The organism is Prosthecobacter sp., from assembly GCF_044227185.1.
GTDB lineage: Bacteria > Verrucomicrobiota > Verrucomicrobiia > Verrucomicrobiales > Verrucomicrobiaceae > Prosthecobacter.
In genome coordinates this window covers 171,672-287,014 of record NZ_JBGAFO010000010.1, presented here as the reverse complement: position 1 = coordinate 287,014, position 115,343 = coordinate 171,672, and the positions used below count along the sequence as shown (strand labels likewise).

Sequence of the window (115,343 nt, the reverse complement as noted above, 5' to 3'; positions counted from 1 at the left end):
CCCTCGCCAATGGCCAGACACAGCTCCTCATCGACACCCACCTCGTCCATGAAGTGACCAGCCCCCAGGCCTTCGGCATGCTGCGCGATCTCAACCTCAAGGTGGCCTACCCGCACCGCACCTTCGCCACGGTGGACCACATCGTCCCCACGGACAGCCAGGTCTCCCCCTTCGCCGACCCTCTCGCTGAGGCCATGATCCAGGAGCTCAACAAGAACGCCCAGGAGTTCGGCATCACCTACTTCAGCCTTTCCAGCGGCAAGCAGGGCATCGTGCACGTCGTCGGGCCTGAGCAGGGCATCACCCAGCCCGGCACCACCATCGCCTGCGGCGACAGCCACACCGCCACGCACGGCGCCTTCGGCGCCATCGCCTTCGGCATCGGCACCACCCAGGTGCGCGACATCCTCGCCACCCAGACCATGGCCCTCGGCAAGATGAAAGTCCGCCGCATCAATGTGGACGGCCAGCTCCGCCCCGGCGTGTATGCGAAGGACGTCATCCTCCACATCATCCGCCTGCTCGGCGCGAATGGCGGCATCGGCTACGCCTACGAATACGGCGGCAGCCTGTTTGACGCCATGTCCATGGAAGAACGCATGACCGTGTGCAACATGAGCATCGAAGGCGGTGCCCGCTGCGGCTACGTCAATCCGGACGAAAAGACCTTCGAATACCTCAAAGGCCGCCCCTACTCCCCCACCGGCGACGCCTGGGACACCACCGTCGCCCAATGGCGTGCGGTCGCTTCCGACAAGGACTGCGTCTATGACGACGTCGTGAACATCAAGGCCGAGGACGTGCCGCCCACCGTCACCTGGGGCACCAGCCCGGACCAGGCCATCGCCGTCACTGAAAACGTGCCGACCGCCGCCAGCGCCAGCACCGAGCCCGCCCGCATTTCCATCCAGGATGCGCTGGACTACATGAAGCTGCCGGAAGGCAAGCCGATCAAGGGTACCAAGATCGACGTCGCCTTCATCGGCTCCTGCACCAATGGCCGCCTCAGCGACTTCCGCGAAGTGGCGAAGTTCATCAAGGGCCGCAAGGTGGCCGCAGGCGTCAAAGCCATCGCGGTGCCCGGCTCCCAGGTCGTGGATGTCCTGGCCCGCAAGGAAGGCCTGCATGAGGTCTTCAGCGAGGCCGGCTTTGAATGGCGCGGCGCCGGCTGCTCCATGTGCCTCGCCATGAATCCCGACAAGCTCGTGGGAGACCAGCTCTGCGCCTCCTCCTCGAACCGCAACTTCAAAGGCCGCCAGGGCAGCACCACCGGCCGCACCGTCCTCATGAGCCCCGTCATGGTCGCCGCCGCCGCCCTCACCGGCAGCATCGCGGATGCCCGCGAGGTCTTCACCATCGCCGGCTGATTCAGTTCATCTCTGCCAAAAGGCGCGGATCGCGAGATCCGCGCCTTTTTTCATTTAAAAGGATGAATGCCCACTCCGCGCCGAAGCGCACACTGCATCTTCAAATGGGATGAACCCAGTGCATAATGCAACCACAGGGCACCGCGAAACCAGCCGCGAAGTGGTCCGCACACTCCGTGTGCGGTTTCCGGGCGGCCACGCCAGTTGTTAGCCTCAGCCCTCATCCGTGAAACCCATGGTCCTCCTCCCGGCACTCCTCATCCTCCTCCTGCTGGCGCTCAACGCCTGGATCATGTCACCCACCCGCCTGCAGTGGCAGCTCCAGCTCGTCACCACGGAGTTCGGCCACTGGCTCACACTCCTGTCGCTGCTCCTGATCTACCCCGCCGCCCAGTCATCCCGCTGGCTCGCTCTCGTCCCCCTCACCCTCGCCTGCATCTTCCTCATCCCCTCCATCCAGGCATCCCGCATCGCCAAAGTCCAGGGCCTGCCCTTCTCCTGGCTGCGGCTCTGGATGCCGCTGCACGCCGGCAAATTCAAAGTCCAGGTGAAGCGCCGCGCCTACTGGCATGGCGATGGCGAATCACTGGACATCGTGACGTATCGCCCCATCGACGCCCCAAAGCCGCTGCCCTGCCTGCTCATCGCCCACACCGGCGGCTGGGACAGCGGCGATCCGGGGGAGTTCATCGCCGCCAATACCGAGCTCGCCTCAAACGGCTGCGTCCTCTGCGCTTACGCCTACCGCCTTGCGCCAAAGCACCGCTGGCCCGCGCAGGCCGAAGACACGCGCCACGCTTTCGCATGGGTGCGCGCTCATGCCGCCGAGCTCGGCATTGATGCGGATCACATCATTCTGATGGGCCGCTCCGCCGGCGCGCAGATCGCCGCCGCCTGCGCCTACGGCATGCCAGATCTCCGCGCCCGCGCATGCATCGATGTCTATGGCACGCCGAACATGCATCTCGCCCGCGAGTGGTCGGTGCCCGACGACTTGTTGAAATCCCTCACCCTCGTCCGCCAGTACATGGGCGGAGATCCGCACGAGGCGGCCGAAGGTTACCGCACCGCCTCAGCCACTGAGTTTCTTGACACGCACCGGCTGCCCACCCTCATCCTTCACGGCAGCCTGGATTCCCTCGTCGGCATCGGCCACAGCCGCCGCTTCAGCACCAGCCTCGCCCAGCTCGGTGCCGATCACCTTTTTCTCGAACTCCCCTGGGCCACCCACGGCATGGATTTCTTCCCCTCCACCCCCGGCGGCCAGCTCTCCATCTCCGCCATTCTCCGCTTCTTGGAACGATTGGCGTATCGCGCTCCGTAATGGAGCGCGGACCTCCGAGTCCGCAGCACTCCGCACCGCCCACCCGCTCCATGCACTCCCATCGTCCTCTTCTCCTCGCAGCCCTCTGTCTTCTGGGCGTTCCCGCTTTCGCGGAAGATCTCCAGCTCACGCTCCCGCCCGTCGTTTACGCCACGCCGGACGTCCCGATGAGCATCTACTACGACAACATCGTGCTCACCGAGAAACCTGAGAGCTACCGCTTCGAGTTCGCCTGCAAGCTCGGCAAAAGCGAAGAACGCCGCTGGACCCTCACACCCACGGACGCCAATGTCGGCGATCATCCGCTCGCCATCACCGTCAAAGACGCCGGCGGCAAAGTGCTGGAGCAGGGAAAAACCACCCTTCACATCTCCCCGCGCAAATCCGCCTCCACCAAGCCGCTGCGCCTCCTCATCGTGGGAGACAGCCTCACCCACGCCTCCTTCTATCCGAATGAGATCGCCCGTCTTCTCGCCCTCCCGGGAAATCCCAAGGTGACCTTGATCGGCACCCACAAACCCGCAGGCGCACAACCCGGTGTGGCGCATGAAGGCTACGGCGGCTGGCGGTGGACCGACTTCCTCACCAAGTTCGCACCTGAGGCTCCCGGCGTCGCCGCAGGCCCTCTCGCTCGCAAAGCCACCAGCCCCTTCATCTTCCCTTCGGCAGATGGCAAAACCGGCGCCTTCGATCTCGCACGTTACTTCAAAGAAAACAGCGACGGCCAGCCGCCCGACATCGTCACCTTCCTTCTCGGCATCAACGACTGCTTTGGCGCCGATCCCAACAAGCCCGATGCCAAGATCAACGAAGTGCTCGACAACGCGGACAAGCTCCTCGCCGCGTTTCACAAAGCCGCGCCGAATGCCAAACTTGCCGTTGGCCTCACCACGCCGCCAAACGCGCGCCAGGAAGGTTTCACCGCCAACTACAAGGACAAGTATCCACGCTGGGGCTGGAAGCGCATCCAGCACCGCATTGTGCAGCTGATGCTCAAGCGCCTCTCGGGTCGCGAAAAAGAAGGCATCTTCATCGTCCCCACCGAGCTCAATCTCGATCCCGTGGATGGCTACCCGAACAACAACGGCGTGCATCCGAATCCCACGGGCTACGCCCAGATCGGCGCGAGCTTTTATTCCTGGATGAAATCCAAGCTGTGAAGCTGCGGTTGAAGTTCACTACTTCACCACACTCTTCCTCCACCCGTTCACTCCTTCTCGGAACAACTCGTCCTTCAGCTTTGTCCCCAAGCCCGTTCCCGTGGGCAGTTGCGCCTTCCCATTCACGATCACCGGCAGCGTATCGACCAGCTTGTCGTAGAACGAGCGGATGTGCGCCCGGACCGTCTCCTGAAACACGACATTGGCCGATGAGGCTGCGAGATGCAGGCCGCTGAACAGCGTGAGCGGGCCGGTGCAGTCGTGAATCGTCGCGGGGATGTTGAAAGTCTGCGCCATGTCGATGACGCGGCGGGTTTCGCTGATGCCGCCGTTCCAGGTGGGATCGACCATGCAGTAGTCGCAGGCCTGCGCTTGCAGCACGCTCAAATATTCTTTGCGGCCGAGCAGCATCTCACTCGCCGCGATGGGCAGACCGCTCCGGCGACGGAAATCGGCCAGCGTGGCAGCGTTGTCCACGCGCAGCACGTCTTCCAGCCAGAGCGGTTTGATCTCGCGCAAGGCTTCGGCGATGCGTTCCGCCGCCGGGAGCTGGAAAAACGCGTGTCCTTCGATGGCGATGTCCATTTTCATGCCGACTCGCTCGCGAATCTCGCGCAGCGGTTTCATGGCTTCTTCGACATCGGCCCATGAGATGTGCAGACCGCCGTTGCGATGTGCGGCGCGATCAAAGGGCCACAGCTTCATCGCGGTGATGCCTTCAGCGAGCAATTCCTCAGCGAGATCACCGGCGGCAAAATGTGAGGCCCAGTTGTCTTGCAGCGGTCCCTGGCTGCCGATGTCGCCATAGCCCGGCCAGCCCGGATGACGTGGAGCTTCCGTGGCACCTGCCAGCGCGCCGTAACTCGGACCGCCGCTCGTATTGTACACGGGAATCGCCTCACGCACGGGCCCGCCGAGCAGGCGATACACCGGCTGGTGGCAGGCCTGCCCGAGAATGTCCCACAGCGCGAGATCAATGGCCGACAGCGCCCGCATCTCCGCACCCGGATGCCCAAACGGCGTGCAGCGTTCATAAATGAAACGCCAGTGCGCCTCGATCGCCAGCGCATCGGCTCCGAGCAGGCGCTCAGCCATCCAATCGTGAATCAACGCCGCGATGGCATGCGGTGTGTAATACGTCTCTCCGCAGCCGACGAACCCGTCCTCCGTGTGAATGCGGACGAGCAGCAGATTCGGCATGATGCCGGACGGAATGGCGGTTTCGATGGCGGTGATGCGTGACATGAGGGGGGATTAGTGGGAGAAAATCTGGTGGAACATGGCGAAGGAAATGAAGCCGTAAAACAAGGCGCACAAGATGAGCGCGATCTTGCGCCACAGCGGCGGGCGCAGTTCACGTGGCAGCAGCGTGGTGTTGAGGCGCAGGATTTGCAGCGCGGACAAGGCCGTGATGGGTGCGGCGGTGGCGCCGAGAATCATGAGCAGCAGTTTTGCATCGCCAAGGAATGCGCCGAAGCACGCGATCACCGTGAAGCCGAGCAGCAGCAGGCCATAGAACCGCCCCACCGGCATTTTCTTCGGCACCGCACCGCCCGCCCAGGCCATGTCTGCCACCACGCGGGCCAGCACATCCACATTCGTCAGCGTCGTCGAAAACAAAATCCAGAAGCCGTTCATGAGGCCGAGAATCCAGAAGCCCTCCCACAGCTTGCGCATCTCCGCCGCTTGAAACACACCCGCCGCAACACCGGTGACCTGCATGCCGGGCTGGAACAATGACGAGGCCAGATTCACCATCAAAAACATGCCCACGATGCATCCCAGCATCCACAGGCCGGATTGATCAATGATTGCGTAACGCCACCAGTCGCGCCAGCGCTTCAAATTTTCCACGTTGATCGGAAACACGCTGCCCACGGGGGCCAGTGTCTGCTCCGTGCTCCACACGCCGCCCATGTTGCCCGCTTTGGACCCCATGCCGAAGCCCTTGTCACGAAACCAGTTGGCGATGGCAAGATTGCCAATGCCGCCGCTGCCTGCGAGCGCTGCAAAAACCGCCAGCATCACGAAATCGACCTTCTCAGGAATCACTCCAAACGAGAAGAAGCCTGTCAGCGTGCTGCTCCAGTCCTTGAGCGGCACAAAAGTGAAGTTCACCCACAGCAGGAAACCGAAGATGAAGATGATCATCATCCACGACAGCCGCTCCAGCAGCCGCTCGACCTTCTTGCCTGAGGCGAGCACCACGGCCGAGATCAGCACAAGGGCCACCGTGATCCATGTCACAGCCGACGCATCCCCATTCGTCGGAGCACGCCCTTGCAGCATCGCAAACGTCACCCCCGCGCATCCAGCCGCCGCCGCAGGCATGCCGAGCTGCGCAAAGCCTGCGACCGCATAAAACACGCCCCACACCCGCGAACCCGGCCGCATCCGCATGAAGCCCGTGAGCACCGGCTCTCCTGTGTAAAGCGTGTAGCGCACCGCCTCGAGATTCAGCAGCGATTGCAGCACAAATGCCAGCGTCGCGATCCACAGCACACTGCGTCCATACTGCACCACAAACAACGGACCCGCGATCCACTCGCCCATCCCAATGGCTCCCACAAGCAGGATGGCCCCCGGCCCGATGGTGCGCAGCGCATTGCGCCAGCTGAATGGCAGCGGCGCGGGGAGATCGTCCGTCTTCCAAGCAGGAAGACTGCCGTGATTCGGGTTGGATGGATTCATGTCAGGATGTGGGCAGGCCGGCTTGAACGCTTTGAATCAGCCCGCGCATGTAGCCATACGCGAACAAACGGCCCATCATCGTGTAGCCGGGCTCGCCACCTTCTTCGCCGTCGAGCTGCGGCACATGGTCGGGACGCATGGGGCCGGTGAAGCCGATGTCGTGATAGGCGCGCATGGCGGCCACCATGTCGGTGGGGCCGTTGTCATGAAACGTTTCGGCAAAACACTCTGCATTGCCACGCACGTCGCGAAAATGAACGTAGCGGATGTGCGGGCCGAGCCGGCGGATGGCGGCGGGAATGTCCGCACCCATCTCCGCAAAGGTGCCCTGGCAGAAACAGATCGCATGGTGCCGGCTCGGTGCGAGGCGCATGAGCCGCTCGAAGTTTTCCACGCTGTTCATGATGCGCGCCTTGCCGGCAAATTCCGCCAGCGGCGGGTCATCGGGATGCATCACCATCGTCACGCCGTGTTTTTCTGCCGCTGGGAGCAGTTCGGCGAGCATGCGCTCCAGGTTCGTCCACAAGGCGTCTGCCGTTATGGTTTCGCCACCAGCCTGAATTGCCGCCGAGTTCAAAGACATGGCGTGTTGCGCATCTTTGAGATCAAAGGCCGTCACCAGCGCTCCGCCACGCTCCCTGGCATCCAGTTTGGTTCGCACCCAGTCGGTGCCGGCCATGAAGTTGTAGCAGAGCAGCGGGATTTCCGCCTCGCTCATGTGTTCAAGCAGCCGTTTCATCGCCCTCATGTCACTGCCATCGTCCTTCCCGAGCTTGAGCTTCTCGATGGGCAGATAGCCTTCAATGATGCCCAGCTTCATGCCATGGCGCTCGATTTGCGCCTTGGTCTGCAGCAGAGGCTCCATTTCCGGTCCTGGGTAACGCACCGTAATCTCTTCGACGCCGCATTGGGCCGCGAGGGCCAGATGGTGATCACTGAGAGGTGTGAGAACGGACGCGAGGCGCATGAAAGATGATTCCGGAGTGAACAAACAACGTGGACGCTCCCGTAGTTTGTGCATGCCGCTCCGTGCTTTTTCGCTCGCCATTCTCTGTGCCAGTTCTGTCCTTGCCGCACCTCCTGGTGCCACACCGCTGTCGCCTCCGGCACCAGCTAAATCCGTGGCTCCCCACCTGCCGGCGAAGTGGAAAGCTGGAGCCGCCACCCTCACCGTGACCCCGCAGAAGCTGCTCTGGATGGCTGGGTATGGGGCGCGCAAAAAACCGGCGGAAGGCAAGGTGCAGGAGCTGTTTGCAAAGGCGCTCGCCCTGGAGGACGAGCAGGGAAACAAGCTCGTGTTTGTCACGCTCGATCTCATCGGCGTGCCCCAGCTTCTGCGCCGCGAGGTGGCCCGGCAGGCGGAGCAGAAGTACGGCCTGCCTCCCGCGCATCTGGTGATGAATGCCTCGCACACCCACAGCGGGCCCTCCATGCGCACGACGCCCCTCACTGATGCGGACAAGGACAATCCCAAGGCGAAGGATGCCTGGGACTACACGCAGAAACTTCAGGGCGACCTTGTGGAGCTCATCGGCAAGGCGCTGGCAGACATGCAGCCTGCGCGCCTCACCTGGAACAAGGCGCGCTGCGGCTTCGCCATGAACCGCCGCCGCGACTACACCCTGCCGCCCGACCACCCGAATGCCAGCAAGGCTCCGAATCCCAACGGTCCCGTCGATCACGAAGTTCCCGCGCTGCGAATAGAGGCGCCGGATGGCACCCTGCGTGCCACCCTGTTTGGCTACGCCTGCCACAACACCAGCCTCGGCTTTTACAACTGGTGCGGCGACTACGCCGGCTTTGCCCAGGAGTATCTTCAGGAGCACCGCCCCGGCTTCACGGCCCTCTTCCTCATGGGCTGCGGCGCTGATCAAAACCCGTATCCACGCCGCAGCGATGTCGTTCCCGGCGTCACAGACCTGGAGCTCTCCATGCAGCATGGCCGGTCGCTTTCGAATGCCGTGGAAATGGCCCTCGTGGTGAATCCGCGCCCTGTGAACGGCCCCATCCGTGCTGCTTATGAGGAGATCAAGCTCAGCTACGCCAAGGCCGGCCGCGAAGACCACGACTACCCTGTGCAGGTCATCAAGATCGGCGGCGACCTCACCTTCATCACGCTCGGCAGCGAGGTGGTCGTGGATTATTCCCTGCGCTTCAAACGCGAGTTCGCCGGTGCTGCGGGCGTGTGGGTGGCCGGTTATTCCAACGACTACACCGGCTACGTGCCCAGCCTCCGCGTGCTCAAAGAAGGCGGCTACGAAGCCGCGGCCGGATGGGCGGACAGTGTGGAGGACCGCATCGCAAACAAGGTGCACGATCTGCACCAAAAACTGTCCAAGTAGCGGCTGATGGCCGTCTCATACCATGACCAGTTGAAAACGGGGCTGTATGATCCCGGAGGGGATCACAGCAGGTAGCCAGGGATAAGCTCGCGGAGCGAGCGCCATCCCTGGATACGGGCGTCCTCTCCGGAGAGCAAAGCCAGCGCTTTCTTCACCACACCTCGCCCTCCAGCAGCGTCTTACTGCGCCGCCGCCGCAGTCACTGCGCACCGCCACGGACAGGCGCCGCCTGCTCCACCGAAGTTTGGAGGGGCTTTGCTTTGAATGACGGGGTCGTTGGCTCATATGAGGGCCCATTTTCAACAGCTCGTGGTCTCAAACGTCGGCCGCCATCATGCGCTTGATTTCATCTTCGCTGGCATGACGACGTCTGCTGCGCCACACCAGCAGGGCGATGATGACCCCAACACCCGCGGCCACTGACACCAGGAGCGCCCACGAAGATTTCGCCGGAGCGAAGTTCATCGTTTCGATCCTGAGATTGCGCAGCCACACCTTGCCGCCGTCTGGCAGCACCACATTCATCTCGATCTGCTTCACCGGCGTGGAGGAGCCCATGAGATTCATGGGCAGCACAAATTCGCGCCATGCACTGGTCCCGGTGAGTTTTCCCATCGGACCCTGCTCACCCAGCGTCCGGGAAAAAGCCTTGTTCTCATCCAGGCTCGTCCATGTTTCGAGAAAGCCCGTGCCTCCGACCTGCTCATACTTCACCTCGCCCCGCAGCGCATAGGAATGAGCGCCCACCTTCGGCTGCGTATCCACAAACAGGCGCTGCAGAGCCTCGTCGGAAGCCGTGATCTCAAAGGTGCCCGTCGGGGCATCGTAGTGAGCTGCTTTTTCCAGTGTCAGCCCCGGCGTGTCGGGCTTCCAGAGGCGCTGGGGAGAAGCGGGCTCGGCAGCGCTCACATGCGCGATCATCAGAGCAAGGATGAATGGAGTCAGTTTCATAGGCTGCGGTGGTTGGTTCAGGATTTCTTTGTTTTGCGATAGCTGGACAGCAGTGTCTTCAAAGTCGCAGTGTCGATCTTCCCGTCCGCAGCCAGCGCCCGCAGATGCCGCTCATGCGCATCACCTGCATTCGCATCGTCATAAACCTGTACTTTCTGAATCAGCCGGTCCAGTCGCAGCCGTACCGTCGGATAGCTGACCTTGTAAATTTCAGCCAGCTCCTTCAACGAACCCGACGCCTGCAGGAAGCGCTTGAGGAAGCTGACGTCCTCATCTTCCAGTGAATCAAGCCAGCGGCGGTTGGGTGAGCTCTCATCCATAAAGTTAAATGAAATTGAACAATATATTCAATAATGTGCAATTTAATTTTAATTTTATTCAATTTCCGTCCGCTGTGTTCTCACGGCCTCCTTCCTGTCTGCGAAGATTTTGCGCAAAGCCCGCCCCCGATCCGCGTATCGCCTCAATGCGCTCGTTCATTCCGCTCTTACTGCTTCTCTCCGTTCACGCCCTGGCCCAGGAGACGCCCCTCTCCCTCACTCTGCAATCCCGCGCTCCTTCCGGCAAAGCCACGCTGGTGAAGGAGCAGTGGCTTCCCTCGCGCACCGCCATCATCGTTTGCGACATGTGGGACCTCCATCACTGCAAGAACGCCGTGACGCGTGAGGTCGAAATGGCCCCGCGCATGAACGAGGTCCTCGAAAAAGCCCGCAAAGACGGAGTGCTCATCATCCACGCGCCGAGCAGTTGCATGAAGCCCTACGAAGGCACTCCCGCACGCGAGCGCGCCAGGTCCGCCCCCACCGCCGCGCGCCTGCCGGACAAGATCGCCGACTGGTGCAAACAGATCCCCTCGGAGGAAATGGCCGTGTATCCCCTCGATCAAACCGATGGCGGCGAAGACGATGACCTCACCGAGCACGCCGCCTGGGCCAAGGACCTCACCGCCAAAGGCCTCAACCCCAAAGCTCCCTGGACCAAACAAATCGACGTCCTCCGCATCGATCAATCTAAAGACGCCATCAGCGACAGCGGCGTGGAAATCTGGAACCTCCTTGAATCGAAGAACATCGACAACGTCATCCTCATGGGCGTGCACCTCAACATGTGCGTCTCCGGCCGCCCCTTCGGCCTGCGCCAGATGGAAAAGAACGGCAGGCACGTCGTCCTCATGCGCGACCTTACAGACACCATGTACAATCCCGCGCGCTGGCCCTTCGTCAGCCATGTGCGCGGTACAGAGCTCTTCGTCGCCCATGTGGAAAAGCGCATCTGCCCCACCATCACCTCGGACCAGTTCATCGGCGGCAAGCCCTTCGCCTTCAGCGACGCCACCGCGGGCAAAAAGCGCCTGCAGATCATCCTGCTCGGAGACAGCACCACCGAGGCCAGCATTCCGAAGAAACTCGCCCCCGACGAGCCTCAGATCGAGGACACCCTTCGCATCAAGCTCGCCGCCGAGCCCGACCTCCCGCCCACCGACGTTTACAACGAAGGCGTCAGTGGAGAGACCATCCGCCGTCTCCTCGACACCCGGTACGACAAAGCGGTGAAAACCAAGCCGCAGGCGGATTACATCTTCATCCGCTACGGCATCAACGACCGCTCCAAGCGCGAAAAATTCGAAGAGAACTTCCCCAAAGACTTCCACGAGCTCCTCACCCGCCTGCGCGCAGACCACCCGCACGCCATGCTCATCCCCATGACCGTCATTCCCTATGTGGTGGACAGCCCGCGTCCAGAAATCAATGACTTCGTCAGGCAGGTCGCCACCGCGGAAAAGCTCCAGCTTTTCGACATCGTCCCCCGTTACCTCGCCGAGCTCAAAAAAGGCCCCGACATGCTGAACTACCGCCGCTACCCCCTCGCCAAAATCCCCGAAAACCTCCGCCCCTTCGCCACCCCCTACATTCAGCCCGGCACCGATCCCACCGTGGTCGTCCTCGACAATCGCCTGGACGGCGTCTTCGGTCACCTCCCCGGCTGGGCCGGTGACCGCCATCCCAACCTCGCCGGCTACAACGTCATTGCCGACGAAACCGCCAAATGGCTCGCCCCCGTCATCCGCACCCAGTTGGCGCAGAAGAAGTAGGACGCTTCCGCTGCTACTTCTCTCGCGTTTGGAAGGTGCGGCTGTGCTTCTGCGAAGGCACCTCCACCGTATAGCTCTTCGCATCCGCGCTCACCGTGCAGTGAATGTGATTGGCGGCGCAGCCCTCGGCCAGATCACCATGATTCGCGATCATGCTCTTGTCCGCCGTGTTCTCATGGTCATCTCTCACGTTCTCATGCACCTGGTACATCGCCTGGATCGTCGGCGTCGATTTCAGCGCATCCATCGCGGACTTGCTCGTGCCTTTGCGCGGGCCGTTGTTCATCACTGAAACCGTCGGCGCCAGGCTGTGGACCAGCATGGGGTTGTTGCTCACATCCAGCCCGTGGTGGTTCACCTGATACAGGTCCACCGTGCCCACCAGGTTGAAGGGAGACACCAGTTTCTCCTCCACGTTCCAGGACAGGTCGCCACCATCAAAGAAGCGGAAGCCGCCAAACTGCAGCAGCATCACCACGCTGTTCGCATTGTCCGTGGGGTCCGCGGCCTTGGGCGGCACGCTGCCCTTCAGCGGATTCTCCGGCTGGTCAGGGTAGGGGGGGATGAATTTCTGGTTCGCCCCCAGGCAGCGCAGCGTCAGCTTGGGGCTGCCCTCCGCCTGCTTCAGCGGGATCACGGCACCCGCGGCCAGCGTCACGCGGTTCTCCACCTTCGCGTCACGGTAGGGGCGGCTCGTCAGTGTCCAGCGCATGTCCTGCGCCTTTCCATCCGGGCTGCCTTCAGGAACGCCCTTGTCGTAGAGCGTTCCCACCGGCATCAGCTCCGCCAGTTCGGCCAGGCCTCCAAAGTGATCCGCATGAAAGTGCGTGATGATCACATGATCAATCCGCGTCAGCTTCGCCTCCTCCGTCGCCACCTTCTTGATCCGCTGCGGGTCCCGCCCTCCGGGGTTGCCCGTGTCAATAAGCACCGACTCACCCGCCGGCGTCACCATCAGCGTCGAGCCTCCGCCCTCGGAGTCGATCCAGTAAAAGTCGAGCGTCTTGTCACGCGCGGTGGCGCAGAGAGTGAGGGCAAGGAGGGCGGCAAGGATCAGTTTCATGGAATGCGTGTTCACGCTTCACCACGGCAGATTCTCTCATAAACTCCGCAATCACCGGCTCGGCGGCTTCACTTCCTTCACCGTGGCTCCGTGCGTGTCGCTGAGGATCAGGAGGGAGAGCGTGTCCACGTTTTGCAGCTCGGCGGGTTTCAGCATCTGGTAGTCCAGGCCGTTGGCCGGTGCGGCCTCACACGGCATGGGCTGCGCTGCTCCGCTTTCCGGGCCGTTGAGGCTGGCGTAGTCAAATCGGCCGCGCAGGTCGGTGTAGCCGTCCTTGAAGAAGCGCACGGTGCCGTTGTTCAGGCGCGCATACACTTTCACATAGGTCTTCCCCAGCGGCTTGTCGGTGGTGGCGTCGCGGGTTTCGACGCTTCCGTAATTCTCCGTCACCGCCACCTTCAGCGTGTTGGCATGGTAGGCCTGCGTTTTGCGCTGCCCGGCGCCCAGCACCTCCACCAGCACGTTGGCTTTCGCATACTCCGCGGGGAGCGGGAGGTCCAGCCTGGTTTCGCCTTTCGGCAGGGCCTGCGTCAGGCTCTTGTTGGGCTTGATGATGCCGAAGCGCCCGGCGTCCTGGCTGGCAAAGGGGCTGCTGCTGAAGCTGAACTCCGGATCCATCAGGTAGTAGTTCACCGTCACCTCCTGCAGGTTTTTCCAGCTCAGGTCGATGCTCTTGTTTTCCACTTTGAACTCAAAGCCAGGTTCGCTGGCCGCGAGCTCCGCCTGCTGTTTTTCACGGTCCGGCTGGTCGCCTTTCCCTCTCCTGGCGCCCTTGCCTTCGATTTCATCGAGCTGCGCCGCCACCTCGGCAAACAGCAGCTTCCAGCGCGGCACGGGATGATCTGCGTACTTCGTGGCCAGGCCGCGCGCGGCGGCCAGGTCGCCTTCATAAAAGGCCGCGTAGCACTGGAAGTAGTCATGCTGGATCTTCGTCGGCAGCCTGCTCGCATCAATGCTCTTGAAGCGTGCCAGCGCCTCCCCCACGCGATCCTGCAAAAAGAGGAAATAGGCCACGCTCAGATTGTCCATGGCGTCGAGCTGCGGCTTGTGCGCCAGGATTTCCAGCAGCCTTTGGTACTGCTTCAGCACGGCGGGGTTGGCGATGCGCCACCCGCCGCCCACCCGGTGCGCGCGCTGGTTCACCAGCGGCGAATATTCGAGCTGCTCATAGCTGCGGCGTTCGATGGGGTCGAGGGTGAGAAGCGTGCTTGTAAAATACGGGCCGCAGCCGTCTCCGAAGCGTTCCTTCAGCCATTCGCGCAGGGTGGCCGTGTCGTTGTGCAGAAGCGCGTACGTTGAGATGGCTTCGTCACTGAGATGGTGCGCGCGCATGAAGGCGGTGAGCTTGTGGTAGAAGTCCACGCTGCCGCGGCAGCGCCACGCCACCCGGCTCAGGTCGAGCGCCGCGAGATTGTTCTGGTTCAGAAAGGCAAATGTCTCCGCCTCGCTGCCGTACTGCGAAACATAGTCCCATGAGGACTTGTCCACCTCGGTGAGCTTCGACACCACATTAAACTCAAAGGGCTTTGCGCTGGCCGCCCCGCTGCTGGTGGTGACGTTGACAGGAAAGTGGGCGAACTTCAGCCCGGCCTTGGAGGGCACCTGCGGAAAGTAGAAGTAGTACTCGAAGGTCTGCGTGGTGTACGCATCCAGCCGGATCTGGCGCGAGTCCGTGGCCTTGCTGCCCAGCACCGGCAGCGCGCCCTGCGGGATCTGCATCAGCACCACGGCTTTCACGGAGCTGCTCGTTGGATTGGTGACGACGACGTTCGCGCCATACGTGGCTCCGGTGAGGAACTCGGCCGCCACATACTTCTCAAACTTCTCATTTCCCTCCATGCGGTAGCGGTCGCTCTGGTGGAAGAAGCTTTGGGAGACAAGCAGCTGCCCCTGCGCGTTGCCATCGACAGCCGCCGGTTTGACCTCCTTGTGATACAGGATGCAGGGGGCGCCCGCGGTGAAGGTGAAGCGGCCGTTTTCGGTGCTGGTGCCATGCTTCGGGGCCTCGAAGGGCAGGTCAAGCACCGCCAGCGCGAGCATCATCTCGGTGAAGTTCCGGCAGGCCTCGGCGACATTCGCCGAAACAAAGCCGTCCTTGGAACCCGTGGCCACCCACGCCGCATAGTCGCGCCAGAAGCCGTTCACTGAGACGAGATCGGCGTCCTGGTCGGTGATGCGAAGCTTGTAGTAGTTGTTCTCCGCCCATTCCTTCGTGGGGCCGAGCGCGCGGAAGAAGATGCGGACGTCTTTGCGGGCTTCCGCGGCCCCTGCCGCGTCGAAATAGGCGATCTCTCCTTCGAGGTTTTTTCCCCCGGAGAAGCGGTCGGCGGCGTCGTCTGCCAGGCCGTTTGCATCCAGGCTTTTAAGCCGGACCTCCGGTGCGGCGGCCGTTGACTCCATCATTCGGCGCCCTGCGCTGCGGCTTTCGGCGAGCCTTTGTTCACGCATGGCTTCCATTTTTCTTTCCGCCGCCAGATTCTCCGCGCGCTGTGCGTCCATTCTTCGCTGCTCTGCCACTGCTTCCATTCTCCTTTTCTCCACCATCTCTTCCTCAGCGCGAATATAGCCGGCTTTCCCCGGCTGCCCTGCGGCAGCAGACATCGGCGCGGGCGCAGGGATGCCTTGGCTTGCTTGTTGTTTGGCCTTCTCCAGTTCTCCCATGGCTCCCAGGGCTCCCATGGCCTCAGACTCCAGCGCCCGGCCGCGCAGCGCGGTTTCAAACAGACGGTCCGCTTCCTCCGGATTCGGCGGAATCATTTCCCACAGCTCGCGCACATGCCGGGCGGCATTCGGGGCCTCCTCCTTGATCCGCTGGGCCAGAAGAATGCGTTCCACGATGTTGAGGCGGGCGTAGGACCAGGATGCAAGGTGGTGGCGGAGGTCCAGGCCCAGGAGATACTCATCCATGAAAGTCTTGTCCTTCTTGCTGGCCAGGTAGGGCTTCACCACCGACTCAAAGAACGGCCTGTCCTTGCGCGAGAGGAAAAAGTTCAGCTCATGGCAGGCGAACTCGCCGTACTTGCCGCGCTTCTCCTCATCGTTGAGCTTGGGCCAGTTCAGCACCCAGCCAAACTCCGCCAGGTGGTTGTCGCTGCTGAGTGTGGTGAACAGCGAGTAAACCCCGCCCAGCGTGTCGTAGGTTTCGAGTTCACTGGTGAGGATGTCGGCAAGAGCGAGGCTCTTGCCCGTTTCGAGAATGGTGATTTCCTTTTTCTGCGTGAAGGACGTTTTGGGGTCCAGATTGCGCGCCAGGCGCTGATCGGCGAACCGCGTGGGCGCTTCAGGCAGTGTGAGCGTGCACCACGACGCGTTTTGCAGGTCTTCGGCGTAGATCTGCACATGCTGCCGGTCGCCCAGCGACTTCCGCTCAATGCGCACGACACCCTCCTCGTCTGGCACCAGGTTGTAGAGGGCGGGGGCGGAGGTGGCGAGGAAATCGAGGTTGGTTCCCCCTGCCGGACCGCTTTGGAGCTGAGATCTATTGGCTGGCTGCGGCACCGGGTTTTGTATGAGGGCCGCCGCGCCACCGCGCGTCATGGCCGCGCTCTGGCCGCCCGCCTGCGCCAGTCCGTCCAGTTCGGTGCTGCGAGTCTCCCAGGGATTGAGCAGCAGGCCGGGACGCGCGAGCATGTTGCCGGGGAAGGTTTTGGCATCGCGCCGTTCGAGTATGTAGCGGTATTCGTCGCCGATGGCTCGGATCCCGGAGTACAGGTTCGGGTTTCTCGCAGGCGTGCCGGAGGCCGCACCGAATCGGGTGAAGCCGGCCAGATCTCCAAACAGGCCGCTGCCCGGATCAAAGCGCGATGCCGCGACATGCACACGCGCAAAGCGGCCGGCGTTCGCGAGTTTCACCGTGATGAACTCCGCGCCTTTTTCGACGCTCGCCACATGGAGCGGCGTGCTGCCCTTGAGCTCAAGCCGGCGGTGTCTGCCCAGCACCCAGCCCGCGATCACCTCTCCCTGGCTGACCTTGATGGCGATGAGAGGCTGGCCCGGAATTTGCAGCGAATAGTCTCCCGGCTTGAGTCCGCTGATGGTGAGGAAGCGGCCTTCGGATTTGACCTGGGCGGACACATCGGCGGTGAAGGTGCCCAGGGTCTGGGCCAGGAGGGAGGCCGGCAGCCGGTCTGTTTCACGAAGTGGCACACGAATCGTCTCTCCCTCTTTGGCCTGGATGAGGGTGGACACCGTATGATCCGTCTCCTCCAGCGGCCACAGCATCTGCCGCCCATTGGGGATTTTGGCCGCCACGGAGGCGATGCCGGGGAGCTTCCCGAGCGTGACACGGCCCTGGGCATCGGTGCGCAGGGCCACAACCTCGGAAAAGCTGATCTCACGATGCCTGAAGGTGAAGAGGACCTGCTGGTCGGCGATGGGTTCGCCGTTTTTGCCCAAAAGCTCAAAAATGCGCTGGCCGTCGAAGGTGCTGAGATGGCCGTCGTTCACCGCTTCGGTCTGGTCGATGCCGTTGAGCGTCCAGGTGTGGCTGGCGGCGAGCTCCTTCTTCGCGCCCCCGGTGCTGAGCACATCCACCTTGGCCCTGAGCGTGACGCTGAGCGAGGAGAGGCGCTCCGGCACGGTGAAAGTGTGCGTCAGGACGCCGCCGGCCCCGAGCTTGAGGTCTTTGACTTCCCGCGTGGTGGAGATGCGGTCATGCGTGATGCTGGTGATCTCGAGCTTCGGCTCGCTGAGCAGCTCGGGCGCCAGATGCGCCTCCCCCAGCATCAGGGCCGTGCGCACCGCCAGCGTGGCCTGGCGGCGTGAGAGCAGTTGCTCGCGCTCAATGTGGAACTGCGCGTCAAGCCGGTGCTCCTCCGCATGGTGGATGAAGGGCGTGAGCGAGGCAAAGGTGCCTGCCGCGTCGCCCACGATGAGGTTCTTCGCACCGGGCTGGTGGGTGAACGGCACCACGATCCGGCCGAGCTTCTCGTTGCGCTCCAGCTTGCGTCCTTCAAACCAGGCCACGGCGTCAGGCACGGGCTTGTTTTTCTCATCCAGCACGAGGATTAAATCTCCCGCCGGCCCGGTCTGCTGCAGCACGTGGAACTGCCCCGCGCGAATCAGCACCCGGCTGCTGCGCCCGCCGCCGATGAACTCCACGATCCATGCCCCCCGCCTGCCTTTGAGGTCGGGAAATTTAAACGTCTGCCGTTTGCGCGTGAACGGACCGTCTTCAAACGTGTGCGTCTGCTCGCTGTTCGCCACCAGGCCGTCGAGGTTGAGGTCCGTGTTGAGCTGGCGCCGCTGCGTCTGGAACAAATTCAGCGTGTTGAGCTCAAAGATTTTGACGATGAGCTTCGGGGTGTTTTTGACCGTGACGTCGAACTGGATGTCGTCTCCGGGCACGAACTCCGTCGCGTTTGTCACGGGGAACTCGATGTCCACTCGCTCCTTCAGCGCCTGAAATTCGCCTGGCTTGATCAATGACGCCCAGCGCTCGGGATTGCCGATGCCGTTGGTGATCAGCGCCTCCGCCAGCAGCGGGGCCAGCCATCTCTCCGCGACGTAGGGGGTCCACCGCGAGAGCACCTCCTTCGGATCGTCGTCCGGCTTCACCTTGGTCGCAAAGAGGTGCAGAAAGTAATCGCGCACGAGCGGCTCGTCCGTGCCGACGGGCGGGGAAAACAGCAGCGCCTCGCTGAGATCAGCATCGAGCTGCGCGAAGTCCCCCGGAATCATGCCGTGGAGCCGGTCGCTGATGTAGCTCCCCCGGCGGGGAAGCATGAGGTACTCGATGAAGCGTTCACGGTCATACACGCCCTGCTTGCGGTCATGATCCAGCCGCAGATAGAGAATCCGCGCCTTGAGGGTGTTTTGGGATGACGGCAGCTTTCGCGCAAAGGCCCACACGCGGTCCAGCCAGGCCTGGCGCTCGGCGGCGTCATACTCCAGGTTCACATCCGCACTGGGGGCGAGCTTGCGCATGCGGGTGTTTACAAACTCCTCCTGTCCGAGCCATTGCGGGAAGGTTTGGAGCAGCGCATCCAGTTGCTCTGGCAGCAGCGCGTGGTGGATGGGCAGGTAGCCGAAATTTCGCGCGGTGTCCGCCCGAAGGTCCGTGATGATGGCCTCCACCAGGTTCGGAACGTCGGGACGCTCCAGCCTGCCGAGCACGGCGCGCCGCTGGGACGGGGAAAGCGGCGCTCGATCACGAATGAGGGCTGCCAGGGCCTCCTGGGAGAGGGATTCCAGGCTGCGGTCACTGCTCAGCGCATCACGCAGAAACACCTCGCGGCTGACCTTGGCGGGATCAAGCTGGGTGGGCAGGTCAGGCTTTTGGTCGCGCACCTCCTGCTGGTGATCGTGGCGGATGTTGAGCCGGTCGATGAGGTACTTCAGCGTGGCCTGCGGATCACGGTCATAATTCAAAAGCGCCTCGCGGTTCAGGATAATGCGGCGCGCCGGGAGTTCGCGGGGTGTCCTCTCTTTCCACCGTTCGAGGAGTTGCTCGAGCTTCCTGTGGTCCCGGATGTTTTGGTAATGGAGGGCGTGGAAGAGATAATACTCGTCCGAGCCCGGCACCAGCTCACCCAGGACTTTTTCACGATCACTGGCGAGCGCGAAGCGCTCGATGAAGCCGATTTCATTGTCGGCATGCGCTGCGAGCGGGAGGAGGAGGGCGAGAGCGATGGATTTCATGACCGTGTGGAGGAGGGTGAATGATGCGAAAGGCATCACGGGTGTGGCGAGCATTTATTGTAAAGAGTCTGTCAATCGGGGAGACCCCGACTGAGGGGGACAGGGGCCACGACAAAAAACCGTTTGAAACCCAGGGGTCGGGAACTACTATCCCCGCCCCTTACCTCCCAGATTCCCATGGCCGACGCTGCAAACAAATACGCCCAAAACGCTCCCGGAGCTTATTACGTTGATGACCAGTGCATTGACTGTGACCTCTGCCGCGAAACGGCCCCTGCAAACTTCAAGCGTGACGACGACGGCGGTCACTCCTTTCTCTACAAGCAGCCTGAAACGGATGAAGAGCGCGCCCTTTGTGAAGAGGCCCTCACCGGCTGCCCGGTGGAGGCGATCGGCCGCGACGGAGAATAAGTTTGTCTCGTTAAGAGAGCAAGACAGGCCGCCCCAGGCAGCCTGTTTCAGGTCAGGGCAGCCGAAGCCAGCGCTGAGCCAGCACCTTCTCCAGGTTCACACACTGGTTTGACTGCGCGTTTGCCGGGAAGGACAGCAGCATCGTGTAGCCTTTGAAGCCCGAGGGGCCCGTGGTGGCCAGGTCGGCATCCAGCCAGTTCGCCAGTTTCGTGCCGCGCTCGCAGTAGCCGTACACAGAGCTCTCTCCGCTCTCGGACGTCATTTTCACGCACAGGTACTTCTTCGCGTCGGAGAACTCGAAATTGTAGTACTCAAACAAACGCACGTAGGCGCGCATGAGCACCGGCTTGGTGGGGCGCTGCGCACGAAATTCCTGGAACGACATCTCGCCATACCCGGTCAGGCTTTCCCAGTCGATCAGGAATTTTCCCTCCGGACTCTTCAGCATGGCGATTTCCAGCGATCCCGTGGGCCGGTTGCTCGCATAGCTGAAGTACAGGATTTCGGTGCCGTCGATCTGATAGCGCGCCTTGTTCGTCAGGGCGCCCGGCACGGGGTCCGCACCCTTCTGTGTTTCATAGAAATCTTTCATCAACCGGGCCACGCGGTCCGAATGAGCCACCAGCGGCACACGCTCCTGCCAGTCCTTCGTTTTCCAATACCGGTCCAGCAGCTCCACTGCCTGCACGACTTCGTCGCTCGATGGCAGCAGCGGCAGTTCCTTGATGCTGGATTCCGCTGGAAACAGGGCGGCCGACCCACTGGAAGCGGAAGCGGATGACGACGAAGCCGAAGCCAGAGCCGGAGATGGAGCCGGAGAGGAGGCGCTGGTGGGCGCGGGCGCGGGCGTGGAAGCCTCAGAAGTGGAAGAAGGAGAAAAGTGGAGGTTGCTCTCGCCACCGCTCGCAAGAATTTTCGGCAGCACCGAGGGTGCCGGAGCTTCGGGCTGCACCGACTCAAAGGAAAGGCCCATCTTCTCCAGATCCTGAACCTTCTTCCCCTCTGTTTGATCGATCTCGATCAGCGTGTTGCGGTTTGCGATGCTGAAAAAGTACAGCCGCCACCCCACAAAAAGGACCAATGCCAGGCAGACGCACAGGGTGATGCAAACACCCATGAAGGCGCGGTGGGAGCCGATGGAGCCGGAAGTCATTGATTGAAGGACAATTCAGATGGAGCGCTGCTTATCATGGCGGGGAAATATCTCATGCTCAAGCACTTGGTTGCTCCATCTCAGTCCCCGCCTAACATTTGCCGCCCATGAATTACCCCGAAAAGGCCCGCCGCGTCATCCAGCTCGAAATTGATGAGCTCCAGCGGCTGCATGCACGCATTGACGAATCCTTCGCCCAGGCCATCCAGCAGCTCCTCGCTGCTCTTGGCCGGAAGGGAAAGCTCATTGTCTGCGGCGTGGGCAAGAGCGGCAGCATCGGCCGGAAGCTCGCCGCCACCCTCAACAGCACCGGCGCCACCACCGTCCTCCTCAATGTCGGAGATGCCCTCCACGGCGACCTCGGCGTCATCGATCCGGGCGATCTCGCCATCATGCTCAGCTACAGCGGCGAAACCTCCGAGCTCCTGGACCTCCTGCCGCATCTGAAGCGCTTTGACGTTCCCATCATCGCCATCACCGGCGGCACCCAGTCCACCCTGGCCAGAAATGCGGAGGTCGTGCTCGATGTTCACGTCACCCAGGAGGCCTGCCCCCTGAACCTCGCCCCCACCTCCAGCACCACCACCATGCTCGTCCTCTGCGATGCCCTCGCCATGGCCCTGCTGGAGGCCCGTGGCTTCCAGTCCGAGGACTTCGCCCGCCTCCACCCCGGCGGCTCGCTCGGGCGTGCCCTCCTCACCCGCGTGAGCGATGTCATGCGCAGCGGCGATCAGCTCGCCGTCATCCGCCCGGACACGCCCGTCCGCGAGGCCCTCCAGGCCATGACCCGCGCCCGCAGCGGCGCCGCCATCGTCGCCCATCCGGACGGCGCCCTCGCCGGCGTCTTCACCCATGGCGACTTCGTCCGCGCGTTTCAGAAAGACAACGCCATCGCAGACAGGCCCGTCCGCGATTTCATGACTCCCCGCCCCGTCAGCATCCAGGCCGGCAGGCTCGCCGCCGAAGTCCTCGCCACCCTCGAGAAAAACCGCGTCGATGACATCGTCGTCGTCGATGACTCCGGCAGGCCTGTGGGCATGGTGGATACCCAGGACATCACCCGCCTCCGCCTCGTCTGAAGCGGTTAAAAATCCGTCACCTCTTTGTAGTGCCGCACCTTGTACCCGCGCTTGCGCATCAGCTCGATCAATCCCTTCTCAGACACCAGGTGCGCCGTGCCCACCAGCACCATCACCTTTTCTCCACGTTTCAGCATCGCCTCCAGCGGGTCCATCCAGGCCTCGTTCCGGTCCGTTAGAAAAAGGTTCGTCAGCTCAGGGTGGTTGTCCGCCTCCCGGAACAGCATGTCCTTCAGTTCATCCAGGCGCCCGTACTTCCAGGCCTTGATCATCTTTTCAAACTCCTGCTTCGCCGTGCTCACCTCCGCCAGCGTCTGTTCCAGAAATTCACTCTGCTGCTTTTCGTTCAGCGTGGTAAAAAGCTTGATCTGCATCTCCAGCGTCTCCAGCCCTTCCGCCGGTTTCCCGTCCTTCTTCGCCCGCGCTTCATAGTAGCTGTCCACCCCCAGTTCAGATTTCGCGTCCAGCGCTTCATATTCCGTGGAGGTGATCATCAGCGCCAGAAACCACGGCCGCAGCCGGTTCAGCGGAGCCGCGTTGAATTTGTGTGACGTCGCCCACTTCTTCACCTCTTCCCACGTCTCGTGGCTCACATGCGCCTCCAGCGAATCCTCTTTCGGGTAGATCCCCAGGTGCGACATCCGGTTCCCCAGTTCCGGGCTTGAGGTCGCTCCCGGCGGCAGTTCCAGCACCAGCTTCTTGGAGTTCGCATAGGCCGCCTCATAGGCCGGCGCCAGCGGGTAGTCCTTCTCACGCAGAGTATGGATCGCTCCGCACAGGTAGAGCCGGCCCCCGTTCGGTCCGTCCACCACCCACACACATCCGTCTCCTCCACCATCCGCCACAAACGCCCCCTCGCGGGCCTTGCCTCCCGCCTCCACCGGCTCGCGCCCGCACGCAGGCAGGCAAACGCACAGCGCCAGGGCAAGGAGGAAACGATAGATCGGCATCGCCCGACTCAAACACGCGCCAGCATCAGGATGCAACCCGGATGTGCGGTGATGATCCTCACCCCACCACCGCCCGCACCACGCTCCCATGCACATCCGTCAGCCGGAACTGCCTCCCCTGAAACCGGAACGTGAAACGCTCATGGTCGATGCCCAGCAGATGCATCAGCGTCGCCTGAAAATCGTGAACATGCACGCCGTCCCGCGCCACGCCAAAGCCAAACTCATCACTCTCGCCATACGTCATTCCTGCCTTCACACCGCCACCGGCCATCCACATCGTGAACACATACGGGTGGTGGTCCCGCCCCCACTGCTTCGTCTCCTCGATCTTCCCCTGCAAAAATGGCGTGCGCCCAAACTCCCCGCCCCAGATCACCAGCGTGTCCTCCAGCAATCCGCGTTGCTTCAGATCCTTCACCAGCGCCGCGCTCGGCGCATCCGTGTCCGTGCATTGAATCTTGAGCTGCGTGTTCAGGTTCCGGTGCTGGTCCCAGCCCGCATGCATCAGCTGCACAAAGCGCACGCCGCGCTCCGCCAGCCGCCGCGCCATCAGGCAGTTGTAGGCATAGCTGCCCTGCCGCATCACATCCGGGCCGTACATCTCCAGAATGTGCTTCGGTTCGTCCGAGAAATCCGTCAGCTCCGGCACGCTCGTCTGCATCTTGTACGCCATCTCGTATTGCGCGATCCGCGTGGCAATCTCCGGATCGCCAAACTCCTTCAGCTTCATCTCGTTCAGGCCCGCGATGCCGTCCAGAATCGTGCGCTTCACCCCCGGGCTCATCCCATCAGGATTGCTCAGGTACAAAACCGGATCGCCGCTGCCGCGAAACTTCACCCCCTGGTACTTCGACGGCAGAAACCCGCTGCCCCAGTAGAAGTCATAGAAAATCTGTCCGCAGCTCGCCTCCTTGTCGCGCGAGGTCATCACCACAAACGCCGGCAGGTCCTCCGCCTCGCTGCCCAGCCCGTAGCTCAGCCAGGAGCCGATCGCCGGCCTCCCCGCCTGCTCGCTCCCCGTCATGAAAAACGTGATCGCCGGCGCATGGTTCACCTGCGTCGTGTGCATCGACTTGATGAAGCACAGCTCGTCCGCTATCGCCGCCGTGCGCGGCAGGAAGTCGCTCACTGTCGCCCCGCTGCGGCCGTGGCGTGAAAAATTCGTGATCTCCCCCAGCAGCGGCCGCGCCGTCTGTCCGCCCGTCATCGTGCTGAAGCGCTTTCCCGCCACCACGCTGTCCGGGATCTGCGTGCCGTGCATCTTCTTCAGCATCGGCTTGTGATCAAACAGGTCCACATGCGAGGGCGCTCCATTCTGCAGCAGATAGATCACCCGCTTGGCCTTCGGCGCAAAATGCGGCAGCGCCGGCGCCATCGCATCCGGCATCTGCGCTCCCCATCCCTCCTTCGTCAGCAGCCCGCCCAGCGCCGCGCCGCCCATCCCCAGCGCCGTCTTCCCAAACAACGCACGGCGCGTCAGGTGCAGACGGTGGTCATCGAGCGGATGCATGGCGGAGCAGGGCAGGGCAGGGAAGTATCGCCTTCAGCGTCGCGGCTCTTTCAGGTACGCTTCCAGCGCCCGCGCCACCTGCGCGCCCACCACCCTGTAGTTCTCCGCCGTGCTCTGCGGCGTGTTCCAGGCCGTCTCCAGCGTGATCGAAATCGTCCCCTCCCCGCCATGCGCCCGTGCCCAGCCGCTGCTCATGCGCCCGCGCTCCTCCTCCGTCTTCACGTAGGTCGCGTACCGGTACTTCGGCTCCACCTTCAGCGGCCCTGTCAGATGCGCCGCCGCCAGATCCATCCACCGCTGGTAGTTGTCCCGCTGCACCCCCGTCATGCGCTCAAAGCCAAACGGGCCAAAGAAAAAAGGCGCGCGGTCCGAAGGGCCCGGATTGTGCAGATCCAAAAACACATCCAGCCCCCGCGTCGCCTGAATCTCCAAAAGCCGCTTCTGCGCCGCCGCCACCTCCGGATGATATGGCGCATCCGACCAGTCCCGGTTGTGATCCTGCGGCAGCGATTCCTTCCCGCCCGCCCCCAGCGTCACGTTGTCCACATCCATGATCGGAATGAAGTGCACGCAGCAGCGGCTGCGAAAATCCTTCGCCTCCGCACTCGCCAGCCATTCCACAAAGCCGCGTCCCACCCACGCTCCGCCTGCCTCCCACGCATGCTGCCGCGCGTTCACCCACACCTGCCGAGGCGCATCCGCCTTGCCAATTCGGATGCCGTTGACCGCACGCCCATCGCGTGTCTTCGCCAGTTCGAATCGCTCCGCCTCATCGCCCAGCGTCCTCTTCACCGCCGCCATCACGCTCTCGGCGGTGGCCGGTACAAACGGCGGCCCCCAGGCCAGCCACACGCTCGGCCCTTCCGCCTGCACTTGGTAAATGGCCACCTTCTCCGCCGTGCGTTCCGCCTTCGCCGTCTGCGTCCACGTCCTGCCATCCTGGCTCATCACCGCCTGGTCTGGCTGGCACCACGAGGCCGCCAGCACCGTCCCAGGACGAAAGGGCCGCGTCTGCCCCTGCACCTCCAGCGTGATCTTCTGCCCCGTCTTGGTGCCGTCCAGCCTGAAGAACCACCAGCACGGCCAGCCCCGCCCCTCATGCAGCGCCGGCATGATCCGCAGCCGCGCCGCCTCCTGGTCCAGCGTCACCACCTCCGCATTGCCTCCCTCAAAGTCCGTGACCACCCGCAGCTCCGCATGGGCGGCAACGCCCCCCAAGACCAGAAAAAATAGTGCTTTCATCACGAAGCCAAAGAACGGTATGATCAGGCCAGTCTGCGCATGAAACCTTTGCTGCCGCTGATTCTTTTCGCTTCAGGCCTCTCCATGCAGGCGGCTGAACCTGCCGAGCTTAAGATGTGGCGTGTCGTCCCCGGCCGCATGCAGCCGTCTTCAAAGGAGACGGAAAATTTCATTCGCGCCTTGGCTGGCAGCGCAGCCGTCACCGGCATTGCCGAGCCCACCCTCACCATCCATCGTCCAAAGACACCGAATGGCGCCAGCGTCATCGTGGTGCCGGGCGGCGGCTACGCCTTTCTCTCCTCCATGCAGCAGTGCACGCAGGCCTGCGAATGGCTCAACAGCCTCGGCATCACCTCCGTCTTGCTGAAGTATCGCACGCCGACTCGTGATGAAGTCGCTCCGTACGACAAGCCCGTGCAGGATGCCCTGCGTGCCGTCGCCATCATACGGGACAATGCTCATGCGTGGAAGCTGGATCCCAAACGCGTCGGCTTGCTCGGTTTTGGCGCGGGCGGCACCCTGCTCTCCCATGTCCTCTGCGACCGCGCCTGGCAGAATCAGCGGCCGGATTTTGGCATCATGATTTACGGTGACGCTGCCGCGGATCCCACCGAGCCCCCTCCCCTCGGCGAAACTTTCAGCGTGCCGGCAGACGTTCCCCCGGTTTTCATGGCCTGCACTCATGGCAGGGAGCGGGCCTTCCTCGCTTTGACGGCGCTGCAGGCAGCCTGCGCCCAGCAGCACGTTGCCTCCCAGCTTCACCTTTTCTCCGAGCGCGCCGTCGGTTTCGAACTGCGCAGGCCGGGCGCGTCGGCGGCAGGCTGGCCTCAGCACTGCGCTCAGTGGCTCGATGACATGGGCTGGCTTCCTTCCGTGGCAAAGGTGGATGCACAGATCGAACAACTTGAGAAAAAGATGAAGCAGGAGCTGCTGCCGTCTCTGAAGAAGTTGATGATCTGCGGCAACAACGGCTTGCCTGAACTCACCGAAAAGATCAAAGGCGCCAGGTCCGAACTCCTCCAGGCAGAGCAGACGGATGACACAGCCCAGAGCAGCAGGACTCCGCCGGCAGATTGCGCAGGACGAGCTTTCGCTCGCCAAAGGGGAAGCCGCGGAAAAAGAGCGTTCGCGTCTGTGGAACCAGCTCTCGAAAGAGGTCGAAACAACCCGCGCAGCCATTGAAAAGCTCAAGTCCGAACGTGCCCGCGTCGTCCAGTTGCTGGCAGACAGCCAGTGGCCTTGAGACTTGCCAGAGTCGGCCTTCATCGCGTTAAATGCACCCATGAAACCGCTTCTTCTCCTGCTCATCGTCCCGGCATGCCTCTGCGCCGCAGATCCCATCGAGATCAAGCTCTGGCCAGATGGCCCTCCCGGCCAGATGCTCCCGCATTCCAAGGCCACCGAGGACTTCATCCGCACCAAGGCTGGCAAAAACACCGTCACTGACATCCTTGATCCCACCATCACGGTCTATCGTCCCGAAAAGCCCAATGGCACCAGCATCATCGTCGCCCCGGGCGGTGGCTACGTCTTCCTCTCCGCCGTTCACGAAGGCACGCAGGTCTGCGAGTGGCTGAACACCCTCGGTGTCACTGGCATCCTTCTGAAATACCGCACGCCCACCCGCGATGAACCCGCCCCGCACGAAAAGCCCGTGGCCGATGCCGCGAAGGCCATCTCGCTCGTCCGCGAGCAGGCCAAAGAATGGAACCTGGATCCAAACCGCATCGGGCTCCTGGGTTTCAGCGCCGGCGGAAACCTTTTGGCACACATCGCCTGTGATCGCGCCACCCAGGCCGCGCTGCCAAATTTCGGCATCATGATCTACGGCGGCGGCTTCGTGGACTTCAAAGACCCCGCCAAACTCAAGGAGGGCTTCACCGTGCCAAAGGATGCCCCGCCCATGTTCCTCGCCTGCGCCCACGACGACGGCCAGAACCCCGCCGCCGCCGCGGTGCTCTATCTTGAGTACAAAAAGCTCGGCATCCCCTGCGAACTCCACCTCTTCACCAAAGGCGGCCACGGCTTCGGCATGCGCGACAACAAGCAGCCCATCAACGCCTGGCCCCAGCGCTGCGCCGAATGGATGGCCGCGATGGGATGGCTGCCCACTCCGTTGGATGCCCAAATCAAGCAGCTCCAGTCAAAGCTTGCCTGGATTCTTCAGACTGCTGAAAAAGGTCTTCCCGGAGAGGTCTGCAGTTACGAATGGTCGCTTGTCGGTCAATACAAGAGAGGGCTTGAGGAATCCCGTGCGGCGGGAAAAAAGAACGAAGCCGCCAGATTCGAAAAGCTTTTGGCCGAGCAGAAGAAATGGATTGAGGAAGAATTGAAGCCGAAGCCGATCAAGATCGAGAGCCTCGCCGATGATCTATCTCGGATCAGGAACCAAATCGCCAAACTTGAGGCCGAACGTGACTGGCTCCGTGCCACCCAGGCCCGGCCTCAATCGCCCTGACCCCTGCAAGACACCACAATCGTCCGCTTACTCTCTACCATGAAGCCCCTTCTCCTCTCCCTTCTCCTCACCTCCTCCCTCGCCGCCGCTGATCTTTCGTCGGTCGTCAAACAGGAGCTTTCCTCCCTCGTCACCCTCTACAAAGAGCTCCACACCAGTCCTGAACTCTCCCTTCATGAAACCGAAACCGCCGCTCGCATCGCCAAAGAGCTGCGAGACGCCGGTCTCGAAGTCACAGAAAACGTCGGCGGCCACGGCGTTGTCGGCGTGCTGAAAAACGGCGAAGGCCCCGTCATCCTCGTCCGCACAGATCTCGATGCCCTCCCCGTCAAAGAAGTCACCGGCCTCCCCTACGCCAGCACCAAAGTCGTGAAGGATGATCTCGGCCGCGAGGTGAACGTCATGCACGCCTGCGGCCATGACATGCACATGGCCAGCTTCATCGGCACCGCCCGCGCGCTCTCCAAACTCAAAGACCAGTGGCAGGGCACCGTCGTCATGATCGGCCAGCCCGCCGAAGAGCGCGTCCTCGGCGCACGCTTCATGCTCCGCGCCGGCCTCTTCTCCAAATTCCCCAAGCCCGACAAAGCCGTCGCCCTTCACTGCTCCTCAGACATGGCCCACGGCCAGGTCGGCATCGTCGAAGGCTTCGCCCTCGCCAATGTGGACTCCGTCGAAATCGTCGTCAAAGGCGTCGGCGGTCACGGCTCCATGCCGCATCTGTGCAAGGACCCCATCGTCCTCTCATCGCAGATCGTCCTCGCCCTGCAGACCATCGTCAGCCGCGAAGTCCGCCCCGGAGATCCCGCCGTCATCACCGTCGGCAGCATCCACGGCGGCACTAAGAGCAACATCATTTCCGAAGAAGTGCGCCTGCAGCTCACCCTCCGCAGCTACAAGAAGGAGACCCGCCAGCACCTCATCGACTCCATCAAGCGCATCGTCAAAGCCCAGGCCGAGTCCGCCAGCATGCCCGCGGACAAAATGCCCGAGGTCCTCGTCTCCGATGACAGCGCCACCGCTCTCTACAATCAGCCCGAGCTCTGCCAGGAAGTGCGCAAATACATCGGCGCCGCCATCGGTGCGGACAATGTTCTCGCCCGCGAGCCCGTCATGGGCGCCGAGGACTTTTCCGAATACGGCATGACCAAGGACAAAGTCCCCCTCTGCATGTTCTGGCTCGGCACCCAGCCCCCGGCTCTCGTGGCCTCCGCCAAGGCCAAAGGCACCTCTCTCCCCTCCCTCCATTCACCGCTTTTCAAGCCCGTCCCCGAGCCCACCCTCGAAACCGGCGTCACCGCCATGACTTCAACGGTGATCGGCCTCCTGAAAAAATGATGCGCGCCACAGGGCTGGTAGGGCACCGCTGCGCCGGGGCCGAAGCTTCGGGTCTCTCGCATCGCGGGCGCTGAAAAAGGTGCGCCGTCCTTGCAGCGTCGAAAGGCAGGGGCTCCGCGGCTTCTGGCACGAAGATTTGCAGGCATGATGCTGTCGCCGCCGTTCATTGCACTCGGAGCCGCCCAATCCTCCGCGCTTGCGCGCTGCCGCATAGCCTCCTTCTCCACCGCGAACCGTATCATGCACGAATACCTGAAACAGGCCTGATTCTAGGTGCGCAGAGGCACTGCGTTTGGTGCGTCGCACTGAGATTCCGGCACATCTGCAATCAAAAATCGATGGCTCATCAACGTGTTCTCCGAAGCTCGCAGAGCGAAGGATGAATCGTCAATCAAGCACACCCCAGGTACCCGAAAGCACATCGAGCCGCGAAAAATGGAAGACCGCTGAACATTCGAGTTCTGTCCCTTCCCCTCGACCTTCCTGCGACACCCGCTCCCGACCTGTTTTCAACTGTTTGTGGCCTCACTTCCGGCTCAGCTTGTAAAACAGCCAGCCGCCCATCCCCAGGAAGATCACATTCGGCAGCCACATGATCAGGTGCGGCATCGCCGCCGGCTTGTCATTGAGCGTGTCCGCCAGAATAATAAACACAATGTAAACCGTGGCCGTGATCAGGCTCAGCGCAAAGCCGGACGAAGTCTCGCGCCTCTGCGCCGTCACCCCCAGCGGAATGCCCACCAGCGCAAACGTGATGCAGGCCAGCGAAAAGCTGTAGCGCTTGTTCAGCTCCGTTAGAGACAGGGATCGCGTGACAGGCGTCAGTGCCTCGCCGGTCACGGTGTCCTTCCAGGTGCTCACCTCTTCGGCCAGCGCGCTGGTCGTCTTCATGCTCGCATTCACCCGCACCACGTCCTTCTGCATTTCGGACAACGAAAGTTTCAGCCATTGCGTCTTGAACGAGGACCCTTCGGACGAACCGTTCTGTGAACCCTTGTCCTTTTCCTTTTCCTTTTCCTTGTCCTTGTCCTGACCGGGAAGAAGTTCTGCCGTCGTGCCTTCCATTTCCATCAGCAGATCCATCGATCCGGGCGCGGTATGCAGCGTGGCCTTCTTGGCGTGGATGTAATTGATGGCATTCGCATCCTTCAGCATGATGATGTGCAGGTCCGTCAGCGTCTTGTCATGCCGCTTGCTGGTGTAAATGCGGTAGCCCGGCACGCGGTCCAGCACCTGGCCCTCTTGAAACAGCGTTTCAGGGTTTTTCACCGCCACCTGGTAAAACAGCCGCTTCATGCGGTCCTTCGCCGCCGGCGCCAGGCTCACGTTCACCCACAGGCAGATCCCGCTCAGCGCGACGGCGAGCACAAAGACCGGCGCGCAGATGCGCGGCATGGACATGCCCGTCATGCGCAGGGACACCAGCTCGTTGTCCGCGGACAGCCGCCCAAACACCAGCAAAATGCCCGTCAGAAAGGCCCACGGAATCGTGAAAATCAGCGAAAACGGAATCACCAGCATCACAAACTCCGCGATCACGGAGAGAGGCAGCTCCGTGTTGCCCAGCAGCTGGTCCAGCTTCTTGTACACATTCCCCAGCACCATCACGCCGCTGAGCAGCGCCACGCCGATCAGCGTGGCTGATGCGACCTGGCGGCCAAGATAGCGGTCAAAAATGCGCGGAAACATGCGGGCGGTCAGGCTAGCAGGCCTTCACCATCCGGCAAGTAGCACGGGCATTTTGCCTTTGGATACAACGATCAGTTGAAAACAGGTCTGTACCTTGGCAGACGGTCGAGGTGCCTGCAATAAGCCGACGTCCACCTCTTGAGGGGAAGGGCAACGGCCTTCCGTATCATAGCGAAGGGATGCCGGGCCTCAGCAAGGCTTCCCTGGTACCGATGGCTCCGGTCCGGAAAGCAAACCGGGCATTCCGCCACACCGAGCGTCCACCAGAAGCCTGCCCTTTCGAATAACGACACCGCAGAGGTGGAAACGCCGCAGCTCTGGAGCGCAGCGGAAGCAGGCGAAGCCAATTTTTCAGAATGGGACCCAGAAGAAATCTCTGCGGCGTTCCAGCCTCTGCGGTGCAAGTCTCCGGCCATTCCTTTGCCCCTTCATTCCTTTGCCAAAAAACAGCGCTCCCTTTCTCGAACTGCCTCCGCCGTTACTCTCTGTTCCACAATCGAGTCGTCTTCAGTTCCGATGCTTCGTAGCACGAAGTGCGAAGAACGGGCGTCTTCCATACGCTCCGCCATGCGCCTGGGACTCCGCAGCTCCAGCGCAGTCGAGCAAGCCCCGCCTTACTGGGAGCGCCGGTTTTTAACCGGCTCTGGGTGCCGCTCCGCTTGCAGTTGAGCACCGAACTTCTCACCACAGACCCATTTTCAAATGATCGTGCTCTAAAACCTTCCTTCCTCCCAAATCCCCCCCCACGACCGACCGCCTCCGAAATCAAAAATCGAAAATCGAAAATCGATTGCTCATCAATCCTCCGCTTCCCCCAAGCTCCTCAATCCCCCACACCCCCGCACATTCAAAAACCTCCCACACCGAGCGTCCACCAGCAGCCTGCCCTTCGTAGCACGAAGTGCGAAGAACGGGCGTCTTCCATACGCTCCGCCATGCGCCTGGGACTCCCCAGCTCCAGCGCAGTCGAGCAAGCCCCGCCGTACTGGGAGCGCCGGTTTTTAACCGGCTCTGGGTGCCGCTCCGCTTGCAGTTGAGCACCGAACTTCTCACCACAGACCCATTTTCAAATGATCGTGGTATAAAACCTTCCTTCACCCCAAATCCCCCCACGACCCACCGCCTCCGAAATCAAAAATCAAAAAGCGAAAATCGATTGCTCATCAATCCTCCGCTTCCCACAAGCCCCTCAATCCCCCACACCCCCGCACATTCAAAAACCCCCACCCTCCGCCAAATCATAAATCATAAATCATAAATCATAAATTCCCCACCCCTAAACCACCGCCTTCTTCACCTTCCCAAAATCCGTCCCCAGAAACCTCTTCGCCAGGTTTTCCGCCTGCTCCGAATGGTCCGTCAGGTAAATGTCCAGCGTCGGCTTGCTCTTCGTCGTCCGCAGCAGCCCGTCCTGCTCCAGCTTCGCCTTCACATGCGCCGCGCAGGTGCTTGCGGAGTCCACCAGCCTCACCTTCTGCCCCAGCATCCGCTTCAGCACCGGCACCAGCAGCGGGTAGTGCGTGCAGCCCAGCACCAGCGTGTCGATCCCCTTGTCCAGCATCGGCTTCAAATACTCCCGCAGCACCGACTTCAGCGCCGGGTGGTCCGTCCACCCCTCCTCCACAAACGGCACCAGCAGCGGCGTCGCTTTCGCCTCAATCAAAACATCCGGCCTCCTCATCGCGATCTCATGCTGATACGCATGGCTGCGGATCGTCCCCGCCGTGCCGATGATCCCCACCCGCTCGCAGCTCGAATCCGACAGCGTCGCCTCCACCCCCGGCCCCAGCACTCCGATCACCGGCACCCGAAACGTCGCCTGCAGCACCGGCAGCGCATGCGCCGTCGCCGTGTTGCACGCCACCACCACCGCCTTCACCCCGTGGGAAACCAGGAACTGCGTGTCCTCCATCGAAAACCTCCGGATCGTGTCCGGCGACTTCGACCCATACGGCACCCGCGCCGTGTCCCCCAGATACACCATCGACTCATTCGGCAGCAGATCCCTCAGCGCCCTCACCACCGTCAGCCCCCCCACCCCGGAATCAAAAACACCGAGAGGACTGCTGGAGGTGACCGGAGAACTCATGGCTGGCATCAACTGTTCCGCGTAATCTCCACGATCACCGCCTTCTGCGCATGCAGCCGGTTCTCCGCCTGCTCAAAAATCAAATCCGCATGCGCCTCCATCACTTCATCCGTGATCTCCTTGCCGCGATACGCCGGAAGGCAGTGCATCACGATGGCACCGGGCTTGGCATGCTTCATCAGCGCGTCATTGATCTGCCAGGGCTTCAGCGCCTCGATGCGGTCCGCGCTCTCCGCCTCCTTGCCCATGCTCACCCACACGTCCGTGTAAACCACGTCGCAGCCCTTCACCGCTTCCGCGGGATCATCCACAATGCGGATCGTCTTCGCCGGCACCCGCTGCATGAAGCTCTCCTGCGGCTGAAACGCCTTCGGCGCGCCGATCACCAGCTCAAAGCCCAGGTGCACGGACGCCCAGATCCACGAGCGCGCCATGTTGCAGTCGCCATCGCCCAGAAAGCAGATGCGTTTGCCCTGCCATCCGCCCAGGCGCTCCTTGATCGTCTGCAGATCCGCCAGCACCTGGCACGGGTGCTCGTCATCCGTCAGCGCATTGATCGTCGGAATCCCGCTGTACTGCGCAAAGTCCACCACATCCTGCTGTGCAAAGGTGCGGATCACCGCGCCGTGAATCATCCGCCCCATCACCCGCGCCGTGTCCTTGATCGGCTCCCCGCGGCCCAGTTGAATGTCCGCGCTGGAAAGAAACATCACCGAGCCGCCCAGCTCACGGATCCCCACTTCAAAGCTCACCCGCGTGCGGGTCGAGGACTTGCTGAAAATCAGCGCCCACTGCTGCCCGGTCAGCACCTGTGGCGAGGCCTTGCGGTCTTTCTTCAGCTCGCAGGCCAGGTCAATGATCCGCCCGATTTGTTCCGGCGTCAGTTCTTCGATGGAAAGCAGATGATTCATATCGTGGCAAATTCTATGCGAGCTGATCCAGCACGCTCTTGAAAAGGGTCAGCCCCTCGGCGGCATGGGCTTCCGTGATGTTCAGCGGCGAAAGCCAGCGCACCACATTCGGTCCCGCAGGCGTCACCATCATGCCCGCATCCAGCAGTTTCTGGGCGAGGAAAATGGAAGGCAGCTTGCCGCCGGACTTCGCGGAGATCGCCTCCGCATTCAGTTCAAAGCCGATGAACAGCCCGAGCTGCCGCACCTCCTTGATCAGCACATGATTCCACCCGCAGGCAGCGGCGGCGATGGCAGCCCCCCGCGCCTTCGCATGGTCGCACAGCTTCTCGTCCAGAATCGTCCGCAGCGTCGCAATCCCCACCGCGCACGCCAGCGGCGATCCGCCATACGTCGTGCCATGCGTCCCAGGCCCCAGCGTCTTGCTCAGGTCGCGCCGGTCATTCACCCAGAAGGAGCCCAGCGGGAAACCACTGCCGATCGCCTTGGCCCAGCTGATGCCATCCGGCTGAATCTCATCTCCCGGCACGATGCTGCGCCATCCCGCCATCTCGCCCGCACGGCCAAAACCGCACTGCACTTCATCCAGCAGCAGCAGCAGGTCGTTCTCCCGGCACAGCCGCTGCGCCGCGCGCAGAAACTCCGGCGTCACCGCATTCACCCCGCTCTCGCCCTGGATCGGTTCCATCAAAATGGCCACCGTGCTTTCCGTGATCGCCGCTTCCAGCGCTGCGATGTCATTGAACGGCGAATACACAAACCCCGGCGGCAGCGGCCCAAAGCCGCCATGGATCTTCTCCTGCGCCGTCGCCGTCATCGCCCCAAACGTGCGCCCATGAAACGATCCCGTGAAGGTGATGATCTCATACCGTCCGCCCGTCTGCTGCCCGTGCTTCCGCGCCAGCTTGATCAGCCCTTCATTCGCCTCCGCTCCGCTGTTGCAGAAGAAGCATTTTCCAGGAATGCCCACGCACTCCTCCACCAAAATCCGCGCCAGCTCCGCCTGCTTGTCGATGCAGTACCAGTTCGACACATGGATCAGCGTGTTCGCCTGCTCCGTCAGCGCCTTCACCACCGGTGGCGGGCAGTGCCCCAGCGGGCACACAGCGACTCCGCCCGCAAAGTCCAGATACTTCTTCCCATCCCGGTCCCACACATACGGCCCCTCGCCACGCACAGGCCACACATCGTAACGACCGTAGTTCGGCAGGACGAATTCCTGCATCAGTTGATCACTCGTTCTCATCTCAGCATTACAAATGGATTTCAGTACCGATCCCGCCGTCGGTGAAGATTTCGAGAATCAGCGCATGCGGCAGCCGTCCATCGATGAGATGCACCTTGCCCACGCCGCCGCGCAGCGAATCCAGCGAAGAGTCCACCTTCGGAATCATCCCGCCGCTGATGATGCCTTCCGCCTTCAGCTTGGAAATAGACGCCTCGTCCAGGCTCGGAATCAGCGTGTTGTCATCCTTGGGGTCGCGCATCACGCCGCGCACATCGCTCAGAAAGATCAGCTTCGTCGCCTTCAGCCGCTTCGCCAGCCCGCAGGCCGCCAGGTCCGCGTTCACATTCAGCGTTTTTCCAGAGGCCAGCTCGCGCGCCACGGGAGAAACCACCGGCACAAACTCTCCCGCCACCGCCGCTTGAATCAGTCCCAGCTTGCAGTCATTCACCTCGCCCACCCATCCAAGATCGCCCTTCATCTTCTCACCCAGAAACACCTCCGTTCCAGGAATGCCCACGGCCTTGCCGCCAAAGGCGTTGATCTTTCCTACGATCTCCGGGTTGATCACCCGCGCCAGCGTCTCTTCCACGATCTTGATCGTCTCATCGTCCGTCACCCGCATGCCGTTGATAAATTTCGCCTGCAGTCCCGACTCCGTCATCGCCTTGGAGATCGCCTTGCCGCCTCCATGCACGATCACCGGATTGATCCCCACCGCTTCCAGGAAAACCACATCGCGCAGAAACGAATCCACCTGCACCGGGTCCTCCATCGCGCTGCCGCCCACCTTGATCAGAAACGTGCAGCCCCGAAAGCTTTGCATGTACGGCAGGGCTTCAAGCAGTACGGCGGATTTGGTGATTTGAGCGTCGAGAGGATTCATCGCGGATGAATGGGAAAGCGGGACCGCCATCAGGCGAAGCCCTTCTGGCGTTTCGCGTGCACGGCGGCGGAATATTCCGCGCTGTTGAAGTCCACGTATTCTTCGGACAGGTCGCTGGTGTAAACAGTGTACCCGCTCGTGCCGAGGTTGAGATCGATCGTGACGGTGAACTTCGGCTCCTTCACCACCTTCTCCAGCTCGCTCACCGGCGTGTGGTTGGCCAGCCCGCCCTTGCACGCCTGCAGCCCGCCGAAGTAGATGTCGATCAGTTCTTCACGAATGCGCGCGCCGGAGTACCCCACCGCGTGAATGATTCGCCCCCAGTTCGGGTCGCAGCCATGGAAGGAGCACTTCACCAGCAGCGACTTCGCCACCGTCTCGGCCACCTTGCGCGCGTCTCCCAGCGTGCGCGCATTGCGCACCCGGATCTCCACAAACTTCGTCACCCGCTCGCCGTCGCACACGATCATCTTCGCCAGCTCCAGCATCACCTTGTGCAGCGCGCAGCGGAAGAGCTCCGCCTCCGGCGAATTCTTTTTGATCGTCGGCGCGTCGGCCTGCCCGTTGCTCATCACGATCACCGTGTCGTTCGTGCTCGTGTCGCCGTCGATGGTGATGCAGTTGAAGCTCTTCTCCACCGCATAGCACATGGAGCGGTGCAGCTCGTCCTTGCCGATCTTGGCGTCCGTCGTGATGAAACACAGCATCGTCGCCATGTTCGGGCAGATCATCCCCGCGCCTTTGGCAATGCCGCCGATGCGGAAGCTCCCTTTGCCGCACGGCACATCCACCGCAAAAGTCTTCGGCCGCGTGTCGCTCGTCATGATCGCCCGCATCGCGTCATCCGAGCCGTCGGCCTTCAGCTTCGCCACCGCCTCCGGCACTTTCACAATCACTCGCTCAATCGGCATCTGCATCCCGATGATCCCCGTGGAGCACACCAGCACCTGCCGCATTTTCACCCCCAGCTCCTCCGCCACCGCCTTGGTCATGGCTTTGGCGTCCTGGATGCCCTGCACGCCCGTGCAGGCGTTGGCGTTGCCGCTGTTCGCGATGATCGCGCGCGTGTCACTCTCTTTGATATGCTGCTGGCTCACCCGCACGCACGCCGCGCGCACCTTGTTCGTCGTGAAGACCGCATCCGTGGTGGTCGGCGTGTCTGAAACAATGAGCGCCAGATCCAGCCGCGTGGCCTCGGGGTTCTTGATGCCGCAGGTCACGGCGCTGGCGCGGAAGCCCTTCGCGGCGGTGACACCGCCTTCGATGACTTTAAAGGAGACGCGGCATTCGCGTTCGTCGTGTGCTTTGGTCGCCATGGGAGTTAGACGTACAACAGTCCTGCGGTGGCCTCAAAACCGCAGATCAGGTTCATGTTTTGTACGGCCTGGCCGGAGGCGCCTTTGCCGATGTTGTCTTCCGTGCTCATCAGAATGAGCTGGCCCGCCCGCGCATCGTAGGACCAGCCGATGTCCACGAAATTGGTGCCGGTGACGTTTTTGGTGTCGGGAGACTGGTTCACCCCCAGCAAACGCACGAAGGGGGCCGAATCGTAGGCCGAATGCAGCGCGGCGCTGATTTGTTCCACCGTCACTCCGGGCTGCAATTGCGCAAAGGTCGTCGTGCAGATGCCCGAATGCGTGGGCATCAGGTGCGGCACAAAGGACAGCTTCACCTCCCGCCCCGCCGCCAGCGCCAGCTCCTGGCCTATCTCGCTCAGGTGCCGGTGCAAAGGCACGCTGTAGCTCCGCACGCTGTTCTGCACCTCGCAGAAGAGCAGGGGGATGCTCTCTTTCCGCCCGGCGCCGCTCGCGCCGCTCATGCTCGCCACCGCCAGCGGGCTCTCCGCCAGCAGCCCCGCCTTCAGCAGGGGAATCAGCGGCAGCAGGATGCTCGTCGGGTAGCACCCCGGGCACGCGATGAGCCTCGCACCCTGGATCTGCTCCGCCCGCACTTCCGGCAGCGCATACACCGCCTCGTCCAGCAGCTCCGGCGCCGGATGCGCATGTCCGTAAAATTCTTCATACAGCGCCGCGCTCCGCAGCCGGAAGTCCGCGCTCAGGTCGATCACCTTCAGCCCCAGCTCCAGCAGCGGCTTGGCATACTCCGCCGCCACTCCATGCGGCACCGCCAGAAAGGCGATCTCCGCACCTGCCGCCTTCAGCGCCGCCGCATCAGGCACGGTAAAGTTCAGTTTGTCCGCCACTCCCACCCCGCGAAACCGCGGGAATTCTTTAGACAAGGCCTTGCCCGCCAGCGAGCGCGAGGTCACCGCCACCAGCTCCACATTCGGGTGCCGCAGCAGCAGGCGCAGCAGCTCGGCTCCAGAATATCCACTGGCTCCGACGACGGCGACTTTGACAGGTGCTGACATAAATAAATGCGGGGGGCGGAGTATGGGATGTCATGGGGGCCGTGCAACCCGGAAAAAGAGCATTTCTTCTCCCGCACAGCACGCATCGTGCCGCTTGTCAGCAGCCCCGGCCTCGCGCACAGTCCGCACCCCCATGAGCGACCCCACGCCCGAACCCCCAGAGACCGAGAAACCCAAAGCGCCCGGCAGTCCGGAGGAGATCACGCGCAAGCTGGAGGACTTCATCAAAAACACCCTCGGCGGCCAGGTTCTCTTCACCCGTGTCGAAGGCCCCGGCGGCCGCCCCCTCCCGGAGGAGAGCGAAAAACCCGTCGAGGAGGCCAGGCCCGACAACGGCCGCGCCTTCGACTTCAACTACCGCCCCGCCGACATCAAGGCCCACCTGGACCGCTTCGTCATCCGCCAGGACGAAGCCAAAAAAGTCCTCGCCACCGCCGTGTGCGACCACTACCACCACGCCCGCATGCTGCGTGATGACCGCGCCTCCGAGTCCGGCGGCCCCCGGCTCGAATTCTCCAAGCAGAACGTCATCATCATCGGCCCCACCGGCGTCGGCAAAACCTACCTCGTCAAGCACATCGCCGATCTCATCGGCGTTCCGTTTGTGAAAGCTGACGCCACCAAGTTCAGCGAAACCGGCTACGTCGGCGCGGATGTGGATGACCTCGTGCGCGATCTCGTCGCCAAGGCCAATGGCGACATCGAGCTCGCCGAGCACGGCATCATCTACCTCGATGAAATCGACAAGCTCAGCAGCGGCCCCGAGCGCCTGGGCCGTGATGTCAGCGGCCGCGGTGTCCAGACCACCCTGCTCAAGCTCATGGAGGAAACCGAGGTCGCCCTCTACGCGCCGAACGACATCCGCAGCCAGATGCAGATGATGTTTGACACCCGCAAAGGCCGCACCGGCCGCGAGGTGGTGAATACCCGCAACATCCTCTTCATTGTCAGCGGCGCCTTCAGCGGGCTGGAAAAAATCATCGAAAAGCGCACGAACCGCAAATCCATCGGCTTCGTCTCCTCGGACAGCAAATCCACCGCCGCCGAGTTTCTCTTCCGCGAGGCCCGTACCAAGGATTTCATCGACTTCGGCTTCGAGGCCGAGTTCATCGGCCGCCTCCCCGTCCGCGTCGTTTGCGATCCCCTCAGCGCGGACGACATGTTCCAGATCATGAAAAACTCCGAGGGCAGCCTCATCCGCCAGTATGAGCGCGAGTTCGCCGCCTACGGCGTGAAGGCCGTCTTTCAGGATGACGCCCTGCGCGAGATCGCCCACCGCGCCGAAGATGAAAAGACCGGCGCACGCGGCCTCGTCACCGCCTGGGAGCGCGTCCTCCGCGACTTCAAATTCGAAATGCCCAGCCTCGGCCTTCCCGAGCTCCAGATCGACGGCACGCTCGTCAAAGAACCGGAGCGCGTGCTGGAAAAATGCCGCGCCGAGGCCGCCACCCAGTTCCGCGAGCTCGGTGCCGCCCACGCCGGCGAGGTCCGCGCCTTCGCAGAGCGCTTTCAGCGCGAGCACGGCTTTACCCTCGACTTCGACAGCGATGCCATCGCCGCCATTGCCGCGCGTGCGCAGCGTGAGGGCATGCACGTGGAGGCGCTTTGCACCAAGCTCTTCAAAGACTACCCCTTCGGCCTCAAGCTCGTCACCCGCAGCACCGGAGAGACACGCTTCGTCATTACTCCCGAGGCCGTCGCCAATCCCGACAAATATGTCAGCGATCTCGTGGTCAGCGCCTGCCGCGCACATCCGGCGCCTCCTCCGGTCTCCAGCCCCGTCATTGATCTCACCCCTGAAACTCCTCCTCATGAATCGTAATCACGCCGCCGCCATGTTCATTGGCGTGCTCGTCTGCATCCCCCTGCTGGCCCTCTACCACTTCGGCTTTTTCAAAAGCACCGCCGAGTGGTTCGCCGTCCTCTTCGCGCGCGGCTTCATTCTGCCTGCGGGCGGCTTGAAGCAGGTCGTCCTGCTGCAGTACGGTTACTACACCGTCATGGCCTTCATCAGCGCCTGGGTCTGCATTGAGATGACGTCCCAGTGGCGCCGCTTCGCCTTCCTTCTCGGCGGCACCTTCCTCACCGTCTCCTTCTCCTGCATCATGGCCATGAGCGGCATTCTGTTTGAGCCCATCTCCGGCTCCCTCGCCCTCTGGTTTGCCGGCATCGCCGGCATCGCCGTCGGCGGTTCGGTCAATGCCTACCGCTGCCACGTCATGCGCGACTACTTCGTCGGCCGCCTTTCCACCCGCCAGTTTGAGGAGCTCGCGGATCAAAACAACCCCGCCAAGATGACCGAGCGCCGCGAGATCACCGTGCTCACCTGCCGCCTCCTGAATCACGGCGAGCTCTCCACCGGCATCGAGGCCCCGCAGTTCGAGGAGCTCGCCACCCACTTCCAGCGCAGCATCACCGAGTTCCTCATCGCCCGCGGTGCCTATCTCGATGACTGCAATCCCCGCCAGATCCGCGTGTTCTTTGGCTTCCCGCTCTCAGATGAGCATCACGCCCTGCACGCCGTGCAGGTCGCCGCCGTTCTGCGAAATCACATCGCCACCGTCGCCCGCGAGATCGAGCAGCGCTTCGGCAAAAAAGCCCAGATCGGCGTCGCCTTCAGCACCGGCCCCGCCGTCTGCGGCCTCTTCGGCGTCAGCCACTTCGAAAGCTTCAGCGCCGTGGGGGACGTGATCGACTTTTCTTCGCAGCTCTGCGTCTTGAATGCCGAGTACGGCAGCAAGGTCCTCCTCAGCGCCAGAACCTACGCCTTGGTCAAGGACGCCGCCGAAGTGCGTCCCATGGAAATGGTCAGCACCGTCGGCTCCAGCCAGATGAGCGAGGTGTACGAACTCCTCGCCGAAAAAGGAACCCTTCCAGAGGCGGACATCCGTGCTCGCGACGCCTTCTGGCAGGGAGTCGTCCAGTATCGCAAAGGCGAGCTCAAACAGGCCCAGGAGAGCTTCGCGAGCGCCGCCATCGAAGGTCGTGAAGACCTCCCGCTGAAATACTTCGTGGAACGTGTCGAAGCGGCGCAGAAGGGCAGATCTTCGCCCGCCAAAGACACTCCCCAGCACTCGCGCAAACTCGCCGCTACCTGAGTCCTCCCGCCGTGCGCATCGACTACCCACCCGCGATCCAGCGTCTCATCGCCCAGCTCAAGTCGCTCCCCGGCCTCGGCCCCCGCAGCGCGGAGCGCCTCATGCTCTGGCTCCTGCAAAAAAGCGACGAGCGCATCCCCCTCCTGTCCAGCACCCTCCTCGAAGTCGGAGACCGCATCCAGCCCTGCGCCGACTGCGGTTTCTTCATCGAAAGCGGCAGCGACTGCCTCCTCTGCCACGATCCCCGCCGCCAGCGTCAGCAGCTCTGCGTCGTCGAGCAGGCCGCCGACGTCCTGCGCATGGAGCGCTCCGGCGCGTTCCAGGGCCTCTACCACGTACTCGGCGGCAGGCTCTCGCCGCTCGACAACGTGACGCCCGAAGACCTGCGCATGGAGTCCCTCGTCACCCGCGTCCGTGATCTGCACACGGAGGAGGTCATCCTCGCCCTCGGCTCCGATGTCGAAGGCGAGGCCACCGCCAGCTACATTGCGGATCTCCTCCGTCCCGCCGGCATCGCCATCACCCGCCTCGCCCAGGGCATGCCCGCCGGCGGCGGTCTCGACCACGTGGACGAGCTCACCCTCTACCAGGCCCTCCACGGCCGCCGCAAGATGGGCTGACGCCTGCTGCCAGGCACCGGTACAAACCGCTCCGCATCCTCACGCCGCCTGCAGGTTCTCCAAACTCAGTCCACTCTCGACCATGTGGATGAGCTCACGCTTCAGGGCATTCAACAAAACAGATGTCGAGAAGTGGGTCGGCCGCCAAGTCCCTTCGAAGCCGAAGGGACACTCCATTCGGCCGCAGAGCGGCAAAGAAGCGGAGAACCGATGAAATCTTCCACCTCCTCACCTCTGCCCCTCCCGACAGCTCTTCTGAGTACGTAGTTCGGGGTTCGCTCCGCGGCTTCGCAGCAGCCCGTTCCGGAACCCCCGCCTCTCCCAAAACTCGAAGCCAGCCAGCGCCGTATTGTAGTACCGGCTTTCTCGTCCTCCGTAGCTCGAAGAGCGAAGGAGGAAGCCGGAATCTGGAAGCGTCCTTCGTGCAGACGACTCACGAAAAGCCTCCGCTGTGACTCCCCGTCTCACACCCTCAAGCCACCTTGAGTTCCGGTGCTCAGCGGCAAAACCGAACCTCCAAAGACGCGCCCTGCCAAAAATGAATTTGCCGATCCCTTTACCAGGCCCTGCACGACCGCCGCAAGATGGGCTGCTTCTTCAGCACCAAAGGTGCGCCCTATCGCAGCCCAGGGTCAGCCGAGCCTAAGCGAGGCGACCCTGGGTTAAAGCAAGCAAACCGGGAAGCAAAGCCAGCGCTTCGCCGCAGTCTGCCGGCTGCCAGCAGCGTTGGCAATACCCTCCGCCGCACACGTGCCTGCTGCCGCGCTTCGGCAACCACGGGCCCCCTCTCTTAACCGACCGCCATTCATGCCACGCCGCCCCTGCAAACCGCTCCACCTCCCTCACGCGGCCTGAAGGGCCGCTCGGATTCAGCCTCCACACTCCACACGGTGGAGGTCATCCTCGCCCTCGGCTCCGATGTCGAAGGCGAGGCCACCGCCAGCTACATCGCGGATATCCTCCGTCCCGTCGGCATCGCCATCACCCGTCTCGCCCAGAGCATGCCCGCCGGCGGCGGCCTCGACCACGTGGACGAACTCACCCTCTACCAGGCCCTCCACGCCCGCCGAAAAATGAGCAGATGCCTGCTGCCAGGCCGCCCCCTGCAAACCGCTCCACCTCCCTCACGCGGCCTGAAGGGCCGCTCGGATTCAGCCCAGGGAGCAGTCGCGCAGCGACAAGCCCTGGGTTTCATCACGACAGTCACGTGGGTGAAGGCCGCGCCCTGAAGGGGCGCGGGAACGCGCCCTTTCCTGCCAGCACATGAACCTGCTCAAAGGGGGGCTTTTCAAGGCACACACCACTCCCTCCGTAGGCCCCGCATTCCGGCCTCGCCACACGTGCCGCGTCACCTCCGCCCCGCCCACCGCGCCGAAACTCCGCGCTTCAAAAATCAACAATCAAAAATCGATGGCTCATCAATCGTCAATCACGCCCACCCCACGCCCCCGAAACCCCACCCACCCCCGAAAACTCAAACCTCAGCGAAAACCCAAATTCCGGCCTCCCGCCCCGCTCCTCGGATGCAGCCCCGTTTTTAACCCCCTCACACCATCACGCCAGCCCCAGCGCCGCCACCTCATCCTCATCCAGCCCCAGGTAGTGCCCCAGCTCATGCAGAAACGTGATGCGCACCTCCTGCCGGTACGTCGCCAGATCCCCGGCGCACTCGTCCCACAGATTGTCCAGAAAAAGGCGGATGCGCGGCATCTCATCCGGCGTTTCCGGCAGCGGATCACACCGCGCATTCCCCTCAAACAGCCCCAGCAGATCCGGATCCAGATCCTCATCGATGTCGATCAACGCATCCATCTCAGCAAACTCAATGCGGCACTCCGCCGCCTCATCACGGATGGACGCAGGCAGCGAAAGCATCGTCTCTTTGACGACACCGGTGGCGATGGTTTGAAGGCGGGGAAAGCGCATGCTGAAGTGAAGCCGCAGTCTGTACATCACCTCCGTCGGCGTGGCAAATCCCTCATGCCCTCTTCCTCTTCGTCTCCTCAGCCTGCACGGCCACGCACCGCGCTACACCATTTGCTTAGACCTGGTTGGGTTGACACTCTCGCGGCGCGACCGCTACGCTTTTTCGCATGAATTCATGCTGTGCCTGTGTCTGTGTCGGATGCCTCTTCGTCTTCTTTTTGACCTCGGGCGCGCACGCACAGCACAAGTGGCTTCCGGACTCAGACGCGGCGGCCATTCCGAAAGCCCGGGCCATGCTCACCCCTCCCGCTGACAAGAAAAAGCTGGACTCCTGGGTGAACATCATGGCGCACCGGCCCGGCCAGAGCCGCCTCATCTATGACTGGTTGAAAGCCGAGATCAAACCGACCGCCGAATACGCCGCTCATGCGCACCTCATGGCTTCCTTCGCTCGTGCGCTCAAGCTGCCGGAGGAGGAGCTTGCCACGGCGGAGCAGATGGATCTGCAGCTCAACAAGGACGATCCCGAAGCCTGGCTGCGCCGCGCCATCAGCTATGCCAGGGTGGGAAAAGAAGGCTGGGCGGTGGATCTGTTTCTCGAGGCGCTCCGGCGCACGAACTTGGCTGACACACCCGCCTTCACCTGGGCCCTGGCTCCTCCGCAGGCCGGATGGCTGGAGCGCGTCACTGCGGCGGGGCGCATGGATGATCTGGCTTCCTCTCTGGGCGCAGCCCTGCAAAACACGCCGGCCAACACCGCGCAGAACATCGCCGCCGACATGGTGCGCATGTTCATTCCGCGCGAGGACAACCCTGCGAACTTGGCGCGGCTGAACCGCCTGCTGCAGGTGCTCCTCCAGCATCAGCGCCACCTTCTCCTCGCGTGTTTTGACAGCCTTTCGGACGCTGCGGCCACTGCGGAACGTGCGGGTCATTCTGATACGGCCACGCTCCTGGCTCGCATGGCGTTGCGCGGCATCTGGCCCAAAAATATCAACCAGCCGGGGAACGAAGCCTTTGCCAATCCCGATGGCATGCCTCACGGCGTGAATAAGGCGCTGACCGCATGGGGCGGCTCTTTGGACGACGTCGGGCCGGATGCCTCAATCATGGCCCTCTTTCGACTCGCCCTGCGTGGAGACGATGCGCAGGAATTCGTCGATGACCTGGTGCATGACGCCCGCCTGTTCCCCAAGGACGAGCAGTTGGTTTCCTGCGCCCTCATGGCGCAGGCGCTCCGCGGCAGCCTCCCACCAACCGCATTCGCGCTCGCCGACAAGCTCGACGACGCGGCGCAGATGCGCGCCGCCTGGCGCCTGTGCATGCTCGCGCAGCCCTCAAACATCTCCCTCAAGGCCCTCGCACCCTTCATGGCGCGGGGCCTGGGCGCCGTCTTTCAAGACAAACGTTATCTGGAGAATGGCCAGCGCCATTTTTTGATCGGCACGCGGGTGCTTCCCTGGCTGGAAAAAGCCGGCGCAAAGGATGAGATCCTGGGGCTGCTGCCGCTCCTCGTCAAAAGCATCTCGGGTGAATACACCTTCATCTTTCTCGGCTATTACGCCGTGCTCGCCGCGAAGTACGAAGCTGCGGACATGATGCCGGGCATCGTCGAAAAATGGCAGGCTCAGTGCGCCCATGTCCTGAAGGAAGGGCACGAGTCCCAGGGCTGGCTCAATGGCAATCTCATCTGGCTGTGCCGCACCATCCGCTACGCGGACTCGGCTTCCGTCACAGCCCTTGCAGCCTTGGCCGCTGACATTTGGGACGCCTCCCTGAAAAGGAAGAGCGCCGTCTGGGATCCTCTCGCCGAGAGTGCGGGCTGGTTGTCTGATTCCCTCCTGGCTGCCGGTGACCTGGATCGCCTGAAGTCACAGGCTGCGGATGTCGCGCGCATCCTGAGTCTCGGTGGGGAGCCGGGTTTTGCCACCATGGCCAGTCGCATTCAAAAGAGCATCGAATTTCTGGACCCCACGGAAGAGCGGCTCCCCACGCCACACGTCTGGGTGGAGTACCTGCCGGGAGACGGGCGCCCGACGCGTGTGCACTGGCGTGCGGCCTTCGACTTGAGCGGAAGCGCCCTCAATCTCCGCGATTATCCGGGCTCGCCGGTGGGGACGGAGGTCGTTCCTCGCTTCATGCACGAACCGTTTGAACTGCAAATCTTCGCGGGCACCTTCCCCGACACGCTGCACCCCTTGCTGGCCGTCACGGGCCTCAGCGGTTCCATCGAGTGCAAAGACCTGCCCGCCGCAGGCTGGATCTCCGCCGTGCTGCGCTCTCCACGCACCGGCGCTGTCCATTGGGGCAGGCCCGTGCGCTTCTCCCTCCATCCGCCGGTGATTGACTCCCAAAAGCCGGTGGCTGCCCCCGCGCCGCCGCCGCTCCTCGATCACCAGCAGGTGGCCAGTCTCGCCTTTCCGATAACCTCATGGTTTCTGGCCGAAACATTTCCCCGCGCCGCCCTCTGCGGCCGGGGTCATCTGGTCGTGTTTGACACCTCCAAAACTCCCTGGGTCGAACGCCTGCACCTCGCGGACCCGCAGATCACCGAGCGGGACCGCGTGTTCATGCTCGACCCGGACGCCGTCCGTCTCTTTCAGCCTCAGCCGCAGTCCCAGACTCCCGAAGGACGCATCTTCCTGGTCCCCTGCGGCACGCAGCCGCCCGCCCGCTTGCAGGACTGCGCCCAGGCCAAAGTTCCCTTTGTCGCAGCGAACGTCGAGCTCTCCCCTGACGGCAGCGCCGTCGTCTTCATGTCTCTGCTCTCCTCCACGGGTTACCACAAGCCGTTCCAGATGGGCGTCGCATGGATGGACGGGTCGGAAAGTTTCGAAACCGCCGTCTTCCAAACCTCGGTGAAGCTGCGGCGGGCCCTCCCTTATGTGGCCTCATGGTCCAGCCCCGATACCGCGGTCATCGACAGTTGCGGCGCCTTTTGCCAGCTCCACCGCACAGCGGACGGCCTCGAAATCAAACCCCTGTCAGAAGCCCCCGCCGCTGTTCCGCCGTCCATGAGCCCCTGGCACCTGAAATACCCGGACCTGCTCGTCAGAAGAGACGTCTCCACCGGCTCCCTGCTCCACGCTTACAAGCTGCGGCAGAAAACCATCGGCACGCCCATGGGGTGGAAGACCCCCGGTCATCCCGTGATCCTCCAAACCGCAAGGCACGATTTGATTTCCGTCCTGCCCGCCCCGTCGGAATGATTCATTGCCGAATCCGACACAAAAGTGCGCCCTTTTTCACCCTCAAAATTTAGGTGAAATCGGACGCCACCATCATGAAAAATCACTTCGCCGCCTTTGGATTTCCCCCGGCCTGCTTCGCGGAATTCTGCGCCTCCCCCTTCTTCTTCAAAGTCTCCAGCTCCTTCTCCTGCGCCTCCGCTTGCTTCTGCAGTTGCTGCACCTTGTCCCACAGCTTCTTCAAATCCACCGGACTTTCCAGGCTCGCGCGAATATCCTGCACCGCCTTGGCCGCCGCCTCGCGCACCGGATCGATGTGTTCATTGCCCCCAGCGATCATCGGTTCCAGCACCGCCAGAGCTTTGGGATCCCGCAGTGTCCCCAGAGCCCTGGCGCTGGCGATGCGCCATCCCGCGCGCGGATCGTTGAGTTTGGCGGTGAGAAACTCACGCACAGCATCGCGATGAGAGTTGGTGGGGCGTCTGGCGAGAAAGGCGATGGCGTCAAACACGCTGCCTGCATCGCGGCCGCGCAGATCGTTGAGTGCAGGCAGGCGCGCCAGCACCTCGGGCACGGCGGCTTCGTCATCCTGCGCACGCAGCGCGCGTACGGCTGCCACCTGCACCGCGTTGTGGAAACTGCTGCCGGCCAGATGCGTGCGCAGCGCGGCGGCGACGTCCGCATTTCCCGGCCGCGCTCCCCAGGACTCAATGATGCTGACGAGGATGTCGGGGTTTTTCTCGCTCTGCGCCATCTTCCACAAAGTCTCCTGAGACTCTTCGGTGTTGAGCGCGGCCAGCGCCTGCACCACGGCCTTGCGTACGCGAGCATCGCTCTGTCCGCTGCTGCCTGCGATCAGCGCCTTGCGGGCTTCTGGTTCTGAGATCCTCGCGAGCGCCTTCGCCGCCTCGACACGCACAGAGTAAAAGGCATCCTCGCGCAGAGCTTTGCCCAAAGTGTCGATGTGCCTGCCATCAAGCGTGCTGATGGCGAGCATCCGGCCGATGACATCGGACTTCAGTTGCTTGTCGAGCATCGGGCCCTGGGGTGTGAAGGCGATCTTGGCGAGCACGGTGTAGTCAGGATCAATGCGCAGAAGCTCCGGCTGCGCAGGCAGGTGAAAGTAAAAGTCCTCCACGTCCTTGCTGACGTCGGCTTTAAAGCGCAGCATTTCCTTTTGCCCCGGAATGGAAAAGCCGAGTGGCAGCGGGAGGCGAAAGAGGCGCACCTGCTCGCTGAGCTTCTGCGTCTGCCGCACGGTGATCTTCGCCTGCTTTGATCCGGCATCCCAGGCGTAGTCGATCTTCAGCTCCGGCACGCCGCCATGGTGCAGCCACTGGTCGAAGAACTGGTCAAACGACAGTCCGCTCACTTCTTCGACCACATCTTGCAGATCCTCGGTGCGGACGATGCTGCTGCGATAACGATCAAGGTAGGTGTGGATGCATTTGCGGTACAGGTCCGCTCCAAGCTGGCTGCGCAGCATGTGCAGCACCCAGGCGCCTTTCGGGTAGGCGCGCGAGTCAAACTGCTGCATCGGGTCCCCGTAGTCACGCCATACGATAGGCCGCGTGTCATTTGCCTGAAAAACCTCCTGCGCCTCCTTCCACAGGGCATGCTTCATCCCGTCTGTGCCTGATTTCTGCTCCTCATAGAGGACGGTGTAATAGGTGGCAAAGCCTTCGTTCAGCCACAGGTGCGACCAGTCACGGCATGTCACCAGATCACCAAACCACTGATGCGCGGTTTCATGCGCATCAAGTCCGTGCAGGGAGCGCAGTTGCTCGGTGTCGCTGTTGAAGAGCATGTCGGCGGCCTCAAAGGTGCAACTCGTGTTTTCCATGCCGCCTGCGATGAAGTCGAGGCAATAGACCTGGTAGTACTTGTCCCAGGCAAAGGGCACGCCGATTTCCTTTTGGTAGAACTCAATGATCTTGCGGGTGTCGGCAAAGGCGTTGGCCGCCTGCGCCTTGTAGGATGGGGGCACCAGCATGGCCAGCGGCAGCTTGCCCGCCTTGTCTTCCAGGCGGTGGAAGTACCCGGCTGCCATGGCGATGAGGTAGTTCACATGCGGCTTGTCCTGCAGCCAGTGGAAGGTCACGAGACCCTTGTCGCCGGGCTTTTCGCTTTGCAGCGTGCCGTTGGAAATGACCTGCATGCCCTTGGGCACGTGGCAGATGACTTCGCTGGTGAAGCGCTCGTTGGGATAGTCGTAGCTGGGGAACCAAAAGCGGTGCTCCTCCGCCTCCCCCTGGCTCCAGACCTGCGTGTCACCCTGCTTGTAGCCCATCTCCGGCGTGCGGAAATAGAGCCCATGCTCCGGCTGTGCGGCGGAGTAGGTGATGGCCACCGTGGTTTCCGCATCGGGTGCAATCGCCTTGGCAAAGGTGATGATGAGCTTGTCATTCGTGACCTGATGCTCCGCTACCTCGGCGCCCTCGGCGCTGATGGCGGCGATCTTCAAATCCACCGCATCCAGCTCCAGCTTCTCCAGCGGCAGCGCGATCGGTTTGAAGCGCAGCGTCGCCGTGCCAGCCACCGTGCGTTTGGTAAAATCCGGCGTCACATCCAGCTTCACGTGCAAAATGTCCGCCCGCCGGTCACGCGCATACTTTCGCCCGGGAATGAGCTTCAGCGGCTGCGGCAGGAAATGCTTGTCGCAATGCCGGCATTCGATGGAGTCGGCGGCGGCGCTGAGGGTCAGCAATGCGGCGGCAAGAAGGAGGGAATGGAGGCGCATGATGGCGCGGAGCATCCCGAACCCGGTGCCGGGTGGCAAGCACAATCGGGAAGGACGAGCTCCTCTGCTGCGTATTTGGCAGAGCCATGCTCACTTTCTCCGATCACAGCCAGGGCCCCTCACGCCTGCAGAGGCGGGACTTCCTGCGCATCGGCGGACTGGGGCTGGGCGGCCTTGGCCTGGGCGATCTGCTGGCGCTCAAAGCGCTGGGTGCGGGTAAAAAATCACTCATCAAGGACAAGTCGGTCATCTTTCTCTTCATGCACGGCGGACCGTCGCAGTTTGAGACCTTTGATCCGAAGATGGACGCGCCGTCGGAGATCCGCAGCGTCACGGGCGAGATCAAAACCAGGCTGCCGGGCGTGACCTTTGGCAGCACCTTTGAGCGGCTGGCGAAGCTGGCGGACAAGTTCAGCATCGTGCGTTCCTTCGTCACGGGTGATGCAGTGCACGACATCAAGACCATTGTGGGCAAGGACACGATGAAGGCGAATCTGGGTTCGCTCTACTCCAGAATGGCGGGACCTCTGCGCAAGAGCAGCGCGATGCCGACGAACGTGGCGCTGTTTCCGCAGGCGGTTGCAGCCACCGCGGGACCCGTGATCAAGCAGTTCGGCGACTTCACCTCCAGCGGGGAGTTTGGCGCGACTTACAAGCCCTTTGTGCCCGGCACGGGCAGCGGAGCGCAGGCAGACATGACCCTGAGCCTGCCGCAGGCGCGGCTGGATGACCGCCGCACATTGCTGACCTCCCTGGATCGATGGCAGCGTGAAATGGACGGCAGCGAAGCCATCGGCGGCGCCTCGGAGTTTCAATCGCTCGCCTTCGATGTGCTGCGGCGTGGTGTGTCCGATGCGTTTGATCTTTCCAAGGAGGACCCGCGCCTGGTCGCCCGCTATGACACCGCGCCGCTGCTGCCCAAAGAGCGCATCAGCACGCAGTGGAACAACCGCGAGCACTACGCCGACAACGCCGCCACCCTGGGGAAGCTGCTGCTGATGGCGCGGCGCCTCTGCGAGCGCGGCTGCGGCTTCGTCACCGTGACCACCAGCTTTGTGTGGGACATGCACGCCGACAACAACAACGCCCCCTGCCGCACCGGCATGGAGTATGTGGGGCGGCCGTTTGACCATGCGGTCTCCGCCTTGATCGAAGACATCGAGTCACGCGGCCTGCGGGACAAAATCATGCTCGTCTGCTGCGGGGAGATGGGCCGCTCGCCCAAGCTCAACGTCAAGGGCGGACGCGACCACTGGGGCGGCCTGGCGCCGCTCATGATCTATGGGGGCGGTTTGAAGATGGGCCAGGTGATCGGCCAGTCCGCGCGCAATGGTGGCGAGCCTGCCTCCGAGCCCGTCACGATCCCCGATCTGATCGCCACCATCATGCACACACTGGTGGATGTGGGCGAGGCCCGCGTGACCGATGGTCTGCCCCCTGGACTGCTCAATGTGCTGACGCGGGGCGAGCCGATCCGCGGTCTTGTTTAAAAGTTTTCTTCCATGCGTTCCCTTCTTCTCCTTCTCGCTCTTCTTCCCGCTGTGTCCCGGTTGCAGGCTGCGGAGCTCGTCACACGTACATTTTATGTCTCGGGCATCGAGTGCGGGAGCTGCGTGTACATGGTGCAGCAGTCCGTCGCGGGAACGAAGGGCGTCTCTGAGGTGATGGTGGTCCAGGTCATCGACGGCTACGCGAATGTCACGTTTGACCCCGCAGTGGTGAGCGACCAGCAGATTGCCCAGGCGGTGCGGGAGGCCTATCCGCTGCACGGCACGCCCTATGTGGCAGCGCTTAAGCTCAAGGTGGCGGACTTCGCAAAAAATGCGGCAAAGGTGGAAGGCCTCTTTGCCGAATGGAAAAAGTTTCTGAAACTGGAGGTGATGGACAAAGGCGCCGGGGACCTGACGGTGCACTTCCTGCCCCTGGAGGCGGACAAGAAGAAAGCGGGCCCGCAGGGCTGGAGCTTCGGCCAATGGATGGAGGCCGCCGGCAAGCAGGGGGTGAAGTTCAAGCTGGCGCAGGAGGGGTAGGGCCGCGTCACTCCGCCTTCTTTTTCTTCCCTTTGCCTTCGCCTTTTTTCTTCCCGGCATTGGTCGCTTTGACCTCCTCTTTGGGCAGGGCCGCGGCGAGCCGGGCCTTGGTGTCGCTCATGCCCACCGCGCCGGCGAGATTGGTCCACTCATACGGGTCTTTGCTGTGATCGTACAATTCCTCGCTGCCATCGGCATAGCGGATGTAGCGCCAGTTCGCGTCGCGCACGGCATGGTTCCCTTTGCCATGGGTGCAGACGGCCACGCCGTCCCACTTCGCGGCGGGATCTTTGAGCAAGGGCATGAGGCTGGCGCCTTTGACATGTTCCGGCACAGGCAGGCCGGTGAGTTCACAGACGGTGGGATACATGTTCATATAATCGACCGGGGCGGCACAGGTGCTGCCCGCCTTGGTCACGCCGGGAGCGATGATGGCCATGGAGGTGCGGGTGGTTTCCTCCCACAGGGCAAACTTCCGCCAGTGCTCCTTCTCGCCGAGGTTCCAGCCATGGTCCGTCCACCACACGATGATGGTCTTGTCCTTGCGCGGGCTTTGATCCAGCCCGTCGAGGAGGCGGCCGACCTGGTCATCAAGAAAGGAGATGGTGGCCAGGTAGGCCTGCACCGCCTTTTTCCACTGATCTGCTTTTACCACGGCGGCGTGGTCGCCCTCCGGTCCGGCCATTTTCACACCCATCTTGGGGATGTCGTCCAGGTCAAGTTCCTTCGTCACCGGCAGCTTGATGTCGGCCAGGGGAAAGCGGTCGTAGTACTCCTGCGGCACATACCAGGGCAGGTGCGGCTTGATGTAGCCGAGCGCGAGGAAGAGCGGCTTGTCCGCGGGTGCGTTTTTCAGCTGGTCGATGGCCCAGTTCGTGGACTTGTAATCGCCCATTTCTTCCGTCTTCGCCGTCACCGCGCCCCAGTCAAAATGGCCGCGGTCGAGGCCGTTCTTGTTCGCGTCGTGGTCGTTGATGGTGGGAAAGAGGCCTTCCCATTTCGTCCATGAGTCGGTGCGTCCTTCGCTGCCGTAGCCGTGGTAGATTTTGCCGCCGCCGAGGGTGTTGTAGCCGTTGGCGAGGAAGTGGCGGTTGATGGTGACCACGTCCTTGAGCACGTCCTGGGCCGGATCGTTGTTGGTATAGACGCCGGTCTGCCATGGGCGCAGACCGCTCATGAGGGCGGCGCGGGAGGGATTGCACGCCGGGGCGGCGCAGTGGGCATTGGTAAAGGCCATGCCGCGCGCCACCAGGCGGTCGATGTTGGGCGTCTTCGTCTGCGGATGGCCGCCGAGGTAGGTGGTCCAGTCGTTCAGATCATCGACGGCGATGAAGAGCACGTCGGGCTTTTTTTGGGCGAAAGCGGCGGAACTGAGCAGCAGGAACAGGGCGAAGAAACGAATCATGGCCCGCCTTGAACGCGGCCATGGCCAGGGTCTTGCGGCGAAAACCTCCGCTCAGTCATCATCCTTCTCGAGGCGATAGAGCGCGCCATCCTGGGAGAGCAGCACGGGTTCGCCATCGACATCGGCCGTGACTAGCGTGGGATTGAACCGGTGTTCCGGGTCCTTGCGGTGCAGTACGCTGCGGCGGGAAGGCTGGCCGCTGGCGGGATTGATACCCAGCGCCCAGATAGTACCGTAGCCCCAGTCGGCAAAGATGAAGGCACCATCGAGCTGGGGCAGCTTCCGCCCGCGATACAGCAGGCCGCCGACGATGCAGATGCCCTCTCCCCGCATGCGGGTGTAGGCATGAACTGGATCCGTGGTGGCGGTGTCTGGAAGGTAGCTGTCTTTGTGAAAGGCGCTTTTCATGGGGCCGTCCCGGTCGCTCCAGCCATAGTTGGCGCCGCTTTCCACACGGTTGATCTCCTCCCACAGGTCCTGGCCCACATCCGCGCACCAGAGCTGGCCGGAGCGGGCGTCAAACGAGAGCCCCCAGGGGTTGCGGAAGCCGAGCGCAAAGATCTCAGGACGCACGGTCTGTGACTTCACGAAAGGATTGTCCGCGGGAATGGCGTAGGGCAGGCTGCCGCTGCGACCATTCACGTCAATGCGGAGGATTTTGCCATGCAGCACCCAGGGGTTCTGCGCCAGGCGGTAGGGGTCATCACGCAGGCCGCCATCCCCCAGGGCGATGTAGAGGCAGCCGTCCGGGCCGAAGGCGATGTGGCCGCCCCAGTGGTCCGCCAGAGGCTGGGGGATCTCCAGAAGCACGCGCTCCGTTTCTGGCAGGGCATCGGGCGTGGAGTCCTTGGCACCAGTGGCGCGCATCTCGCTGATCACCGTCCGGCGGGGCTCGTTTTGGGAGTAGCTGAGGTAAAACAGGCGGTTCTCGGCAAAGCGGGGATGAAAGGCGATGCCATGCACCCCTTCCTCAAAAAGCACGATGCCTTTCATTTTTGCGCGGAAATCGAGGAAGGGCCGCCACTGGCCGCTGCCATCAAGCCGCACGGCGCAGAATTCACCGCGCTGCATGGCGATGACCTGCTCCCCGCTGGCATCCGGCAGGGAGGCCAGCATCACCGGGGAGTCGAATTCCCGGTCAAAGGCCAGCTTGCGCAGGACGATGCCCGGCATGGGTTCCTCGGGAATCTGCAGGGGCGGGATTTCAGGCACTGTGGGGACGGGCATTGCCGGGACGGCATCGGGAATGGCCGGATAGCCGGCGCTGTATATCAAGACGGCTGTCAGTGCCAGAGCGGGCAGCCTGAGATTTGGAGAGGGGAGGGTTTTCATCGGGAAAGGGGTGTGGCCTGCAGTGGGTGCATGGACCATGCCATGCTGGGGGTGATCAAGAATCGGGCTGAAGAATGGTCTGGGCGGGTGGCTGGCGCCCTGTGTTTATGGTTACATTCGCGGTTGGAAATTGAACCGGCCGTGACCACGGTCGCGGGCGAGCATCCACGGGGCCCTTACGGTCAGATCAGGCCTGAGATTTGTTCCGAGGGAGAGGTTTTGGCGCGCAGATAGGAGTTGCGCTCGTATGATAGCAGCAGGGGCACCCTATGAGAAACTTTTTCCACGTCTTGCACTCCTTCCGCCGCATGCCAAAGGTGCGCGCTCCTTTACGATGAGCGACCCTATCAGTCACGAGTGCGGCATTGCAGTGGTGCGGCTGAAAAAGCCGCTGGGATATTTTTATCAAAAATACGGCAACGCCCTTTACGGCTTTGACGCCCTGCAGGCCATCATGACCAAGCAGCGCAACCGCGGGCAGGACGGCATGGGTATTGGCTGCAGCAAACTGGGCATGCCGGCGGGCCTGCCCTACATGTTCCGCATGCGCAGCACGGAGAGTGTGGAGCGCATCGCCCAGGTGTTTGATGATGAGCGCAAAGAGTTCAAGCGCATCGCCCGCCGGATCGACAAGCAGCGCAAGGACGAACGCGACCAGGAAGGGAAGGAGTTCGTGTCGTTTGAGGACGATCCCGAGGCCATCAAGCGCGAGTTTGAGATGGCCGGGGAGATTTACATCGGCCATCTGCGCTATGGCACCAGCGGCGACTTTGGCAAAGGCTGCCTGCATCCCTACATGCGCCGCACCACCTGGCCCACGCGCACCCTGATGGTGATGGGGAATTTCAACCTCACCAACACCCGCGAACTCAATGAGGTGATGATGAAGCGCGGGCAGCACCCCGTCTTTGGCACGGATACCCAGAGCGTTCTGGAGGAAATCGGCTTCCAGCTCGACGAGGCGCACACCAAGCTGTACCACGACCTGCGCGACTCCGGCATTCCCGGCGAGAAAATTCCCCAGTTCATCAGCGAAAAGCTGGATGTGACGGCCGTGGTCAAAGAATCGGCCAGGCGCTGGGACGGTGGCTACAGCATCGTCGGCGTCATCGGCAACGGCGACCTCTTCGCCATGCGCGACCCCAGCGGCATCCGCCCCTGCCACTACTACGAAAACGATGAGATTTTCACCATCGCCTCCGAACGCGTGGCTTTGATGTCGGTTTTTGGCGTCAATGAAAACGACATCCACGAGCTGCCTCCCGCGCATGTGGCGGTGATCAAGGCGGACGGCGGCATGACCATCAAGCCCTTCACCCAGCCGCGCGAGTTCAAGCCCTGCTCCTTTGAGTGCATCTATTTTTCCCGGGGAAATGATTCGCAAATCTACCACCAGCGCAAGGCGCTGGGGGAGCAGCTTGTGCCGCAGGTCGTGAAGGCCATCGACAATGACTTTGAGCACACCGTGCTCAGCTTCATCCCGAACACGGCGGAGACGGCCTATTTCGGCTTCCTTGACGGCCTGCGCAAAAGCCGCCGGGTGGTCGTCAAAGACGCCCTGATGGAAATGATCAAACGCGGGGAAATGGACGAGGCCAAGCTCGACGACCTCGTGCTGCGGAACTGGCCGCGCGCGGAGAAAATCGCGCTGAAGGACATCAAGATGCGAACCTTCATCGCCCAGGAAACGGGGCGTGATGCGCTGGTGTCCGGCAGCTATGACATCACCTACGGCGTGGTGACGCCGAAGGACAACCTCGTGGTCATCGACGACTCCATCGTCCGCGGCACCACGCTGAAGAAAAGCCTGCTGCGCATCCTCGCGCGCACCAATCCGAAGCGCATCATCGTGTGCTCCACCGCGCCGCAGATCCGCTATCCGGACTGCTACGGCATCGACATGGCGGAGCTGGGCAAGTTCATCGCCTTCCAGGCCGCCATTTCGCTGCTGCGCTCACGGGGCATGTACCATGTGGTGGATCAGACCTACCACGCCTGCAAGGCGGAGATGAAAAAGCCCAAGGAGGAGATGCGGAATGCCGTGAAGGCCATCTATGCGCCCTTCACCGATGAGGAGATCTCGGAACGCATCGCCCAGATGATCAGCCCGGAAGACACGCCGTGGCATGGCACCGTGGAGGTGATCTACCAGAGCATCCCGGGCCTGCACTCGGCCCTCGGCGCCGAATACGGCGACTGGTACTTCAGCGGAGACTACCCCACCCCCGGCGGCTTTTCCGTGGTGAACCAGTCCTTCATCCTCTACTGCGAAGCCAAGGACGGCCGGGCGCATGAGGCGCTGCTGTGAGGCCGGGTCTTTTGCACCGAGGGCACGGACATCAGTTCTGAATCAAGGCGCGAACCAGTGTGATCGTGCCCACCAGCTTCCGCGATTTGGTCTGCGCCGGCCTGCCTCCGGCACCGAACGGATCCTCTGACGAAGTGCGTTGCGGTGGAGGATCGTCCACCAGTTGATAAAACTGATCTGACGGCATGTTGATCGATGAAATTCTTCCGTCCACATCGGTCAAAGCCGGGCACATGTTCTGCAGCGCATAGTCACGGGTGAGCGCCGCATGCCCTTCCTTGGGAGGAATGTAAACCCGCACCTTCTCGATTCTCACCTGCCGTTCGAACGGATTGTGACAGGTGAACTCGATGGCGCCGGTATTGGCATGGGGGTTGATGTGCCAGTCGAATTCCAACTGCTTGATTTCCGACTCAGTAAGTTCACGCCATTCCGGAACCTTGGCGGCCGGCCCCGCTTCTGCCGCGGCACTCGTTGTTCCATTTTTATCCAGATCTTCAATCCGTCTGGCCTCGGCTCGCTCCAACTGCTCCGCCTCCAGATAGGAGACAAAAATCCGGTTCGCCTTTCCGGAGAAGCGGTCCACCACCACCAGTCTGTTGTTGATTGTCACGACCTCTTTTCGGAATCCAAACCACAACAGAGATGCGCCGGTGAGCGCGCCGAGGACAAAAGTGATGAAGAGCTTCATGGTTGCGGGTGACGAGATAGCATGCGGGCGGATTTTGAGGCAAGGCAAAATCACTACGAGGGGCTCAGACGGAGTCCTGAATCCGGCTATTCAGAATTTTTCACACGATCCCAAACGCGCACACTTCGTTTTTGTTGGCGCAGAGGCGTGTGAGGTGAAACTCCGCGCAGAGCGGCGGAGCTTCGTGCTTGAGAATGTCGAGCAGCGGGTATTCGTCGTGGCCTTTGAACTTGATGGTCACGACGAAATTGCGCATGCGCTTCTCGCGCAGCCATTCCAGCAGGAGGTCGATGCTTCGCTGCGGCGCGGCGATGACATCGCACACGAGCCAGTCCACGGTGTGCGGGGGCTTGTACTTGAAGGCATCGGCGGCTTCAAAGTGCAGACGTGGATTGCGCATCAGGTCCTCGCGCAGTTCGGAGCGGTCGATGGCGATGACGCTGGCTCCGCGCTGGATGGGCACATAGCTCCAGCTTCCCGGAGAGGCGCCGAGGTCCACGCAGGTCTGGCCGCGCTCGATCCAGCGGCCCAGGCGCTGCTCTGACTCAACGAGTTTCGTGAAGGCGCGGGAGGGGGCGCTTTTGTCATCGGCCAGCGGCACTTCGCCGCGCGGGAAGCTGGAGATCAAAGTGCGCAGCGCATAGGCCTGCGGTGCGGGCGCGGCCGAGAGCCACCCGGTCTCCGGCGAGGTGAGAATGCACTGCACCAGGGATGTTTGCGCATCAAAGACAGCCTCGGAGTCGATCAAGGAGCGCAGCAGTTTTCTGCGACGTTTTTTCAGGCGCTCCACCAGGCTGTTTCGAATCAGTTCGCAGCGATGCAGCCCGGCCTTGCCTTCGCCATACTGGGGCCAGAGGTGCAGGCGCCAGCTTTGATCATCGGGAAACAGGCCTGCGCAGGCTTCGATGATCCGATCTGCCCAGGCATTGATGGAGGCGGCGTGAATCTCCGTGGCAGCGGGCAGCGTCTGCCGTGCAAAGGCGAGCAGCAGCCCTTCGAGCGGCACATCTGCAGCGATGCCCAGGCCCTGGACCTCCCGCTGCACGGCGTCCGGTGCAGCACGGCGCAGTTCATCGGCGAGGAACGGCGCGGTGTCAGGATCAGCAAGGAAAAGGTGCACGCTTCGCTCAGACGGTCACGGTTTGGCTGGCGCTGGTTTTGGGGGAGCCCCCTCCTTGAAAGGAGACACCACACCCAGCGTGGACGGCAGGAAGTCGTCCGTGCGGAAGCAGGAGGCCGGCAGACCTTCGGCGTTGATGAGGTTGGCGCCTTCGGGCCAGGCGGCCCATGCATAGCGCACGCCGATGGGCTGCGGCACAGATTCGCTCCAGACGACGACTTCGCTGCCTTCGATCTTGGCCTTGGCCCACACCCATTTCTGGTCCGCGCCGGTGATCTGAAAGCTGGCGGGCTCGCCACCGTCACGCGTCTTCAGTCCGGAGCCGGTGTGGGTGAACTGGATGCGGATTTTGTCTCCCTGCACCACGGAGGAAAGGTAGAGCGGCCCGCAGTACTCGGAGCCGGTTTTGCCATAGTCTTTGGCCAGCGCCCAGAGTGCCAGGCGGCGCCCCACCTCCTGCTTGTTCTTCGGGTGGATGTCGTTTTGCTCGCCGATGTCATTGATGATGGCGATGCCGCATTTGTCGAGCGTCTGCGCCGTCAGTGTCTGCGCCTCCTGCAGTTCAGCCCAGGGGTCTGGGACACCGGCCTCCTTCGTCACGGGTCTGCCGTTTCCAAAGCTGGCCAGTTGCACGATGTAGAATGAAAAAACATCCACCCACTGTTTGCGCCAGTCATTGATCATGGTGGGCAGCAGCTCCTGGTATTGGAAGGCGCGGCGTTGATTGGACTCGCCCTGGTACCAGATCGCGCCCTTCACGGCATAAGGCACCAGGGGGGCCACCATGCCATTGAACAGCACGCTGGGGTGGTGCTGGGATTTGGTGGGGTCATCCGGTGGGCGCGGGGCCTGGGGCTTGGGTTTCTTTTTGTCCGCGGGCAACTTTGCATTTTCCGCATCGATTTGCTTCACCTGCTCCTGCCAGTCGGCTTTGCGTTTCTCAAAGGCCGCCGTTTCCCTGGGGCCGTCCCATCTGGCCACGGCGTCCTTCCAGTCGGCAAGCATTTCCACAGCGCAGGGGCGTTCTTCGAGGGCTTCGCGGCTCGTCCAGGCCTCGATGCGCGTGCCACCCCAGGAGGTATTGATCAGGCCCACCGGCACCTTCAGCACCTGATGCAGGTGGCGGCCAAAGAAATAACCCACGGCAGAAAACTCTCCCACATTGGCGCCGGTGGCCTCTTTCCATTCCCCCTTGCAGTCGGTCTGAGGCGCCAGGCTCGGCCGGCGCTCCACATTGAACATGCGGATCTGCGGATGGTTCGCCGCGGCGATCTCCTCCTGGGCCTTGCCGGCCTGCTGCACGGTCCACTGCATGTTGGACTGGCCGGAGCAGATCCACACTTCACCGATGAGGACGTTTTTCAGCGTGATCGTGTTCTTCCCCGCCACCACCAGTTCGGCGGGCTGCGCGCTGGCATTCATCGGGTTCAGCAGGATCGACCACTTTCCTTCGGGGCCCGTGACCGAGCTGTGGGATTGATCGCCGAACGTCACCTTCACGTCTTCTCCGGGCTCAGCGGTGCCCCAGATGCGGACGAGCTGGGCCTGCTGCAGGACCATGCCATCCGAAAAAATGGCCGGCAGTTTGACCTCGGCATGCAGCCACGGGGCCAGCAGCAGGAGGCTGAAAAAAAGAGCTTTCATGGGGGAATATCGTATGAGCGGAAGGTTGGGCAAGTAAGCCAAATGTCAGAGCAGGGTGCTGTCATCCGTGCGCTCCAGGCGGCCGATCTTCTTTTTGATCGTCTCCAGCAGCACCGTCATTTCATGCACGCTGCGGAAGCATTCCTTCTGCGTCTCCTCGTCGGCCAGGCCCGGCACGGCGGGGTGAATCTTCATGAATTGCAGTGCGATGTTTTTGCAGGCTTCGCGGATCTGGGCAATGGCGGCGGGTCGGTCCATGCCGCCCAGCGTAGAGCGCCCGGCCGCAGGCGCAAGACGCGGATCATTTGCCGTCCGGCTTCCGCACGCGCAGGGAGTCCTTGAGGCTGACAAAGTCCGAGAGGAGGAAGATCACGGTGAAAAAGGCCAGCAGCACCTCCATCATCGTGACCAGCTTGGCGGGTACGGTCTTCGGAGTCACGTCGCCAAAGCCGAAGAAGGAGAAATTGAGCACGCTGTAAAAGAAGAACTCAAAGAGCTGCTCACCCTGGCTCCATGCGGCGTCGATCTCGCTGAAACTGGCCGGCTCCGCCGTCTCCAGGCACCAGTAGTCCAGAGCAAAGGCCAGCGTGATCTGGGCCATGTTCACCCCCATGAGGCCCAGCACGCGGTGGTAGGGCATGTCGTCCTGCGTGGCCATGAGGATGTGCTGGAGGTTCTCCACGAAAAAGAACACGGTCTTTGCAAAGGCCGCCGCCAGCACCACGAGGCAGAACGCACGGGCGCTCAGCCAGTGCGCGCCCCACAGGGCCTGCAATGCCGCCGCCACCAGTATGATAACCACCACCTCACCGCCCTGGCGGATGATCTGGCCTGCGATGCCCGGTTCCTTTTTCATGGCGCTGATTTGAGACTTTCTCGATCCTCCCGTCGAGCGTAATTTCGACCGGTATTCCTCATTCCCATCCGGCATTTGTCGTTTACCCTGACCGCCCATGAACCTCGTCTCCACCGCCATCCGCTACTCCACCTACCTGTTCGCCGTCGCTGGGGTGATCGCCATGGGGCTGGTGCTGCAGAGCATCCGCAGCCAGGAGACGGCCATGCCGCCGCCGCCGGTCGCGCCGCCGCTGAAGAATGCGCCGGATGACATTGCCGCCACCGGCATTTTGGAGGCCAAGGATGAAAACGTCGCCATTGGCGTGCCGGTGCCGGGCCTGGTGGAAGAGGTGAAAGTCGTGGTCAATCAGGTCGTCAAAGAGGGTGACGCGCTGCTCATACTGGATGACCGCGAGCTGCGCGCTTCGCTGCTCAAGCAGCAGGCCGCCATCGCCATCGCCCAGGCAAACCTCGCCGTCACCCGTGCCCAGCTTGGCAAGATGCAGGACATGCTCGACCGCATGACGGCCATCACCGACCAGCGCGCCATCAGCCAGGACGACCTGCGCAACCGCACCAACGACGTGCTCGTGGCGAAGGCGCAGGTGCAGGCGGCAGACGCCCAGCTCATCTCTGCCAAGGCCGACGTGCAGCAGACGGAACTGCTCATCGACCGCCTCACGGTCAAGGCTCCCAAGCCGGGCACCATCCTGCAGGTAAACATCCGTTCCGGCGAGTATGCCTCACCTGCCAACAAGCAGCCCGCGCTGGTGCTGGGGGACATTTCCACGCTGCATGTGCGGGCGGATGTGGACGAACAAAACGCGATGGAAGTGGCCTCCGGTCTCGACGCCACGTTCTCGCTGAAGAGCGACTCCACGAAAAAGTTCAAAGCGCAGTTCGTCCGCATCGAGCCCTATGTCATTCCCAAGGTGTCCCTCACCGGCGCCAGCACGGAGCGTGTGGACACGCGCGTGCTGCAGGTGATCTACAAGCTGGAGAAGCCTAAGGACCAGCCGCTGTATGTGGGGCAGCAGGTGGATGTGTTTATTGCGCGGAAGAAGTAGCCCCTGTTGCTGTGCAACAGGAGCAGGAGGCGGCCTGGAGTTGAACTTATGCAATCCAAGCGTAAGCTGACACATGATTTTGCAAGTCCCGGATACTGTTGCTACACAAGCGGATTGCACTGAGCAGGAATTGTTCTTTGGCATGGTCGTCGGCCTCTTCTATCAGGGGCGTCTTTCCCTGGGGCAGGCGGGCGAGGCTGTGGGACTATCCAAGCCGGAGATGATGTTCGAGCTGAACAAGCGTGGCTTGCCAATGTCCTACGACGCCGATGACGCCACCAAGGATCTGGCCGCAATAGACGGGCTTTGGGGCGGAAATAACATGGCGACGCAGCCATGATTGTGGTCAGCGACACCACTGCGCTGACAACACTGATCAAGTCCGGGCTGGACTGGATGCTGCCACGATTGTTTGATGAAATACGAATTCCTGAGGCGGTGGCGGACGAGCTCCTTCAATTTCATCCGGTCCTGCCGGATTGCTGCATTGTTCGTGAATGTACACTGGCCCATTGCTCGATCATTTACGCAGGACTGTTGATCTGGGAGAAGCTGAGGCCATCGCGCTGGCTCATGAACTGCAAGTCTCCGCTATTTTGCTGGATGACAAAAAGGGACGACGGCAGGCGGAAGCGCTTGGACTCACCTGTCTGGCTGTTCCTGCGGTTGTGATCGCGGCCAGACGCCATGGATTGATTCCATCCGCGGCCGACGCGTTTGAAATCATCGCCGAGCGCGGACACTATCGGGTTGCAGACGGTACGGCGCTGATTCTTCTGCGCTCTGTAGGTGAAGCATAGACCATCCGACAGTGTGATAGCCGTTGAGTCTCCCCAAATCCCACGCAAGAATGGGTCTCCTCCGAGATTCGCATGCATTACCTTTCCACCCGCGGCCAGACGAGGCCGCATACATTTTCCGAAGCTGTCGAAGCCGGCCTGGCGCCGGATGGCGGGCTGTTTCTGCCTGAAAAGCTCCCAAACATCGCCGACAAGCTCCCGGCTTGGTCAAAGCTGAGCTATCCTCAGCTCGCGGCGGAGTTCTTCACGCTCTTTGCGCCGGAGATTCCGAATGCGGAGTGGCATCAGCTCACGGCCGAGGCCTACCGCCGCTTCGATTCACCGGACGTGGCCCCGCTGAAAAAGATCACCGAGAAGACCTACATTCTGGAGCTCTTTCACGGGCCCACCCTCGCTTTCAAAGACTTCGCGCTGCAGCTTCTGGGGCTGCTGTACAAGCGCCAGGTGGAGCACACCGGGAAGCACCTCTCGGTGCTCGGCGCCACTTCGGGAGACACGGGATCGGCGGCCATTCATGGCTGCCTGGGCCGCGATGGCATCACCATTTTCATCTTGTATCCAAACGGCCGCGTGGCTCCGCTGCAGGAGCGCCAGATGGCCTGCACCGGGGCTGACAACGTCTTTGCCATCCCCGTGCCCGGCACCTTCGACGACGCCCAGCGCGTGGTGAAGGACACCTTTGGAGACACCGCGTTTGCCAGTTCGGTGAACCTCTCCGCCGTGAACTCCATCAACATCGCCCGCGTGCTGGCGCAGTGTGTGTACTACATCTGGGCCTGCCTGAAGCTGCCGGAGAGCGCGCGTGCCACCGCGGAGTATGTGGTGCCCACAGGGAACTTTGGCAATGTGCTGGCCGGATGGCTGGCCCAGCAGATGGGCATGCCAGCGGGCGGCTTCCGGGTGGCGACCAACCAAAATGACATCCTGCACCGCTTTTTCTCCAGCGGCGAGTACAGCCAGAGCGATGTGCACCCCAGCCATGCACCGAGCATGGACATTCAGGCGGCGTCGAACTTCGAGCGCTTCCTCTACTACATCCTCGATCAAAACCCGGCGCGCGTGCGCGAGGTGATGGCGCAGATCAAGTCGGGCGCCCCCTTCAAAATCGAGCTGCCCAAGACCTCCATGCGCTCCACCCGCATGGACGACGAGACCATTGAAAAGGTGATCGCGCAGATGTGGAAGGACTGGCAGTATGTGCTGGACCCGCACACGGCCTGCGCCTTCACCGACATGGCGCAGGACCGCGTCAGCGTGGTGCTTTCCACCGCCAGCCCGGCGAAGTTTCCTGAAGTGGTGCAGCGGGCCACTGGAACGGAGCCGACGCATCCCACGCTCGAAGCGCTGAAGTCCAGGCCGCTGCAAACCTGGCCCATGGCCGCGGATGTGGCCACGGTGCAGGATTTCATCCGGCAACGAACAAGTCACGGAACCAAGGCTTGACGCCCACCATTGCAGCTTGGTTTAATCTTTAAACGACTCACCATGAACCTGCTGTCCTTCTTTACCGACATTCCCGGCTCGCTGGATCTTGCCCCTTACCTGACGAAGGGCAGCGATGCGGGCAATGGTGTGACTCTCATGATCGGGAACATGTACACCTATGCTTTGCTCGGTGGCGGGCCGTTGCTGATCATCGCCGCCATTGTGCTGGTGAATGTCATGTATGGCCGGGTGAAATTCTTCGCGCTGGAGTATGGGAACGGCGGTTTCTTTGGCCGCCTTAAGGTGATCCTGCCGTTCATCACCCTTGGCGGCCTGCTGCTGCTGGTGGGAGCGGGCGCCACCTGGCTGGGCTGGGAGAGCGCCGGATATTCGGTGACGCTCACTCCCAAGGGAGCGCATGAGGTGATGCGTACCAGATCTGTCCACTACGACTGGACCGATGCGACGAGCGCCGCGGAACGCATCAAATCCACGGATTTCTGGGTGGCCTTTGCCAAGGACGGCCACAAATGCCGCGTGACCTTTCAGCAGCGCTACATCGGCGAAAAGCTGCAGGACAAGGCCATCGCCATCGCCGAGGCCGCGCTGACCTATTCCAAGGTGCCGCGCATCAAGGCGGATGGAACCGCTATTTCAACGCCTTGACCAGCACCTTTGAGTTTCGTCCGCTCTTGTCGTACTTTTCACGGCGGCTCAGCGGCAGCGCGTCAGGATCGGTCACGGTGTAGCCCATTTTTTCCTCGAAGAAGCGGAAGGCCTGGGTGCTGAGGGCCACGATGACCTCACAGCCCCGCTGGCGGGCCTGATCCTCCGCAAAGGCCACCAGCTTGCGCCCATGGTTCTTGTTTTTATGCGAGCGCCGCACAAAGAGGCAGGCCAGCTCGGCGATCTTCCGGCCATCCTCCTCGTAGGCATGCACGGCCACGGAGCCGATGGGATTGCCATCGAGCTCCAGCACGAAGAAGTCTTTGATCTTGGACTGGATCTGGTCGCGGGTGCGCGGCACCAGCGCGGCATCGTCCACGCTCTGCTGCATCATGGAGAGCAGGGCGGGCACGTCAGAGGCGCGGGCCTTGCGGATCTGCTGGTAGTCATCCGCATGGATCATGGTGCCGACCCCTTCATTGGAGAAGAGTTCGGCCAGCAGGGCTTCATCCTGCGTGCCATCGACAATGTGCACACGCGGCACGCCCTCCTGGCAGGCCAGCGCGGCGTAGCGCAGCTTGGAGAGCATGCTTACGTCATGCTTCGAGTCCTTCCGTTTGTGCATCTCCCTGGCCTCCCCCACCGAGAGCTGCTCCAGGCGGGTGCCGTCAGCGCTGGTGATGCCGGATTCAGCCACAAAGATGACCTTCGCCGCCTGAAGGGCGATGGCGACCTCCACGGCCACGGCGTCGGAATTCAACCGGAGTGTGGTGCCCCTGCCGTCATAACCCAGCGGCGGCAGAATGGGGATGATGTCGGCCTTGAGAAGCGCGCGCAGGGATTCCTCATCCACGCGCTCAATGCGGCCGGTGAATTCGAGATCAATGCCGTCGATCACGCCGGCGGGGTGCACGGCGAGGGCGTTGGAAATGGCCACCGGCATCTCCAGGGCGGTGAGGTCGGCCATCAGGTCACTGCACTGCCGCATGATGGCGTCCGCGGCGATCTCGATGCCCGCAGCGTCGGTCCGCCCCATGCCGTCGTCATTGATGAGGCTGACGCCGCGTTTCTCCGCGAGAGTACGCACCTGCGCACGCGCGCCAAAGACGAGCACCACCTCGATGTTCAGCGACTGCAGCACCGCCACGTCCTGCAGCAGGCTGGCAAAGCCAGGCTGAGTCATCAGCGCACCGTCAAAGGCGATCACGAAGATGCGCTGCCGGAACTGCGGCACGTAGCGCAGAATGCCGCGCAGGTCTTCAAAGCGTTGCTGGGGTTTGGCGGGGTCGGTGTTCACTGTTGGGGCCGGCAAAATAGCACACTTCCACCGATCTCATCCAAAGTTTGTCAGTTCCTCTCGAAAGCAGCGTGGTCACCGTTCCGGCCGTGCTTCCGCCCCGGTGCGGGGATCAAGGGCATCCCGCAGAGCATCACTGACCTCATGCATGGCGAGGGAAAAGAGAAAAACGGCGGCGAAGGCGGCACTCATCTGCCACCAGACCTGCTGGGGGATTTCCAGCCGGGCTTCCTCCAGCATGGTGCCCCAGGAAGGCTGATCCGCCGGCCCGAGCCCAAGGAAACTCAAGGAGACTTCCGCGCCGATGAAGCCGGCCACCCGCAGGCCGAACTCCACCAAGATCAGATGAGTGAGATGCGGCAGCGCATGCCGGCGTGCGATGTCGAAGCCGCTGGCACCAAGCACCCTGGCCGCGGTGACGAAATTCAGCGCTCCCAGCTTGATCATTTCCGCGCGCACCACCTGGCAGGTGCCGACCCAGCCGGTGAGCCCCAGCGCCAGCAGCATGGAAGGCGCGCCGTACAGAGACACGCCGAAAAGCGTCTGCTCCCTGAGCAGCAGGGCCAGCGCGAGCAGCAGCATCAGCCGCGGGACGGTGCTCAGCGTGGTACAAAGCCATATCACCAACGCATCCACCCAGCCGCGCCGCCATCCGGCGAGCATACCGAGCAGCACGCCGGCTCCCACAGCCAGCGCGGCGCCGCCACAGGAAATGATGACTGACAGGCGCGCGCCCAGCCATGTTTTCATGGCCACCGAACGGCCCAGGCGATCGGTGCCAAACCAGTGCTCCCATGAAGGCGGAGCAAATGAGGGTCCCACACGCTGCGTCCAGTCATCATGCGGCCAGCCGAGGCCTCCAAGCATCGCGGCCATGAAATAAGCCAGCACCACCAGCAGCATGACTCCCGGCCAGCCGCATGGGTGGAACACCTGCCGCATCCGGCTCATGCCGGGCACGGTGGTGACTGCTTCTCTGGGAGACTCCACACTCATGAGATCTGGATTCGCGGATCCATCCACGCGGAGAGAACATCCGCCAAGGCCTGGCCGAAAAGGTGCAGCACGGCGGCGAGGAAGGTCATGACATTGATGACTGGGAAATCGCGCGCTGCGATGGCATCCGCCATCATGCCGCCGAGGCCGGGGATGCCGAAGATGCGCTCCAGAAACAAGGCTCCCGTCAGCAGAAAGGGCAGCCGCGGCAGCCAGCGCGCCAGCAGCGGGCCCAGCGCCGGACGCAGCGCATGCACGGCGCATAGACGCCAGCCGCCGGCCCCCTTTGCAAGAGCTGTACGCATGAAGTCCTCACGCATTTCCTTGAGCAGCACGGCACGGCAGAAACGCACATCCGCTCCAAGCCCGATCACGATCCCGAGCAGCACCGGCAGGACAAGCCCGCGCCCCCCGGCCCACCCGTGCACGGGGGCCCATCCCCATTCAAAGGCCACAAAATATTGGGCCGCGAGAATCAGCGCCACTCCTGGGATGCTCATGTTCAGAGTGCATGCGCCCAGCAGCCAGCGGTTCCAGGACGAGCGCCACAGAAAGACGGCCAGTATTCCCAGCGCCAGGGAGGCCGCAGCAGAGCCCAGCATGACGGGCACGGTGATGGCCAGCGACGGGCCCAGCCCCTCCCGCAGCATGTCAGACACAGGTCTGAGTGCGGACCATGAGCGTCCGAAATCGAAGGTGAAAAGCCGCCGGCAATGCGCGAAGAACTGCGAATCAAAAGCCGCCGCAAGGTTTCCTGAGAACAGCCGGTCCCATGCCACAAAGAGAGGCTTGTCCAGCCCATGAGCCCAGCGGAGATCCGCCAGCATTTCGGCGGATGCGTGCTCGCCGCCCAGCCGTGCGGCGAAATCGTCCGGGAGCACGCGGGACAAGGCAAAGGTCAGCAGCAGCACCCCCAGCAACACGGGCGCGCCCGCCAGCAGACGCCGGATAACGAAGCGCTTCATGGCGGTGGTTGCTGCTGCCACTGTGTCCGGCGTTGTCCATTGATGTGGTGATATTTGATGAGGCCGGCAGGGCCCGAAAAGGCATGAGGCTTGAAACTGGTGAGCCAGTCATGGCGCACAGAAACCCAGTTGTAGGAAAGAAAACCGATGCAGGGCAGATCCTGCAGCAGGAGATCCTCCATTTGCTGACAGAGCTTGATGCGTTCCGGTGAGTCTGGCATGGCGCTCAGTTTGTCGTACCACTCGTCGAAGCGCGGGTTTTGGTAGCGAAAGCGGTTCTCTGCCGTGTCACTGCCATGGCTGGCAAAACGGCGGAAAAGATCCGTCGGGTCAGGATGCACCATGCCGTAGCCGTCACCAAAGAACATGGACGCCGGGCGTTCGTCCATGGTGGCCGCCAGAGAGCGTTCTTCGACGTGATCCACGTGCAGGACCAGCCCCGCATCAGCCAGCCAGCGGGTGATCAACTGCCCGATCTGACGCACCAGGGGAGAGGTGCCGCCCATGCGCAGGGTCAGAGGGGGGATGGGCCCTCCATGCACCTTTTCGGCCTCGATACGCTGGGCCTGCGCGCGCGCCAGATCAAACGTCATCCACGGGTCACGAAGTTCTGGCCGGTGTTCTTTCATGCCCGGTGGCAGCAGCGAGCCCGGCAGGCCGCAGCGTCCGCCGAGGAAGAGTTCATTGAACTCCTGCCGGTTCATGGCCAGGCTGATGGCCCGGCGCAGCGGCAGGTTCTTCGCGATCACGGGATCGGCCATGTTGAAGCCGACCCAGCGCAGGAACATGGAGGGAAAGACATCCACACAGAGCCCTTTTTGGCTCCACGCGGGCCTGAGCTGCCAGTGAGTGTCGAGAACGTCTGAAAAATGATCTGTCGGCACGCCCAGGTGATCAATCCGGCCCTGCAAAAAAAGCAGCCATGCAGGTTCGGAGGATTGAATCACATGAAAATGCACTTCATCCACCTGAGGCAGGCGCGCACCCGCATTTGCGAGCAACCCGGAGGCAACATCCTCCGGCGTGCCTTCGGAGGGATAGTGTTCCAGGCGGAAAGACGGTGATTTTTTGAGCACCACCCCTGTTCCCGGCAGCCATGAGTGCAGACGAAAAGGGCCGGTGCCCACAGGATGCCGCAGGAAATCCGCGCCGTAGGTGCGCAGTGCCTCGGCAGGCACCACGGAGGCGGCCGGATGTGCCAGAATGTGGACGAACTGCGGCCAGGGGCGCGTGAGGCGTATCTCCAGCGTGTGATTGTCCACGGCCTGCAGGCCCGGCACCGCCGGTTCTGGCTGGCCCTCACGCAGCGCACGGCGGTACGCATCCAGCCCCGCAATCCGGTGTTCGAAATGCGCCCAAAAAGCGGTGGCATTGCGGGGGTCGGCAATTCGCTTCCAGGAGAAGATGACATCCTCCGCCGCGAGGGCGCGTCCATGGCCTCCTGGAAAGCAGGCATCGTCCTGGAACCTGGCATCTTCACGCAGGCGGATGCGGCACGTCAGCCCGTCGGCGCTCCATTGAGGCATCTCTGCGGCGAGGCAGGGCACGAGTGCATACGGCCGCTTCAAGTAGTGATATTGAAACAGCGGCTCATAGATGTTTGAAGCCACGGCGGCCATGCCCGAAGCCAGGCCGCCGATGTGGATGGGATCGACACCGGCCACCTTTTCCCGCAGCACGACATGCTCGGACCCGGGAGAGACTTCTTCCTCGCGTCCGCAGCCGCCCAGCACGACGGCAATCGCCGCGTACTGGACGAGCCTCGACAGCGCCTGACGCATGCTAGTCACAGCGCATGCGTCTGCACCGCAGTGTGCGGCTCTTTGTACAGCTTGATCCAGCCGCCGGCGACATGGACCTGCCTGCCGATGAGGCCTGCGGCAAAGATGCCGCGCGGGTCCATCTCAAAGTCCAGCGTGGTCCAGCGGTCGATAGTCGGATCATACAGGCTGACGGATTTCAGGAAGCTTTTGTCCGCGGTCACACCGCCAAGGGCGAGCAGTTGCCCGTCCACTTCCACCAGGCTGTGTGCCACCCGCGGCTCCGGCATGGCTGCCACCTCGGTCACCTCGTTGGAAGCCGGATCAAAACGCCAGACCGTGGCATGGATGTCTCCCTTGTCACCGTTCGGAGACCAGCCGCCGGTGAGATAAATCATGCCGTCCGCTTGCGCGGCAGGCGCGTGCCGTACTCCCAGAGGCAGGTCGGCCACCTTCGTCCAGACATCCGCCGCTGGATCGTAAGAGACGATGGATGTGGTGTTCACATCACCGTGGCGGCCGCCCAGGGCGTAAAGGCGTCCGTTCACCGCGCAAAGCCCCGGTTTGACACGCGCTTCAGGCAGCGGTGCACAGCTTGCCCAGGTGTCTGTCTGGGTGTCATACACTTCGACGCGGTCTGACGGCAGGTTCTCCAGCGGCTGCTCTTCGGTGCTGTCAGCAGGCGCCACGAGGCCCGCGACTGCATAGATTTTTCCGCCGAGCACTGCGGCGACAACGTTGTTGCGCGGCTGCGGCATGGGGCGGTGCTTCTGCCACAGGTTGGTCGCAGGATCGTAGGACTCCACGTGGGCCACGGGGCGTTTGGCGGAAAGCCCGCCGCCGAGGACATACAGTCTTTCGTCAATCACTGCGCCGGCGCAACCTCCGCGGAGAGTGGGGAGCGGGGCGGCTTCGGACCATGCTGGGTAGTTTGCGACTTTCATGAGCGTGTGGGTGGGTGGTTGAATGAAATCAGAATTCAAAGCCGAGCGTGGCGTAAACGGTGAACGGCTGGCCTGGAAACGCACGCGAGTTGCCAAAGGAGGACTCGTAGTATTTCCGGTCAAAAAGATTCATGAAGTTCACCCTCGCATACACGGCGCTCAACGGTCCGCTGGTAAAGTCCTTGCGGTAAAACAGCGCCGCATCGAAACGAGTGTATCCCGGCAGTTTGAAGGTGTCGTTGTTGTCGCCTGATTTGTTGCTCGCGGCAAAAATGCCGAAGCCGACTCCAAAGCCTCGCAGCCAGCCGTCCTGGTGCGTGTACTTGAACCAGAGGCTGCCGCTGTTGCGGGGTACGTTCATGAACCGCGCCCCCACAGGCAGTGTGTCCGACCTGATCACGCGCGTTTCAGTGTAGGTGTAGTTGCCGATGACCTGCAAAGTGCTGGTGAGCTGGCCGGACACATCAAATTCGACACCCCTGCTTCGCAGCACACCGCCGTTGATGGAGAAGCCGGGATTCGCTGGATCAGCAATCGCGACATTGTCGCGGGTGAGGTGATACACGGCCATGGTTGCCATCACCCGCTCGGCTGGCGAGCGCCATTTGAGGCCGGCTTCATACTGCATGCCGGTCTCCGGATCCAGCAGACCGCCGCTGACGTTGCGGCTGGAGGTGGAGCTCGGAATGAAGGATGAGCTGACACTGCTGTAGATGCCCAGCGCATGCACAGGCTGATAGAGCAGCCCGGCCCTCCCCGTGTAGGCACGGTCAATGCGCTGGAGCGTCTGCGGGGTGCCGGTGCGGCTGTAGTCGATGCTGTGCACATAGTCCATCCTGCCGCCCACCAGCAGCTTCAGCCGATCTTTGCTGAACATGGAAATTTCATCCTGAAGGTAAACACCCGACCAGATGCGCCGCGCATCCTGCCAGTTGAGGTCCGAAGTCGCCGGCAGCGTCCCTCCATAGACCGGGCTGACGATGTTCACGGCGGTGTAGTTGGCGCGGTTGAGCCGGATGGTCTGCTTGCGGTCCCGGTAGTCATAGCCAGCCATCAGCTTGTGACGCGTGGGGCCGAGATCGAACTTCACGATGCCCATGTTCATCCACTGCCAGGAGTTCTCCGAGAAGTCGGAGTTGTCGTACAGACGCGCCACCGTGCCGGCCAGCGAGGTGTTGGCGGAGCGGCGCACCGCATTCATGTCGATGTCCCAGTGGTGGTACATGAACGAGCTGCGGAACGTGAGGTTGTCAGAAGGCCGCCATTCCGCCGTCAGTCCGGCAAAGGCGTCGCGCTGAGTCTGGCCCGGGAGGTTCGGTTCGCCGAGAAATCTGCTGATCGGGCCGACGGGCTGGCCCGCGGCGCTGAAAGCCACCCCTTCGTCCAGCATCTTCTCCTTCTTCATGAAGGAGGTGTCGAGCGTGAGCGAGAACTTGCTCGAAGGTCTCCAGGTGATGGTGGGCGCCAGCCAGTAACGCTTCTCGAAGACATATTCACGGAACGAGTTTTGATCGAGGTAGCCGCCGTTGACGCGGTAGAGCAGCGTCTTGTCCGAATTCAAAGCCCCGGTGCTGTCCACATGCCCCCGATAGCTCTCATAGCTGCCGAATGACTGCTCAACCAGGGTGTGGCTCTCCGCCGAAGGGCGCCGCGTCACCATGTTGACAAGGCCGCCGGGCTGCACCACGCCAAACTCCATCGACGCCGGCCCCTTGAGAATCTCAAGCCGCTCCAACTGGGGCAGGTTGACGGAGGACATGCCTTCCACCAGAAAGCCGTTGTAATACATCTGCGTGGTCTGAAAACCGCGGAGGACGCCGCCGTCGTTGGCGCTGTTAAACGAGGCGCCCTTGTTCTGATGGAAACCGCTGACGTTGCGCAGCGCGTCCTGCGCCTGAATATCTCCCTGGTCCTGCATCACTTGGGAGGGCACCATTTGGACGGAAAAGGGCAGGTCGAATGCCTTGGTGCCAGACCGCGCCACGCCCGGGGCCTCTTTCACCACGTAACTGCGGGTTGCTGCAGCCTCGACGACGACCGGTGGCAACTGGGTGCTCTCCTTTTTCTTCGTTCTTTCGGAGACAGGCTTCGTGGCTTTCTCTTTTTCCGGAGTGGCTGCGAAAAGCTGCGCACAGGAAAGAAGCAGCAGGCAGGTCAGAGATCGGAGTCGAAAGCGCATAAGCGCGGCCGTTATAGGCATCCGGCTTATTTTGACAACCTGCTCCCGAGGCTCCGAGTGATCGGAAATACACTCTGGATATTTATTGATCTCGGTCTGGCCGTTTCGGACAGAAATGATTCATCATCAACGCTCCTCCTCTGGGCGGATCGAGCCAAAGGCCCTGAAAAGCAGTACATCATACAGGCTCTTCAACCCGCCGGCGATCAACAAAGGACCCGAAAGCCATGCCGATGGTGAAAGCAGGCTGCCGGCGAGCATGGGTGAAAGCGCGGCACTCAATGAGCGCACCGTGGCAATGATGCCATTGGCTGCGGAACGTTCATCCGGCCTCACAAGACTCATCACATAGGATTGTCTGACCGGAACGTCCATCTGCGACAGGCAGTGACGCAGCAGGAGGCAACCAACGGCCAGACCCGCCGAGGGCATCACCGGAACCAGCATCAGCAGCACATTGGAGGGCAGATGCGTGAAGACCATGGTGTTGACCATGCCGATCTTTTGGGACAGCGGCGCTGCCACGAGCCCCGAAACGCCTGAGAGCAGGCTCGTGGCGAAGAACACCTGCCCCAGCTCCCATTCCGTAAGCGACCAGCGGCTGGCAAACCAGTAGGCCAGCAGGCTCTGCGGAATAAAGCCTCCGGCAAAAGAATCCAGGGCAAACAAGCCGCCAAGACGCGCCACTTTGGAGCGCGAATCCTTCAGTCCCGTCCAGTGCGGCTTTGCCCTCGGGGCGTTCTTTTCCGGCGCTGTTTCCACCTCTTGCGTCAGCAGCATCGCCTGCATCATCACGGCCCCTCCGCTTGCTGCATAGGCCCACAACACGAGGCTGGCGCCTTCCTTGCTGCCGGCAGCTTCCAGCCATGCTCCCGCACTCAATGCCCCAACGGCAGTCGCCGCAAATCCCGTGACATTGTACCAGGCGACCAGTTTGGTGCGTCGCTGGGCTGTGGACCTTTGCGCCAGACAGGCCTGTTCGATGGCGAGAAACGGTCCCACTTCATTTCCTCCAGGGCTGATCACGCCAATGGTGATGCCCGCAAAGACCACCCACCAGGACTCGCCCACCACCAGCATCACGCCGGCCAGCGCCATAAGGAAGCCGCTCAGCACCAGGGTGCGGCGCCTGCCCCAGGCGTCTGCGCGTGTGGACAGCGCCAGGGTCAGCGTCGCATCGGTGAGCAGAGCGAGAGTGAAAAGCAGCCCCACATCCGCGGCGCTCAGTCCGCGCCGCGCCAGATGCAGGGCGAGGATGACCGAGGTCATTCCAAAGGCATGCAGCCGCGTGGCGCGCGAGAGAAAAAGAATGATGAGATCACGATTCACCTGTCATTCATGCATTCTGCATCCGCAGTTTGGCAACCGGCAGATTGTCAATCGCGGCGGAAAATTCGCGTCAGGTCAGCACAACACCGGCGATTTCGTCCCAAAGTTTGTCGATCTCCTTCGGCCCGTGCGAGGGCCTGCCGGCTTTGGAAAACCAGTAGTCCGCGTTCCACTGGTCGCCTTCGATCACATGGAGCAGCGCATGAATCCACGAACCCATCTTGGTATGGATGTCCTGGGCGATGTTGTGCGCGGCATCCCAATGGCCCTGCTTTGCATGCCAGAGGGCGAGTGCTTCCGGCGAGACGGCCTCCGCGGCGGCCTGCGTGGCGGTTTTGAGTTCGGCGGCGGTCATGGCAGGATCAGTCTTCCGGCATTGGGCGGCCCTTGGTTTCCGGCAGGAACATCAATGCCACCAGGCCCAGGAGAAACACGCCGCTGAGGTAGCAGGCGGCATTGCGGAAGGCCACGAGTTCGGCGGCGGCCTTGGCAGCGTCCGTGGCACCCGCAGGCAGGGCGGCGACGGCCTTGGCGCCCAGACTGGCCTGCAATTGTCCCAGCGTCAGCGGCCCGCTGGCGGCGATGAAACGGCCGACGTTGTAGCAGAAGCTCACCCCGGTGCTGCGCAGGCGCGTGGGGAAGAGCTCTGGCAGATAAATGGCAAATCCGGCAAACAGGGCGAGCTGGCAGAAGCCCATGACGAAGCTCATCCAGATGTCGTCACGCGTGTTGAAGTTCTGGTAGAAGTAGATGGTGGAGACAAAGGCGGCGATGAAGGCGGTGGCGAAGACCGGCTTGCGGCCGAAGCGGTGCGCCCCCTTGCTGAAGGCGGTCATGCCGCAGAAGGCGCCGAGGTTCATCACGATGAGGTTCGCTGCCGCCCACCATTGCTTGCCTTTGGCGATCTCCTCAGGGCTGAGCTTTTCAGCGGCCAGGGCATTCGCGATGGCCGGAGCCACCAGCTTGTTGCTGAAGAAGCCGACACCCCAGAGTCCGACCACGGCGGCCACGCAGAGCAGCATGCCCAGCAGCGCGGAGCTGCGCCAGCGCTTCTCGCCAAACAGGCTCATGTAGGAGCCCATGGCCTTGCCACCGACTTCCTTGCTGGCAGCCTTGGCGGCGACCCACTTTTCCGGCTCCTTCAAACGCAGCATGATGAAGATGCAGAGGAAGGCGGGAACGGAGCCAATCCAGAAGAGATATTTCCATGAGACCATGGGATCGGTGCCGGCCAGCGCCATCGCGCACAGACCGGCGGTCACATTGCCCACGGCGGAGAGCGCCTGCAGCAGGCCCAGCGCCTTTGGCCGGGCAAACTCCGGAAGCGCATCCGCCACCAGAGCGACCGCCAGGCCAAACACCCCGCCCACACCCAGACCGGTGAGCGCACGATAAACCATGAACTGGGTCATGTCAGTCGCGAACGAGGACAGACCGGTGAACAGTGAGTAGATGAGCACTGTCAGCGCCAGCGTCTTGGCACGGCCGATGCGGTCGCCAATGGCGCCGAAAAACAGACCGCCGGTGGCCCAGCCTGCGACGAACACACTCATGGCCCAGCCGCTCATCTTGCCCTGCTCCAGGGCTGTCATGGTGGGAGCGAGGGCTTTGACCGCATTGTCACGCGCCAGGATGAAGAGCTGCTGATCCAGGCAGTCAAAGCACCAGGCAGCGGATGCGACAAAGAAAACAAACCAGTGGTAGGCGGAAAGCTGCTTGTACCAGGGGAGGTCGGGATTGTAGGTGGCAGTGGCAGGGGTGCTCATGAGAAGCGCGGATGTTGAATGACGTGGACGAGGATGACAATCCCGAAATCACAGGAATCATGCCGCAGCAGGGATGACGGTTCTTTCATCTATCTCAGCCATGGCGCGGAACTTTAATGAGGCCGGAGTATCAGGCAGGTACGTTGTGCATGAAGATGCCTGAACAAGCGCATTGAATTTTGACCATTGGCCTTTAAACAATCGCATGCGCAGAAACGCCGCACTTCTCCTACCAGTGATCCTTGCCTGCATCGTCGTGGCCTGCGCCACCTATGACGGCTCACGCGTGGCGCGCTGGGAGTCACGGTATCATGATGCCGCCCTCGGGCCGGTGACGCCGGACCAGCTCCTGGCCGAGGCGCACATCAAGCTCGACATCATTCCCGCCGGCACGGTGGGCCGCCGCTACTACCGGCCCATGCACCCGCGCTACATCACCATTCACAGCACGCAGAACTACACCGGAAACGCCTACCAGCACGCCCTGGCGCTGAAGCGGGGCGCCCTGCGCGCGCCGAAGCGGCGGGGAGGAAACCGCATCGGCTTTCTCACCTGGCACTTCACCGTGCAGGATGACGTGGCCATCCAGCACCTGCCCTGCCGCGAGCAGGGGGAGCACGCCGACTTCGACGGTCCGGGCAACAACTACAGCATCGGCATTGAAATGTGCGAGCACCAGGGCAACGACCTCGCTCTCACGATTGATCGTACCGCGCGGCTCGCGGCGTATCTGATGCGTGCGTATGATATTCCCCTGGATCATGTGGTGCCGCATTATCACTGGCCGCGTGTTGGCGTCAGCCCCCTGCACAAGGACTGCCCGCATTTTCTGCTGGAGCATGGCCGGCCCGGCCAGACCTGGCGCTGGTTTCAGGGCCGCGTGCAGTTTCATTACAACCGCATGCTGCCAGGACCAGCCACGCCGCTGGGGTGATGAGTCATGAAAACGGCTCTGCTCCAGTTTGCGTGTGCGCTTGCCGCGGCTTCCGCCTGCTTTGGGCAGAGCGCGGCTGTCTGGCCGGAAAAACCGGCGCCCAGCATTAGCAAGAAGGTCGCGATCCTGGAGGACAAGCGCATCAAGGAGAGCTCCGGCCTGGCATTGAGCGGGCGTGATCCCTCCATCTTCTGGACCGTGAACGATTCCGGCGGTGAGCCCTGCATCTTTGCCATTGATCGCAGTGGCAAAACCCGTGCCAAGGTACGCCTGCGTGACGCGGCTAATTTTGACTGGGAGGACATCGCCTCCGGCAAGGATGAAAAGGGAGCTCCAATGCTCTTCATCGGTGACATCGGCGACAATCTTTTTATCCGCACCTCGATTCAGGTCTATCAAATCCCCGAGCCCGGAGTGAATGCGCCGGGCAAGGCCGTGGAGGAGACGGAGACCGGCGCGCCGCAGCTCTGGCGTGCCAATTATCCTGACGGCAGCCACAATGCAGAGAGCCTGCTGGTGCATCCGCTGACCCGGCGCCTGTACATCCTGACCAAGAGCGAGGACGGCAGGAGCGCCCTGTATGCCTTTCCCCAGCCGCTGCAGCCAAACGTGAGCATGGTGCTGGAAAAGGTGACGAACCTGACCTTCCCCACGCTGATCCGCGTGGGCAAACGCCCGCATGACAACTGCATGACCACGGCCGCCTGCTTTGCCCCGGATGGCTCCCGCATGGTGGTGGCCACCTACAGCAGCCTGTACGAATGGCTGCTGCCGCCGGACACATCCCTCGCTGCGGCCCTGAAGCGGGCGCCGGTGCGCATTGAGCCCGAACTGCTGAGGCAGACGGAGGCCGTCTGTTATGACAGTGACAGCCGCACGCTCTGGCTCACCAGCGAGCACCTGCCCACGCCGCTGCTGCAGGTGACCCGCTGACCGGCGTTTATTTCACCCACTCAAAGAAGCCCATGGCTTCGAGCTCGCCGTGCAGGCGGTCCTTCTGCGCGGGAGTGAGCGTGGAGTTGGGCAGGCGGGCCGGACCCACATCGACTCCGAGCATCGCCATCACAGCCTTCGCCGCACCAACGTAACCGTAGCGCACAAGAGTGCTGATGATCTGCACGCCGCGAAACTGCTCCTGACGAGCGGCGGTGAAATCATTCTGCGCAAATGCGGCGAGCAGGCGCAGGTAAATGGGGGCGGCAAAGTTGAAGCCGCTGCCGACCGCGCCCCTGGCGCCCATCGCCAGTGCGCCGAGCATGTGCTCATCGCAGCCGAAGGGGACATCCCATGCGCCGCCATCGGCACGCAGGCAGTACTGATAGGCCATGAGATCGGGATTGGTGAATTTAACGCCGGCGAGACTGGGGATGCGTTTGCCGGCCTGCTGCAGGAAGTCCGGCACGGAGAGATTCACGCCGGTCATGGACGGGATGTCGTAGTAATAGAAAGGCGTCTCCGGAGCTGCTGCGGCGATCTGCGCCATGGTCTCCACCAGCACCTCGACGTTTTTGGGCTTGAAGTACATCGGTGCGAGCGCCGCGATGGCGGCCGCGCCTAGATCCTCGGCCTGCTCCGCCAGCGCCCTGGCATCCGCGACACAGTTTGCCCCCACGTGCACCACCACACGCATGGCGGTGCCTCTGGTGGCGGCCATCCAGCCTTTGGCCAGGAGGTGGCGCTCTTCATAGGTGAGGGAGTGGCTCTCTCCGGTGCTCCCGCCGATGAAAACCGTGTTCACTCCCTTGGTCAGCAGGAACTCCATCTGCTTGTCCACGCCTTTGAGATTGAGCGAGCCATCGGCATGAAAGGGCGTGTGAGTGGCCGTGACGAGACTGTGCAGGCGGCGGGAGTCGGGCAGGTTCATCATGATGGGGCAAACGTGCGGGAGGCCAGATTCTCTGCAACATGATTCATGGTGGTGAGTTTGTTTGTCCATGCGCACGTCATTTCTCTTTCTGGCACTGCTGCCCACGCTCCTGCATGCGGATGACTGGCCGCAGTGGCTCGGCCCGCAGCGGGATGCCGTGTGGCGTGAGCCTGGAATCGTGGACACATTTCCCGAAGGCGGCCCCAAAGTGCTGTGGCGGGTGAAAATCGGCGGTGGCTACACGGGGCCGGCGGTGGCGAACGGCAGGGTGTATCTGATGGACCGGCAGGTGGCTGACAAAAACAGCGTGCCGGGCAACGCCTTCGCACGGGGCGTCATTCCTGGCACCGAGCGTGTGCTGTGTCTGGATGCGAAGTCGGGCGCAGTCATCTGGGAGCACCGCTATGACTGCACCTACACCATGAGCTACTCCACCGGCCCGCGCTGCACGCCGCTGGTGAGCGAGGGCAAAGTGTGGACGCTGGGCGCGGAAGGAAACCTGCTCTGCCTGGATGCTGCCAGTGGCAAGGTCCGCTGGGCACATGATTTCAAATCCGAATTCGGCGCCAAGACTCCGATGTGGGGCTTCGCCGGCCATCCGTTGCTGGATGGCCAGCGCCTCATCTGTCTCTGCGGCGGGCCGGGCAGCGTCGCGGTTGCCTTTGACAAGGACAGCGGCAAAGAAATCTGGCGCGCACTCGATGCGCGCGAGCCTGGCTATGGCGCGCCGACGATGATCGAGGCCGGCGGCACGAAGCAGCTCATCCTCTGGCATCCGCAGGCGGTGAACTCGCTGGACCCTGCCACCGGCAAAGTCTTCTGGTCCTATCCCTGGGACGTGCGCTTTGGCCTCACGGTCGCCACGCCGCGGCAGTCGGGTGATCTGCTTTTCTTCAGCTCCTTTTACACCAGTTCGAAATGCTTCAAGCTGGATGCCACCAAGCCAGAAGCCACACTGCTGTGGGAGGGCAAAAGCTTCAGTGAGAAGAACACGGACACCTTGCACAGCCTCATCAGCACGCCTTTCATTGAAGACGGTCACATCTACGGCGTGTGCAGCTACGGCCAGCTCCGCTGCCTGAAGCTGGAAACCGGCGAGCGCGTATGGGAAACCATGGCCGCCACCACCGGCGGCCCGCTTGTCCGCTGGGCAAACGCCTTCATCATCAAGCACGAAAACCGCTTCTTCCTCGCCAACGAACAAGGCGACCTCATCATCGCCCGGCTCTCACCCAAAGGTTACGAGGAAATCAGCCGCGCCAAGCTGCTGAAACCCACCACCACCGACCCACGCCGTGCGGTGGTGTGGTCGCACCCGGCTTTCGCCGACAAGTGTGTCTTCATGCGCAATGACGAGGAGATTGTGTGTGCGTCGCTGGGGAAGTGATTCCGATCATTCTGCATTCGACATTCGTCATTTCACTTCACATCCCCTTCGGCATCCAGGTCTCCATCTTGCTCACCTCTGCCTTCGCGGCCGAACTGACGGGAATGCCCCAGGCCTCAAAGAAGGGGGCGAGGTTTTTGTTGGTGATCTTGGAATAGCGGATGAGGAACTGGTCGCGGCGTTCGTCATCGCCTTTCGGTGCCGGACCGAATTTGGGATCGTCAAAGCTGTAGAGGTACTTGCGCCAGCTCTCCCAGCCGAACTCCTGGATGAGCTGGATGTAGGTGGTCAGCGCGGTGAACGGCTCGCTCTTCCACACCTGCCACTTGTTGGAGGCCTTCTTGATCTTTTGGGTATGCTCTTTGCGGGCGTCTTCGGATATGGCACCATGACCGATGAGCCAGTCCTTTTTCAAGACGGCCTCATAGCAGTACATGCCGATGACGTTGTTGGTCACTTCTCCTGTGCCGTCAAAGGTGAAGTCACCGCGTTGATGGTTGTGGCCGATCTCATGGTAAAAGCCCCAGCCGGGGAATTTCAGTTTGCCAAAGGTCGTCATCTCCGGCGCTGCGCTGGTGGGGATCATGATGGGGTAGCCGCTGTGCATGTAGCCGGCGCTGATCTGCACGTCCGCCACGATGCGCTCGGGCCGCGTGCGTTCAGCGGCTTGATTGGTGATGTCGTCCTGCGCCTCCACGACCTTCTTCCAGAACTCCATGAGCTGGGTGGGATTGGTGATGGCACGTGCCACCTCGGTGGGGCAGCTTAGGATGAGCTTGTCGCAGGCCAGCTCCGCCCAGGGGGCGGGGCGTTTCTTGATTTCATTCCATTTGGCGTCGTCATCCTGGCCGAGGACGAAGAGGGGCGCGGGCACGGCGTTTTGGATCACAGCGGTGAAGGGTTCGTCAGCCTTGGCGCGTCCCGGAACCTCAATGTAAATGAGACCGCCAAAGGCGCTGGCCGTTTTCGTGGTGGCGGTGCCCAGGGAGACGCTGCGGGTGATGTCTGGCGCGCGTTCCCATTTGTCGAGATGGTACAAGGTGTCGCTGTGGCAGCCGATGCGCACGGCATAGCCTTTGTCCGCGAGTTTTTCCGGCAGGGTGACGGTGATGGTGTCTCCTGCAGCCGCATAGAGGCCGGTGCTCGTCCAGCCGGGAGTGCTCGGAGTCACTTTCACTTCTCCTGAGACCCTTGGCGCGTCCGAGGGCACCTTGCCGGGGAAAGTCTCATGCGCGGGATGTGCGGCCACGCCTTCACCAGCGGCAAGCCGCAGCACGCGTGTCTCCATGCCCAGACGCAGACGCTGAGCCGCATGCTTTTCGGCGGTCAGCGGTGCCTTCTCAGTCGGCACGGCGGCATCCGCACCGGCATTGCCCAGAGCAGCGATCACCGCGGCTTTCAAATTGCTGCGGTCAGGGGGCTGCGCCGCCATGGCGATCTGGATGGCATTCGTGCCCTGCTTCATCTGCTCCGCTGTCAGCGCGGGGCCGCCGTCGCGCTGCTTTTTGATGGCGCTGATGGCTTCCGAGGCGTTCATCATCTGCGGCAGTTCGGTGCGTGCCTCAAAGCTTCGCAGTTGGTCAAAGGCGCTCATGTCGGTAATGGCGATTCCTGCGGGCATCAGGGCCTGATTGAGTCCGTGGGAAACCGCCAGGTCCTTGCCCCCGCTGGTCTGGCTGAAGGCCCAGCCCGTCATGCCGCCGATGAATCCACCGCCACCTTTGACATACTCCGCCACCGCCGCGCCTTCTTCGGCGCTGATGATGCCCTGCATGTTCACAATGACGACGTCGTACTCTTTGAGGCTTTTTTTATCGACGGTGTTAAACGTCTCCGCCTTGATGCCGTTCAGCTTGTTCACTCCTTTGACGCCCACGCGTGGCTTCTCCTTGTTGCCCGCCCACTTCACGCAGTTGTCGATCAGCTTCGCGTGATCCCCGCCCTCATTGCCTGCGAGATAGCTGTTATGCCCAAAGAGGATGATGCGCCCTTTGCCGTAGCCCGCCGCCGCTGCCACGGCGATCTCCACACCGTCCTTGTCGGGTGCTGAGAGAATCGGGAACGCAATGTTGCCCCAAATTCCAATGGGTCCTGGTGCACCCGCTTTAGGCACCGATTTGACGCCTTCGAGAATTTTGGTGCGCTCCGCAGTGACGAGCGCCTGAGGCATCTGGGCGTGCAGGACTCCCGCGAAAGCGAGGAGGACGAGGGTGGTGGCTGATTTCATGGTTGGGTTGGGAAATGGGGCCTATCGGTAAATCACCACCAGGAACACCAGCGCATCGCCCTTGCCGGTGTTGACGATGGCGTGGGGGACGTCGGCGCGGTAGGTGCCGGAGTCTCCTTTGGCGAGCTCTTCGCTGTTCTGGTCGGACTCGATGCGGACGCTGCCTTCCTCCACGGTGAGGAATTCACGCGTGCCTTCAAAGTGGGGCTGGCTGCGGAGGGTGCCGCCGGGGCGCAGGGTCATTTCGTAGAATTCCACGTCCTTCTCCAGGTTGATGGGGGAGAGGGTGCGGATCTCGCACTGCTTGTCGCTGCGATAGACTTGGGCGCGGTCATTGGCGCGGATGACCTGGATTTTGGAGGCACTGGCCTCGGCGCTTTCGATGAGCTCCTGCAAGGTCAGGCCAAAGGCGCGGGCGATTCGGAAGGTGACGGTGAGAGTGGGGTTGGCCTTTTCGCGCTCGATTTCGCTGAGCATGGAGCGGCTGACGCCGCTGGTGGTGGACAGCTCTTCAAGGGACCAGCCGCGGTCGCTGCGGAGTTTTTTGACCCGTTTGCCCAGATTCTCATTGATGGCCTCGGGGCTGGACTCGACAGGGGGAGAGGCGGATTTGGGTTTGGCGGGCATGAGTGCCGATATAACGGATAATTGTCCTGTAAATTAGAAAAAATGTCGCATGTTCACATCATGATGCGTTGATATGAGGTTGACCCTTCCATCTCAGACGCTAGTTTCCGCCATGCCTGCACGCCCCAATGTCCGCCCTGAACTCGAAGCCGCCATGCGCCAGCGAATCCTGGTGATCGACGGGGCCATGGGGACGACCATTCGCGGCTATGGGCTGAAGGAGGCGGATGCGCGGGGCCAGCGCTTTCTGGCCAATGAGAAGGATCTGCTGAACAACGGCGACATCCTTTCCCTGACCCGGCCTGATGTCATTGAGGACATCCACCGCCGGTTCCTGGAAGCCGGGGCGGACATCATTGAGACGAACACTTTCAGCGGCACCAGCATCGCGCAGGCGGAGTTTTTCAAGGAGGTGCCGGCGGGGCAGCGGAAGGATCCGGCGTTTTTCCAGACGGTCTTGGAGGACAAGTTCCTCAATGACCTGGCCTGGGAGATCAATTTTGAGTCCGCGCAGCAATGCCGCAAATGGGCGGACATCGTGGGCGAAAAGACCGGGCGGAAACGTTACGTGGCCGGGGCCATCGGGCCGCTGACGGTTTCGCTGTCGCAGTTCCCGGACCTCTCCGACCTGAGCTTCCGCTATGTGACCTTTGACCAGGTGAAGGAGGCGTACAAGCACCAGGTGCGGGCGCTGATTGCCGGCGGGGTGGACACGCTGCTGGTGGAGACGATTTTCGACTCGCTCAATGCCAAGACGGCCCTGGTGGCCATCCGTGAAGTGTTTGAGGAGGACAAGGTGGAGCTGCCGGTGCAGATCAGCGCAGCCGTCGGCCCGGGCGGCGAGACGATGATTTCGGGGCAGGTGACGGAGGCTTATCTGAATGCCATGCGGCATGTGAAGCCGCTGTCCATCGGGCTGAACTGCTCGCTCGGGCCGGACAAGATGCGTCCCTTCCTGGAGGAGCTTTCCTCGAAGGCGGACTGCTTTGTCTCTGCGTATCCGAATGCCGGCATGCCGAACCCGCTGGCACCCACGGGCTTTGACCTGCTGCCGCCGGACATGGCGGAGTTTGCCAAGGATTTCGGGGGCAGCGGATTCGTGAACATCATGGGTGGCTGCTGCGGCAACACGCCGGAGCACATTGCCGCGATCGCGAAGGCGGTGGAGAATCTGCCGCCGCGCCAGGTGCCGGAAGATCCGCACACCATGCGCCTCAGCGGCTCGCAGCCGTTTGTGCTGAAGAATTCCACACCGGAGGAGCGGCCTCCCTATCTGATGATCGGCGAGCGCACGAACGTGGCGGGCTCGCCGAAGTTTGCCAAGCTCATCAAGGAGGGCAAGCTGGAGGAAGGCGTGGCCATCGCCCGCCAGCAGGTGGAGAGCGGCGCCAATGTGATCGACGTCTGCATGGACGAAGGCCTGATCGACGGCGTGCCCACGATGACGAAGTTTCTCATCCTGCTGCAGACGGAGCCGGAAGTGAACAAGGTGCCGATCATGGTGGACTCCTCCAAATGGGAGATCATTGAGGCCGGCCTGAAGTGCCTGCAGGGCAAGGGCATCGTGAACTCCATCTCGCTCAAGGAAGGCGAGGACAAGTTCCGGGAATACGCCCGCAAGATCAAGCAGTACGGCGCTGCCACCGTGGTGATGGCCTTTGACGAGCAGGGCCAGGCCGCGACCTATGCCGACAAGATCCGGATCTGCGAACGTGCCTACCGCATCCTGGTGGATGAAGTGGGCTTTCCGCCGGAGGACATCATCTTTGACCCGAACATCCTGACGGTGGCCACGGGCATCGAAGAGCACAACAACTACGCGCTCGACTTCATCAATGCCACGCGCTGGATCAAGGAAAACCTGCCGCATGCCAAGGTGAGCGGTGGCGTGAGCAATGTGAGCTTCAGCTTCCGCGGCAACAACAAGGTGCGCGAGGCCATGCACAGCGTGTTTCTCTACCACGCCATCAAGGCGGGCATGGACATGGGCATCGTGAATGCGGGCATGCTGGAAGTGTACGAGGAGATCCCCAAGGAAATGCTGGAGAAGGTGGAGGACGTGATCCTCAACCGTCGTCCCGACGCCACGGAGATCCTGGTCGATTACGCCGAGCAGTTCAAAGGCCAGGCCGGCGGCGCGAAGAAGGCGGAGATCGACATGAGCTGGCGTCAGGCCCCTGTGGAGAAACGCCTGGAGCATGCGCTGCTCAAAGGCATCACCGACTTCATCAACGAGGACACCGCCGAGGTCTTCGCCAAGCTGGGCAAGCCGCTCTCTGTCATCGAAGGCCCCCTGATGGACGGCATGAGCGTGGTGGGCGACCTGTTTGGCGCCGGAAAAATGTTCCTGCCGCAGGTGGTGAAAAGCGCGCGCGTGATGAAGCAGAGCGTGGCGTACCTGCAGCCCTTCATGGAAGCCGAAAAGGCCGCGAACCCGAACCAGCGCAGCGCCGGCAAGGTGGTGCTCGCCACCGTGAAGGGGGACGTGCATGACATCGGCAAGAACATCGTGGGCATCGTGCTGGCCTGCAACGGCTTCGAGGTCACGGACATGGGCGTCATGGTGCCCTGCGACAAGATTTTGGAAAAGGCCCTGGAAGTCGGCGCGGATGTGATAGGCCTCAGCGGTCTGATCACCCCATCGCTGGATGAGATGGCGCATGTGGCCAGCGAGATGGAGCGGCGCGGCTTCAAGCAGCCGCTGCTCATTGGCGGCGCCACCACCAGCCCTGCGCATACAGCCATCAAGATCGCGCCGAAGTACAGCGGCAGCGTTGTGCATGTGCTGGACGCCTCCCGCAGCGTGCCGGTGACGACGGCCCTGCTCAGCCAGGAGCAGAACGAGGCGTTCGTGAAGCAGAACGAAGAGCGCCATGCCCGCCTGCGCGAGGAGTATGGAAAAAAGAAGGACCGGGCGCTGCTGAGCATCGCCGAATCCCGCGAGAAAGGATTCAAGTGCGACTGGGCCACGCAGGAGATCGCCACGCCGACGTTCCTGGGCACGAAGGTGTATGAAGGACCGGAGCTTGTGGTCACGCTGCGGGACTTCATTGACTGGTCGCCGTTCTTCCACTCCTGGGAGCTGCGGGGCCGCTGGATCGCCGCGGATCAGCGCTTCTCCTCCGCGCATGAGGATGTGGAGATGAAGGCCAAGGCTGAGCAGGAAGGGCTGAAGCTGTATAAAGACGCGAACGACCTGCTGGACCGCGTCATCGCAGAAAGCCGTTTTACCCCGCGTGGCATCATCGGCTTCTTCCCGGCGAATGCCGTGGGCGATGACATCGAGGTGTATGCGGACGAATCACGCGGCGCGGTGAAGACGGTCTTCCACACGCTGCGCCAGCAGGTGATCAAGAAGGACACGCCAAACTACGCACTGAGCGACTACATCGCGCCGAAGGACAGCGGACGTGCCGACTACATCGGCGGCTTCACCGTCGGCATCCACGGTGCGGATGAGTTCGCCAAAGTGTTTGAGGCGGCGCACGATCCCTTCAGCGCGATCATTGCCAAGGCGGTGGCGGACCGTCTGGCGGAAGCTTTTGCGGAGTATCTGCACCAGCAGGCGCGTTTTGCCTGGGGCTATGAGAAACCGGGAGACCTGGGCAAGGAGGAGCTCATCAAGGAGAAGTACCGCGGCATCCGCCCCGCGCCGGGTTACCCCGCGCAGCCGGACCACACGGAGAAACCGATTCTCTTCACGCTGCTCGACTCGGCGGCCAAGACTGGCGTGGAGCTGACGGAAAGCATGGCCATGCATCCGGGCAGCGCGGTCAGCGGGCTGTACTTCTCGCATCCAGAGTCGCATTATTTTGGGATCAGCGTCCTCGGACGCGACCAGGTGGAGGACTATGCCAGGCGCAAAGGCATGACGATCGAGGAAGCGGAGAAGTGGCTTGGGCCGTGGCTGGGGTATTGAACCCGTCTTTCTGCCTCAGCGGAACCAGCTGCGGATGCGGTCAAAGAGGCCGCGGCCTTGATGGTGGTGCTGCACCTGGGGAGGAGGAGCTCTGTAGCCTTGATGCTCTGCGCAGAAGTTTTGGGGCACCAGATCGTAGGGCAGGGACTCTTCATAGGCGGTTCCGGCCTGTGCACAGCCGTCCGTGGCGAGCTGGCTGGTGACGCGGCAGAGGGAGACGCGTGAAAGCGGCAGAGAGGCCTTGGGGACTTCGGCTTTGTAGCCGAGGGCGACGGCTTTCTTCATCACATCGGCCCAGATGGGAAGCGCCAGCGTGCCGCCGTAGCCGCCTTCGACAATGGTCTGAGGTTTGTCCAGCCCCACCCAGATGCCGCAGCTCACGCGGTCGGTGTAGCCGGCGAACCAGGCGTCCTTGTAGTCATTGGTGGTGCCGGTTTTGCCACCACCGGGTTCTTTGAAGCCGTATTCATGGCGCAATGAGGCGGCGGTGCCGCGCTCCAGCACCTGGGAGAGGATGTTGCGCATGAGGAAGGCCACGCTGGGGGTCATGACCTCGGACTCGAGCACGGGCGTCTGGTAGATGATGTTGCCGGCCTTGTCGATGATGCGGTCGATGAGGAAGGGACGGCGGCGCAGGCCTTGATTGGGAAAGACGCTGATGGCGCTGGTGAGCTGGCGCGGATTGCCGCCGATGTTGCCGATGAAGATCTGCGGGGTGCGTTCGGCGGGCTTGTTGAAGCCGGCATTGGTCAGCAGCTCGATCACCCGGTCCAGACCGGCGTAGTTGCCAAGTCGGAGGGTCATGGTGTTGCGGCTTTTCACGATGCCGTCCGTCAGCGTGGTGGGGCCGAGGAATTTGCCGTCGGAGTTCTGCGGACTCCAGTTCGGATCAGCGCCTTCGATTTCACCGGGCTGGATCGGCGCGTCATTGATGAGCGTGCCGGGCATGAAGCCGGAGGCGATGCCGGCGGCATACACGAAAGGCTTCACGGTGGAACCGATCTGCCGCTCTCCCTGCGTGGCGCGGTTGTACTTGCTGTGGCGGTAGTCGCGCCCGCCCACCAGGGCCAGGATGCCGCCGGTGTTGTTGTCCTGCATCATCAGGGCCGCCTGCAGGTAGGGGGTGGAGGCCACCTCCTGCGCGCCGTCCCACGTTTTGTCGAAGTCCGCTTTCTTCGGATGGGCGTAGCCATGCTGCTTTTCGATGGCGGCCAGGCGCTTTTCCACGGCGGCTTCGGCGGCGTCCTGCAGATCCTTGTTCAGCGTGGTGAAGACCTGCAGCCCGCCGTCTTCGATCTCCTGCTGCTCCAGAATCAAATCCAGATCACGCCGCACGGTGTCGAGGGCGTAGCCGCCCTGGCTTTGGAAGATCGGCTGCGCGTGCAGGGCGATGTCTGCATAGCGTGCGGCGATTTCCTCCTCCGGGGTGATGACTTTCGTCTCCAGCATGCGCTTGAGCACGGTGTCGCGCTCCTTGATGGCGCCTTCGTAGTTGCGGAACGGCGAGAAGCGTGCCGGACTGCGGATGATGCCGGCGATCATGGCCGCCTCGCTCAGGGTGAGCTGGCTGGCGTGCTTGCCAAAGTAAACCTGACTGGCGCGCTGCACTCCGTAGATGCCGGGGCCGTAGAAGATGCGGTTCACGTAGTGCTCGATGATCTGGTCCTTGGTGCAGGCCTTTTCAATGCGGCGCGCCAGCATCATCTCCACCAGCTTGCGGTGGATGCTGCGGTCATCCAGGTCCGGGAAGCTGTTGCGCGCGAGCTGCATGGTCAGCGTGCTGGCGCCCTGCACCACGCGCATGTCCTTGAGATTGCGCAGCATGGCGCGCAGCACGCCGACGTAGTCCACGCCGCTGTGCTTGTAGAAACGGGAGTCCTCACGTGCCAGCAGCGCCTTCACAAACCAGGGCGAAACCTCGCTGAGCGGCACGATGATGCGGTTCTCCCCGTGCATGCGGCCGAGGACTTCGCCCTTGTAGTCCATGACGATGGTGCGCTCTGGCATCTGCCCGAGCTTGGTGAGGTCATAGGCTTTGGCCAGGTGGCTGTAGATGCCGATGACCACCGCCGCCGTGAGAGTGCAAAGCAGGGAGCCGCCCATGAGGAAGATGACGAAGAGCCGCTTGAAAGACTGCCAGCGCGACAAGGAGGGTTTTGTCGGCTTGCGCTCTTCAGGGGTCTTTTTTTTCATGCGTGCAGGGAACCTGGGTCGCTGTTTTCAGGGAAAGATCAAGCTTCAGACGATGAACTCGGTGTGAACTTCGATTTCACATTTCATTGGGTCGCGGTCCCTCCCCGAAATGAAATCGGATGGGGCGAGGCAGACGCGGGTGTGGAAGTTGTCAGAGTGCAAAGCCGGCGTGAGAAGAGTGTAAGGGATGCGGGAGCCGGGGGCAATGCCCTTCCTTTTGTTCGTGACATCTGGCGGCCGGTTTACGTACCATACGTCTCCACCCATCCACCCGACCATGAAAGCACTCTGCCTCTCCCTCCTCCTCGCCTCCACGCTCGGCGCCCCTGCGGCGCTGCTTGAATCGCCGCAAAAGGGCGGACTGAAGGTTCAGTCGCTCAGTTCGCTCAGCTTTGGGCCGGAGGGGGTGCTGCTGGTGGCGGAGCCGGGCACGGCGAGCGTGGTGGCCATTCAGACGGGGGACGTGGGGCCGAAAAAGGAAAAGCTGGCGAAGCCGGTGGCGGACATCGGCGCGCAGATTGCCGCCGGACTCGGGGCGAAAAAGGAGGACATCACGGTCAAGGACCTGGCGGTGAACCCGGCCAGCGGGCGCATCTATCTCGGCGTGCAGCGCCGGCCGGACAACGCGGTGCTGATTGTCAGCGTGGGCTCTGACGGCAAGGTGGCGCCGCTGAATCTGGAACCGCTGTCCTGGGTGCGCATCACGCTGCCGGGTGGCACGGCCAGCAAGGTGACCAACATCACGGACGTGGCCTTCGACAAGGACCGCGTGTTTGCCACGGGCACCTGCAATGAGGAGTTTGCCTCCCGCATCTTCACCATTCCCGTGCCGCTGAAAAATGGTGCCACGGCCAATGTCTTCAGCGCGGAGACCTACCATGTGGCGCATCGCAAATGGGAGACGAAGGCCCCGATCCAGAGCTTCATCCCGTATCAGTCGAATGAAGGCACGTATGTGGTGGGCGCGTTTGCCTGCACGCCGGTGGCGAAGTTCAAGGTGGATGACATCCAGAGCGGCGCACAGGTGAAAGGCGTGAGCATGGTGGAGCTGGGCAGCGGCAACCGCCCGCTGGATCTCTTCAACTACACCGACAAAAGCGGCAAGGAATGGCTGGTGGTGCATACCCAGCGCTTCAAGCAGAATGCCTTTGGCCCCAGCAAGATGTGGGGCGCGCGCATCAGCATGGACTACCTGGACGCCAACGCGCCGGAGAAGACGAATGAAAACGCCGCACGCCGTGATGAGAAAGAGCCGAAAGGCCCGGAGGGCATCGAGATCGTGGATGCGCTGTTCGGAGCGGTGCAGGTGGACAAGCTGAGCGACAGCGAAGCCGTGGTGCTGCGTGATACGGAGGGCACCCTGAGCCTGGAAGTGGCCGCGCTGCCGTGAAGCGCTGGCTCACGGCTTTCTGCCTCGTGGCCTCCCTCGCCTGCGCCGCGGAGGTGCGGCTGAAGGATCCCGGGCACATCGAGGCCCGCGGCAGTGACATGCGCGTGTTTCGTGGCGATGAGATCGAACCGCTGTTTGGCAGCGTGGTGAAGACGGGCGACAACGTCCTGTTCACCGCCGCGCTGCCGCTGGTGGCGGGGGAATCCTATCGTGTGGAAGTCAAATCACCGGACGGGAGCTGGAGTGAGAGGAAGCTGACCTTCCGGCTGCGGCAGGCCGCCGTGCCGACCGTAAGCATCTCCCCCGCGCCCACGGTGCTGCCTGCGAATGCGCTGAAGCTCTACCTGCACTTCAGCGAGCCGATGGAGCAGGGGGTGTTTCTGGAGCGCATCACTTTGCAGCGCGAGGATGGCAGTGTGGTGAATGGCGCGTTTCGCGAGACAGAACTGTGGTCGCCGGATGGCAAACGTCTGACGCTGTGGCTGCATCCCGGGCGGCAGAAGACGGGGGTCAATCTGAACACCGACGAGGGGCTGGTTTTGCAGGAGGGCAGGAAGCACACGCTGAAGATCGCCGCCAGCTGGCGTTCGACCGCAGGCGTGGCTTTGGGAAAGGAGGCGGTGTTTACGGTGGCTGCCGGAGCCGCCGACCACTCCTGTCCTGATCCGCAGCGCTGGCAGGTCCGGGTGCCGAAAGCGGGAACGAGTGATCCGCTAAAGATCACTTTCGATGAACCGCTGGATCCCGCCATGCTCGCCACGGCATTGAAAGTGAAACGCGGTGGAACGGAAATCGCGGGCACGGTGGCGATGGGCGTGGATGCGCGGTCGTGGTACTTCATCCCCGCCGAGGCATGGGCGCCGGGGCCGGGCGTGATCGTCATTGATCCGCTGCTGGAAGATCTGGCGGGGAACAATCTGAACGGACCGTTTGAGGTGGACCGTGAGGCGCCGGTCAAGGCGGCGGGGATGAGAGAGGTGAAGTTTGAGATTCGATGAGTTGGGTTCCGTGGGTTGGCACCCATGGCTGCGATAGTGACAGCCCACCGGGCTTGGGCCGGGGAGATGTTCCCCCCTCACGAAATCGCCGAGCAGGCCGCCTTGGTGAGCGGGGTGGTGAGGAGGCGGGTGGTGAGGGGCTTGGTGGGAGGCGGGGGTGGAGGTGGCTCGGGGGCTGGCGGGGGCAGGGTGGCGAGGTGGGTGTTCCGCTGCTGCCATGCGGCGGTGAGCTTGTGCACGAGGGTGTCGATCTGATTGATGTCCCTGGCGTGCACCTGCAGAAGGGGAATGCCCTGGGCCAGAAAGATGTCGTGCACCAACTGCCGGTCGCGGAGTTTGCGGCCGGTCTTGCCAGGGCTGTCGTCTTCAAATTCAATGGCCACCATCGGCAGCCAGTCTTCTTTCCGGTAGATGAGGAAGTCGATGTGACGCTGGCAGATTTTGAGAAAACCGGCCACGTTTTCATCCTGAAGGATTTCAGAGAGGCGCGGCTTGCATTGGATATGGCAGCGCTGGGCGGTGAGGTTTTCGAGGCAGGCGTGAAACAGGGATTCGTCGGAGGTCAGAAGGGGGCAGGGGATGGGGGGAAAATCAGAAGGGGAAAGTGCAGATGTAGCAGGTGAGGTCTGCATGACTGCATTGTTATGGAAATTATAAAACGAGGCAACTTTGGATTGGTAAAAACGGTGTAAGGCAGCGCCCCGAATGAGGGCCCTCTCGTGCGGGGAAATGTTCTATTGAACAGGTATTGTTTTCTGAGATAATAAGACCTCCCATGCCCTCTGAACCTGCCGCCGATACGCAAGACCTCGTGGACTGGCTGTTCCTCGATTTGAACAGCTATTTCGCCAGCGTGGAGCAGCAGCTCCGCCCGGAGCTGCGCGGGAGGCCCATCGCGGTGGTGCCGGTGGACTCGGACACGACCTGCGCCATCGCCGCGAGCCACGAGGCGAAGAAGTTTGGGATCAAGACGGGGACGAACATTGGCGAGGCACGGCGGCGCTGCCCCGAACTGATCACGGTGATGGCGTCTCACGATGTGTATGTGGAATTTCACCATAAGGTCATTGAGGAGGTGGAGCGGCATTTTCCGGTGCAGGTGATCTGCTCGATCGATGAGATGGCGTGCAAGCTGGACGCACCGCGCCGGCATCTGAGTGAGGCGCTGGACCTGGCCCGGCGTATCAAGGAGGGGCTGCGGGAGCGGGTGGGGGAGTGCATCACCTGCTCCATCGGTCTGGCGCCGAACCGCTTCCTGGCGAAAGTGGCCAGCGACATGGAGAAGCCGAACGGGCTGGTGGTGCTGCGGCAGCAGGACCTGCCGGGGCGGCTGCTGGAGCTGGAACTGCGGGATCTGTGTGGCATTGGTCGGCGGATGGAGCCGCGCCTGCGTGCCTGCGGCATCCGCACGGTGGCGGAGCTTTGGGCGGCGGAGCGTGAAACGCTGCACCGGGCCTGGGGCGGCGTGTGCGGGGACCGCTTCTGGCATGGCCTGCATGGCGGCGCGACGGAGGATGACGTGCCGCCGGCGCACCGGACCATCGGCCATAGTCACGTCCTGGCCCCGGAACTGCGCACGCCACCAGCGGCGGGCGTGGTGGCGCGGCGGCTGCTGCTGAAGGCGGCGAGCCGGCTGCGCCGCATGAAGTACCGGGCCACGCACCTGCACCTGAGCGTGCGGCTGGAGGACGGGCCGCGCTGCGAGGCGCAGGCAAAGTTTGAAGAAGGGTCCGACAGCATCGTGATGGTGCGGCTGCTGGCGAAGCTGTGGGAGCGGGTGATGAAGCAGGCGCGCTGGCAGCGGGCGAAGAAAGTTTCCGTGACGCTGTTTGGCCTGGTGTCTGAGGCGCGGCCGCAGCAGCTCGAGCTTTTTGATTTATCGGGTGAAGCGGTGCCCAAGGAGCAGCGCGAGCACCTGAGCCGCGTGCTGGACGAAATCAATCAAAGGCATGGGCGCGACTCGGTGGTGATCGGCTTCACGCCTGACACAGTGCGGACGTTTTCGGGGACGAAGATCGCCTTCACACGCATCCCGGACCGGGAGGAGTTTAAGGAGTAGCGGGGCGCGCTGGTTCCGCGCGCTTCACCTCTTCTTTTTGCGCTCCGGCGGCGGGAGTGTTTGAAGACGCAGGCGCAGCCGGCCGGGAAGTAGCCGGCGGGGTGGTGGCAGCGGGGGCGGCGCTCGGTGCGGGCGGGCCCACGACTTCGGGAGGGGTGCTGTAGGCGATCAACTGGGTGACGGTGGCAAAGCGGTAGCCGCGGGCGGTGAGGTCATCCAGCGTGGCGGGCATGGCGGCGATGGTCGTCTCGTGGATGTCGTGGCAGAGGATGATGGAGCCTGCGCGGGTCTGGCTGTGGATGCGGTCATAGACCTTCTGGGCGCTGCGCGGGTGCTGCCAGTCCTGGGGGTCCACATCCCAGAGGATGGCGGGGTAGCCGAAGGTTTGCTCAATGCGCGCGCGCTGGGAGACGCCCACGGCGCCGTAGGGCGGGCGGTAGAGCAGCGGGGCCACGCCGCAGGCTTTGACGATGGCGTCATGGGTGCGGCGGAGCTGGCTCTCCACGCTGTCCTTGCTGAGCTGCGTGAAGAGGGGGTGGGACCAACTATGATTTCCCACTTCGTGTCCTTCATCCACGATGCGGCGGACCACATCGGGAAAGGCGGCGGCGTTTTTGCCCACGAGAAAGAAGGTGGCGTGGATGCCGCGCTGCTTGAGGAGGTCCAGCAGACGGGGGGTGAGAACCGGATCCGGGCCGTCGTCAAAGGTGATGGCGATGAGCGGCACCGTCACCTCGCAGCGGGTATAGACGCTCTTGCGGTTGGGCGGCAGGAAGCGGGGCAGCGTGGCCGGGTCTGGCAGCGCGGGCCGGGGCTCCTCGTCCACGGGGAGGGCTCGCCGGCTTTCGATCTTCATGGGTGATGAAGCGGTGCCCTGGGCCGACAGCAGGGTGGCAGTGCAGAAAAACAGGGCAAACAGACGCGGCAGAAACATGGGGCGTGAAAGCTCGCACGCTGCGGAGGAGTTGGCAACGGGGCTTGAAAGGTTCTTCGCCCGCCGGGCCGGTTGCGGACGCCCGCCAGTTCAGAAACGGTAGGTCACCGAAAGGCGGAACATGCGCGGCTCGATGGGGTGGACGTGTACGTCATTCACCGGAGCGGGGTCGGATTTGAGCTGGGAGGCGTAGTAGTAGGCCACGTCGTAGTCGCTGCGGTTGAGGAGGTTGAGGCAGTCCAGGGCGATCTCAAAGTTCTTGTGCCGGTAGCCGATGCGGCCGTTGACCTGGATGGACTCACGCGAATAAACGGAGACGAGCTGATCCAGGGGGCGTGGGGCGATGTAGCGCATGCGCAGGGAGCCAAAGAAACCCTGCGCGCCGCCGAGGGTGACGCCCGCGTTCAGAGTGTAGGGGATGGAGTTCGGGACACGCTGGTGGGAAGGGTTTTCGGTGAGGAGATAGGCGCGGGTGTAGGTGGCCTCCACGTCCACCATGGTCCAGTCATTGGGCCGCCAGTAGCTGGAAAGCTCCACGCCAAAACGCTGCGAGGACGGGCCGGGGCTGGAGGAGCCGGTGTCGCCTTCATAGATCAGCTCGGAGCCGCTGTGCAGCGTCCAGAAGGAGAGGGTGTTTACCAGCTTGGGGATGGATTCATTGCGGATGCCGAACTCGGCGCCGTAGGTGCGCACCAGGGGCGTGGCACGGGTGGAGGGCAGGCCGGTGGCGGGATCGATGGTGGAGACCACGCCGCGGGCATCGTTGCTGTGGAAGCCGGTGCCCGCGTTGATGTAAAACTCGGTCTTGGCCCACGGGCCGAAAACGAGGTTGAGCTTGGGGCTGAGGATGCCGTTGATCTTGGAGCCGGAGTTTCCCGCGATATTGCTTTTGGTGACGTCAAACTGCATCACATCACCGCGCAGGCCGGGGATGATGCGGAGCCATTTCGTGGGCTTGAGCTCGGCTTCCGCATAGATGCCCCAGGTGTCCTGGATGATGTCGTTGAGGCTGATGGTGTTCCAGCGCTGGCGCTGGGTGGTGTTGTAGAGGCCGAGGCCGTTGATGAAGTCCGTGCGCATCTGCACGCCGAGGGTGAAGCGCTGCTCCTGCCCCAGGGCGTCCCAGCGCCAGTCACGCGCCACCTGCCCGCCCACGAACCAGCGGTGGTCCTGCTGCTCGAACTGGTCTCCCTGCACGGGATTGTCCATGAAGAAGGTGAAATCGGAGAAGAGGTCGAGATCGTAATAGCCGGCGTAGAGGTTGGTACGCGTGGTGGTGTGGTCGCCTTCGTGCACCCAGTCAAAGGAGAGGCTGTGCCGCTGCGAATTGCCGCCGTCGGTGGGGTCGATGTTGCCGTAACGACCGATGAGGCTGCCAATCACACGCTGAGGCACCTGGTCGGTGGAGACCCATCTGCCGTGGTAGCCCATCAGGGTGACGTTGACGCTGTCCGTGGCATCCGCCCAGTGCCAGCGGGCGAAGCCGTTCCAGCGGGACGCATTGGCGGGCAGGTCCCAGGGGCCGTTGTAGTACTGCTGCTCCACCGCCACGGTGAGCTGGCCCGCACCGGCCTTGATGGTATCCGCCACCAGCACACGCTCATATTGAAACTGGCCCAGCGTGGTGCTCAAAATGCCCTGGGGCAGGGAGTCCACGAGTTTGAAGCGCGCCGCGCCGGTGGAGCTCAGATCCCCATGCTGGGCGAAGTACGTGCCCTTCCAGTAGTCGAGCTGGCCGACGAGTTCGGGAATGAGGAAGTTCATGTCCGCGTAGCCCTGCCCGTGGGCATGGTTGCGCAGGTTCACCTGCATGCCGTCCACGTAGATGGCGAAGTCATTGCCATGGTCCAGGTTGGTGCCACGCAGGTAGTACTGGTTCGCCTTGCCATCGCCGCTGTGCTGGGTGGCGATGAAGCCGGGGATGCTCTCCAGGAGTTCGCCACGGCGGGAAAACGGCCGTGCCAGCAGCTCCTTGGCGCTGGTCTGGCCCTTGGAAGCTGAGGTGGCGATGCCGATAAGGCTCTCCGCCTTGCCCTCAATGACCATTTCGGGCATTTCCAGCGCCTCCTCCTGGAGGCTTTGCGCATGCCCCAGCCAGGGCAGCACGAGGGCGCCGCACAGGGCAGTGGTAAGACGAAAGGGGGGCATGAGGGCGTTTTTAGGACGACACCCCACCGTGATTCCCACAAAATGACCGCAGATTTTGCGCTTCGCCACACGTTGGCTATGGTACCGACCCCATGTCCGCCAAAACCACCCGCATTCTCCTCGCCGATGACCACGCCGTGGTCCGCAACGGCTTCCGCATGATCCTCGCCGCGCAGTGGGACATGGAGGTTGTGGGAGAGGCGGCCAACGGACGGGAGGCGGTGGAAAAAGCCGTGCAACTGCAGCCGGACGTGGTGGTGCTGGACGTGACGATGCCCGAGCTCAACGGCATTGAGGCGGCGCGGCAGATCACCAAGGCGGTGCCGAAGGCGCGCATCCTGGCGCTTTCCATGCAGAAGGATTCCGTCTATGTGCGTGAAATGCTGCGCGCGGGAGCCAACGGCTACCTTTTGAAGGACAGCAACGAGAGTGATCTTCTCTCCGCCGTGCGCGCCGTCGCCAATGGCAAAGGGTTCCTCAGCCCGGAGGTGAGCGACGCGGTGCTGGACGACTACCGCAAGCACGTGACCAACCCGATCGACCTGCTCTCACCGCGTGAGCGCGAAGTGCTGCAGATGATTTCAGAGAGCAAGACGAACAAGGAAATAGCCTCCGTGCTTAACCTAAGTGTTTACACGGTGGAAGCGCATCGCGGTCGCATCATGGAAAAGCTCAATCTGCACTCCATTGGGGAGCTGGTGCGTTTCTCCATCCGCAACGGGCTCATTGACTGAGCGCAGGGTGTGGAAAATGGCGTCTTTTTTGTTGTTGGAAACGTTGGGGGAAGTGGCTTGAAATGAAGCCCTTGCCTTAAATTAAAAATCTCCATCGCAAAAAATAAGCTCCTTCTTTCCCGCATGCCTGCAACCTCGTTCAATAAGCTATCAGCCTATATCAAGGATCTCTCTGCCGGACTCGTCGTCTTTTTGGTGGCCCTGCCCTTGTGTCTGGGGGTGGCGCTGGCCTCCAATGCGCCGCCCATCACGGGGATTCTGGCGGGGATTGTGGGCGGTATCCTGGTGGGGGCGCTGAGCGGCTCCCACACGAGTGTGAGCGGATCTTCCGCGGCCCTGACGGCCATCGTGGCGGCGCAGCTTGCCACCCTGGGCTCCTTTGAGGCCTTCCTCATGGCGCTGGCGCTGGCGGGGGTGATTCAGATCATCCTGGGCCTGTGCCGTGCCGGCGGCGTGGCGGCGTATTTTCCCTCCAGCGTGGTGAAAGGGCTGCTCGCGGCGATCGGCGTCATCCTGGTGCTGAAGCAGATTCCCCACGTGGTGGGGCACGACCCCGATCCTGAAGGTGAAATGAGCTTTGACCAGCCTGACCATGAAAACACCTTCACGGAACTGTGGCACTCGCTGTTCGACATTCAACCGGGTGCGCTGCTGGTGGGGGTGGTGTCCATTCTGCTGATGATCGTCTGGGACAGAACCAAGGCGCTGAAGAAAAGCCCCGTGCCGGCTCCGCTGGTGGTGGTGCTGCTGGGAGTAGTGATCAGCGTGCTGCTCAAGCAGTTTGGCGGATCATGGGCGATCGGGGCCACCCACATGGTGCAGGTGCCGGTGGCGAAGGACTTCGGAGCTTTCCTGGGCTTCTTTAAAACGCCCGATTTTTCCGCGCTGGGAAATCCTGCCGTTTACGCCGGTGCGGCAATGATTGCGATGGTGGCCACGCTGGAGACCCTGCTCAATCTGGAGGCCGTGGACAAGATCGACCCGGAGCAGCGCCAGAGCCCGGCGAACCGGGAGCTGATCGCGCAGGGCGTGGGCAACCTGACAATGGGGCTGATCGGCGGCCTGCCGATCTCGAGCGTGATCGTGCGCAGCAGTGTGAACATCAATGCCGGCGCAAAGACCAAGCTCGCCACGGTGTTTCACGGCATCCTGCTGCTGGGCTGCGTGCTGATGATTCCCGGGCTGCTGAACCAGATCCCGCTGGCCTCCCTGGGGGCCATCCTGTTGGTGACGGGCTTCAAGCTCGCCAGCCCGGCGCTGATCAGGCAGATGTGGCAAGAGGGGCGCTACCAGTTCCTGCCCTTCATCCTCACCGTGGTGGCGATTGTGCTGACGAATTTGATCATCGGCATTCTCATCGGTCTGGTGATCAGCCTGGGCTTCATCCTGCGGAGCAACATGCGGCACCCTTTGCGCAAGATCATGGAGAAGCACGTCACGGGCGATGTGCTGCGCATCGAGCTCGCGAGCCAGGTGGGATTCTTCAGCCGGGCCACGCTGGATGAAACCCTGAGCAACGTGCCTGGCGGCAGCCATGTGCTGATCGACGCGCGCAGCACGGAATTCATCGATGCGGACATCCTGGACCTGATCAACGACTACCAGCACAACACAGCCAAAGTGCGCGGGGTGCAGGTGAGCCTGGCGGGCTTCAAGGACAAATACCACCGGCTGAAAGACCACACCTTCTTCCAGGACTACAGCAGCCGCGAGGTGCAGAGCAGCCTCACCCCGGAGCGTGTGCTGGAGATTTTCAAGGAGGGCAATGAGCGCTTCCGTGAGGGCAGGCAGATCAAACGAGACATTGGACGTCTGGTGGACGCGACCTCCGCCGGCCAGTTCCCCATGGCGGTGGTGCTGAGCTGCATCGACTCACGCACGCCCGCGGAGCTGATCTTTGACCTGAGCCTGGGAGATGTCTTCAGCGTCCGGATCGCCGGCAACATCGCCCCGGAAAAGGTGCTGGGCAGCATGGAGTACAGTTGCGCCGTGGCGGGGGCGAAGATGATCCTGGTCATGGGGCACACGTCCTGCGGGGCGGTCAACGCGGCGGTGGACCTCATCACCAGCCAGAAGACGGTGGCCGAGGCCACGGGATGCGCCAATCTGGACTCGCTGATCGCTGAGATTCAGCAGTCGGTGGATCTGACCACGTATAAGAAAGACGGGAGCTGGCTGCCCGGCGAGAAGGCGGCGTATTCCAATGAGGTCTCCCGCCGCAATGTGCTGCGAACCATGCGCATGATCATGGAGCGCAGCAGCACGCTGGCGAAACTGATCGAAGACGGCCGGGTGGTGCTGGTGGGGGCGCTCTACGATATTCAGACGGGCATGGTGTCCTTCTTCCAGACTCCGGCCTCCAGCGCCGCTGCCATTCCGAATGCATCGTCGCTGTCAGTTCCGATTGTCAAAGCTGTCTAAGGTTCTACCGGTGGCCCATGTCGTTCACCTTCCTTCGCATCACGGAGCGTTATGTTCTGCGCGTTCTGGCGCTGGGTTTCCTGCTGGTGATGGTCCTGCTGGGAACGGCGGGCCTCATCGCCGTGCGGCAGAGCCAGGGCATCCGGCGCGGGGTGGAGCAGATGGCGCGGGACCAGTTTCTCATCGCCCGGCTGCGGCAGGATGTGCAGTCGGAGGAAAACACCATGGCCGGGGTGCTGCACCAGTTTGCCCAGTTTGAGCTGAAGCGTGATGACCTGGTGAAACTGCTGCAGGAGCTGGACGAGAGCGACCGGCAGATTTCACGGCTGGGAAGCGAGGTGAGGTCCCTGGCGGGGCCGGAGCTGTGGGCGGATCTTGACAAAGGTGTCAAGGCGTTCACCCAGGAATCTCACCGCCTGCTGGAAAGCCAGGAGCCTCTGCAACGGGACAAACTGGAGACCTTGTTTCAGCATCACGGCCGGGTCGTCGAACTGGTCAATGAACTCATCAAGAGCAGCTCGGAGCATCTCACCACCACCGAGCACCAGCTCGAACAGCAGTCGCAGGATCTTAGCGATGACTCCATGCTGCTGCTGGGCTCGAGCACCATCCTGGCGGCGATCTCCGCCATCCTGACAATCGCCTTCGCCCGCAAAAGCATCCAGCGCATCCGCTGGCAGTCTGAGGAGCTGAGCCGTGTGTCCTGGCACATGCTGCAGACGCAGGAGCAGGCCGCGCGGCGCTTTTCCCATGAACTGCATGACGAGCTGGGGCAGTCGCTGGCGGCGGTGCGCGCCAACCTGACCAAAGGCTCGACGCAGGACCTGCCCTCCCTGCGCGCCGACTGCCTGCATCTGGTGGATGAATCCATCGCCAACGTGCGCGAGCTCTCGCAGCTCCTCCGCCCCGTCATTCTCGATGATTTCGGTCTCGACGCCGGTCTGCGCTGGCTCGCGGAGAAATTCGGCCAGCGCACCCGTCTCAAAGTGGATTACGTATCCGACTTCACGGGGCGCCTTTCGGACGAGACCGAAACGCACCTCTTCCGCATCGCCCAGGAGGCCTTCACCAACATCGCCCGTCATGCCGAGGCCACGGAGGTGAAAATCAGCCTGCTGCACCGGAATGAGTCCATCCATCTCACCATTGAAGACAACGGCAAAGGCCTGCCCAATCAGAACGACGACATCATCTACAGCCCCAGTCTCGGCATGGTCGGCATGCGTGCCCGTGCCCGTCAGTCCGGCGGCGAGCTCACCGCCACCAGCCGCCAGCCCCACGGCCTCCGCATCGAAATCGTCGTTCCCCTTCACCCCCCTCCCAGCGGAGGATAGTCGTCCCGGCTGTCCTCGTAAGACAGTGCCTCCGGCCTGTCCTTTTCCCCCACGGCTTCAACTGCGTGCCTCCTCGTTCCCTCCGCCCCCGCGCTCCGTAGTGGAATACCCCCTCATCAAGGGATGGCACAGCATCCGAGGAGGCTCTTAATTGCCTTTTGACCTTCGATGAGCACCCGTTCCCATGTCAGCCCCTGCGGCTGTCACGAATCCACCCTGGAGACTCAGCCGGCGGATGGGTGTCTCCAGCACCTTCGCCGGGTGGTGGGGCATGCGGCTCGCTTCCTTCCGGTCCAGGGGCCCTTGGGGGTTTTCATTCATTACAACACCCTCCGTTCATTCCAGCACCGCAGGTTTGAAGAGGCCGTCCTTGAGGGGGCGGATCTCTACAAGGCGGAGCCCTACCTCTCCGAAGAGGCGTATCAGTTGGAGCGGGGCAGGGGCCGCATCCTCGATGAAGACATCGACGCCGTTCTTAGCCGTGAGCCTGACCTGGAAATCCTGCCCGGCAGGCTCAGTCGTCGGGAGCTCAGGCGGGCCATGCTCATTCCCGGCGTGCGCCGGGTGAATGGCATCAACATTTCCTGGCAGTTGGAGGAAGGCGGCTGGCTGGACTCCTTTCGCAGTGACCTCCCGCCTGCTTCCGCCGCCGCACTGCGCGTGGATTCCCCGCAGGCGCTCTGGGAGGCATGCCTCGCACGGGTGAAGCCCCAGCCTCCTCCACCTCCGGTCATGCCCAAACGTCCGCGCGATGTCGTCCTGGCACAGCACGGCATCGACATGGATGCGCTCATTCATCCGCCTCTCATCCGCCTCACGGCAGCCTATCTCGATCAGGGCATCGCCTACTGGCCCATGCCTCATCGGGACAAGGGCCTGCTCAAGGCCGCTCGCAAGATCATGCCCCAGGCGTTCGCCATCTTTCCCGCTCACTTCAGCGGGGTGCGTGCCGAATTTCTCCGCCAGGAGGCGGCAGGCATGGATGCCGAGGCCGTGGTCCTGGAGGCTCTTGAGCAGCTCGGCGTGCCTCTGTCGCAATGGGAGGACTTTGTCACGGAGGAGCTGCTCGCTTTGCGCGGCTGGGCGGGCATGGTTCACATGCTGGAGCAGGACGCCACCCTGGCGCCGCATGACCGCGTGCGCTGCTCCGTCATGGAGTTGCTCGCGTTGCGCCTCACCTACACCGTGGCGGCTCTCAAGGACATCGCTGGAGACACCCTTGCATGGCGCTCCACGCCGCTGCCCGTGCCACGCTTTGATCCCCTGACCCACGTGGCGCGCGTGTTTGATGTGGTTCAGCTTCTGGGCGTCAGCAGCAGGGAGCTTGCCGCCCTGGCGGACGAGGAGGTGGCACGCTTGGTTCAGGAGATACTCGCCAGCCACGAGATCGAGCGCCGTCGTCTGCTGCATCTGGCCTACGAGCGCAGGCACGAGCGGCGCGTGTTGATCCCCCTGGCAAAACATCGCAGCATGCCCGCCGTTGTTTCAAGCAGCAACAGGCTGGTCGCCCAGGTGCTCTTCTGCATCGACGAGCGCGAAGAGTCGATGCGGCGTGCTCTGGAGGAGGTCGATCACGCCATCGAAACAGTGGGCGTCGCGGGCTTCTTTGGCGTGGCGATCAACTATGCGGGCATCGATGACGCGGGCGGTGTGTCTCTCTGTCCCGTGGTGGTCGATCCGCGGCACGCTGTGCGTGAAGTTCCTGTGGAGGAGCATGAGCACTTGCACCTGCGTCGCCAGGACCTCAGGCGCCTATGGGGCGGCGTTGCGCGCAATGGCTTCATCTCCTCTCGCACCTTGGTGCGTGGCTGGTTCAGCACCGCTTGTCTCGGCTTCCTGAGCCTCTTCCCCCTGGCTCTGCGCGTGCTCACTCCCCTGGCCTTCGGACGCTTCACCAGATTCCTCAACAGGGCCTTCCTGCCGGAGCCCAGGACCGAGTTTGCCTTCATGCGGGATGATGCCGCCTCGCGAGATGCCACCACAGGTTTGATGCACGGCTTCACCACGGAAGAGCTGGCCGGGTGTGTTTATGAGGTGCTCGGCCCCGCCGGGCTGGACAAGGGCCATGCGCGTCTCGTGGTCATTCTCGGCCACGGTTCCACCAGTTTGAACAACCCCTACGAGTCCGCCTACTGCTGCCAGGCCTGCGGCGGGCGCACAGGGGCGCCCAACGCACGCCTGTTTGCCCTCGTCGCCAACCGACCTGTCGTTCGGGAGGCCTTGCGCGCCAAAGGCGTCGTCATTCCTGAAGACACCTGGTTTCTCGGAGGTTGTCACGACACCTGCAATGAGGACATTCACTTCTTCGACCTGGACCTTCTGCCGGAGACCCACCGCGGCGACCTCGTGCGCGTCCATCAGTCGCTGGACAAGGCGCGCACTCTCAATGCTCATGAGCGCGCAAGGCGTTTTGAGGCGGCGGGTCGTTCCGTGGCTCCAGAATCCAGCTTGAGGCATGTGCAGGAGCGGGCGGAGCACATCGGGGAGCCGCGTCCTGAGTACGGCCACTGCACCAATGCCGTGGCCTTTGTCGGTCGTCGTGAGATCACCAAAGGCCTGTTCATGGACCGCCGTGCCTTTCTCGCCTCTTACGACGCCACCAAAGATCCCGGCGATGAAGCGCTGGCACATGTTCTCCATGCCGCGATCCCGGTTTGTTACAGCATCAACCTCGACTATTACTTCTCCGCGGTCGACAACGACGTTTACGGCAGCGGCACCAAGCTCCCGCACAACATCAACGGCTTGCTCGGCGTGATGAATGGTTATCAAGGCGATTTGCGCACAGGCCTGCCCGTGCAGGCGGTCGAAATCCACGAGCCGGTGCGCATTCTCTTCATTGTCGAAACCACCCCGGAACGTCTGATGAAAGTCATCAGGGCGGACGATGAGCTCAACGAAATCGTCGGCAACCAGTGGATTCGTCTTGCCACGATGGATCCTGATGACGGCCACGTGGAGGTGTATCGCGATGGCGTTTTTGAAAAGCTCGCGGGCGATGAAGAGCCGCTTCCTGTGGCTTCCAGCTCGCAGGCTTGGTATGAGGGGAAAATGGAACATCTCGCTCTGGCCCGGATCGAACCAAGGGCTGCGTAACAGCCCCCAGCTCCTCTTTGCATTCATGCCGCTGAAAACCCTCATGCCTCTGCTCATTGCCACACCGGGCGTGCTTTTCCTCGCGCTGAGCTTCCTGTGGCTTCTGGGCGGCGGTGTCACGGAGCGCGTCATGGCGCGGATCACCAAGGTGGCTTATGCGTTTCTCCTGCTTCTCGTGATCATGATTGGCTGGCGCATGAGGGCGGAGGGGCTGCATTCTGTGCGCGTGATGCTGGGAGACTGGTTCACCGTGGGGCACTATGGTTATCCGCTGCCTTTGCTCATTGACAGGCTGTCTCTGCCGCTTGTGGGAATGACCGTGGTGCTGGCCGGCATCGTGGGCTCTTTTTCCCTTCGCTATCTCCATCGGGATCCCGGCTTCTACCGTTTCTTCCTTCTGCTGCATCTCTTCACCTTCGGCGCTCTTCTCATCTTCACAGCGGAATCGCTGGACTTGCTCATTGTCGGCTGGGAAATCGTGGCCATCACCTCCGTCCTGCTTGTCGGCTTCTTCCAGTATCGCCCCGAGCCAGTCCGCAATGCATTGTGGGTCTTCGCCTCCTACCGTGTGGCGGACTTGTTCCTGCTGCTCGCCATCTTCCTGGCGCATCACTGGTTCGGCACCACGTCTTGGACGGGCATGCTCAGCGGCGAGTGGCCTGCCTGCCAGAGTCAGCTCCAGGGCGCGCAAGGCACGGTCATCGCGGTGCTGCTCGTGATCGCTGCAGGTGGCAAATCCTCTCAGGGCCCCTTCTGCGGCTGGCTGCCTCGGGCCATGGAAGGGCCCACGCCCTCCAGTGCGGTCTTCTACGGCGCCATCTCCATCCATGCCGGGGCCTACCTGCTGCTGCGCATCGAGCCCCTCATTCATCAGTCCTGGGGGAGCAGGAGCCTTGTCATCATCATCGGTCTGGCCACCGCCTTCCTGGGCACGCTCGTGCATCGCACTTCGGCTGATGCAAAGACCTCGCTGGCCTATGCAGCGCAGACTCAGATCGGTCTCATCTTTGCCGAGATCGGCTTCGGCTGGACCACCTTTGCCGTCGTCCATCTCATCAGCCATGCCATGCTGCGCACCCTGCAGTTTCTGCGCACACCCTCCATGCTGCGGGACTACCACCGCGTTCATGCCGCCGCTGGTGGAAAGCTCGCGCCCACCGGCAGCCAGTACGACTCCCTGCTGCCCTCCTTCGTGCAGATCTGGCTCTATCGTCTGGCGCTTGGCCGCGGCTTCTACGATGCCATGGTCGAACGCTGGATCATCTCACCCATCCAGTCTCTGGCACGCTGGCTCGCGATTTTCGAACCCCGCGCATCTGTAAAAAAGACGGACGGCCGCTGATCTGGAAAACATCATGGTCCACCTTTCACTGCCATATCTCACCATCGCCCTGGCTTCATTGCTCGGGGGCGTGCTGGCATCCTGGAAGGCCGCCCGCCCACGCCGGATCGCTGTTGCGGCCGCCGTGCTGGCTTTTGTTTCCTTTCTCGCTGCCGCGCATGAAGCGGGTGGGAGGAGCCTGCACGATGCTCTGCTGCCCTGTTTCCTGGCTGATGGCCTCAATGCCGTCCCCATGGCCTTCTATGCCGCCTTGACCCTCATCGTGCTCGTGCTGGCCCCCCGGCGCGATGCCTCGGACAAGGCCCCCGCCGGAATGCTGCTCATCTCCCTCTCCATCCAGCTCGCCTATGCCGCCGCCGGCTGGCTTCCCATGGTGGCTGGCTGGTGGCTTTCCTGCCTGCCGTTTGCCTTGGGCATGTTCGGCGGTCAAAAAGAGACCCGCCTCACCAGCGGCATCCGCCTCGCCAGCTGCCTGGCCCTGACCGCCGCCGTCCTGCTTTCGGGCGGGGCTTGGCTCCCGGGTTTTGCGGAATATGGTACATATCCTGTCATTTTTTTCACTCTGGCGGTGATGCTGCGCAAGGGGCTGTTCCCCCTCCATGCCGGCGTGGTGCATGCCTTTGAATGCGGCCCCCTGCTCCCCAAAGCGCTCCTTTTCAACGGCCACCTCGGCGTCGTGCTCGTCGCGCGCACACAGGTCGCTTCTCTCTCGGAAGCCGCGCACCATGCGTTCGAATTCCTCAGCATGGCGGCCGTTGCCACTGTTGGCATCGCCAGTCTGCGTGCCTTCGCAGAAAGCAAGCCCCGCCGTCTCCTAGCGTTCCTGTGCATCAGTCAGGCCAGCTTCATGCTCGCGGGCATCACCAGCGCAAACGCCGAAGGCATCACCGGCGCCCTCACGCACTGGCTCGTGGTCGCCGCTGCCTCCACAGGCCTCATCTGCGTCGTCCGTGCGCTCGAAGTGCGGGTAAGCAGCACTGAAGATCCTCTGATGCATCTCGGCCTCGCCGCCAAAGCACCCCGCCTTGCCACTTTCTTTCTCATCTGCGGCCTCGCCCTCATCGGCCTTCCTGGCACGCTGGGCTACTGCGCCGAGGAGCTCATCTTCCACGGCATGCTGCAAAACCACCTCAGCGCCGGCATCCTGCTGCTCGTTGCCACTGTCTTCAATGCCATCAACCTGCTGCGTCTCTACAACACCCTGTTCCTCGGTGTGCTGCCAAAACACGTCATCAACATCCCCGACGCCCTGCCACGCGAGCGCTGGCCGCTCACCGCCTGCATCCTCTTTCTAGTTATAGGCGGTCTCATGCCACGCGTGGTCATCAGCTGGCGCTCGGATGCCGCAAACAGCATTGAAAACGCACTTCCTGCCGGTGGCGGCAAAGCTCATCACTGACCTTCCTCATTCCACCACTGCAGCAGCATCTGCCGCGCCCGATAGATGCGGCCCTCGATGCCGCGCACGGAGCAGTTCAGCACGGTGGCGCATTCTTCATGGCTCAGGCCTTCCATCGCGGAGAGCATGAGGGCGGAGCGCAGTTTTTCCGGAAGAAGGGCCAGGCCGCGCTCGAGTTTCTGCATCTCGCTGTTCCACTCCGCATTCGCATCCGGAGGGCTCTGCGGGCATGGCGGAGGCTGCTCAAGGTCTTCGATCTTCGTGGTGTTTTCGCGCTGGCGTGAAACGCGTGATTTGGCGCGGTCACGGCAGAGGTTCAGCGCGATCTGGTACAGCCAGGTGGAAAGCCGGGCGCGGCCTTCGAATTCAGGCAGCGCCTGCCAGGCACGGACGAAGGCATCCTGGCAGACCTCGCGCGCATCCTCCACGCAGCGCAGCCAGCGGCAGCAGAAGGTGAAGAGGCGCGCCTCATGCTGGCGGACGATCCATTCAAACGCGGCCATGTCACCGGCCTGCGCGGCGCGCAGGTGCAGAGCCTCCGCCGGTTCATCGGCGGCGGTCTCGGCCTGCGGCGGCAGCATGGCGTCAATCGCGGGTGAGGCTGTCATGGGTCCATTCGAGGAGTTTGGCCGCCTGCGCGGGACGCAGGTAGCGCTTCATCACAAAGAAATGATCCAGCGTGGCTTTTTGCAGCGCGCCCTGGGCTTTGTTGAGCCTTTCGAGGGCCGTGTTCATCGCGGCTTCGGTCACCTGGGGCTCGCGGATGGTCTGGGCCAGGGCCACGTCTGCCAGGCGGAGTTCATCCTTCAGCTTGATGCGCTGCTTTTCAAACTCTGCTTCAAGCGGCTCCAGCTTCTCATGCTGCTCCGGGGTGATGTCCAGGTGCTCATGCATCCAGGCGTGGAGGTCTGTCTGCACATGATCGTGCGCATGGCCTTCCCCGTGGCGGTGCAGCGTCCAGTCGGTGACGAGCCATGCGGTGCCTCCGGCCAGGGTGGCGGAGAAAAACACCGAAATCATGAGCCATTTGAGCCGGGCTGTCATTGCGGTCTGCCGGTGCGGAAAAGCTCCATGGCGGGCGGAGTGGTGTGGGTGGTGTCACGGGAGGCCATGGCCCAGCCGATCATGCCCGCGGTCACGACGCCGGAAAGGGCGGCGAGAATGAGCAGCCACTGGATGAAGGAACGCCAGCGCCGGGCGCGGCCGTCATCGACCCGTATGCGCGCCATGACGCCCTCCTCCAGGGCGCGCGGCACCGCCGCCGGAGGGGCGGTGGCGGCATGTTTGAGCATGCGGGTGAGGTCCGAATGGTCCATGGCGTGCGATTAATGCACAAAGATGCGCTATTTTTGAATCAAATTCTCACATTGACGGTCTAAAACAACAACAACACCGCAGGCCATGAACACCCAGCTCCAGCTTCCCTTCAGGGGATGGAGCCGTGCCGAAGAAAGCTCCAAGCACGGCTCAGGGGGAGAAAGAATACCACGGGTCGGCCTGGTCTTGTCCAGCGGGGGAGCACGCGGTCTGGCACACGTCGGAGTCATCCAGGTGCTGGAAAACGCGGACATCCCCATCACCGCCATCGCCGGCTGCAGCATGGGGGCCTATGTCGGCTCTCTGTGGGCGGCGGGACTCAGCGGGGCTCTTCTCGAAGAGCGCGCCAGGGAGATCAAGGACCGGCCCACGCTGAAAGCGCTGATGGACTTCAACATCCCGCCCTCCGAAGGGCTCATCCGCGGGGAAAAACTCCGCAGGCACCTGGAGCGTGATCTGGGGTCGAAGACCTTCGCGGATCTCGAAAAGCCCCTGCTGGTGATCGCCACCGACCTGGACCGCCTCACTCCCCATGTTTTTGAAACGGGGATCGTCTCCCATGCGGTGCATGCCAGCTCGGCCATTCCGGCGGTTTGCGCCCCGGTCAAACTGAACGGCCGCCGGTACACCGATGGCGGCGTCTCCGAGCCGCTGCCAGTGACGCTGCTCAAGAAACGCTTCAACCTCGATGCGATCATCGCGGTGAATGTGATGCCCAAGCCGGAGGAGTTTGAAACCTGCAGCGACCACACCTTCATCAAGGGGGACAAGCCCGCGGACCGCGCCTTCACGCGGCCCTTCCGCGCCCTCTGGCAGAAGATCAACCTGCTGGCCAACGGCAATGTGCTGGACACCTTCCGCCGCGCCCTGATGGCGGCCCAGCTCCATCTCATCAACAAGGAGGAGGAGGCCGCTGACGTGGTCATCCATCCGCGTTTTGTCACCTCGACGTGGCACGACTATGAAAACTTCGAGCAGTACCTGCAGGCCGGCCGTGATGCCGCGTCTGCCGCGCTGCCAGCCATCCGCGCCCTCCTGCAGGGCGGGGCCAACCTCAACCAGGAGACAATCAGCCATGAAATTGCTCCGTCACACACCCGACTGGAGCGACACGCCGCATGAGGCGTGGCGCCACTGGCAGCTCAAGCAGCTGCGCGAGTATCTGCACCGCCGCGTGATTCCCTTCAGCGCGCACTACCGCCGCCTTTTCAGCGAGCACGGCATCCACCCGCTGGACATCAAGTCATTTGAGGACTGGAGCCATGTGCCGTTTACCTCGAAGAAGGATCTCGCCAATCCGCGTGACTTTGTGCTGGTGCCCGAGGAGTCGGTGCTGCGCCGGGAGCCCGGCATGATCGCCACGGCGCTGCTGCATGGGCGCGCCGCCGCCAAGGAAAGGGCCGAGGCTGAATTCCGCCCCATTCTTCTCACCAGCACCACGGGCCGTTCTTCGGACCCTGTGCCGTTCCTTTTCACGAAGCACGACCTGCACAATCTCGACATCAGCGGCAGCCGCCTGATGCTCGCGGGGCGCTCGCAGCAAGACTTCAAGCACATCAATCTCTTCCCGTATGCGCCGCATCTGGCCTTCTGGCTGGCGCACCATGCGGGGCTGGGCTTTGGCACCTTCATGCTGAGCACCGGCGGCGGCAAAACCCTGGGCACGGAGGGGAACATCAAGCTCATCGACAAAATCCTGCCGGACATCCTCATCGGCATGCCCACCTTCATTTATCATGTGCTGCGTGAGGCGCGGGAAACCGGCAGGCAGTGGCCGCAGTTGAAACGTCTCGTTCTCGGTGGTGAAAAAGTCGCCGACGGCCTGCGCGCCCGGCTGCGTGATCTCGCCGCCGAGCTGGGCAGCCCCGATGCACATGTGATGGCCACCTACGGTTTCACTGAAGCGAAAATGGCCTTTCCTGAGTGCGTCGGCCGTTCTCATGAGGCCAGCGGCTATCACCTGAGCCCTGATCTTGGCATGGTCGAGCTTATCGACCCCAAGACGGGCGAGGTCGTTCCGGACGGGCAGGCCGGCGAGATCGTTTTCACGCCGCTCGATGCGCGGGGCACCGTGGTGCTGCGCTACCGCACGGGCGACATCGCGGAAGGCGGCATGACCTGGGAAAAATGCCCCAACTGCGGCCGCACCTGCCCGCGCCTGCTCGGCCCCATTTCCCGCGTCAGCGAGGTGCGAGAGCTGCAGGTGGACAAGCTGAAGGGCACGCTGGTGAACTTCAACATGCTCGAACACCTGCTGGATGACCAGAAAGGCATCGCGGCCTGGCAGATCGAACTGCGCAAGCGCCATGACGACCCGCATGACACCGACGAAGTGCACCTGCATCTTACCGCCGAAGCCGGCGTACGCGAATCCGAGCTGGAACGCGCTGTTTCCCGCCGCTTTCACGAAGCCACCGAGATCACGCCGAACGGCCTGCACTTCCATTCCCTGGCCGAACTCCGCGAGCAGCTCGGAATCGGCCGCCTCCTGAAGGAGGAGAAGATCGTCGATCACCGCCCCAAATCTCAAACCGCCGCATCGCATGTGGCACTCAGTTCTTAACGCCATGAAAACTCCCTCACTTGTCATTGTCGCCGCCGCGCGCACGCCCTTCTCACGCGCGGGCACGGATCTCGCGCATCTGGACGCCGTGGACCTCGGGCGTCACGCCGTCGCCTCACTGCTCACCCGCACGGGCATTGATCCCATGCTGGTGGATGAAACCATTTTTGGCTGCGTCGGCCAGCCGCCGGAGGCGATGAACATCGCCCGCGTCATCGCCCTGCGGGCCGGCCTGCCGGAGGCGAAACCTGCCATGACGGTGCATCGCAACTGCGCCTCCGGGCTGGAGGCCGTCACGCTTGCGCATGCCAAGATGTGCGCGGGGCAGGGGGAGGTCTTCGTGGTCGGCGGCACGGAGAGCATGAGCAGCATGCCGTTTTATTTCTCACGTCCCGCCGTGGAAAAATTCACCGCCATGAGCCGTGCCCGGGACTTCACCGGCCGGGCCAAGGCCGCGCTGCATTTCCGCCCGGCTGATTTTGCGCCCGTCATCGGCCTCAAGCTCGGGCTCACGGACCCGGTGTCGAACCTGAACATGGGGCAGACCGCCGAGGTGCTGGCGCGTGAGTTTGGCATCACCCGCGAAATGCAGGATGCCTTTGCCATGCGCAGCCACCTGTGCGCCACGCAGGCCAATCATCTGCTCAGCCAGGAGATCGCGCCGGTGCTCGGCAAGCATGTGGTGGAGGCGGACAACGGCATCCGCCCTGACTCCAGCCTCGAAAAACTGGGCAAGCTCAAACCCTTGTTTGACACGGTGACCGGCAGTGTGACGGCGGGCAATTCCAGCCAGATCACCGACGGGGCAGTGGCCCTGCTCGTCGCGACGGAGGAAGCCGCCGCGGCGCACAACTGGAAGCCCCTGGGCCGCCTCGTCAGCTATGCGGCCACAGGCTGTGACCCCATGCGCATGGGCCTGGGCCCGGTGCGCGCTCTGGATGCCGCGCTGCACCGCAGCGGGTGGAAGCTGGACGACGCCGATGTCTTTGAGATCAATGAAGCCTTTGCGGCGCAGGTCCTCGCCGTCATGAAATGCCTGGCCGATCCCGCCTGCGCCCGCCGCGCCGGACTGGAGGGGCCGCTGGGCGAGATCGATCCCGCGAAGATCAATGCCTGCGGCGGCGCCATCGCCCTGGGCCATCCTGTGGGCGCCACGGGCGCTCGCCTGGTGCAGACCGCCCTGAACCAACTTCAGGCCAGCGACGGCAGGCGCGCCGTTGTCAGCCTGTGTGTCGGAGGCGGGCAGGGCATGGCGGCCTGCCTCGAAACCCTATGAATTTAAAACAGACCATCCTCATCCAACTGAAAGCCATGAAAACTCTTCTCAACTGCCCCTCCATCATCCATGACCCGCCTCATGTCCTGCAGGACATCATTCACGGGCATTCGATGCCCCCGAAGCACTTCCGCCTGGAGGTCGATTTCGACGGCATTGCCTGGATCACTTTTGATTCCCCCAAATCCTCCGCCAACGTCTGGAATGAGGAGACGCTGAGGGAGTTCAACCACCTGCTGGAACTGCTGGAACATGACACGCGCGTGAGGGCCCTGGTGCTGCGCAGCGCAAAGGACCGCATCTTCATCGCCGGCGCAGACATCAAGGCCATCCGCCACATGCAGCATGTGCGGGTGAACGACCTCATCTGGCTCGGGCAGGCGGTGTTTGACCGCCTGGCCCGGCTGAAGATCGTCAAGGTGGCCGCGATCCATGGCGCCTGCATGGGCGGCGGATTTGAAGTGACTCTCGCCTGCGACTGGCGCATCGCCAGCGACAGCGACTGCACCAAGATCGGCCTGCCGGAGACCCAGCTCGGCATTCTGCCGGCCTGGGGCGGCTCCACGCGGCTGTCACGCCTCATCGGCCTGCGCAAGGCGCTGGATCTCATCACCACCGGCAAGCTTCTCAAAGCCAGCGAGGCCAAGCGCAAAGGGCTCGTCAGCCATGTGGTGGCGCCGGAGCGCCTGGAGACCCTGGCGCGCCGCCTGACCCGTGAGAAGCCCAAGGCGCCACGGGTGGGTTTTGAAAATCTGTTTTCTTCGATCATCGGCCACCTGGCGAAACGGAAGGCGCAGGAAAAAACGCGCGGGCTCTATCCCTCGGTCACCAAGGCCGTGGATGTGGTGACTCATGCGGTGCATGGTGACATCGAACACGGCCTGCTGCTGGAACGCACTGCCGTGGCCGAACTGATCAAGGGCCGCGACTCCTCGCGGCTGATCGACCTTTTCTTCAAGCGCGAAGAAGCTGGCAAGCGCCCTGCCGAAGGTGGCACGGCACTGCCCATTCACGACGCCACCGTCATCGGTGCGGGTGTGATGGGCTCCGGCATCGCGCACACACTCGCTTCGCGGGGCGTCCGTGTTCTCATGACGGACGTCTCCAACGACAGCCTCGCGCGTGGACTGGAACGGATTCATGGCCTCGTTTCAGACGCCACGCGCCGCAGGCTGATCACCAAGGTTCAGGCCCGGGACACGCTGGACCACATCAGCACCACCCATGTGCCCGTGCCGCTGAACCGGCATCATCTCATCATTGAAGCGGCCACGGAAAGCATGAGCCTGAAGAAGAAAATCTTCGCCGATCTTGCCATGAGAGTCTCGGCGGACACCATTCTCGCCACCAACACGAGTGCATTATCTGTGTCGGATCTGGCAAAAACCGTGCCGCATCCGGAGCGCGTCATCGGCCTGCATTTTTTCAATCCGGTGCACCGCATGCCGCTGGTGGAGATCATCACGCTGCCGGAAACCTCGCCGGACGTGCTCGCCACGGTGGTCGGCTTTGTGCAGAAGCTCGGCAAGACGCCGGTGGTCGTGAAAGACAGCCCCGGCTTCCTGGTGAACCGCATCCTGGTGCCCTACCTCATGGAGGCCGTGCGCCTGCATGAGAGCGGCATTCCGGTGAAGGACATCGACGAGGCCATGCTGGAGTTTGGCATGCCCATGGGCCCCATGCGTCTGCTGGATGAAATCGGCCTGGACGTGGCCGCGCATGTGGCCAAGACCCTCGCCGATGCGTTCCCCGACCGTTTCCCGCACACCGATGCGCTCGACAAAAGGGTGGCCGCCGGTCATCTCGGTAAAAAGACCGGCCAGGGCTTCTACCGCTATGAAAAAGGCCATGAGGTCGCGGACACCACGCATTCGGATCTGCCAAGGCATGAAAGCATCCAGACCAATCTGGCGCTGCTTATCAGCCAGGAGGCGATGCGCTGCCTCAAAGAGGGCATCGCCCGCAACGCCGACGACATCGATCTCGCCATGGTGCTCGGCACCGGCTACCCGCCCTTCCGCGGCGGGCCCATCACTTTCGCCCGGGATACGGGCATCATTGATTATTAACTCAACTCTCAACTGGAGCATTTAGCCATGAA

General features: G+C 62.5%; 87 protein-coding genes (2 of these 87 cut by a window edge). 41 read left to right on the top strand and 46 right to left on the bottom strand.

Translation table 11 applies throughout. The features are described from left to right. The 3 genes from leuC to ACILSQ_RS22870 form a co-directional block, all read left to right on the top strand. Positions 1-1,367 carry the 3' portion of a 3-isopropylmalate dehydratase large subunit gene (gene leuC, locus ACILSQ_RS22880; RefSeq protein ID WP_395745993.1) on the top strand. Its footprint begins 49 nt before the window's first position, so only the last 1,367 of its 1,416 coding nucleotides appear in the window; the start codon falls outside the window, past its left edge; the stop codon is at positions 1,365-1,367. 235 nt (positions 1,368-1,602) lie between these two features. After that, positions 1,603-2,691, top strand: a complete 1,089-nt coding sequence (locus tag ACILSQ_RS22875) for an alpha/beta hydrolase (RefSeq protein WP_395745992.1) — start codon at positions 1,603-1,605, stop codon at positions 2,689-2,691. 50 nt (positions 2,692-2,741) lie between these two features. Then, on the top strand, positions 2,742-3,851 hold the full coding sequence (locus ACILSQ_RS22870; protein ID WP_395745991.1) for an SGNH/GDSL hydrolase family protein: 1,110 nt from the start codon (positions 2,742-2,744) through the stop codon (positions 3,849-3,851). Between the two features lie 18 nt (positions 3,852-3,869). Here the strand turns inward: ACILSQ_RS22870 and ACILSQ_RS22865 are convergent, their stop codons facing one another. The 3 genes from ACILSQ_RS22865 to ACILSQ_RS22855 are packed head-to-tail and all read right to left on the bottom strand — an operon-like array spanning position 3,870 to position 7,509. Continuing rightward, positions 3,870-5,096 (bottom strand): mandelate racemase/muconate lactonizing enzyme family protein, encoded by a 1,227-nt coding sequence (locus ACILSQ_RS22865; RefSeq protein ID WP_395745990.1) that lies wholly within the window; start codon positions 5,094-5,096, stop codon positions 3,870-3,872. A 9-nt stretch (positions 5,097-5,105) separates the two neighbouring features. Next, on the bottom strand, positions 5,106-6,542 hold the full coding sequence (locus ACILSQ_RS22860) for an Nramp family divalent metal transporter (protein ID WP_395745989.1): 1,437 nt from the start codon (positions 6,540-6,542) through the stop codon (positions 5,106-5,108). Position 6,543: 1 nt separating this feature from the next. After that, positions 6,544-7,509 carry a mannonate dehydratase gene (locus tag ACILSQ_RS22855; protein ID WP_395745988.1) on the bottom strand — a complete coding sequence of 322 codons (966 nt, stop codon included), beginning with the start codon at positions 7,507-7,509 and terminating at the stop codon, positions 6,544-6,546. Positions 7,510-7,663: 154 nt separating this feature from the next. Here ACILSQ_RS22855 and ACILSQ_RS22850 point away from each other — a divergent pair, with 154 nt between their 5' ends. Next, positions 7,664-8,884 (top strand): neutral/alkaline non-lysosomal ceramidase N-terminal domain-containing protein, encoded by a 1,221-nt coding sequence (locus ACILSQ_RS22850; RefSeq protein WP_395745987.1) that lies wholly within the window; start codon positions 7,664-7,666, stop codon positions 8,882-8,884. 315 nt (positions 8,885-9,199) lie between these two features. On the opposite strand, the gene ACILSQ_RS22845 is transcribed toward ACILSQ_RS22850, so the two are convergent. After that, a complete protein-coding gene (locus ACILSQ_RS22845) occupies positions 9,200-9,835 on the bottom strand; it encodes a hypothetical protein (protein ID WP_395745986.1) in 636 nt (211 codons plus the stop codon). Positions 9,836-9,852: 17 nt separating this feature from the next. Then, positions 9,853-10,155, bottom strand: coding sequence for a DUF2089 family protein (locus tag ACILSQ_RS22840; RefSeq protein ID WP_395745985.1), 303 nt, complete (start codon positions 10,153-10,155; stop codon positions 9,853-9,855). A 146-nt stretch (positions 10,156-10,301) separates the two neighbouring features. On the opposite strand from ACILSQ_RS22840, the gene ACILSQ_RS22835 reads away from it, so the two are divergent. Next, a complete protein-coding gene (locus tag ACILSQ_RS22835) occupies positions 10,302-11,927 on the top strand; it encodes an SGNH/GDSL hydrolase family protein (RefSeq protein WP_395745984.1) in 1,626 nt (541 codons plus the stop codon). Positions 11,928-11,940: 13 nt separating this feature from the next. Here the strand turns inward: ACILSQ_RS22835 and ACILSQ_RS22830 are convergent, their stop codons facing one another. After that, positions 11,941-12,990 (bottom strand): ComEC/Rec2 family competence protein, encoded by a 1,050-nt coding sequence (locus ACILSQ_RS22830; RefSeq protein ID WP_395745983.1) that lies wholly within the window; start codon positions 12,988-12,990, stop codon positions 11,941-11,943. 51 nt (positions 12,991-13,041) lie between these two features. Further along, a complete protein-coding gene (locus ACILSQ_RS22825; protein ID WP_395745982.1) occupies positions 13,042-19,629 on the bottom strand; it encodes a hypothetical protein in 6,588 nt (2,195 codons plus the stop codon). A 177-nt stretch (positions 19,630-19,806) separates the two neighbouring features. Between ACILSQ_RS22825 and ACILSQ_RS22820 the strand changes: the two genes are divergently transcribed. Next, positions 19,807-20,040: a ferredoxin gene (locus tag ACILSQ_RS22820; protein WP_395732995.1), complete on the top strand. Its 234-nt coding sequence runs from the start codon at positions 19,807-19,809 to the stop codon at positions 20,038-20,040. Between the two features lie 52 nt (positions 20,041-20,092). On the opposite strand, the gene ACILSQ_RS22815 is transcribed toward ACILSQ_RS22820, so the two are convergent. Further along, entirely contained in the window at positions 20,093-21,193 is a 1,101-nt protein-coding gene (locus ACILSQ_RS22815) for a hypothetical protein (protein WP_395745981.1), read from the bottom strand. Positions 21,194-21,300: 107 nt separating this feature from the next. Between ACILSQ_RS22815 and ACILSQ_RS22810 the strand changes: the two genes are divergently transcribed. Continuing rightward, positions 21,301-22,272: an SIS domain-containing protein gene (locus tag ACILSQ_RS22810; RefSeq protein WP_395745980.1), complete on the top strand. Its 972-nt coding sequence runs from the start codon at positions 21,301-21,303 to the stop codon at positions 22,270-22,272. Between the two features lie 5 nt (positions 22,273-22,277). Here the strand turns inward: ACILSQ_RS22810 and ACILSQ_RS22805 are convergent, their stop codons facing one another. The 3 genes from ACILSQ_RS22805 to ACILSQ_RS22795 are packed head-to-tail and all read right to left on the bottom strand — an operon-like array spanning position 22,278 to position 25,977. Continuing rightward, positions 22,278-23,222 carry a TraB/GumN family protein gene (locus tag ACILSQ_RS22805; protein WP_395745979.1) on the bottom strand — a complete coding sequence of 315 codons (945 nt, stop codon included), beginning with the start codon at positions 23,220-23,222 and terminating at the stop codon, positions 22,278-22,280. 58 nt (positions 23,223-23,280) lie between these two features. Then, the gene (locus ACILSQ_RS22800; RefSeq protein ID WP_395745978.1) at positions 23,281-24,735 is read right to left on the bottom strand and encodes a DUF1501 domain-containing protein; all 1,455 of its coding nucleotides are present in this window, start codon (positions 24,733-24,735) and stop codon (positions 23,281-23,283) included. A gap of 33 nt (positions 24,736-24,768) precedes the next feature. Next, a complete protein-coding gene (locus tag ACILSQ_RS22795; protein WP_395745977.1) occupies positions 24,769-25,977 on the bottom strand; it encodes a M14-type cytosolic carboxypeptidase in 1,209 nt (402 codons plus the stop codon). Between the two features lie 39 nt (positions 25,978-26,016). Here ACILSQ_RS22795 and ACILSQ_RS22790 point away from each other — a divergent pair, with 39 nt between their 5' ends. The 3 genes from ACILSQ_RS22790 to ACILSQ_RS22780 all read left to right on the top strand — a co-directional run bounded on the left by ACILSQ_RS22790 (position 26,017) and on the right by ACILSQ_RS22780 (position 29,773). Next, on the top strand, positions 26,017-27,159 hold the full coding sequence (locus ACILSQ_RS22790) for an alpha/beta hydrolase (protein ID WP_395745976.1): 1,143 nt from the start codon (positions 26,017-26,019) through the stop codon (positions 27,157-27,159). A gap of 100 nt (positions 27,160-27,259) precedes the next feature. Further along, the gene (locus tag ACILSQ_RS22785; protein ID WP_395745975.1) at positions 27,260-28,435 is read left to right on the top strand and encodes an alpha/beta hydrolase; all 1,176 of its coding nucleotides are present in this window, start codon (positions 27,260-27,262) and stop codon (positions 28,433-28,435) included. Between the two features lie 39 nt (positions 28,436-28,474). Then, positions 28,475-29,773, top strand: coding sequence for an amidohydrolase (locus tag ACILSQ_RS22780; RefSeq protein ID WP_395745974.1), 1,299 nt, complete (start codon positions 28,475-28,477; stop codon positions 29,771-29,773). A gap of 525 nt (positions 29,774-30,298) precedes the next feature. Here the strand turns inward: ACILSQ_RS22780 and ACILSQ_RS22775 are convergent. The 7 genes from ACILSQ_RS22775 to argC all read right to left on the bottom strand — a co-directional run bounded on the left by ACILSQ_RS22775 (position 30,299) and on the right by argC (position 38,944). After that, positions 30,299-31,462 carry an LptF/LptG family permease gene (locus ACILSQ_RS22775; protein WP_395745973.1) on the bottom strand — a complete coding sequence of 388 codons (1,164 nt, stop codon included), beginning with the start codon at positions 31,460-31,462 and terminating at the stop codon, positions 30,299-30,301. A gap of 1,276 nt (positions 31,463-32,738) precedes the next feature. Continuing rightward, positions 32,739-33,551, bottom strand: coding sequence for a glutamate racemase (murI, locus tag ACILSQ_RS22770; RefSeq protein WP_395745972.1), 813 nt, complete (start codon positions 33,549-33,551; stop codon positions 32,739-32,741). Between the two features lie 8 nt (positions 33,552-33,559). Then, positions 33,560-34,462, bottom strand: a complete 903-nt coding sequence (gene argF / locus ACILSQ_RS22765) for an ornithine carbamoyltransferase (RefSeq protein ID WP_395745971.1) — start codon at positions 34,460-34,462, stop codon at positions 33,560-33,562. 13 nt (positions 34,463-34,475) lie between these two features. After that, positions 34,476-35,708 (bottom strand): aspartate aminotransferase family protein, encoded by a 1,233-nt coding sequence (locus tag ACILSQ_RS22760; protein ID WP_395745970.1) that lies wholly within the window; start codon positions 35,706-35,708, stop codon positions 34,476-34,478. 7 nt (positions 35,709-35,715) lie between these two features. Then, positions 35,716-36,573 (bottom strand): acetylglutamate kinase, encoded by an 858-nt coding sequence (gene argB / locus ACILSQ_RS22755; RefSeq protein WP_395745969.1) that lies wholly within the window; start codon positions 36,571-36,573, stop codon positions 35,716-35,718. 29 nt (positions 36,574-36,602) lie between these two features. Continuing rightward, positions 36,603-37,889, bottom strand: a complete 1,287-nt coding sequence (gene argJ, locus ACILSQ_RS22750; protein ID WP_395745968.1) for a bifunctional glutamate N-acetyltransferase/amino-acid acetyltransferase ArgJ — start codon at positions 37,887-37,889, stop codon at positions 36,603-36,605. A 5-nt stretch (positions 37,890-37,894) separates the two neighbouring features. After that, complete coding sequence (gene argC / locus ACILSQ_RS22745; protein WP_395745967.1) at positions 37,895-38,944, bottom strand: N-acetyl-gamma-glutamyl-phosphate reductase; 1,050 nt, start codon at positions 38,942-38,944, stop codon at positions 37,895-37,897. Positions 38,945-39,077: 133 nt separating this feature from the next. Here argC and ACILSQ_RS22740 point away from each other — a divergent pair, with 133 nt between their 5' ends. The 4 genes from ACILSQ_RS22740 (at position 39,078) to ACILSQ_RS22725 (ending at position 43,891) form a co-directional block, all read left to right on the top strand. Continuing rightward, a complete protein-coding gene (locus ACILSQ_RS22740; protein WP_395745966.1) occupies positions 39,078-40,766 on the top strand; it encodes an AAA family ATPase in 1,689 nt (562 codons plus the stop codon). After that, positions 40,756-42,042 carry an adenylate/guanylate cyclase domain-containing protein gene (locus ACILSQ_RS22735; RefSeq protein ID WP_395745965.1) on the top strand — a complete coding sequence of 429 codons (1,287 nt, stop codon included), beginning with the start codon at positions 40,756-40,758 and terminating at the stop codon, positions 42,040-42,042. The genes ACILSQ_RS22740 and ACILSQ_RS22735 overlap by 11 nt, the downstream gene beginning before the upstream one ends. A gap of 11 nt (positions 42,043-42,053) precedes the next feature. After that, positions 42,054-42,662: a recombination mediator RecR gene (gene recR, locus ACILSQ_RS22730; RefSeq protein ID WP_395745964.1), complete on the top strand. Its 609-nt coding sequence runs from the start codon at positions 42,054-42,056 to the stop codon at positions 42,660-42,662. Between the two features lie 890 nt (positions 42,663-43,552). Then, positions 43,553-43,891, top strand: coding sequence for a toprim domain-containing protein (locus tag ACILSQ_RS22725; protein WP_395745963.1), 339 nt, complete (start codon positions 43,553-43,555; stop codon positions 43,889-43,891). 325 nt (positions 43,892-44,216) lie between these two features. Here the strand turns inward: ACILSQ_RS22725 and ACILSQ_RS22720 are convergent, their stop codons facing one another. After that, entirely contained in the window at positions 44,217-44,588 is a 372-nt protein-coding gene (locus ACILSQ_RS22720) for a metallopeptidase family protein (protein WP_395745962.1), read from the bottom strand. Between the two features lie 293 nt (positions 44,589-44,881). Here ACILSQ_RS22720 and ACILSQ_RS22715 point away from each other — a divergent pair, with 293 nt between their 5' ends. Further along, positions 44,882-47,797: a tetratricopeptide repeat protein gene (locus ACILSQ_RS22715; protein ID WP_395745961.1), complete on the top strand. Its 2,916-nt coding sequence runs from the start codon at positions 44,882-44,884 to the stop codon at positions 47,795-47,797. Between the two features lie 82 nt (positions 47,798-47,879). Here the strand turns inward: ACILSQ_RS22715 and ACILSQ_RS22710 are convergent, their stop codons facing one another. Continuing rightward, on the bottom strand, positions 47,880-50,516 hold the full coding sequence (locus ACILSQ_RS22710) for a M1 family aminopeptidase (RefSeq protein WP_395745960.1): 2,637 nt from the start codon (positions 50,514-50,516) through the stop codon (positions 47,880-47,882). Positions 50,517-50,602: 86 nt separating this feature from the next. Here ACILSQ_RS22710 and ACILSQ_RS22705 point away from each other — a divergent pair, with 86 nt between their 5' ends. Next, positions 50,603-52,006 (top strand): DUF1501 domain-containing protein, encoded by a 1,404-nt coding sequence (locus ACILSQ_RS22705; RefSeq protein ID WP_395745959.1) that lies wholly within the window; start codon positions 50,603-50,605, stop codon positions 52,004-52,006. Between the two features lie 12 nt (positions 52,007-52,018). Beyond that, positions 52,019-52,546: a heavy-metal-associated domain-containing protein gene (locus ACILSQ_RS22700; protein WP_395745958.1), complete on the top strand. Its 528-nt coding sequence runs from the start codon at positions 52,019-52,021 to the stop codon at positions 52,544-52,546. Between the two features lie 7 nt (positions 52,547-52,553). Here the strand turns inward: ACILSQ_RS22700 and ACILSQ_RS22695 are convergent, their stop codons facing one another. Next, a complete protein-coding gene (locus tag ACILSQ_RS22695) occupies positions 52,554-53,951 on the bottom strand; it encodes a sulfatase (RefSeq protein ID WP_395745957.1) in 1,398 nt (465 codons plus the stop codon). Between the two features lie 51 nt (positions 53,952-54,002). Next, complete coding sequence (locus tag ACILSQ_RS22690) at positions 54,003-55,283, bottom strand: PQQ-dependent sugar dehydrogenase (RefSeq protein WP_395745956.1); 1,281 nt, start codon at positions 55,281-55,283, stop codon at positions 54,003-54,005. Positions 55,284-55,617: 334 nt separating this feature from the next. Between ACILSQ_RS22690 and ACILSQ_RS22685 the strand changes: the two genes are divergently transcribed. Then, entirely contained in the window at positions 55,618-57,591 is a 1,974-nt protein-coding gene (locus ACILSQ_RS22685) for an amidophosphoribosyltransferase (protein WP_395745955.1), read from the top strand. A 31-nt stretch (positions 57,592-57,622) separates the two neighbouring features. Here ACILSQ_RS22685 and ACILSQ_RS22680 read toward each other — a convergent pair whose 3' ends face one another. The 5 genes from ACILSQ_RS22680 to ACILSQ_RS22660 form a co-directional block, all read right to left on the bottom strand. Beyond that, positions 57,623-58,282 (bottom strand): hypothetical protein, encoded by a 660-nt coding sequence (locus ACILSQ_RS22680; RefSeq protein WP_395745954.1) that lies wholly within the window; start codon positions 58,280-58,282, stop codon positions 57,623-57,625. A 100-nt stretch (positions 58,283-58,382) separates the two neighbouring features. Then, positions 58,383-59,402: an SAM-dependent methyltransferase gene (locus tag ACILSQ_RS22675; RefSeq protein WP_395745953.1), complete on the bottom strand. Its 1,020-nt coding sequence runs from the start codon at positions 59,400-59,402 to the stop codon at positions 58,383-58,385. 15 nt (positions 59,403-59,417) lie between these two features. Beyond that, entirely contained in the window at positions 59,418-61,046 is a 1,629-nt protein-coding gene (locus ACILSQ_RS22670; RefSeq protein ID WP_395745952.1) for a sialate O-acetylesterase, read from the bottom strand. Between the two features lie 45 nt (positions 61,047-61,091). Further along, entirely contained in the window at positions 61,092-61,304 is a 213-nt protein-coding gene (locus ACILSQ_RS22665) for a hypothetical protein (RefSeq protein ID WP_395745951.1), read from the bottom strand. Between the two features lie 43 nt (positions 61,305-61,347). Further along, entirely contained in the window at positions 61,348-61,902 is a 555-nt protein-coding gene (locus tag ACILSQ_RS22660; protein ID WP_395745950.1) for an ion channel, read from the bottom strand. 97 nt (positions 61,903-61,999) lie between these two features. Here ACILSQ_RS22660 and ACILSQ_RS22655 point away from each other — a divergent pair, with 97 nt between their 5' ends. The 5 genes from ACILSQ_RS22655 to ACILSQ_RS22635 all read left to right on the top strand — a co-directional run bounded on the left by ACILSQ_RS22655 (position 62,000) and on the right by ACILSQ_RS22635 (position 65,841). Then, positions 62,000-62,950, top strand: coding sequence for an efflux RND transporter periplasmic adaptor subunit (locus tag ACILSQ_RS22655; protein WP_395745949.1), 951 nt, complete (start codon positions 62,000-62,002; stop codon positions 62,948-62,950). Positions 62,951-63,023: 73 nt separating this feature from the next. After that, positions 63,024-63,290 carry a UPF0175 family protein gene (locus tag ACILSQ_RS22650; RefSeq protein WP_395745948.1) on the top strand — a complete coding sequence of 89 codons (267 nt, stop codon included), beginning with the start codon at positions 63,024-63,026 and terminating at the stop codon, positions 63,288-63,290. 157 nt (positions 63,291-63,447) lie between these two features. Continuing rightward, a complete protein-coding gene (locus ACILSQ_RS22645) occupies positions 63,448-63,750 on the top strand; it encodes a hypothetical protein (RefSeq protein WP_395745947.1) in 303 nt (100 codons plus the stop codon). A 72-nt stretch (positions 63,751-63,822) separates the two neighbouring features. Further along, complete coding sequence (gene thrC, locus ACILSQ_RS22640; protein ID WP_395745946.1) at positions 63,823-65,193, top strand: threonine synthase; 1,371 nt, start codon at positions 63,823-63,825, stop codon at positions 65,191-65,193. A gap of 42 nt (positions 65,194-65,235) precedes the next feature. Further along, a complete protein-coding gene (locus tag ACILSQ_RS22635; RefSeq protein WP_395745945.1) occupies positions 65,236-65,841 on the top strand; it encodes a hypothetical protein in 606 nt (201 codons plus the stop codon). Here the strand turns inward: ACILSQ_RS22635 and argA are convergent. From argA to ACILSQ_RS22590, 9 genes are all read right to left on the bottom strand, one after another. Next, complete coding sequence (argA, locus tag ACILSQ_RS22630; protein ID WP_395745944.1) at positions 65,825-67,138, bottom strand: amino-acid N-acetyltransferase; 1,314 nt, start codon at positions 67,136-67,138, stop codon at positions 65,825-65,827. The genes ACILSQ_RS22635 and argA overlap by 17 nt on opposite strands. Before the next feature lie 75 nt (positions 67,139-67,213). Further along, a complete protein-coding gene (locus ACILSQ_RS22625) occupies positions 67,214-68,134 on the bottom strand; it encodes an ABC transporter permease (protein ID WP_395745943.1) in 921 nt (306 codons plus the stop codon). Beyond that, on the bottom strand, positions 68,131-69,099 hold the full coding sequence (locus ACILSQ_RS22620; protein WP_395745942.1) for an ABC transporter permease: 969 nt from the start codon (positions 69,097-69,099) through the stop codon (positions 68,131-68,133). The genes ACILSQ_RS22625 and ACILSQ_RS22620 overlap by 4 nt, the downstream gene beginning before the upstream one ends. Next, the gene (locus tag ACILSQ_RS22615; protein WP_395745941.1) at positions 69,096-70,880 is read right to left on the bottom strand and encodes an ABC transporter substrate-binding protein; all 1,785 of its coding nucleotides are present in this window, start codon (positions 70,878-70,880) and stop codon (positions 69,096-69,098) included. Before ACILSQ_RS22615 ends, ACILSQ_RS22620 begins: the two co-directional genes overlap by 4 nt. 5 nt (positions 70,881-70,885) lie before the next feature. Next, positions 70,886-71,803, bottom strand: a complete 918-nt coding sequence (locus ACILSQ_RS22610; RefSeq protein WP_395745940.1) for a Kelch repeat-containing protein — start codon at positions 71,801-71,803, stop codon at positions 70,886-70,888. 28 nt (positions 71,804-71,831) lie between these two features. Next, positions 71,832-73,982 carry a TonB-dependent siderophore receptor gene (locus tag ACILSQ_RS22605; protein ID WP_395745939.1) on the bottom strand — a complete coding sequence of 717 codons (2,151 nt, stop codon included), beginning with the start codon at positions 73,980-73,982 and terminating at the stop codon, positions 71,832-71,834. A 126-nt stretch (positions 73,983-74,108) separates the two neighbouring features. Then, positions 74,109-75,311, bottom strand: coding sequence for an MFS transporter (locus tag ACILSQ_RS22600; protein WP_395745938.1), 1,203 nt, complete (start codon positions 75,309-75,311; stop codon positions 74,109-74,111). Between the two features lie 70 nt (positions 75,312-75,381). Then, positions 75,382-75,666: a hypothetical protein gene (locus ACILSQ_RS22595; protein WP_395745937.1), complete on the bottom strand. Its 285-nt coding sequence runs from the start codon at positions 75,664-75,666 to the stop codon at positions 75,382-75,384. Positions 75,667-75,673: 7 nt separating this feature from the next. Beyond that, a complete protein-coding gene (locus tag ACILSQ_RS22590; RefSeq protein ID WP_395745936.1) occupies positions 75,674-77,077 on the bottom strand; it encodes an MFS transporter in 1,404 nt (467 codons plus the stop codon). A gap of 205 nt (positions 77,078-77,282) precedes the next feature. Here ACILSQ_RS22590 and ACILSQ_RS22585 point away from each other — a divergent pair, with 205 nt between their 5' ends. Then, positions 77,283-78,011: an N-acetylmuramoyl-L-alanine amidase family protein gene (locus ACILSQ_RS22585; protein ID WP_395745935.1), complete on the top strand. Its 729-nt coding sequence runs from the start codon at positions 77,283-77,285 to the stop codon at positions 78,009-78,011. A 6-nt stretch (positions 78,012-78,017) separates the two neighbouring features. After that, a complete protein-coding gene (locus ACILSQ_RS22580) occupies positions 78,018-78,944 on the top strand; it encodes a hypothetical protein (RefSeq protein WP_395745934.1) in 927 nt (308 codons plus the stop codon). 7 nt (positions 78,945-78,951) lie between these two features. Here ACILSQ_RS22580 and ACILSQ_RS22575 read toward each other — a convergent pair whose 3' ends face one another. After that, positions 78,952-79,878, bottom strand: coding sequence for a dihydrodipicolinate synthase family protein (locus ACILSQ_RS22575; protein WP_395745933.1), 927 nt, complete (start codon positions 79,876-79,878; stop codon positions 78,952-78,954). A 67-nt stretch (positions 79,879-79,945) separates the two neighbouring features. Between ACILSQ_RS22575 and ACILSQ_RS22570 the strand changes: the two genes are divergently transcribed. Then, the gene (locus ACILSQ_RS22570; RefSeq protein WP_395745932.1) at positions 79,946-81,265 is read left to right on the top strand and encodes a PQQ-binding-like beta-propeller repeat protein; all 1,320 of its coding nucleotides are present in this window, start codon (positions 79,946-79,948) and stop codon (positions 81,263-81,265) included. Between the two features lie 37 nt (positions 81,266-81,302). Here ACILSQ_RS22570 and ACILSQ_RS22565 read toward each other — a convergent pair whose 3' ends face one another. Beyond that, a complete protein-coding gene (locus ACILSQ_RS22565; RefSeq protein WP_395745931.1) occupies positions 81,303-83,492 on the bottom strand; it encodes a M60 family metallopeptidase in 2,190 nt (729 codons plus the stop codon). A gap of 21 nt (positions 83,493-83,513) precedes the next feature. Next, the gene (locus ACILSQ_RS22560) at positions 83,514-84,119 is read right to left on the bottom strand and encodes a helix-turn-helix domain-containing protein (RefSeq protein ID WP_395745930.1); all 606 of its coding nucleotides are present in this window, start codon (positions 84,117-84,119) and stop codon (positions 83,514-83,516) included. 112 nt (positions 84,120-84,231) lie between these two features. Here ACILSQ_RS22560 and metH point away from each other — a divergent pair, with 112 nt between their 5' ends. Beyond that, a complete protein-coding gene (gene metH / locus ACILSQ_RS22555) occupies positions 84,232-88,038 on the top strand; it encodes a methionine synthase (protein ID WP_395745929.1) in 3,807 nt (1,268 codons plus the stop codon). A 15-nt stretch (positions 88,039-88,053) separates the two neighbouring features. Here the strand turns inward: metH and ACILSQ_RS22550 are convergent, their stop codons facing one another. Beyond that, complete coding sequence (locus tag ACILSQ_RS22550) at positions 88,054-90,231, bottom strand: transglycosylase domain-containing protein (protein ID WP_395745928.1); 2,178 nt, start codon at positions 90,229-90,231, stop codon at positions 88,054-88,056. 277 nt (positions 90,232-90,508) lie between these two features. On the opposite strand from ACILSQ_RS22550, the gene ACILSQ_RS22545 reads away from it, so the two are divergent. Both ACILSQ_RS22545 and ACILSQ_RS22540 read left to right on the top strand, forming a co-directional pair. After that, entirely contained in the window at positions 90,509-91,621 is a 1,113-nt protein-coding gene (locus tag ACILSQ_RS22545) for a hypothetical protein (RefSeq protein WP_395745927.1), read from the top strand. After that, a complete protein-coding gene (locus ACILSQ_RS22540; protein ID WP_395745926.1) occupies positions 91,618-92,619 on the top strand; it encodes an Ig-like domain-containing protein in 1,002 nt (333 codons plus the stop codon). The genes ACILSQ_RS22545 and ACILSQ_RS22540 overlap by 4 nt, the downstream gene beginning before the upstream one ends. A gap of 77 nt (positions 92,620-92,696) precedes the next feature. Here ACILSQ_RS22540 and ACILSQ_RS22535 read toward each other — a convergent pair whose 3' ends face one another. Then, positions 92,697-93,251, bottom strand: coding sequence for a DUF2726 domain-containing protein (locus tag ACILSQ_RS22535; RefSeq protein WP_395745925.1), 555 nt, complete (start codon positions 93,249-93,251; stop codon positions 92,697-92,699). 143 nt (positions 93,252-93,394) lie between these two features. Between ACILSQ_RS22535 and ACILSQ_RS22530 the strand changes: the two genes are divergently transcribed. Beyond that, positions 93,395-94,678: a Y-family DNA polymerase gene (locus tag ACILSQ_RS22530; protein WP_395745924.1), complete on the top strand. Its 1,284-nt coding sequence runs from the start codon at positions 93,395-93,397 to the stop codon at positions 94,676-94,678. On the opposite strand, the gene ACILSQ_RS22525 is transcribed toward ACILSQ_RS22530, so the two are convergent. Both ACILSQ_RS22525 and ACILSQ_RS22520 read right to left on the bottom strand, forming a co-directional pair. Further along, a complete protein-coding gene (locus ACILSQ_RS22525) occupies positions 94,668-95,612 on the bottom strand; it encodes a polysaccharide deacetylase family protein (RefSeq protein ID WP_395745923.1) in 945 nt (314 codons plus the stop codon). The genes ACILSQ_RS22530 and ACILSQ_RS22525 overlap by 11 nt on opposite strands. A gap of 90 nt (positions 95,613-95,702) precedes the next feature. Further along, the gene (locus ACILSQ_RS22520; protein ID WP_395745922.1) at positions 95,703-97,760 is read right to left on the bottom strand and encodes a TonB-dependent receptor; all 2,058 of its coding nucleotides are present in this window, start codon (positions 97,758-97,760) and stop codon (positions 95,703-95,705) included. 92 nt (positions 97,761-97,852) lie between these two features. Between ACILSQ_RS22520 and ACILSQ_RS22515 the strand changes: the two genes are divergently transcribed. The 6 genes from ACILSQ_RS22515 to ACILSQ_RS22490 all read left to right on the top strand — a co-directional run bounded on the left by ACILSQ_RS22515 (position 97,853) and on the right by ACILSQ_RS22490 (position 108,086). Next, a complete protein-coding gene (locus ACILSQ_RS22515) occupies positions 97,853-98,494 on the top strand; it encodes a response regulator (RefSeq protein WP_395745921.1) in 642 nt (213 codons plus the stop codon). 123 nt (positions 98,495-98,617) lie between these two features. Beyond that, on the top strand, positions 98,618-100,915 hold the full coding sequence (locus ACILSQ_RS22510) for a bifunctional SulP family inorganic anion transporter/carbonic anhydrase (protein ID WP_395745920.1): 2,298 nt from the start codon (positions 98,618-98,620) through the stop codon (positions 100,913-100,915). A 17-nt stretch (positions 100,916-100,932) separates the two neighbouring features. Then, entirely contained in the window at positions 100,933-102,249 is a 1,317-nt protein-coding gene (locus ACILSQ_RS22505; protein ID WP_395745919.1) for a sensor histidine kinase, read from the top strand. 168 nt (positions 102,250-102,417) lie between these two features. Further along, a complete protein-coding gene (locus tag ACILSQ_RS22500; protein WP_395745918.1) occupies positions 102,418-105,345 on the top strand; it encodes a putative inorganic carbon transporter subunit DabA in 2,928 nt (975 codons plus the stop codon). A 43-nt stretch (positions 105,346-105,388) separates the two neighbouring features. Continuing rightward, entirely contained in the window at positions 105,389-106,687 is a 1,299-nt protein-coding gene (locus ACILSQ_RS22495; RefSeq protein ID WP_395745917.1) for a proton-conducting transporter membrane subunit, read from the top strand. Between the two features lie 13 nt (positions 106,688-106,700). Then, entirely contained in the window at positions 106,701-108,086 is a 1,386-nt protein-coding gene (locus ACILSQ_RS22490) for a proton-conducting transporter membrane subunit (protein WP_395745916.1), read from the top strand. On the opposite strand, the gene ACILSQ_RS22485 is transcribed toward ACILSQ_RS22490, so the two are convergent. Genes ACILSQ_RS22485 through ACILSQ_RS22475 form a run of 3 tightly spaced genes read right to left on the bottom strand, consistent with a single transcriptional unit; the run spans position 108,080 to position 109,402 of the window. Continuing rightward, positions 108,080-108,694 (bottom strand): RNA polymerase sigma factor, encoded by a 615-nt coding sequence (locus tag ACILSQ_RS22485; RefSeq protein ID WP_395745915.1) that lies wholly within the window; start codon positions 108,692-108,694, stop codon positions 108,080-108,082. The two genes, ACILSQ_RS22490 and ACILSQ_RS22485, sit on opposite strands and share 7 nt — an antisense overlap. Continuing rightward, complete coding sequence (locus ACILSQ_RS22480; protein ID WP_395745914.1) at positions 108,672-109,130, bottom strand: Spy/CpxP family protein refolding chaperone; 459 nt, start codon at positions 109,128-109,130, stop codon at positions 108,672-108,674. Before ACILSQ_RS22480 ends, ACILSQ_RS22485 begins: the two co-directional genes overlap by 23 nt. Next, positions 109,127-109,402, bottom strand: a complete 276-nt coding sequence (locus tag ACILSQ_RS22475; protein WP_395745913.1) for a hypothetical protein — start codon at positions 109,400-109,402, stop codon at positions 109,127-109,129. Before ACILSQ_RS22475 ends, ACILSQ_RS22480 begins: the two co-directional genes overlap by 4 nt. 85 nt (positions 109,403-109,487) lie before the next feature. Between ACILSQ_RS22475 and ACILSQ_RS22470 the strand changes: the two genes are divergently transcribed. The 5 genes in view from ACILSQ_RS22470 to ACILSQ_RS22450 are tightly spaced (at most 35 nt apart) and all read left to right on the top strand, a layout consistent with a single transcriptional unit that may run on beyond the window. Beyond that, the gene (locus tag ACILSQ_RS22470) at positions 109,488-110,525 is read left to right on the top strand and encodes a patatin-like phospholipase family protein (protein ID WP_395745912.1); all 1,038 of its coding nucleotides are present in this window, start codon (positions 109,488-109,490) and stop codon (positions 110,523-110,525) included. Then, a complete protein-coding gene (locus tag ACILSQ_RS22465) occupies positions 110,479-111,966 on the top strand; it encodes a phenylacetate--CoA ligase family protein (RefSeq protein ID WP_395745911.1) in 1,488 nt (495 codons plus the stop codon). The genes ACILSQ_RS22470 and ACILSQ_RS22465 overlap by 47 nt, the downstream gene beginning before the upstream one ends. Positions 111,967-111,970: 4 nt before the next feature. Beyond that, positions 111,971-113,242 carry a thiolase family protein gene (locus ACILSQ_RS22460; RefSeq protein WP_395745910.1) on the top strand — a complete coding sequence of 424 codons (1,272 nt, stop codon included), beginning with the start codon at positions 111,971-111,973 and terminating at the stop codon, positions 113,240-113,242. Between the two features lie 35 nt (positions 113,243-113,277). After that, positions 113,278-115,311 carry a 3-hydroxyacyl-CoA dehydrogenase NAD-binding domain-containing protein gene (locus tag ACILSQ_RS22455; protein WP_395745909.1) on the top strand — a complete coding sequence of 678 codons (2,034 nt, stop codon included), beginning with the start codon at positions 113,278-113,280 and terminating at the stop codon, positions 115,309-115,311. A gap of 27 nt (positions 115,312-115,338) precedes the next feature. Further along, a protein-coding gene (locus tag ACILSQ_RS22450; RefSeq protein WP_395745908.1) for an acyl-CoA dehydrogenase family protein crosses the window boundary here: on the top strand, positions 115,339-115,343 show its 5' portion. Its footprint extends 1,852 nt past the window's final position; 5 of the gene's 1,857 nt are visible here — the first part of the coding sequence; its start codon is at positions 115,339-115,341; its stop codon lies off the right edge, out of view.

Excerpts from the sequence above, each read along its gene's own strand:
- ACILSQ_RS22530 (WP_395745924.1), top strand. The coding sequence starts at position 93,395 with ATGCCCTCTGAACCTGCCGCCGATACGCAAGACCTCGTGGACTGGCTG.
- ACILSQ_RS22475 (WP_395745913.1), bottom strand. The coding sequence starts at position 109,402 with ATGGACCATTCGGACCTCACCCGCATGCTCAAACATGCCGCCACCGCC.
- ACILSQ_RS22500 (WP_395745918.1), top strand. The coding sequence starts at position 102,418 with ATGAGCACCCGTTCCCATGTCAGCCCCTGCGGCTGTCACGAATCCACC.
- ACILSQ_RS22785 (WP_395745975.1), top strand. The coding sequence starts at position 27,260 with ATGAAACCGCTTCTTCTCCTGCTCATCGTCCCGGCATGCCTCTGCGCC.
- ACILSQ_RS22510 (WP_395745920.1), top strand. The coding sequence starts at position 98,618 with ATGCCTGCAACCTCGTTCAATAAGCTATCAGCCTATATCAAGGATCTC.
- ACILSQ_RS22520 (WP_395745922.1), bottom strand. The coding sequence starts at position 97,760 with ATGCCCCCCTTTCGTCTTACCACTGCCCTGTGCGGCGCCCTCGTGCTG.
- ACILSQ_RS22585 (WP_395745935.1), top strand. The coding sequence starts at position 77,283 with ATGCGCAGAAACGCCGCACTTCTCCTACCAGTGATCCTTGCCTGCATC.
- ACILSQ_RS22835 (WP_395745984.1), top strand. The coding sequence starts at position 10,302 with ATGCGCTCGTTCATTCCGCTCTTACTGCTTCTCTCCGTTCACGCCCTG.
- ACILSQ_RS22780 (WP_395745974.1), top strand. The coding sequence starts at position 28,475 with ATGAAGCCCCTTCTCCTCTCCCTTCTCCTCACCTCCTCCCTCGCCGCC.
- ACILSQ_RS22815 (WP_395745981.1), bottom strand. The coding sequence starts at position 21,193 with ATGACTTCCGGCTCCATCGGCTCCCACCGCGCCTTCATGGGTGTTTGC.
- ACILSQ_RS22870 (WP_395745991.1), top strand. The coding sequence starts at position 2,742 with ATGCACTCCCATCGTCCTCTTCTCCTCGCAGCCCTCTGTCTTCTGGGC.
- ACILSQ_RS22470 (WP_395745912.1), top strand. The coding sequence starts at position 109,488 with ATGAACACCCAGCTCCAGCTTCCCTTCAGGGGATGGAGCCGTGCCGAA.
- ACILSQ_RS22740 (WP_395745966.1), top strand. The coding sequence starts at position 39,078 with ATGAGCGACCCCACGCCCGAACCCCCAGAGACCGAGAAACCCAAAGCG.
- ACILSQ_RS22580 (WP_395745934.1), top strand. The coding sequence starts at position 78,018 with ATGAAAACGGCTCTGCTCCAGTTTGCGTGTGCGCTTGCCGCGGCTTCC.
- ACILSQ_RS22655 (WP_395745949.1), top strand. The coding sequence starts at position 62,000 with ATGAACCTCGTCTCCACCGCCATCCGCTACTCCACCTACCTGTTCGCC.
- ACILSQ_RS22605 (WP_395745939.1), bottom strand. The coding sequence starts at position 73,982 with ATGCGCTTTCGACTCCGATCTCTGACCTGCCTGCTGCTTCTTTCCTGT.
- ACILSQ_RS22820 (WP_395732995.1), top strand. The coding sequence starts at position 19,807 with ATGGCCGACGCTGCAAACAAATACGCCCAAAACGCTCCCGGAGCTTAT.
- ACILSQ_RS22805 (WP_395745979.1), bottom strand. The coding sequence starts at position 23,222 with ATGCCGATCTATCGTTTCCTCCTTGCCCTGGCGCTGTGCGTTTGCCTG.
- ACILSQ_RS22590 (WP_395745936.1), bottom strand. The coding sequence starts at position 77,077 with ATGAGCACCCCTGCCACTGCCACCTACAATCCCGACCTCCCCTGGTAC.
- ACILSQ_RS22610 (WP_395745940.1), bottom strand. The coding sequence starts at position 71,803 with ATGAAAGTCGCAAACTACCCAGCATGGTCCGAAGCCGCCCCGCTCCCC.
- ACILSQ_RS22715 (WP_395745961.1), top strand. The coding sequence starts at position 44,882 with ATGCTCACCCCTCCCGCTGACAAGAAAAAGCTGGACTCCTGGGTGAAC.
- argF (WP_395745971.1), bottom strand. The coding sequence starts at position 34,462 with ATGAATCATCTGCTTTCCATCGAAGAACTGACGCCGGAACAAATCGGG.
- ACILSQ_RS22635 (WP_395745945.1), top strand. The coding sequence starts at position 65,236 with ATGAACCTGCTGTCCTTCTTTACCGACATTCCCGGCTCGCTGGATCTT.
- ACILSQ_RS22680 (WP_395745954.1), bottom strand. The coding sequence starts at position 58,282 with ATGAAGCTCTTCATCACTTTTGTCCTCGGCGCGCTCACCGGCGCATCT.
- ACILSQ_RS22825 (WP_395745982.1), bottom strand. The coding sequence starts at position 19,629 with ATGAAATCCATCGCTCTCGCCCTCCTCCTCCCGCTCGCAGCGCATGCC.
- argC (WP_395745967.1), bottom strand. The coding sequence starts at position 38,944 with ATGTCAGCACCTGTCAAAGTCGCCGTCGTCGGAGCCAGTGGATATTCT.
- ACILSQ_RS22545 (WP_395745927.1), top strand. The coding sequence starts at position 90,509 with ATGAAAGCACTCTGCCTCTCCCTCCTCCTCGCCTCCACGCTCGGCGCC.
- ACILSQ_RS22720 (WP_395745962.1), bottom strand. The coding sequence starts at position 44,588 with ATGCGCTTTCCCCGCCTTCAAACCATCGCCACCGGTGTCGTCAAAGAG.
- ACILSQ_RS22645 (WP_395745947.1), top strand. The coding sequence starts at position 63,448 with ATGTACACTGGCCCATTGCTCGATCATTTACGCAGGACTGTTGATCTG.
- ACILSQ_RS22670 (WP_395745952.1), bottom strand. The coding sequence starts at position 61,046 with ATGAAAGCTCTTTTTTTCAGCCTCCTGCTGCTGGCCCCGTGGCTGCAT.
- ACILSQ_RS22775 (WP_395745973.1), bottom strand. The coding sequence starts at position 31,462 with ATGTTTCCGCGCATTTTTGACCGCTATCTTGGCCGCCAGGTCGCATCA.
- ACILSQ_RS22665 (WP_395745951.1), bottom strand. The coding sequence starts at position 61,304 with ATGGACCGACCCGCCGCCATTGCCCAGATCCGCGAAGCCTGCAAAAAC.
- ACILSQ_RS22660 (WP_395745950.1), bottom strand. The coding sequence starts at position 61,902 with ATGAAAAAGGAACCGGGCATCGCAGGCCAGATCATCCGCCAGGGCGGT.
- ACILSQ_RS22550 (WP_395745928.1), bottom strand. The coding sequence starts at position 90,231 with ATGAAAAAAAAGACCCCTGAAGAGCGCAAGCCGACAAAACCCTCCTTG.
- ACILSQ_RS22705 (WP_395745959.1), top strand. The coding sequence starts at position 50,603 with ATGCTCACTTTCTCCGATCACAGCCAGGGCCCCTCACGCCTGCAGAGG.
- ACILSQ_RS22465 (WP_395745911.1), top strand. The coding sequence starts at position 110,479 with ATGAAATTGCTCCGTCACACACCCGACTGGAGCGACACGCCGCATGAG.
- ACILSQ_RS22840 (WP_395745985.1), bottom strand. The coding sequence starts at position 10,155 with ATGGATGAGAGCTCACCCAACCGCCGCTGGCTTGATTCACTGGAAGAT.
- ACILSQ_RS22855 (WP_395745988.1), bottom strand. The coding sequence starts at position 7,509 with ATGCGCCTCGCGTCCGTTCTCACACCTCTCAGTGATCACCATCTGGCC.
- ACILSQ_RS22845 (WP_395745986.1), bottom strand. The coding sequence starts at position 9,835 with ATGAAACTGACTCCATTCATCCTTGCTCTGATGATCGCGCATGTGAGC.
- ACILSQ_RS22525 (WP_395745923.1), bottom strand. The coding sequence starts at position 95,612 with ATGTTTCTGCCGCGTCTGTTTGCCCTGTTTTTCTGCACTGCCACCCTG.
- ACILSQ_RS22760 (WP_395745970.1), bottom strand. The coding sequence starts at position 35,708 with ATGAGAACGAGTGATCAACTGATGCAGGAATTCGTCCTGCCGAACTAC.
- thrC (WP_395745946.1), top strand. The coding sequence starts at position 63,823 with ATGCATTACCTTTCCACCCGCGGCCAGACGAGGCCGCATACATTTTCC.
- ACILSQ_RS22735 (WP_395745965.1), top strand. The coding sequence starts at position 40,756 with ATGAATCGTAATCACGCCGCCGCCATGTTCATTGGCGTGCTCGTCTGC.
- metH (WP_395745929.1), top strand. The coding sequence starts at position 84,232 with ATGCCTGCACGCCCCAATGTCCGCCCTGAACTCGAAGCCGCCATGCGC.
- ACILSQ_RS22575 (WP_395745933.1), bottom strand. The coding sequence starts at position 79,878 with ATGATGAACCTGCCCGACTCCCGCCGCCTGCACAGTCTCGTCACGGCC.
- ACILSQ_RS22560 (WP_395745930.1), bottom strand. The coding sequence starts at position 84,119 with ATGCCCGCCAAACCCAAATCCGCCTCTCCCCCTGTCGAGTCCAGCCCC.
- ACILSQ_RS22505 (WP_395745919.1), top strand. The coding sequence starts at position 100,933 with ATGTCGTTCACCTTCCTTCGCATCACGGAGCGTTATGTTCTGCGCGTT.
- ACILSQ_RS22650 (WP_395745948.1), top strand. The coding sequence starts at position 63,024 with ATGATTTTGCAAGTCCCGGATACTGTTGCTACACAAGCGGATTGCACT.
- ACILSQ_RS22790 (WP_395745976.1), top strand. The coding sequence starts at position 26,017 with ATGAAACCTTTGCTGCCGCTGATTCTTTTCGCTTCAGGCCTCTCCATG.
- ACILSQ_RS22595 (WP_395745937.1), bottom strand. The coding sequence starts at position 75,666 with ATGACCGCCGCCGAACTCAAAACCGCCACGCAGGCCGCCGCGGAGGCC.
- murI (WP_395745972.1), bottom strand. The coding sequence starts at position 33,551 with ATGAGTTCTCCGGTCACCTCCAGCAGTCCTCTCGGTGTTTTTGATTCC.
- ACILSQ_RS22800 (WP_395745978.1), bottom strand. The coding sequence starts at position 24,735 with ATGCATCCGCTCGATGACCACCGTCTGCACCTGACGCGCCGTGCGTTG.
- ACILSQ_RS22695 (WP_395745957.1), bottom strand. The coding sequence starts at position 53,951 with ATGATTCGTTTCTTCGCCCTGTTCCTGCTGCTCAGTTCCGCCGCTTTC.
- ACILSQ_RS22710 (WP_395745960.1), bottom strand. The coding sequence starts at position 50,516 with ATGCGCCTCCATTCCCTCCTTCTTGCCGCCGCATTGCTGACCCTCAGC.
- ACILSQ_RS22480 (WP_395745914.1), bottom strand. The coding sequence starts at position 109,130 with ATGACAGCCCGGCTCAAATGGCTCATGATTTCGGTGTTTTTCTCCGCC.
- ACILSQ_RS22565 (WP_395745931.1), bottom strand. The coding sequence starts at position 83,492 with ATGAAATCAGCCACCACCCTCGTCCTCCTCGCTTTCGCGGGAGTCCTG.
- argJ (WP_395745968.1), bottom strand. The coding sequence starts at position 37,889 with ATGGCGACCAAAGCACACGACGAACGCGAATGCCGCGTCTCCTTTAAA.
- ACILSQ_RS22495 (WP_395745917.1), top strand. The coding sequence starts at position 105,389 with ATGCCTCTGCTCATTGCCACACCGGGCGTGCTTTTCCTCGCGCTGAGC.
- ACILSQ_RS22625 (WP_395745943.1), bottom strand. The coding sequence starts at position 68,134 with ATGAGTGTGGAGTCTCCCAGAGAAGCAGTCACCACCGTGCCCGGCATG.
- ACILSQ_RS22685 (WP_395745955.1), top strand. The coding sequence starts at position 55,618 with ATGAGCGACCCTATCAGTCACGAGTGCGGCATTGCAGTGGTGCGGCTG.
- ACILSQ_RS22810 (WP_395745980.1), top strand. The coding sequence starts at position 21,301 with ATGAATTACCCCGAAAAGGCCCGCCGCGTCATCCAGCTCGAAATTGAT.
- ACILSQ_RS22490 (WP_395745916.1), top strand. The coding sequence starts at position 106,701 with ATGGTCCACCTTTCACTGCCATATCTCACCATCGCCCTGGCTTCATTG.
- ACILSQ_RS22875 (WP_395745992.1), top strand. The coding sequence starts at position 1,603 with ATGGTCCTCCTCCCGGCACTCCTCATCCTCCTCCTGCTGGCGCTCAAC.
- ACILSQ_RS22460 (WP_395745910.1), top strand. The coding sequence starts at position 111,971 with ATGAAAACTCCCTCACTTGTCATTGTCGCCGCCGCGCGCACGCCCTTC.
- ACILSQ_RS22865 (WP_395745990.1), bottom strand. The coding sequence starts at position 5,096 with ATGTCACGCATCACCGCCATCGAAACCGCCATTCCGTCCGGCATCATG.
- ACILSQ_RS22830 (WP_395745983.1), bottom strand. The coding sequence starts at position 12,990 with ATGAAACTGATCCTTGCCGCCCTCCTTGCCCTCACTCTCTGCGCCACC.
- ACILSQ_RS22620 (WP_395745942.1), bottom strand. The coding sequence starts at position 69,099 with ATGAAGCGCTTCGTTATCCGGCGTCTGCTGGCGGGCGCGCCCGTGTTG.
- ACILSQ_RS22535 (WP_395745925.1), bottom strand. The coding sequence starts at position 93,251 with ATGCAGACCTCACCTGCTACATCTGCACTTTCCCCTTCTGATTTTCCC.
- ACILSQ_RS22570 (WP_395745932.1), top strand. The coding sequence starts at position 79,946 with ATGCGCACGTCATTTCTCTTTCTGGCACTGCTGCCCACGCTCCTGCAT.
- ACILSQ_RS22795 (WP_395745977.1), bottom strand. The coding sequence starts at position 25,977 with ATGAAAGCACTATTTTTTCTGGTCTTGGGGGGCGTTGCCGCCCATGCG.
- ACILSQ_RS22515 (WP_395745921.1), top strand. The coding sequence starts at position 97,853 with ATGTCCGCCAAAACCACCCGCATTCTCCTCGCCGATGACCACGCCGTG.
- ACILSQ_RS22615 (WP_395745941.1), bottom strand. The coding sequence starts at position 70,880 with ATGCGTCAGGCGCTGTCGAGGCTCGTCCAGTACGCGGCGATTGCCGTC.
- ACILSQ_RS22485 (WP_395745915.1), bottom strand. The coding sequence starts at position 108,694 with ATGACAGCCTCACCCGCGATTGACGCCATGCTGCCGCCGCAGGCCGAG.
- argB (WP_395745969.1), bottom strand. The coding sequence starts at position 36,573 with ATGAATCCTCTCGACGCTCAAATCACCAAATCCGCCGTACTGCTTGAA.
- ACILSQ_RS22455 (WP_395745909.1), top strand. The coding sequence starts at position 113,278 with ATGAAAACTCTTCTCAACTGCCCCTCCATCATCCATGACCCGCCTCAT.
- ACILSQ_RS22690 (WP_395745956.1), bottom strand. The coding sequence starts at position 55,283 with ATGAAAACCCTCCCCTCTCCAAATCTCAGGCTGCCCGCTCTGGCACTG.
- ACILSQ_RS22860 (WP_395745989.1), bottom strand. The coding sequence starts at position 6,542 with ATGAATCCATCCAACCCGAATCACGGCAGTCTTCCTGCTTGGAAGACG.
- ACILSQ_RS22700 (WP_395745958.1), top strand. The coding sequence starts at position 52,019 with ATGCGTTCCCTTCTTCTCCTTCTCGCTCTTCTTCCCGCTGTGTCCCGG.